General features: G+C 45.3%; 90 protein-coding genes, 3 tRNA genes and 2 pseudogenes. 49 read left to right on the forward strand and 46 right to left on the reverse strand.

Annotated elements, in window-relative coordinates:
* Nucleotides 1–77: 77 nt before the first annotated feature.
* The 9 genes and pseudogenes from HQM11_09600 to HQM11_09640 all read left to right on the forward strand — a co-directional run bounded on the left by HQM11_09600 (nt 78) and on the right by HQM11_09640 (nt 11,473).
* On the forward strand, nt 78–398 hold the full coding sequence (locus HQM11_09600) for a transposase (GenBank protein MBF0351278.1): 321 nt from the start codon (nt 78–80) through the stop codon (nt 396–398).
* Nucleotides 371–601, forward strand: a pseudogene (locus HQM11_09605) (transposase). Before HQM11_09600 ends, HQM11_09605 begins: the two are co-directional and overlap by 28 nt.
* Nucleotides 602–653: 52 nt before the next feature.
* Nucleotides 654–3,455, forward strand: a complete 2,802-nt coding sequence (locus tag HQM11_09610; GenBank protein ID MBF0351279.1) for a DEAD/DEAH box helicase family protein — start codon at nt 654–656, stop codon at nt 3,453–3,455.
* Nucleotides 3,456–3,486: 31 nt separating this feature from the next.
* Complete coding sequence (locus tag HQM11_09615; GenBank protein MBF0351280.1) at nt 3,487–5,220, forward strand: N-6 DNA methylase; 1,734 nt, start codon at nt 3,487–3,489, stop codon at nt 5,218–5,220.
* A complete protein-coding gene (locus HQM11_09620; GenBank protein MBF0351281.1) occupies nt 5,217–6,425 on the forward strand; it encodes a DUF1016 family protein in 1,209 nt (402 codons plus the stop codon). The genes HQM11_09615 and HQM11_09620 overlap by 4 nt, the downstream gene beginning before the upstream one ends.
* A complete protein-coding gene (locus tag HQM11_09625; GenBank protein ID MBF0351282.1) occupies nt 6,422–6,592 on the forward strand; it encodes a hypothetical protein in 171 nt (56 codons plus the stop codon). The genes HQM11_09620 and HQM11_09625 overlap by 4 nt, the downstream gene beginning before the upstream one ends.
* The gene (locus HQM11_09630) at nt 6,589–8,613 is read left to right on the forward strand and encodes a restriction endonuclease subunit S (GenBank protein ID MBF0351283.1); all 2,025 of its coding nucleotides are present in this window, start codon (nt 6,589–6,591) and stop codon (nt 8,611–8,613) included. Before HQM11_09625 ends, HQM11_09630 begins: the two co-directional genes overlap by 4 nt.
* Entirely contained in the window at nt 8,610–10,334 is a 1,725-nt protein-coding gene (locus tag HQM11_09635; GenBank protein MBF0351284.1) for a restriction system-associated AAA family ATPase, read from the forward strand. The genes HQM11_09630 and HQM11_09635 overlap by 4 nt, the downstream gene beginning before the upstream one ends.
* The gene (locus HQM11_09640; protein MBF0351285.1) at nt 10,334–11,473 is read left to right on the forward strand and encodes a hypothetical protein; all 1,140 of its coding nucleotides are present in this window, start codon (nt 10,334–10,336) and stop codon (nt 11,471–11,473) included. The genes HQM11_09635 and HQM11_09640 overlap by 1 nt, the downstream gene beginning before the upstream one ends.
* Nucleotides 11,474–11,967: 494 nt before the next feature.
* On the opposite strand, the gene HQM11_09645 is transcribed toward HQM11_09640, so the two are convergent.
* Complete coding sequence (locus HQM11_09645) at nt 11,968–12,195, reverse strand: HNH endonuclease (protein ID MBF0351286.1); 228 nt, start codon at nt 12,193–12,195, stop codon at nt 11,968–11,970.
* A 1,688-nt stretch (nt 12,196–13,883) separates the two neighbouring features.
* Here HQM11_09645 and HQM11_09650 point away from each other — a divergent pair.
* From HQM11_09650 to moaC, 4 genes and pseudogenes are all read left to right on the forward strand, one after another.
* Nucleotides 13,884–14,333: a hypothetical protein gene (locus HQM11_09650; GenBank protein MBF0351287.1), complete on the forward strand. Its 450-nt coding sequence runs from the start codon at nt 13,884–13,886 to the stop codon at nt 14,331–14,333.
* A 25-nt stretch (nt 14,334–14,358) separates the two neighbouring features.
* A pseudogene (locus HQM11_09655) lies at nt 14,359–16,380 on the forward strand (dehydrogenase).
* Nucleotides 16,381–16,549: 169 nt separating this feature from the next.
* Nucleotides 16,550–17,104 carry a hypothetical protein gene (locus HQM11_09660; protein ID MBF0351288.1) on the forward strand — a complete coding sequence of 185 codons (555 nt, stop codon included), beginning with the start codon at nt 16,550–16,552 and terminating at the stop codon, nt 17,102–17,104.
* 2 nt (nt 17,105–17,106) lie between these two features.
* Entirely contained in the window at nt 17,107–17,619 is a 513-nt protein-coding gene (gene moaC, locus HQM11_09665) for a cyclic pyranopterin monophosphate synthase MoaC (GenBank protein MBF0351289.1), read from the forward strand.
* Nucleotides 17,620–17,670: 51 nt separating this feature from the next.
* Here the strand turns inward: moaC and HQM11_09670 are convergent, their stop codons facing one another.
* The 3 genes from HQM11_09670 to HQM11_09680 all read right to left on the reverse strand — a co-directional run bounded on the left by HQM11_09670 (nt 17,671) and on the right by HQM11_09680 (nt 18,928).
* Entirely contained in the window at nt 17,671–18,156 is a 486-nt protein-coding gene (locus tag HQM11_09670) for a peptidylprolyl isomerase (protein MBF0351290.1), read from the reverse strand.
* A gap of 197 nt (nt 18,157–18,353) precedes the next feature.
* On the reverse strand, nt 18,354–18,698 hold the full coding sequence (locus HQM11_09675) for a type II toxin-antitoxin system PemK/MazF family toxin (protein MBF0351291.1): 345 nt from the start codon (nt 18,696–18,698) through the stop codon (nt 18,354–18,356).
* Nucleotides 18,692–18,928 (reverse strand): hypothetical protein, encoded by a 237-nt coding sequence (locus tag HQM11_09680; GenBank protein MBF0351292.1) that lies wholly within the window; start codon nt 18,926–18,928, stop codon nt 18,692–18,694. The genes HQM11_09675 and HQM11_09680 overlap by 7 nt, the downstream gene beginning before the upstream one ends.
* 290 nt (nt 18,929–19,218) lie before the next feature.
* On the opposite strand from HQM11_09680, the gene flhB reads away from it, so the two are divergent.
* The 6 genes from flhB (at nt 19,219) to HQM11_09710 (ending at nt 25,923) form a co-directional block, all read left to right on the forward strand.
* A complete protein-coding gene (gene flhB, locus HQM11_09685) occupies nt 19,219–20,277 on the forward strand; it encodes a flagellar biosynthesis protein FlhB (protein ID MBF0351293.1) in 1,059 nt (352 codons plus the stop codon).
* Nucleotides 20,278–20,339: 62 nt separating this feature from the next.
* Nucleotides 20,340–22,424 (forward strand): flagellar biosynthesis protein FlhA, encoded by a 2,085-nt coding sequence (gene flhA / locus HQM11_09690; GenBank protein ID MBF0351294.1) that lies wholly within the window; start codon nt 20,340–20,342, stop codon nt 22,422–22,424.
* A 67-nt stretch (nt 22,425–22,491) separates the two neighbouring features.
* Nucleotides 22,492–23,778, forward strand: a complete 1,287-nt coding sequence (flhF, locus tag HQM11_09695) for a flagellar biosynthesis protein FlhF (GenBank protein ID MBF0351295.1) — start codon at nt 22,492–22,494, stop codon at nt 23,776–23,778.
* A 232-nt stretch (nt 23,779–24,010) separates the two neighbouring features.
* The gene (locus tag HQM11_09700; protein ID MBF0351296.1) at nt 24,011–24,904 is read left to right on the forward strand and encodes a MinD/ParA family protein; all 894 of its coding nucleotides are present in this window, start codon (nt 24,011–24,013) and stop codon (nt 24,902–24,904) included.
* Nucleotides 24,905–24,946: 42 nt separating this feature from the next.
* A complete protein-coding gene (locus HQM11_09705; protein ID MBF0351297.1) occupies nt 24,947–25,684 on the forward strand; it encodes a FliA/WhiG family RNA polymerase sigma factor in 738 nt (245 codons plus the stop codon).
* Nucleotides 25,681–25,923 carry a hypothetical protein gene (locus tag HQM11_09710; GenBank protein ID MBF0351298.1) on the forward strand — a complete coding sequence of 81 codons (243 nt, stop codon included), beginning with the start codon at nt 25,681–25,683 and terminating at the stop codon, nt 25,921–25,923. The genes HQM11_09705 and HQM11_09710 overlap by 4 nt, the downstream gene beginning before the upstream one ends.
* Before the next feature lie 9 nt (nt 25,924–25,932).
* Here HQM11_09710 and HQM11_09715 read toward each other — a convergent pair whose 3' ends face one another.
* Genes HQM11_09715 through HQM11_09725 form a run of 3 tightly spaced genes read right to left on the reverse strand, consistent with a single transcriptional unit; the run spans nt 25,933 to nt 29,803 of the window.
* A complete protein-coding gene (locus tag HQM11_09715; GenBank protein MBF0351299.1) occupies nt 25,933–27,810 on the reverse strand; it encodes a DUF4071 domain-containing protein in 1,878 nt (625 codons plus the stop codon).
* Nucleotides 27,811–27,839: 29 nt separating this feature from the next.
* Nucleotides 27,840–28,826 (reverse strand): NAD(P)-dependent alcohol dehydrogenase, encoded by a 987-nt coding sequence (locus HQM11_09720; GenBank protein ID MBF0351300.1) that lies wholly within the window; start codon nt 28,824–28,826, stop codon nt 27,840–27,842.
* Nucleotides 28,823–29,803: an NAD(P)-dependent alcohol dehydrogenase gene (locus HQM11_09725; GenBank protein ID MBF0351301.1), complete on the reverse strand. Its 981-nt coding sequence runs from the start codon at nt 29,801–29,803 to the stop codon at nt 28,823–28,825. Before HQM11_09725 ends, HQM11_09720 begins: the two co-directional genes overlap by 4 nt.
* Before the next feature lie 268 nt (nt 29,804–30,071).
* Between HQM11_09725 and HQM11_09730 the strand changes: the two genes are divergently transcribed.
* The 3 genes from HQM11_09730 (at nt 30,072) to HQM11_09740 (ending at nt 32,777) form a co-directional block, all read left to right on the forward strand.
* Complete coding sequence (locus HQM11_09730) at nt 30,072–32,036, forward strand: adenylate/guanylate cyclase domain-containing protein (protein ID MBF0351302.1); 1,965 nt, start codon at nt 30,072–30,074, stop codon at nt 32,034–32,036.
* A 39-nt stretch (nt 32,037–32,075) separates the two neighbouring features.
* On the forward strand, nt 32,076–32,414 hold the full coding sequence (locus HQM11_09735; protein ID MBF0351303.1) for a PilZ domain-containing protein: 339 nt from the start codon (nt 32,076–32,078) through the stop codon (nt 32,412–32,414).
* 162 nt (nt 32,415–32,576) lie between these two features.
* Nucleotides 32,577–32,777 (forward strand): zinc ribbon domain-containing protein, encoded by a 201-nt coding sequence (locus HQM11_09740; protein MBF0351304.1) that lies wholly within the window; start codon nt 32,577–32,579, stop codon nt 32,775–32,777.
* 104 nt (nt 32,778–32,881) lie between these two features.
* Here the strand turns inward: HQM11_09740 and HQM11_09745 are convergent, their stop codons facing one another.
* A complete protein-coding gene (locus tag HQM11_09745; GenBank protein ID MBF0351305.1) occupies nt 32,882–33,391 on the reverse strand; it encodes a hypothetical protein in 510 nt (169 codons plus the stop codon).
* A gap of 188 nt (nt 33,392–33,579) precedes the next feature.
* Here HQM11_09745 and HQM11_09750 point away from each other — a divergent pair, with 188 nt between their 5' ends.
* Nucleotides 33,580–35,004, forward strand: a complete 1,425-nt coding sequence (locus tag HQM11_09750; GenBank protein MBF0351306.1) for a HAMP domain-containing protein — start codon at nt 33,580–33,582, stop codon at nt 35,002–35,004.
* Between the two features lies 1 nt (nt 35,005).
* Nucleotides 35,006–35,692 carry a response regulator gene (locus HQM11_09755; protein ID MBF0351307.1) on the forward strand — a complete coding sequence of 229 codons (687 nt, stop codon included), beginning with the start codon at nt 35,006–35,008 and terminating at the stop codon, nt 35,690–35,692.
* Between the two features lie 288 nt (nt 35,693–35,980).
* On the opposite strand, the gene HQM11_09760 is transcribed toward HQM11_09755, so the two are convergent.
* From HQM11_09760 to HQM11_09775, 4 genes are all read right to left on the reverse strand, one after another.
* Nucleotides 35,981–36,057, reverse strand: a tRNA-Arg gene (locus tag HQM11_09760).
* A gap of 6 nt (nt 36,058–36,063) precedes the next feature.
* Nucleotides 36,064–36,155, reverse strand: a tRNA-Ser gene (locus HQM11_09765).
* A 13-nt stretch (nt 36,156–36,168) separates the two neighbouring features.
* Nucleotides 36,169–36,254 (reverse strand) — tRNA-Ser (locus HQM11_09770).
* A gap of 81 nt (nt 36,255–36,335) precedes the next feature.
* The gene (locus HQM11_09775) at nt 36,336–36,683 is read right to left on the reverse strand and encodes an STAS domain-containing protein (GenBank protein MBF0351308.1); all 348 of its coding nucleotides are present in this window, start codon (nt 36,681–36,683) and stop codon (nt 36,336–36,338) included.
* Nucleotides 36,684–36,759: 76 nt separating this feature from the next.
* Between HQM11_09775 and HQM11_09780 the strand changes: the two genes are divergently transcribed.
* A complete protein-coding gene (locus HQM11_09780) occupies nt 36,760–37,518 on the forward strand; it encodes a glycerophosphodiester phosphodiesterase (protein ID MBF0351309.1) in 759 nt (252 codons plus the stop codon).
* Here HQM11_09780 and prfA read toward each other — a convergent pair.
* The 4 genes from prfA to HQM11_09800 all read right to left on the reverse strand — a co-directional run bounded on the left by prfA (nt 37,515) and on the right by HQM11_09800 (nt 41,295).
* Nucleotides 37,515–38,588 carry a peptide chain release factor 1 gene (gene prfA, locus HQM11_09785; GenBank protein MBF0351310.1) on the reverse strand — a complete coding sequence of 358 codons (1,074 nt, stop codon included), beginning with the start codon at nt 38,586–38,588 and terminating at the stop codon, nt 37,515–37,517. The two genes, HQM11_09780 and prfA, sit on opposite strands and share 4 nt — an antisense overlap.
* A gap of 14 nt (nt 38,589–38,602) precedes the next feature.
* The gene (gene rpmE / locus HQM11_09790; protein MBF0351311.1) at nt 38,603–38,803 is read right to left on the reverse strand and encodes a 50S ribosomal protein L31; all 201 of its coding nucleotides are present in this window, start codon (nt 38,801–38,803) and stop codon (nt 38,603–38,605) included.
* A gap of 42 nt (nt 38,804–38,845) precedes the next feature.
* Nucleotides 38,846–40,228, reverse strand: a complete 1,383-nt coding sequence (gene rho, locus HQM11_09795; GenBank protein ID MBF0351312.1) for a transcription termination factor Rho — start codon at nt 40,226–40,228, stop codon at nt 38,846–38,848.
* 308 nt (nt 40,229–40,536) lie between these two features.
* Complete coding sequence (locus HQM11_09800; GenBank protein ID MBF0351313.1) at nt 40,537–41,295, reverse strand: competence/damage-inducible protein A; 759 nt, start codon at nt 41,293–41,295, stop codon at nt 40,537–40,539.
* Nucleotides 41,296–41,496: 201 nt separating this feature from the next.
* Between HQM11_09800 and HQM11_09805 the strand changes: the two genes are divergently transcribed.
* Nucleotides 41,497–41,877 (forward strand): response regulator, encoded by a 381-nt coding sequence (locus HQM11_09805; GenBank protein ID MBF0351314.1) that lies wholly within the window; start codon nt 41,497–41,499, stop codon nt 41,875–41,877.
* 9 nt (nt 41,878–41,886) lie between these two features.
* Here HQM11_09805 and HQM11_09810 read toward each other — a convergent pair whose 3' ends face one another.
* The 3 genes from HQM11_09810 to HQM11_09820 are packed head-to-tail and all read right to left on the reverse strand — an operon-like array spanning nt 41,887 to nt 44,453.
* Nucleotides 41,887–43,506, reverse strand: coding sequence for a DUF2079 domain-containing protein (locus HQM11_09810; GenBank protein MBF0351315.1), 1,620 nt, complete (start codon nt 43,504–43,506; stop codon nt 41,887–41,889).
* 4 nt (nt 43,507–43,510) lie between these two features.
* On the reverse strand, nt 43,511–43,834 hold the full coding sequence (gene cyaY / locus HQM11_09815; GenBank protein MBF0351316.1) for an iron donor protein CyaY: 324 nt from the start codon (nt 43,832–43,834) through the stop codon (nt 43,511–43,513).
* Nucleotides 43,835–43,871: 37 nt separating this feature from the next.
* A complete protein-coding gene (locus HQM11_09820; protein ID MBF0351317.1) occupies nt 43,872–44,453 on the reverse strand; it encodes a 2-hydroxychromene-2-carboxylate isomerase in 582 nt (193 codons plus the stop codon).
* Between the two features lie 42 nt (nt 44,454–44,495).
* On the opposite strand from HQM11_09820, the gene HQM11_09825 reads away from it, so the two are divergent.
* From HQM11_09825 to HQM11_09860, 8 genes are all read left to right on the forward strand, one after another.
* Entirely contained in the window at nt 44,496–45,659 is a 1,164-nt protein-coding gene (locus HQM11_09825) for a type II secretion system F family protein (GenBank protein ID MBF0351318.1), read from the forward strand.
* Between the two features lie 546 nt (nt 45,660–46,205).
* Complete coding sequence (locus HQM11_09830) at nt 46,206–48,500, forward strand: PAS domain S-box protein (protein MBF0351319.1); 2,295 nt, start codon at nt 46,206–46,208, stop codon at nt 48,498–48,500.
* A 240-nt stretch (nt 48,501–48,740) separates the two neighbouring features.
* The gene (locus tag HQM11_09835) at nt 48,741–50,720 is read left to right on the forward strand and encodes a response regulator (protein MBF0351320.1); all 1,980 of its coding nucleotides are present in this window, start codon (nt 48,741–48,743) and stop codon (nt 50,718–50,720) included.
* Nucleotides 50,721–50,749: 29 nt separating this feature from the next.
* A complete protein-coding gene (locus HQM11_09840; protein MBF0351321.1) occupies nt 50,750–51,499 on the forward strand; it encodes an ABC transporter substrate-binding protein in 750 nt (249 codons plus the stop codon).
* A gap of 17 nt (nt 51,500–51,516) precedes the next feature.
* Nucleotides 51,517–53,013 carry a hypothetical protein gene (locus tag HQM11_09845; protein MBF0351322.1) on the forward strand — a complete coding sequence of 499 codons (1,497 nt, stop codon included), beginning with the start codon at nt 51,517–51,519 and terminating at the stop codon, nt 53,011–53,013.
* Nucleotides 53,014–53,437: 424 nt separating this feature from the next.
* Nucleotides 53,438–54,727, forward strand: a complete 1,290-nt coding sequence (locus tag HQM11_09850) for a hypothetical protein (protein ID MBF0351323.1) — start codon at nt 53,438–53,440, stop codon at nt 54,725–54,727.
* Between the two features lie 18 nt (nt 54,728–54,745).
* Nucleotides 54,746–55,087 carry an STAS domain-containing protein gene (locus HQM11_09855; protein ID MBF0351324.1) on the forward strand — a complete coding sequence of 114 codons (342 nt, stop codon included), beginning with the start codon at nt 54,746–54,748 and terminating at the stop codon, nt 55,085–55,087.
* A gap of 21 nt (nt 55,088–55,108) precedes the next feature.
* A complete protein-coding gene (locus HQM11_09860; GenBank protein ID MBF0351325.1) occupies nt 55,109–56,410 on the forward strand; it encodes a glycoside hydrolase family 1 protein in 1,302 nt (433 codons plus the stop codon).
* Nucleotides 56,411–56,456: 46 nt separating this feature from the next.
* Here the strand turns inward: HQM11_09860 and HQM11_09865 are convergent, their stop codons facing one another.
* Entirely contained in the window at nt 56,457–62,504 is a 6,048-nt protein-coding gene (locus tag HQM11_09865) for an AAA family ATPase (GenBank protein MBF0351326.1), read from the reverse strand.
* Between the two features lie 234 nt (nt 62,505–62,738).
* Between HQM11_09865 and HQM11_09870 the strand changes: the two genes are divergently transcribed.
* On the forward strand, nt 62,739–63,155 hold the full coding sequence (locus tag HQM11_09870) for a hypothetical protein (GenBank protein ID MBF0351327.1): 417 nt from the start codon (nt 62,739–62,741) through the stop codon (nt 63,153–63,155).
* 335 nt (nt 63,156–63,490) lie between these two features.
* Entirely contained in the window at nt 63,491–64,375 is an 885-nt protein-coding gene (locus tag HQM11_09875; protein ID MBF0351328.1) for a response regulator, read from the forward strand.
* A 7-nt stretch (nt 64,376–64,382) separates the two neighbouring features.
* On the opposite strand, the gene HQM11_09880 is transcribed toward HQM11_09875, so the two are convergent.
* The 8 genes from HQM11_09880 to HQM11_09915 all read right to left on the reverse strand — a co-directional run bounded on the left by HQM11_09880 (nt 64,383) and on the right by HQM11_09915 (nt 73,654).
* Nucleotides 64,383–65,357 (reverse strand): ATP-binding cassette domain-containing protein, encoded by a 975-nt coding sequence (locus tag HQM11_09880; protein MBF0351329.1) that lies wholly within the window; start codon nt 65,355–65,357, stop codon nt 64,383–64,385.
* 32 nt (nt 65,358–65,389) lie between these two features.
* Complete coding sequence (locus HQM11_09885) at nt 65,390–66,391, reverse strand: ABC transporter ATP-binding protein (protein MBF0351330.1); 1,002 nt, start codon at nt 66,389–66,391, stop codon at nt 65,390–65,392.
* A 13-nt stretch (nt 66,392–66,404) separates the two neighbouring features.
* Nucleotides 66,405–68,186: an ABC transporter substrate-binding protein gene (locus HQM11_09890; GenBank protein ID MBF0351331.1), complete on the reverse strand. Its 1,782-nt coding sequence runs from the start codon at nt 68,184–68,186 to the stop codon at nt 66,405–66,407.
* A gap of 98 nt (nt 68,187–68,284) precedes the next feature.
* Nucleotides 68,285–68,737 carry a very short patch repair endonuclease gene (locus tag HQM11_09895; GenBank protein ID MBF0351332.1) on the reverse strand — a complete coding sequence of 151 codons (453 nt, stop codon included), beginning with the start codon at nt 68,735–68,737 and terminating at the stop codon, nt 68,285–68,287.
* Nucleotides 68,738–68,754: 17 nt separating this feature from the next.
* A complete protein-coding gene (locus HQM11_09900; GenBank protein ID MBF0351333.1) occupies nt 68,755–69,804 on the reverse strand; it encodes a hypothetical protein in 1,050 nt (349 codons plus the stop codon).
* A 1-nt stretch (nt 69,805) separates the two neighbouring features.
* Nucleotides 69,806–71,134 carry a DNA (cytosine-5-)-methyltransferase gene (gene dcm / locus HQM11_09905; protein MBF0351334.1) on the reverse strand — a complete coding sequence of 443 codons (1,329 nt, stop codon included), beginning with the start codon at nt 71,132–71,134 and terminating at the stop codon, nt 69,806–69,808.
* Nucleotides 71,135–71,321: 187 nt separating this feature from the next.
* Complete coding sequence (locus tag HQM11_09910; GenBank protein MBF0351335.1) at nt 71,322–72,365, reverse strand: ABC transporter permease subunit; 1,044 nt, start codon at nt 72,363–72,365, stop codon at nt 71,322–71,324.
* 260 nt (nt 72,366–72,625) lie between these two features.
* Complete coding sequence (locus HQM11_09915; GenBank protein MBF0351336.1) at nt 72,626–73,654, reverse strand: ABC transporter permease subunit; 1,029 nt, start codon at nt 73,652–73,654, stop codon at nt 72,626–72,628.
* 202 nt (nt 73,655–73,856) lie between these two features.
* On the opposite strand from HQM11_09915, the gene HQM11_09920 reads away from it, so the two are divergent.
* Nucleotides 73,857–75,704 (forward strand): response regulator, encoded by a 1,848-nt coding sequence (locus HQM11_09920; GenBank protein ID MBF0351337.1) that lies wholly within the window; start codon nt 73,857–73,859, stop codon nt 75,702–75,704.
* A gap of 74 nt (nt 75,705–75,778) precedes the next feature.
* Here the strand turns inward: HQM11_09920 and HQM11_09925 are convergent, their stop codons facing one another.
* The 7 genes from HQM11_09925 to cysK form a co-directional block, all read right to left on the reverse strand.
* A complete protein-coding gene (locus HQM11_09925; GenBank protein ID MBF0351338.1) occupies nt 75,779–78,073 on the reverse strand; it encodes a hypothetical protein in 2,295 nt (764 codons plus the stop codon).
* Entirely contained in the window at nt 78,070–79,074 is a 1,005-nt protein-coding gene (locus tag HQM11_09930; GenBank protein ID MBF0351339.1) for a hypothetical protein, read from the reverse strand. The genes HQM11_09925 and HQM11_09930 overlap by 4 nt, the downstream gene beginning before the upstream one ends.
* Nucleotides 79,075–79,105: 31 nt before the next feature.
* A complete protein-coding gene (locus HQM11_09935) occupies nt 79,106–80,242 on the reverse strand; it encodes a hypothetical protein (protein ID MBF0351340.1) in 1,137 nt (378 codons plus the stop codon).
* 360 nt (nt 80,243–80,602) lie between these two features.
* On the reverse strand, nt 80,603–82,867 hold the full coding sequence (clpA, locus tag HQM11_09940; GenBank protein ID MBF0351341.1) for an ATP-dependent Clp protease ATP-binding subunit ClpA: 2,265 nt from the start codon (nt 82,865–82,867) through the stop codon (nt 80,603–80,605).
* A gap of 12 nt (nt 82,868–82,879) precedes the next feature.
* Complete coding sequence (gene clpS / locus HQM11_09945; GenBank protein ID MBF0351342.1) at nt 82,880–83,188, reverse strand: ATP-dependent Clp protease adapter ClpS; 309 nt, start codon at nt 83,186–83,188, stop codon at nt 82,880–82,882.
* A 93-nt stretch (nt 83,189–83,281) separates the two neighbouring features.
* Nucleotides 83,282–84,262 (reverse strand): serine acetyltransferase, encoded by a 981-nt coding sequence (locus tag HQM11_09950; GenBank protein ID MBF0351343.1) that lies wholly within the window; start codon nt 84,260–84,262, stop codon nt 83,282–83,284.
* Entirely contained in the window at nt 84,213–85,139 is a 927-nt protein-coding gene (gene cysK, locus HQM11_09955; protein ID MBF0351344.1) for a cysteine synthase A, read from the reverse strand. The genes HQM11_09950 and cysK overlap by 50 nt, the downstream gene beginning before the upstream one ends.
* Nucleotides 85,140–85,272: 133 nt before the next feature.
* Here cysK and HQM11_09960 point away from each other — a divergent pair, with 133 nt between their 5' ends.
* The 4 genes from HQM11_09960 (at nt 85,273) to HQM11_09975 (ending at nt 87,569) form a co-directional block, all read left to right on the forward strand.
* Nucleotides 85,273–85,521, forward strand: a complete 249-nt coding sequence (locus HQM11_09960) for a hypothetical protein (protein MBF0351345.1) — start codon at nt 85,273–85,275, stop codon at nt 85,519–85,521.
* 18 nt (nt 85,522–85,539) lie between these two features.
* The gene (gene pyrE / locus HQM11_09965) at nt 85,540–86,208 is read left to right on the forward strand and encodes an orotate phosphoribosyltransferase (GenBank protein MBF0351346.1); all 669 of its coding nucleotides are present in this window, start codon (nt 85,540–85,542) and stop codon (nt 86,206–86,208) included.
* Nucleotides 86,209–86,222: 14 nt separating this feature from the next.
* A complete protein-coding gene (locus HQM11_09970; protein MBF0351347.1) occupies nt 86,223–86,846 on the forward strand; it encodes a CoA pyrophosphatase in 624 nt (207 codons plus the stop codon).
* Nucleotides 86,847–87,125: 279 nt separating this feature from the next.
* Nucleotides 87,126–87,569, forward strand: a complete 444-nt coding sequence (locus HQM11_09975; GenBank protein MBF0351348.1) for a molybdenum cofactor biosynthesis protein MoaE — start codon at nt 87,126–87,128, stop codon at nt 87,567–87,569.
* A 4-nt stretch (nt 87,570–87,573) separates the two neighbouring features.
* On the opposite strand, the gene HQM11_09980 is transcribed toward HQM11_09975, so the two are convergent.
* From HQM11_09980 to HQM11_09990, 3 genes are all read right to left on the reverse strand, one after another.
* Nucleotides 87,574–88,026: a TerB family tellurite resistance protein gene (locus HQM11_09980; GenBank protein MBF0351349.1), complete on the reverse strand. Its 453-nt coding sequence runs from the start codon at nt 88,024–88,026 to the stop codon at nt 87,574–87,576.
* Nucleotides 88,027–88,042: 16 nt separating this feature from the next.
* The gene (locus tag HQM11_09985; protein ID MBF0351350.1) at nt 88,043–89,260 is read right to left on the reverse strand and encodes a hypothetical protein; all 1,218 of its coding nucleotides are present in this window, start codon (nt 89,258–89,260) and stop codon (nt 88,043–88,045) included.
* A gap of 116 nt (nt 89,261–89,376) precedes the next feature.
* A complete protein-coding gene (locus tag HQM11_09990) occupies nt 89,377–90,942 on the reverse strand; it encodes an AAA family ATPase (protein ID MBF0351351.1) in 1,566 nt (521 codons plus the stop codon).
* A gap of 323 nt (nt 90,943–91,265) precedes the next feature.
* Here HQM11_09990 and HQM11_09995 point away from each other — a divergent pair, with 323 nt between their 5' ends.
* Nucleotides 91,266–92,252, forward strand: a complete 987-nt coding sequence (locus tag HQM11_09995; GenBank protein MBF0351352.1) for a nitronate monooxygenase — start codon at nt 91,266–91,268, stop codon at nt 92,250–92,252.
* 14 nt (nt 92,253–92,266) lie between these two features.
* On the opposite strand, the gene HQM11_10000 is transcribed toward HQM11_09995, so the two are convergent.
* The 3 genes from HQM11_10000 to HQM11_10010 all read right to left on the reverse strand — a co-directional run bounded on the left by HQM11_10000 (nt 92,267) and on the right by HQM11_10010 (nt 101,465).
* Nucleotides 92,267–94,954 (reverse strand): response regulator, encoded by a 2,688-nt coding sequence (locus HQM11_10000; GenBank protein MBF0351353.1) that lies wholly within the window; start codon nt 94,952–94,954, stop codon nt 92,267–92,269.
* A gap of 19 nt (nt 94,955–94,973) precedes the next feature.
* Nucleotides 94,974–95,816 (reverse strand): ParA family protein, encoded by an 843-nt coding sequence (locus HQM11_10005; GenBank protein ID MBF0351354.1) that lies wholly within the window; start codon nt 95,814–95,816, stop codon nt 94,974–94,976.
* Between the two features lie 264 nt (nt 95,817–96,080).
* On the reverse strand, nt 96,081–101,465 hold the full coding sequence (locus tag HQM11_10010) for an AAA family ATPase (protein MBF0351355.1): 5,385 nt from the start codon (nt 101,463–101,465) through the stop codon (nt 96,081–96,083).
* Between the two features lie 294 nt (nt 101,466–101,759).
* Here HQM11_10010 and HQM11_10015 point away from each other — a divergent pair, with 294 nt between their 5' ends.
* Nucleotides 101,760–102,032, forward strand: coding sequence for a hypothetical protein (locus tag HQM11_10015; GenBank protein ID MBF0351356.1), 273 nt, complete (start codon nt 101,760–101,762; stop codon nt 102,030–102,032).
* A gap of 70 nt (nt 102,033–102,102) precedes the next feature.
* Here HQM11_10015 and HQM11_10020 read toward each other — a convergent pair whose 3' ends face one another.
* Nucleotides 102,103–103,563 (reverse strand): TrkH family potassium uptake protein, encoded by a 1,461-nt coding sequence (locus HQM11_10020; protein ID MBF0351357.1) that lies wholly within the window; start codon nt 103,561–103,563, stop codon nt 102,103–102,105.
* 9 nt (nt 103,564–103,572) lie between these two features.
* Between HQM11_10020 and HQM11_10025 the strand changes: the two genes are divergently transcribed.
* The gene (locus tag HQM11_10025; protein MBF0351358.1) at nt 103,573–103,965 is read left to right on the forward strand and encodes a CbiX/SirB N-terminal domain-containing protein; all 393 of its coding nucleotides are present in this window, start codon (nt 103,573–103,575) and stop codon (nt 103,963–103,965) included.
* A gap of 261 nt (nt 103,966–104,226) precedes the next feature.
* Here the strand turns inward: HQM11_10025 and HQM11_10030 are convergent, their stop codons facing one another.
* The gene (locus HQM11_10030; GenBank protein MBF0351359.1) at nt 104,227–104,568 is read right to left on the reverse strand and encodes a BolA/IbaG family iron-sulfur metabolism protein; all 342 of its coding nucleotides are present in this window, start codon (nt 104,566–104,568) and stop codon (nt 104,227–104,229) included.
* 131 nt (nt 104,569–104,699) lie between these two features.
* On the opposite strand from HQM11_10030, the gene HQM11_10035 reads away from it, so the two are divergent.
* Together HQM11_10035 and HQM11_10040 are read left to right on the forward strand one after the other, a co-directional pair.
* Nucleotides 104,700–105,956, forward strand: coding sequence for a fused response regulator/phosphatase (locus HQM11_10035; GenBank protein MBF0351360.1), 1,257 nt, complete (start codon nt 104,700–104,702; stop codon nt 105,954–105,956).
* A gap of 14 nt (nt 105,957–105,970) precedes the next feature.
* Nucleotides 105,971–106,894, forward strand: coding sequence for a GHKL domain-containing protein (locus HQM11_10040; GenBank protein MBF0351361.1), 924 nt, complete (start codon nt 105,971–105,973; stop codon nt 106,892–106,894).
* Between the two features lie 4 nt (nt 106,895–106,898).
* On the opposite strand, the gene HQM11_10045 is transcribed toward HQM11_10040, so the two are convergent.
* From HQM11_10045 to HQM11_10055, 3 genes are read right to left on the reverse strand one after another with little or no spacing between them, the layout of a single operon-like run.
* On the reverse strand, nt 106,899–107,855 hold the full coding sequence (locus tag HQM11_10045; GenBank protein MBF0351362.1) for a LysR family transcriptional regulator: 957 nt from the start codon (nt 107,853–107,855) through the stop codon (nt 106,899–106,901).
* Nucleotides 107,856–107,897: 42 nt separating this feature from the next.
* The gene (locus tag HQM11_10050; protein ID MBF0351363.1) at nt 107,898–108,446 is read right to left on the reverse strand and encodes a dihydrofolate reductase; all 549 of its coding nucleotides are present in this window, start codon (nt 108,444–108,446) and stop codon (nt 107,898–107,900) included.
* A 3-nt stretch (nt 108,447–108,449) separates the two neighbouring features.
* Nucleotides 108,450–108,632: a hypothetical protein gene (locus HQM11_10055; GenBank protein ID MBF0351364.1), complete on the reverse strand. Its 183-nt coding sequence runs from the start codon at nt 108,630–108,632 to the stop codon at nt 108,450–108,452.
* A gap of 184 nt (nt 108,633–108,816) precedes the next feature.
* Here HQM11_10055 and HQM11_10060 point away from each other — a divergent pair, with 184 nt between their 5' ends.
* From HQM11_10060 to HQM11_10070, 3 genes are all read left to right on the forward strand, one after another.
* Complete coding sequence (locus tag HQM11_10060) at nt 108,817–110,397, forward strand: phosphoglycerate dehydrogenase (GenBank protein ID MBF0351365.1); 1,581 nt, start codon at nt 108,817–108,819, stop codon at nt 110,395–110,397.
* A gap of 18 nt (nt 110,398–110,415) precedes the next feature.
* Complete coding sequence (locus tag HQM11_10065; GenBank protein MBF0351366.1) at nt 110,416–112,347, forward strand: DNA topoisomerase IV subunit A; 1,932 nt, start codon at nt 110,416–110,418, stop codon at nt 112,345–112,347.
* 402 nt (nt 112,348–112,749) lie between these two features.
* A complete protein-coding gene (locus tag HQM11_10070; protein MBF0351367.1) occupies nt 112,750–113,166 on the forward strand; it encodes a CBS domain-containing protein in 417 nt (138 codons plus the stop codon).
* The last annotated feature ends 342 nt before the right edge of the window (nt 113,167–113,508 follow it).

The raw sequence follows: 113,508 nt of genomic DNA on the forward strand, positions 1-113,508 counted from the left end.
GACCGGACATGTTCCATGTTGACGGTGCCAAACAGCCAGGAGTCGCTTTTGTCCAAAAAGATTTCTCTGAATCTTCCATGCTCCTCTCTTCTCAAAACAGGAATCCCATTCAGAGGCGAAAGGATTATGACACCCAAAAAGAGAACTATTCCGGTAAGAAGAAACGTCATAGTAAAAAAAATCTGGTCGTGGTGGATCTTGACCGAAAAGTACATGTTCTCTCTCAAACACAAAATGGAAGTTCTCATGACTACCAAATGTTTAAGGACTCCAATATTGGGAATCAGATCCCTAAGGAAATAGTTGTCGCGGTTGACTCTGGTTTTACTGGAATTCTTAAAGATTATCCCAATCTTCGTGTGTTGATTCCCGAAAAAAACCGAAAAACGGGGAATTAACCGCTCAACAAAAAGAAGACAATCGCTGGATATCAAAAATTCGAGTGATTGTTGAAAACACGATCGCGGGTATCAAACGATACAAAGCCGTCACGGATATTTATCGAAACAAAAAAACAGGTTTTGAGGATTCGTTGATGCTCATCGCATGCGGACTCTGGAATTGGCATCTAAAATCTGAAAAAGGTCTTGTATTTCAGTAAGTATTATTTCACAACAAGTCTATTGATAATCAGAATATATTGAAAATGAGTTATGTCTGAAACGGAAGCATTAACCAGAATTAAACGAATTGACAAGCAACTGGAACTCTCCGGTTGGAATGTTAAAGACCCTACTCAGGTCGTAAAAGAATACGATATTCATGTTGGGGTGGCTTCTGGTGTCGCGGAACCAGGAACTCCTTATCAAGGACATCAATTCTCAGACTATGTTCTTTTAGGGAAAGACGCAAAGCCCTTGGCTGTTGTTGAAGCCAAGAAATCCAGTAAAGATGCCGCAATCGGTAGAGAACAGGCGAAACAATATTGCTACAATATCCAAAGAGAGATCGGTGGGGAACTTCCATTCTGCTTTTATACCAATGGGCTGGAAACCTATTTCTGGGATTTGGAAAACTACCCCCCACGGAAAGCAGTGGGCTTTCCCACTCGTGATGATCTGGAAAGATACAGTTACATACGGAGAAATCGCAAAGCACTTACTCAGGAATTGATCAATACCGATATCGCAGGTCGTGATTACCAGATTCGGGCAATCCGTGCCGTTCTTGAAGGAATTGAACAGAAAAAACGCGATTTTCTGCTGGTAATGGCAACAGGTACAGGTAAGACTCGAACTTGTATTGCTCTGGTTGACGCTCTGATGCGTTCTGGTCATGCCGAAAAGATTCTTTTTCTTGTGGATCGAATCGCTTTGCGTGAGCAGGCACTTTCTGCATTTAAAGAACATCTTCCTAATGAACCTCGTTGGCCAAATGTCGGGGAAAAGCTGCTGGCAAAAGACCGCAGGATTTATATCTCAACCTATCCCACGATGCTCAATATTATTCGGGATGAATCACAAAATCTTTCATCCCACTTTTTTGATTTCATTGTAATCGATGAAAGTCATCGATCCATTTATAATACCTATGGTGAAGTGCTGGACTATTTTAAAACCATAACCCTGGGACTCACGGCAACCCCCACCGATATCATTGACCACAACACCTTTAATTTATTTCACTGCGAAGATGGCCTCCCCAGTTTTGCCTACACCTACGAAGAAGCCGTTAATAATATTCCACCCTATCTGAGCAGTTTTCAGGTAATGAAAATCCAGACCCGTTTTCAGATGGATGGGATCAATAAGAGAACCATATCTCTGGAAGACCAGAAAAAAATGATTCTGGATGGAAAGGATATTGAAGAGATTAACTTTGAAGGCACTCAACTGGAAAAGCAGGTAATCAGCACCGGTACGAATACACTGATTGTCAAAGAATTTATGGAAGAGTCCATCAAAGATCCTAATGGGGTTTTACCGGGAAAAACCATCTTCTTCTGTTCATCAATAGCCCATGCTCGTCGAATGGAAGAAATCTTTGACAAGCTCTATCCCGAATACAAAGGCGAACTGGCTAAAGTTCTTGTCTCCGATGATCCCCGTGTCTATGGCAAAGGCGGTTTGCTGGATCAGTTTACCAATAACGATATGCCCCGCATTGCGATCAGTGTGGATATGCTGGATACAGGAATTGATGTCCGTGAGATCGTCAATCTGGTGTTTGCGAAACCGGTGTACTCTTACACTAAATTCTGGCAGATGATTGGCCGTGGTACTCGCTTGCTGGAAGCCAAAAAAGCAAAACCCTGGTGTACTCAGAAAGATTTTTTCCTGATCATTGACTGCTGGGATAATTTTGAATACTTCAAGCTCCAGCCCAAAGGGAAAGAACTCAAACCACAAATCCCATTGCCGGTAAAACTGGCAGGGTTCCGCATTGATAAAATAGAAGCAGCCCGGGATCAAGGACTTGATGAGGTTGTTTTTGCTGAGGTGGCTAAGCTTAGAAAACAGATTGCCTCTTTACCGAAAAACTCTGTAGTGATCAAAGAAGCGGCCAAAGCACTTCATTCTATTGAGGATGACAATTTCTGGATTACCCTCACTCATGAAAAAATGGAATTTCTACGCAATGAAATCAAACCGCTTTTCCGTACTGTTTCTGACGCCGATTTTAAGGCAATGCGTTTTGAAAGAGATATTCTGGAAGTTTCTCTGGCAAAAATCAAAGAGGAAAAGACTCTATTCGACACCCTGAAGGAAGGAGTTGTCGAACTGATCAGCGAATTGCCACTGACCGTCTCTTTTGTAAATAAAGAGGAAGAACTGATTCGGGCCGCTCAGACAAACCGCTACTGGTCAAAGATCAGCGAATCCGATTTTGATGAGCTGATAGAAAAGCTTGCCCCCTTAATGAAATTCCGTGAAAGCGATGCTGGAACAGTCGGGCCGATCACACTTAATTTTAGAGATGAACTCCATAAAAAAGAGATGGTGGAGTTTGGCCCCCAAAATGAAGCGGTGAGTATTACCCGATACAGGGAAATGGTGGAAGAACTCATTGCCAGTTTAACGGAAGAGAATCCAATTCTTAAAAAGATTCGCGATGGCGAAGAAATTTCTCCCGACGAAGCAGAGAATCTGGCAAAGCTCTTGATCGAAGAACATCCACATATAACGGAGCTATTGCTGCAGAAAGTTTACAAAAATCGCAAAGCCCGCTTTATTCAGTTTATCCGCCATATTCTTGGCATTGAAATCCTCAAAAGCTTTCCCGATACCGTACAGGAAGCATTTGATCGATTCATACAACAGCACAGCAATCTCAACAGCAGACAGCTTGAGTTTTTGAATCTGCTGAAAAACTTTATCGTGGAGCGTGAAAAGGTAGAGAAAAAAGATCTGATCAACGCACCATTTACGGTCATTCACCCGCAGGGAATACGAGGTGTTTTCTCACCTGCGGAAATAAACGAAATATTACAACTCACTGAAAGACTTGCCGCGTAACAAGTACCAGTGAGGACCTAAAAGAGAAACGATGCTGCAAAACAACCCTGAACTGAAAAGCAAGATTGACCAACTCTGGAACAAATTCTGGTCTGGTGGAATATCCAACCCCCTCACTGCCATTGAACAGATCACCTATCTGCTCTTTATGAAGCGACTGGATGAACTGGATCAGAAGAGACAAGCCGATGCCGAATGGACCGGTGAAAAGTACGCTTCCAAATTTGAAGGCACCTGGATTCCACCGGAATATCGTGCAAAATCCCGGGAAGATGACACCCAAAAAGAGACGGATAAAAAAGCTGAAGATGAAAAGCTGTATGAAATTGACAAACGAACTCTGCGTTGGAGCGAGTTCAAGCGAATGCACGCCGAAGAGATGCTACAGCATGTGCAGTCAAAGGTGTTTCCCTATCTGAAAGACCTCAACGGTGCGGAATCCAACTTCACCCACCATATGAAAAATGCCGTCTTTATTATCCCAAAACCAGCACTTTTAGTGGAAGCCGTAAAGACCATTGATGAAATCTTTGAAGTGATGGAGAAGGATTCCAAAGAAAAAGGGCAAGCCTTTCAGGATATTCAGGGGGATGTGTATGAAATGCTTCTCTCGGAAATTGCCAGTGCCGGTAAAAACGGGCAGTTCAGAACACCACGTCATATTATCAAAATGATTGCCGATCTGGTACAGCCGCGACTTGGACACCGTATTGCTGACCCTGCCTGCGGTTCGGGGGGATTTCTTCTTGGAGCCTATCAGTACATTGTAACGCAATTGGCCCTCAACGCTGGAAGCAAAGACCTTGTTCCCGATGAGGACGGTTTTGTTCGTACCTCTGTTTCCGCAGGACTTACCGAAAAGTCGCAGGCGATTCTTAACGAATCTCTTTATGGCTACGACATTGACAGCACCATGGTTCGCCTCGGGCTGATGAACCTGATGATGCATGGGATTGACGAACCCCATATTGATTATAAAGACACCCTCAGCAAGAGTTTTACCGAAGAATCCGAATACGATATTGTCATGGCAAATCCGCCCTTCACCGGCAGTATCGACAAGGGTGACATTAATGAAAATCTCACACTCTCGACCACTAAAACAGAGCTTCTTTTTGTGGAGAATATTTTCCGGCTGCTGAAAAAAGGGGGAACTGCCGGGGTGATTGTGCCTCAGGGAGTTTTATTTGGAAATGGCGGAGCCTTCAGGGAATTGCGTAAAGCACTGTTGGAACGGTGTGATCTGAAAGCGGTAATTACCATGCCGAGCGGTGTCTTTAAACCCTACGCCGGAGTGAGTACGGCGGTGCTGCTCTTTACCAAGGTGTGGGGTCCAAAAGACAAAGTGACAAAACCGGCCACGGAACAGGTCTGGTTTTATGAAATGGCTTCCGATGGTTATTCGCTGGATGACAAGCGGAGTAAGCAGGACGGTTATGGGGATCTGGTTGATATTGTGGAGACGTTCAAAGCTCGTAATGCAGAGAAGGACACCGACCGTACCCGGAAATGCTTTATGGTACCCTATGCGGAAATTGCCAATGATGAAAATAACTATGATCTTTCTTTAAGCCGTTACAAAGAGGATGTTTTTGAAGAAGTCGAGTATGAAAAGCCGGAAGTGATTCTGGAAAATCTTTTGAAGGAAGAAGTAGGTGAAGAGTTTTTTAACCGCAAAATACACGAAAAGCACGAAAAGGGTTTAGAAGGGTTAGAAAGCGGGATTGTGAAGGAGTTGCTGGAATTGCGGGAGATGATCGGATGAGTAACCAGAATAATAAAAATATCTCAATTGACAACACTCTCTTTGACCGGGTTGTGTCCATTCTCGAACAAGCCCGTGGCAATGTTGTTCGTGCCGTCAATACCAATATGGTTACGGCTTATTGGTTGATTGGCCGGGAGATTGTACAGGAAATTCAGGGTGGTGAAGACCGAGCGGAATATGGAAAACAGCGAATAGAATCACTCTCGGCAAAACTCCAGCAAAGGTATAAAAAGGGGTTTTCCACTTCGAATTTATGGTATTTCAGACAATTTTTTCTCACTTATGAGAATAGAATACAGATTCCCCACCCGGCTGGTGGAGAAAGTACCCTTGAAATTCTCCACCAATCGGGTGGAGAATCACCAAAACACTACCCGTCGGATAGTGCATTCGATCCATCCAGTTCAATTCTCTCCCGGACGGGGAGAGAATTGATAAACGGTTTCAGTCCCCAGCTCTCCTGGTCACACTACCGTGCCCTGATGCGGGTGGACAACATGGAGGCCCGCGACTTCTACGAACGCGAAGCCATCGAATGCGGCTGGAGCAAAATGCAGCTCGAACGCCAAATCCACAGTTTTTACTATGATCGGATTATCGCCAACCAGGGAAAAAAAGGTCTGCTGCCACAAAGCCGGGAACGGCTGTCAGGTGAACGCATTGACCCTGCATCCATCATCAAATCACCGCTCGTACTGGAGTTTTTAGGTCTGCCCGATCCACCGATACTGCACGAAAGCAAACTGGAGCAGGCGATTATTGATAACCTGCAAAGTTTCCTGCTGGAATTGGGTAATGGGTTTTCGTTCGTCGCTCGTCAAAAGCATATCCGTTTTGATGACGAGGATTTTTATATCGATCTCGTCTTCTATAACTACATCCTCAAGTGCTTTCTGCTGATCGACCTCAAAATGGGAAAACTCAAGCATGCCGATATCGGACAAATGGATGGCTATGTCCGGCTCTACGAAGATCAGTTTAAAATTCCCGGCGACAATCCAACCATTGGACTGATCCTCTGCTCCGATAAATCTGAAGCCGTTGCCAAATATTCAATCCTGAACGAAAACAAGCAAATCTTCGCCTCCAGGTATATGCTCTATTTGCCTACTGAAGAACAGTTGCAAAATGAGATTGAACGGGAGCGTCGGATGATTGAGGAAGTGATGAGTGAGAGAAAAGAGATTGGGGGTGAGGAATGAATGATTTTAACCACGGAATGCACGGAATGCACGGAAAAGATTTGGAAGGGTTAGATAGCGGGCTTTTTTTTAACCACGGAACACATGGAAGGCACAGAAAATTGTTGGAAAAGATGGAAAGCGGGATTGTGAAGGAGTTGCTGGAACTGCGGGAGAGGATTGGATGAAATCTAATTATAAAATTGAACCGCTTGGAGAACATGTTAAACAATTTAGCCTTCGTAATAAAGATGAAGCTGATATTGAAGTTTACTCAGTAACAAACTCTGCCGGCTTCACTCTATCGACTGACTACTTTAGTAAAGAGGTTTTCAGCAAAGATGTGTCAAATTACAAGATAGTTTCCCGAGATCAATTCGCTTATAATCCATCTCGTATCAATGTTGGATCAATAGATTATTTACGCAATAAAGATAAAGTTCTAGTAAGCCCTCTTTACATTATATTCGAAACCGACTCCAAATTAAGTGAAGACTATTTACTTCGTTTTCTAAAGAGCGATTGGGGAAATATTCAGATACGTGCAAATACGGAAGGTGCGGTTCGTGATTCGCTCAAGTTTAAAGGGCTGGAAAAAATCCAAATCCCCCTCCCGCCCATCGACGACCAAAAACGCATTGCCCATCTTCTGGGCAAAGTGGAAGGGATGATCGCCCGGCGTAAACAACACCTGCAGCAGTTGGATGAGTTGCTGAAAAGTGTGTTTCTGGAGATGTTCGGGGATCATTTTACCCAAGGAAACTATAAGTCTTTTGGAGAATACATTGATGTCCTAACTGATTATCATGCAAATGGTAGTTATGAAATTTTAAGAGATCATGTTGAACTACAAACGACACCTGATTTTGCTTTAATGGTTAGAACTACAGACTTAGAAAATAAAAATTTCGTGGACGGTTGTAATTATATAACAGAAAAAGCTTATGAATTTCTTTCGAAATCAAAGGTTTATGGAGGTGAAATAATCATCAATAAAATTGGTAGTGCGGGTCGAGTATATCTAATGCCATTTTTGAATAGACCAGTTTCATTAGGCATGAATGCATTTCTTCTTAGGTTTAACAATAAACTCAATAACATCTATATGTATTATTTGTTAACATCTGATTTTGGAACTAATGCTATACAGAAACATGTAAAAGGTGCTGTCACAAAAACAATTACTAAGAATGCAATTAGAAGCATAAAGATTCCTGTGCCACCCATAACTCTACAAAACCAATTCGCCTCTATCGTCTCAAAAGTCGAATCCCTGAAATCCCGCTATCAATCCAGCCTTTCCAATCTGGAAAATCTCTATGGTGCTCTCAGCCAGAAGGCGTTTAAGGGGGAGCTGGATTTGGGAAGGGTTCCGTTGCCGGTGGTGGAAGAAGCGGAGAAACCTGAGGATGTTCCAGTGCTCCCTTTTGATGAAGGTCTGTCAGAAACAATGAAGAAAACACTGGCAGACCTGAATAAATTCAACAATAGCAGTGCTTCACTTAGGGCTTTGCAAGAAGCAATGGCAATCAATCTTGATAGCCCTACAATGAAAGCGGCTCAAATGCTGGCAGAACAGGCCCGGCTCTGGAAAAACCCGCTGGATGAATTGAAGAATATGTCGTCCGTTTCCCGTGCAATGGCAGAACTTGCGAAACTTTCAACTCTTCCACAAATGACAGTGGAACAGTTGGAGGCTTTCCGAAGTACCAGTAGACTGGCACAGCAACTTGCGGCATCTCTTCCCAAAATCGATATGAGATTCATAGAACAACAAAAAAAGCTCCTGGAAAACGCCTCACGCCCTTTTATGGAAATGCAGAAGACTCTGGCAAATCTTAATCTTTCTCATACAACCCTTTCCGGAACACTGGATGATTCCGAAGCTGTAGCTCGCCGCTTTCAGGCCGCTATTCCCGATTTTTCAAGTTGGCAGCAACAGTATCGTACACCAGAGAATATTGATACAGACGAAGAGGATGAAGAGCCAAAGCATATTTTTACCCGTTATGATATTACCGATATATTGACAGACAAAACAGGGCTCTCTTTTGAAGAACTGTCAAAGAAACTATCAGAACTGGAAAGAATCGATCTTTCATCTTATGAACGAATCAGAAGTATTCTTTTTGAAATGCTGCGAGAAGAGGTTTTGACGCAGCAATTTGACGCAGAAAGCCAATCACTTCAGTTGAGGCTGACAAAATGAAATTGATCCGCTTGAAGATTACCGATCCTCACGGATTCAGAAGTTTGCAACCCGGCTTTGAATATCACTTTCGCAGGGAGTGGGAGCTTGACCGTGATGATGAGTTTGCGCCCTTCATTTGCGCCGGGCCAAATGGAAGCGGAAAGTCAAATCTGCTTGAATTATTAGCGGCAATCTTTTTTCATTTGGATTGCAAAGGATTAGTAAATCGTCCCGATCTATTTGAATACAACGAGGAAACTGTCCCTAATGGTTACCGGGAAGAGATTGGATCACCAGACGCTTTTGAATTGGAGTTTTATGGCAAACCCTTTGCGGACTTTGCTTTAGCAACGAATGAACATTATCCACGGGTTTTAATAACCAAAGAAATCGACAAGGGACCGCAATACTTCATTCTCAATGGACTTAAATTGGATCCTCATGAACCACTTCAAAGTCAATTAGTTAAAAAGATTCTGCCTGATTTTATCCTTGCCTACTCCTCAGGCGAAAATGAAATTCTCAGCCTGTCTTTCTTCAAGATGCGATTTATCCATTTTGATGAATATGCCGATTTCAGCAGAAAAAATATAGGATACTCATGTCCGCCCAATGGGGACCAGCCGGAGGGGCGACTTGCATTTTTGGACCAGGATTTCAGTCAGGCTATACTGTTGAGCAATTTCATTCTTGGTGAGAAATCAACATTAATTCCATTTGCCCAGGAAATAGGCCTTGAGGGAATACACTTTTTTAGAATTATACTTCGGGACATTCAGTATCCTTCAGGGCTAGGGGTATCATCAAGCTCGACCACATCTCCAGCCACCAGCAAATCCGATGGTTCAACAGGGCTTCGTTCTGAATGGCCCCTTCTTGAAAAAGCGGCTCCCATTGTTAACAGCCTGAAAAGCTGTGCTACCTCTTTTTTCCGGGATGATAAGGACACCTTATACATGGATTTTTGGCTGGATGAACAATGCCAGAAAGCCTTCAGAGCTCATTTTGAAAGTCCATTGAAGCTTTTCCAATCACTGCAATTACTTCTGGCACTCAATCTCTATTCGGTTAGCAATCAGCAGAAGCTGGAAATGTACCAATCAAATAGCCTTTATTTCAATGAAACAATTCCCGTTCTTCCTTCTGACCTTCGAGTGGTTCGTTTCAAAGATGTTATTCTGAAAAAACGAGGTGTAGATTCAGACCGCATAGTCTACTGTAAAGCCCTTTCTGATGGTGAAAATCAATTTCTGCACACATTGGGACTTTGCACCCTCTACCGTGATAACAGTGTGCTTTTTTTACTTGATGAACCTGATACTCATTTCAATCCGGATTGGAGATCAAAATTTATCTCCCGCCTTCGAGACTGCTTTCCCACATCCAATAGTTTCAGAGAAATGCTGATTACTACCCATACACCATTTTTAATTTCTGATAGCAAGCCGGAAAAAGTCCTGGTGTTCGAAAAAGATGAAGAGACTGGAAAAGTGGCAATTACTCGACCCGATTACAATACCCTTGGAGCTTCGATAAATAAAATCACAATGAGTGTTTTCAATAAACGGGAAACGATTGGTGGTTTTGCTGAATCAAAACTTAGTGAAATGAAATCCCGATATGAAAATGGTGAAAATCCAGAGAATCTCATTAACGAAATAAATGAAACACTTGGTGACTCTATTGAAAAAATCCTGCTGATTAAAACGATGCTTGATATTGATAAGGGGGGAAAGTAATGCTGTTTCCCTATAAGTATGTTCCACACAAGATGGAAATGATGCAGGAGTTTATTGACTTCATATTCTATGAAGTTTGGTGTAAGGCTTCATCGCTTCAATATGGAGCTGACATATTCGAGAAAGAGGGGAAGCCTTGGAAGCAAATTATGGAAGAGCTATTTCGGCTCGATGCCGCAGGAAAGATGAAAGATGTCGGGGCAGCAGCATTTTTCTATAACGATGTAAATCAAATATTCAATGAATTCAAAATATTAACAGCTAAGGAAATTGAATGCTATAAAACGATACACAAGATAAATAACAGCATAAAGGATGTTTGTAAAAAGACCTGTACACAGCCTCCCTCGAAATATTGTGATCTATTGGCAACTAAAGAAAAACTGAATGAATTATTGAAAGATTTCTTTTCAAAGCTGTACTCTTCTGGATTCTTTCACTTAAAGCTTGTTAAAGATGCCTTTGAATCAACACTCTCTGAATACTATACTGATTTTGTTCGTACGAATAATGAAGATATCTGTCCGTTCTGTGGGCTACAACCTCTTGATGGCGAATTTGATCCTACCCGTGAGGCCTTTGATCACTATCTGCCAAAAAGCCTGTATCCATTTAACTCAGTGAATCTTCAAAATCTTGCACCCTCTTGTAACAAATGCAATTCCGGAAACAAGAAAGATAAAGACACGGTCTTTAATCAAGACGGGTCTAACAGAAAGGCGTTTTATCCATTTTCGACTGAACAATATAAAGCAAACATCGATATAACAATTACAGAAAAAAAATGGTATAAAATGACCCCTGATTGCCTCATGTTGAATTTGTCATCTGATGGCTATGAAGAAGAGGTAAACACCTGGATAGATTTATTTCGAATAGATCAGAGATTTGCAGCTCATTGTTGCGGCAAACGTGGCGAAATCAATTGGCTTAATAGGATTTTTACCGAATCAACGAATTATCAGAAAACACCTAAAGAAGTGCTGAGAAATGAGCTTGAGTATCTTTCGTCGGATCTACTGAGCGACGCTAATTTTCTCAAAAAACCCTTCCTTGAAGCTTGTGAACAAGCAGGACTATTTAATGAAGATCAGCTTCCGCCGTCCATGGCTCCATCTGAAAAGATGGGCAAGTTTTAAAAACTAAAGACCCGCCGCAGGAGAATTACGATGAAAACCGGTTTACAAACGGCCCATAACAGCAGGTATACGCTACGCCATGCAGGCTTGGCATTCGGCACATTCGGATATGCCGCAATACCCGTGAGTGAAATCAGGTTCGTAGTCCCGCCTTTAGGCGGAAAGCCCTGCGGAAAAGCCGCCTGAAGGCGGAACTACAAACTTTTCGCCAGGATTTAATTGAAACCCCGAAATAAACTATAACTCACTGTAATTAGATTGCTTATTAATTATAATCCCAAATTCACTCACTGGTATTGGGTTATGCCGGACGTCACATACCGCAACCGTTAAGAATTTGAGAAGTAAAATGAAAAAAATGTATAATCGGGTAGAGGGGAGCTTTTCTCTTCCCCCTCCCAGTCGGGTAAGAGGGTAGTGTTACCACAACGCTTTCCCCTAAGAACGGATCGTACGGTTTTCACAGTAATCCGCTCAAGCCTTGATAAGCGGGTTCAGCCGACAAAACCACGTTTGATAAAGGGTGATACCTGGTTGTGACAAATAGAATGGAGCAGCGCCACATTGGATGACAGGTTCGTTCCTCCTTGAGATCGGGGAAGAATATGATGGACTTCAAATTCCTCTCTTTCAGTCAGAAGTCTTGAACAGACCGTACATGTTCCATGTTGACGGTGCCAAACAGCCAGGATTCGCTTTTGTCCAGAAAGATTTCTCTGAATCTTCCATGCTCCTCTCTTCTCAAAACAGGAATCCCATTCAGAGGCGAAAGGATTAGCGTGTCAAGGGACAATACGGGTTTTTTCCGGAGATAACCTCAACCCTCTTTCCGCAAGAAACTTCTCGGTAATCGGCTTGACCCGATTTTCAAGAACTTCTTTGTCGTTTCCGGTAATAATCCAGTATCCGCTGTTTACGTATCACGATGTTTATCAGAAGTTCAGATACCTTAACCCTGGGATGATGAAAATTCAGGTCACTCGATAGAATGGAATTGATCCCGTTTTTATCCCCATAATGGGATGGTAGTGGCGGCTTTCTAATTTGCCGCCACGTAGGGCGGCACTACCGTTTTTATGGAATAAAACTTGGATCTCTTATTTTGAAATAAAAATATCATTCTTTAGTGCGATTTTCATCATCCCACCTTAACCCTATCATCTTAGCCTGGCTCCTGATCCGCCTGATGCTGGCAGAGTTGGTTTTTTCCTCGCGGAAAAACCTCCTACCCGTTATGTGGATAAGGGATTCATTGTTTTGACAGCTTCACACCCAAGAATTACTACTGACGCATGTGTCAATAGGCTACCATGAACGGAATCATGGGTTAGGTCACAGATTTGAAAACCTATGCCTAACAATTAATAAAGCGACCTCGTGTCGCACCACCACCTCGCATGCCGGTCCGCACGTGTCGGTTCATCGGGTCTTTTAAAAAAGTCTCTCGGTACAGTGAAACTTCCAAGGCCGGTTTTCTGCCTAACGCCGCATCTCACATGCCCGGTCGGGGTGAACACGGAAGTCGAGTTAGTCAGGACTCCTCCTTATTCTAAGATGTCAGGCCCTTCGCCATGTCTTACGCATTACCGCGAGCGTTCGACTACTACGGCATGTGCTGACTTCTGCTCAATCACCCGATGAATTGCTTCATCAAGCGCTACAAAATACAAAGAAGCATTCTGCCGCATATTGAACAGATCTCCCCAGATAAGGACGAGCTCTGTCTCGACACAACCGCCTCATTTACTCTATCTCGTAAGCCGCAGGGCTTTGACATGCTTGGCTACCTCGTCCCGGAGAAGTGAGCCTTTTATGAGGATCCTGTCCGTTGATTCGTCGATTTGCTCCGGGCTTCCTTCATACCGTTCCTCGCCGATTGGCCCTTGCCTTTCGCTAGTGGTTATGACATTCATTGCCCTTAGGTTTCGGTTTGTTTTCTCTGTTTGCCGCCTGCTGTCGCGGCGGTGCCACAATATTGAAACCATAGATAAAGAAAGCCAGCGGCTTTCCCACAGGAGACTTGCATCCCATTAGAACGCGCCCATGCTGGGCGTACCAAAACGTAGGAGCGAACCTGTGTGTTCGCCCAACTTCCGGGCAGACACACAGGTCTGCCCCTACAGTACAAAACCATGACCGAAAAGATGATCGTGCCTTCTTGAAGGATGCTGATTTATTTTTCTGAAACACTATTTTTCAGCCCATATTTCTAGAACTGCCGAAGATATTTTCAAAGAAAAATTATAAAAATTTGTTTTCGTACTTGAATATTATCTGTCTGCTCGTTAACCACATCACATGAGTGAGACACTTTTATTTTATTCAGGGAGATTTATCTTGTGGTCGGGTGCGATCATTCCTGGAGCCTGAAGTTATTCTCATATAAGTCCGACCCTAAAAAGAGGCTGCCATGATATTAAAAATTGTTGATGCTGGAGAAGAATATCTGTTGTCAGGCGCAATCACGCCCAATATGGATCTTTCTCTTCTTTTTGAAAGTACGCAGAAATACCTCACACTCAATCTGAAGGATATTTCGGCGATGAGTTCCACCGGAGTCAAGGTGTGGATTGATTCCATTAAAAAACTGCGGTCCATCGGTAAATTCATTGAATATCGTGAATGTTCAGAAGCTTTTCTGGAGCAGTGCAACATGGTTCCCATGATGGTCAAGGATGTGGATGTCACGTCGTTCTACGTCAACTTCATGTGTGAAGAATGTGAAGAGTATGATTTAAAGCTGCTGGAAACGGATGAACTGGATCTTGAAGACCTGCCACCGGGGTTTCCTTGTCCTAATTGTAACGAAAGCATGTTGCCAGAAGAGGATGACGCTTTCGATTTTTTAAGAAATATTTAACTCAACAAATTTTGAGGGGAGAATTATGAAACGAATTGTCAGTATCAGTCTTGGGCCAAGCCGCGAAAATTATGAATTTGATACCGAGTTTCTGGGACAGAAATTCAATATCAAACGCTTTGGAACCAACAATGATGAGAAAAAAGCGGAAGAACTGATTTTAAAATGGCAACATGAAGCGGATGTTATTGGTCTGGGCATGGTTCGGGACCATAATATCGTGGGAACCAAAAAATATATTCAGAAACCCACTGAACACCTGGAAAAGCTGGTAACCAAGATTCCTGTCACAACAGGCGCCAATCTGCGAACCATCGTTCAGGAATGGGTATTGCGGGATGTTCAGGCCCGGCTTGGTGGCTATTTCAACAATGCGCGCGTCCTGATTCTTTCTGGAATGACCAATTACAAAGTTGCGACGGTTCTGTCAGAATTCACAGAAAATATTTCGTTTGCTGATCCGATCCTGCAAATGGGGATTCCGAAATTGATCACCAATATGCATGCACTGGAATTGTATGCGAGGGGAAGTGACTCATGGACGAAACACGCACCCAGCAAAGATATTGTGCCGTCTATGGTTCCCCTTCAGAAATGGAATAAATTTATCCTTAGAAAAGCCATGCAGAAAGCCTCTGTCGTGGTGGCCCCATTCAATCAGATTGAAAAATATGGTCTGGAAGAACTGGCAGGCAAAACGATCCTGACTTCCACGGTTTCAGAGGAACGACTCCGTTTTCTGGGCGCGCAGGGCGTTAACATGGTGATTGACGGATCGCCTCAAGTGTTTGATGGAAAAACGGTGGGACTGAATGTGCTGGATGCGGTGATTATCGCCGCTCTGGATAAAGGCCCGGAGGCCATCACCAATGATAACTATCTCGAAATACTCTCAACCCATCATGAACTGGAACCCAGAATTCTTTATCCTTCTGGTGAAAAACGACGATTCAGCCGGTTTGCGTTTGTAATTCATCCGTTGTCACAGGAATATTTCAAAAAAGTAAAACCTGTGGAAATTTTATCCAAACTGCCCTCCAACGCCGTCATGAATGCGCTGGAAAAAGCCATGGCCTATGCGCCTCCGTTTATTTATTCAGAAGTCAAAGGCATTCGGTCTCCCACCGGCGCGGAAGCAGAAGGCTGGCTGATTTCTGTCGGCGGAACACCAAAAGAAATCATGTCGCACAGTCCTGAATTCACCTATCGCCGTTTGCTTGCCGCCGCAAAAATGGCCAAGAAACTCGGGGCACAGATCATGGGTCTGGGGGCCTTCACCAAAGTGGTGGGTGATGCGGGAATCACCGTGGCCAAACGTGCTCCGCTGCCGATCACTACCGGAAACAGCTACAGCGCCTCGGGCGCAATCTGGGCCGCCGCTGACGCGGTACGGCGCATGGGGCTGGTTCAATTGGAAGAAGGCAAGCGCATCAAAGGAAAAGCAATGGTGGTTGGCGCAACCGGCGCGATTGGTTCAGTGTGTGCCCGTCTGCTGGCAAAGGTCATTGGCGAATTGCACATGGTGTCCCCTGAAACTGGAAAACTGCTGGCCTTGAAAGATTCCATCCTGATGGAAGATCCGGAGTTGATCATTCATCTGTCGTCTTTTGCCGGCAAGGATCTGGAAGACATGGATATGATTGTGACCGCGACTTCAGGCGCAGGGAAAAAGATTCTTGACATCATGAAGGTTAAACCGGGTTGTGTGATCACCGATGTGGCTCGTCCACTGGATCTTCCCCCGGAAGAAGTCGCCAAACGTCCAGATGTGCTGGTCATTGAATCCGGTGAGATTGAACTGCCGGGTGATGTGCATATGAAAAATATCGGACTTCCCAAAAAAGTGGCCTATGCCTGTCTGGCGGAAACCATTGTGCTGGCCCTCGAAGGACGGTTTGAAAACTTCACTCTGGGTCGTAACATTGAATGGGAAAAAGTCCGGGAAATTTATAAACTGGGAATCAAGCACGGCATGAAGCTCGCGGCGATTTCAGGGGTCAATGGCGTTTACTCGGACGAAGACATTGCCCGGGTTCGTGATCTTGCCATTGAAAAACGAAAGGCTGCCGCACCAAAGGTCGCAGAACAGAAAAATGAAGTGCCAAAGGCCGAAGCTCCAAGGAGTGCGGCGCCCAAAGTTGCCCCAACCAAGACGACTGCGCCCAAAGTAGCGAAAAAAGTTGCGGCACCCAAAAAGAAACCCGCTAAGGACAACGGTGAAACCAAATAATTCCGTCCTGTTATGGAGTATCCTGACGGTTCTGATCATAGCAACCGTCGGGTGCTATCCCTCAAATATCAACCATCAATGGGGGTGGACCACCACTGAAATCCGTGGTAGCGTCCACCAGCCCAATCAGCAGCCAATCCCCGGAAGCTTCATTCTGGTGCAGCAATACTATTCCCAGTTTGTTCAAATGCAGGATGAACCCCCGGTGTTTACTCCCCGCGCCAAACTTGTGTTTCCCGGTTCAGCGGGTCAGTTTGTGATTCCGTTTGATTATCGTGCCTCAAAAATTTCAATGGCAGTGATTGCGTCGGGATTTCAGACCGAGCATCTTTATTTCAATCGTCAGATCGGTGTGGGCAATCTGGAATGGAATGTTGAACTCCACCCGACACCAGCCTGGAAAGAACATTTTCTGATTTTGCTGAATCCGTTTCTTCAAGGACTGATTCTTGACAAACGTTATGCGCTGGAAGACGCCCATCAGTTGTTTCTGGGAGATTGGCTGGAACAACAAAAAGAAAATTTGAGCACAGGCCCCTGATTATGTCAGAATTCACACATCTTGATCAAAACACTCGTCATCCCCGAATGGTGGATATTTCCGCCAAACAGGTCACGCACCGCACCGCAGTGGCTGAAGCACAGGTTTTTCTGGGCGAAGAGTTGTTCAACCTTCTTCAGGAAACAGGTGCGACATCCAAGGGGCCTGTGATTCAAACCGCCGTGATTGCCGGGATTCAGGGAGCCAAGCGCACTTCTGAGCTGATCCCCATGTGTCATCCTCTTTCGCTGTCAAATGCGTCAGTCGATATTACGCTGAATAATCTTCGTGCGGTGATTCAGGTCACAGTCAAAACGACCGGTCCAACCGGCGTGGAAATGGAAGCCTTGACCGGTGCGTCTGTGGCTGCATTGACACTGTATGACATGTGTAAATCCGTATCGAAACGCATCGTGATTGAATCGATCCGGTTACTTGAAAAAACAGGGGGGAAATCAGGCGATTTTAAATGGAATGAGCTACAGGAAACTCACCATGAGTCTCCGGTGAGTTGAAAAAATCAGGGTTGAAGGCAACCAGGCCGGAGTTCAGCCTGGTAATGCTCATTAATGATGGTGTCCACCTGGTCCATGGACATGGCCATGATGCAGTTCTTCGGCAGAGGCTTCCCGAATCTCCATGATGGTGACATCAAAATTCAGGGTTTGACCAGCCAGCGGATGATTGCTGTCGACGGTAATGTCATCGCCATCAACGTCTGTGACTGTGATGACTTGTTGGCCACCCTCTTCTGTTTCAACCTGAAACTGCATGCCGGGTTCAACCTGTTTGACACCACGAAACGCGGCGCGTGGTACAATCTGCACTTGTTCTTCATCATGAAGCCCATAAGCCTCTTCAGGAGGAACGCTCACCTTGAACGAATTTCCAACGACTTTACCTTCCAGTTCTTTTTCCAGTCCCGGGATCAGATTTCCGTTTCCATGAAGATAAAACAGAGGTCCATGCCCCTCTGAAGTATCCAGAACTTCACCTTCATTGTTGGTCAGTGTGTAGTTGATGGAAACTACAGAGTTTTTTGAAATTTGCATAATTTTCCTTGAATGGATGTCTTTTATCGATTCTGTGCGTCATAGGGCCAGAACATGAATGGAATTCAGTATTCCTGTATGCTTCAGGCGGAACTGTCTGCCAAAAGTTAAATAAAAAAACAGAAACAGAATGAATTTTCAAGTTGCTTGCAATTGAAGTGTGAAGTAAGGCTTTTTATGCAAAGTCAACAATAGAATTATAGAGACAGTACCGTTTTCAAACCATCGTCAATATGTTGCATATTGGTTTTTGATAATCTTCCTATTTTCTCTGATAAAAACGATTTATCCACTGTTAGAATTTGAGATACATTAGCAACAGAATCTTTGGGTAATCCCGTTTGCTTTGCTTTCAGGAATACATTGCCTGGAGCCTGTGAAAGTCCAATATTTGAAGTCAGAACAACTGCAATTATTGTGTTGATTCGACTTTTGTTAAAAGCATCAGACTGAATAATGATCAATGGCCTTTTATATCCGGGTTCTGAGCCTTGAGGAATTGGCAATGTAGCCCACCAAACCTCTCCTCGATTAACTACCATCTTTCCTCATCAATTGAAGCCAATTGTATTTCAATGTCTGCATGAGGAAGGGATGATGGTTCTACTGAATAAATTTCATTTAGTTTATTTGTGATATCTTCCTCACTGTGTTGGCCAACAAAAACAAGTACTGCTTTTGCATATAACTCACTACGTGAGATTCCCATTCTTTTTGCTAATTGCTCTGCTGATTCAAAAATTGGATCTGGAATTGAAATTGCTGTTTTCATGATACCTTTTGATAAAAAGGTGAAGTATTGAAGAGTATAACTCAATTCATACTACGCCCTAGTTATCCAGTCAATATCAAGTTTTGTGGAAGCTTAGGAATGGTAAAAGAATAAGTTGTAAAAGTTTGCTCGTGCCCTATGTTATTCTTTTGCCGTTCCTTAACGCCAGGCATAATTTTAAGTTTTATGTTTTCATGCTCAGCATTGACTGGTAAAACATATTCAGGTGATCCGGAATGCGGATTTATGGGCATTCCGTTTTTTTCGATGTGATAACTGAATGAGTGTTTATGGCCGATCAGGATGAGAAAACGGAGTCCCCGTCTGATAAACGAAGAGACGACGCGCGCAATGAAGGTCAGGTGTCTTTCAGCAAGGAAGTGCCGTCAGCGGCATTGCTGGCCGGGGCGCTGATGATTTTTTTCATGCTGGGAGACAACATCGCTGAAAAAAACATGATGCTGTTTCAAGAAATTTTTTCCCACATCAATATGCCTGATTTCACAATTTCTTCCCTCTATAAATTTTTTATCGATACCGCTATCAGTGTGTCATTGCCCTTGATTCCTTTTGCGCTCATGGTGATTGTGGTGGGCATCATGTCGTCAGTGCTGCAAGTCGGCTTAAATATTTCGCTACAGACGCTGGAACCCAAATTTTCCAAGATCAGTCCGCTTTCAGGATTCAAACGGCTGTTTTCCATGCAGGCGTTTGCTGAATTTCTGAAAAGTCTGTTTAAACTGTTGGTGATCGGTTATATCGGTTTTGTTACATTCGAAGAAGAAATTCCACAATTGACCAGTTTGTCGACCCTGTCATTTCCGGAAATTATGAAGTACAATATTTCCGCAATTTTCGCGGTTGCGGGAAAAATTGTACTGGCACTGGTGGTATTGGCAGTGCTGGATTTTTTTTATCAGCGCTGGGACCTTGAACAAAAACTGAAAATGACCAAGCAGGAAGTCAAAGAAGAAATGAAGCAACAGGAGGGGGATCCTCAACTAAAATCCAAAATCCGCCAGATCCAGCGTGAAATGTCCAATGCCCGCATGATGCAGGAAGTACCAAAGGCGGATGCCATTATTGTGAATCCGACACACTATGCCGTGGCGATCCGTTATGACCGTGAAATCATGATCGCCCCCGAAGTCATTGCCAAGGGCGTTGACTTTATCGCATTGAGAATGAGGACTATTGCCAGGGAAAATGAAGTTCCTATTCTCGAAAGACCTCAACTTGCACGAGATTTGTATGGCTCAGTAGAAATGGGACAAGCCATTCCTGACCAATTTTATAAAGCAGTGGCTGAAGTTCTGGCTTATGTTTACAAGCTCCGGAAAAAAAAGTAAGCCGTCTGGATGCGATGGAGCCGGTAACAACAGCAATCAATTCATATTAATTTGAGAAAATTATGGCCACAGACGCTGGAACTATTGTGAAAAAATCAGGGGGAACCTCAGATTTGTTCCTGGCAGGTGGCGTGATCGGTATTTTGCTGATCATGGTTCTGCCAATGCCGGATATTCTGCTGGATATGTTCCTGGCGATGAGTATTTCGCTGGGAGTCTTGATTCTGTTTGTGTCACTTTATACCACAAAAGCTCTGGATTTTTCTTCATTTCCCAGTGTCCTGCTGATTTCCACCCTGTTTCGTCTGTCGCTGAACGTGGCTTCCACCCGTCTGATTCTGCTCAATGGTAACAAAGGCCCTGATGCCGCGGGATCGGTGATCAAGTCCTTCGGTGAGTTTGTGATTGGTGGAAACCAGATTGTCGGTATCATTCTCTTTCTGATTCTGGTGTTGATCAACTTTGTCGTCATCACCAAGGGTGCCGGCCGTATTGCCGAAGTGGCCGCCAGATTTACGCTGGATGCCATGCCGGGAAAACAGATGGCGATTGACGCGGATTTAAATGCCGGGCTGATCAACGAATCCCAGGCTAAAGAACGAAGGACTACGATTCAGCGAGAGGCTGATTTTTATGGATCCATGGATGGTGCCAGTAAATTTGTACGAGGTGATGCCATTGCGGGCTTGATCATCAGTGCCATCAATATTGTCGGTGGAATTCTGGTGGGGGTCACCCAGTATGACATGCCCGCAGGCGATGCCTTTAAAACTTATTCCATTTTGACTATCGGTGATGGACTCGTCTCTCAAATCCCGGCCCTGATCATTTCAGTGGCGGCTGGTATTGCTGTGACCAAGGCTTCAGCCGAAAACAAACTTTCATTGGACTTGAAAGGGCAGGTTTTTGGCAATGTTCAGGCAATGTTTCTGGTTTCCGCAGTGCTGGTCATGTTCGGCTTGATTCCCGGACTTCCCACTATGCCATTTTTGATGCTGTCTGCTGTAACAGGCTCTATCGCCTATTTTGCCAAATCAGGCAAAGCACAGGAAATGGCACAGCTTCACGCCGCTGAAGAAGCACAGGAACAAGAACGTGTGGAAGCCGAGCCAGAAGATATTGAGTCCCTGTTGCCGATCGACATTCTGGGGCTGGAGCTGGGTTATGGCCTGATTCCGCTGGTGGATGAGGAACAGGATGGCGAACTGCTCAAGCGCATCAAGGCCATCCGCCGTCAAATGGCGACTGACCTGGGCTTTATTGTTCCGCCCTTGCATATCAAGGATAATCTGGAACTGGCTCCCGGTGAGTATTCCATGACCATCAAAGGCATTGAAATTGCCCGCAGTGAATTGATGGTGGGTTATTTCCTGGCTATGAAAACAGGCGATGTGGATGAAGAAATGTCAGGCATTGATACCGTGGAACCAGCGTTTGGATTGCCGGCCATCTGGATTGGTGCCGAGGATGAAGAACGCGCTCAGTTTTCCGGCTACACCGTGGTAGATATTCCCACGGTATTGGCCACACACCTGACTGAAATCCTCAAACGCCATGCATTTGAATTTCTGGGAAGGCAGGAAGCACAAAGGCTTCTGGACAACTTTGCGAAAAATGAACCCAAGGTTGTGGAAGAATTGGTACCAAACTTGCTGTCACTGGGAACCGTACAGAAAGTTTTTCAGAATTTGCTCAAGGAACAGGTCTCGATCCGGGATCTACATACCATTCTGGAAACACTGGCTGATACAGCGACCATCACCAAGGACGCCGACCTGTTAACGGAATATGTCAGGCAGGCGATGTCACGAACGATCACTCGACAGTATCAAACCGCTGATGGAATTTTACCGCTCATCACCATGAGTGCCGAACTGGAAAATCAAGTCGCAGGAGCCATTCAGGATACAGGTCATGGAACTTATCTTGGTCTCGATCCATCGCTGGCTCAGACGATTATCAATAATATTGAGAGCCTCACTGAAGCGTTTGCCATGCAGAACTATCAGCCTCTGCTGTTGTGCTCACCGCTGATAAGGCCTCATCTTAAACGACTGACTGAACGGTTCATTCCCAACCTGGTAGTGCTGTCGCACAATGAAGTGACCAACGATGTGCGTATCGAACAACTGGGAATCGTCGAATAAATTTCCCGGGATACGCTTCCGGTGTGATCGTTCCGGAAACAGGCATCTTTCATTCTGAAGTGTGACAATGAATCTCAAACGCTATCGTGTTAATAATATTCAGGAAGCCCTGCAACAAATCAAAAAAGATTTAGGGCCTGACGCTATCATCGTTTCGACCAGACAGGTGCGAGATGGCAAAGGCGCGTTTGGTTTGTTTGGCAAAACGATGCTGGAAGTCACCGCGGCACGTGATGAAAAACCTGCGCCACCGCCTCCAACCAGGAAAGAGGCACCTGTCACCAAAACTCCCTTGGGAACATATTCTCCCACATCATCGGCCAATCTTTCTCCGGAACCGCCGCCTATACCCGCTGTGTCGCAATTACAGGAAACCCGGCGTATGCTTTTGCCGATCCAGCAGGAAATTCATGAATTGAGAGATCTGGTGCAGAATCTGGGAAAGCGCCCCACTGTTTCAGAGGTGCAGTCAGTGTCTCAGTTACGGGGTGAACTCGCGGAAATGAAACATCTGTTGCACACCATGGCTGTCAGAAACCAGTCCATGTCTGATCTGGACCTGCCGGAAAACCTGCTGGTGCTGTATCAACAGATGACGTTCAACGGCATGGAAGAAAAATTCGCGCGTCGTCTGGTGATGGAAAGCCAGAAAAGTATTTCTCAGGAAGATTTGCAGAACTTTTCCTATGTCAAAATTTTCCTGGCCCGGATGCTGATGAAAATCATCAAAACCACCAACGGGATTGAACGGATTGCGTCGCGCCAGAAAATAGTCGCGTTGGTCGGGCCAACAGGTGTCGGGAAAACCACCACCACCGCGAAAATCGCTTCAGAACAGATGTTGCGCTACAAACGCAAAGTCGCGCTCATCACGGTCGATACCTTCAGAATTGCTGCGGTGGAACAACTCCGGACCTATGCCAAAATCATCAATGCGCCTCTCAGTGTTGTGTCAGGAAAAGCTGAACTCGACAGGGCCATTGCCGAATTCGCTGATTATGATGTGATCATTGTGGATACTGGCGGGCGTTCACAGCGTGATGAAGCCCAGATGTATGAATTGAAAGACCTCTTTGACGGGCGGGACCGCGTTGAAAATATTCTGGTACTCAGTTCCACAACCAAAGATTTTGAAATGAACGAAATCACCCGGAAATTTGGGGAAATCCCCTTGAGCAGTGTGATTTTCACCAAACTGGATGAAGGGACGACCTATGGGTGTCTGTTCAACCATGTGATTCGCTTCAAAAAACCGATTGCGTTTTTAACGACAGGGCAAAAGGTGCCGGAAGATATTGAAGTGGCCACCAAGGAACGTCTGGTGGATTTACTGCTCAATATTTCAGGCAATTAATTCATAGGCCGCAAACAGCGAAATCGTAGGGGCGACCCGCCGGTCGCCCCTACACAGGAAAATACGATCGCCCTAAAAAAAACATATTTCCATAACGGAAATCGTGGGGCGACCCGCCGGTCGCCCCTACAACCGGAAAATACGATCGCTCTAAAAAAATCATATTCATAATGGAAATCGTAGGGGCGACCCGCCGGTCGCCCTAAAAAAATCATATTCCCACATGGATTCCATGAGTTTTGATCAAGCCAGTACCTTAAGACAAATTGTGAATAACAACGGTCGTGCGGCACCATCGCAAAATATCCGTGTTATGAGCGTGACCAGTGGCAAGGGTGGCGTCGGCAAAACCAATATTGCCATCAATCTGGCCTATGCGTTGTCCAACCTGGGGAAAAAAGTGTTGCTGTTTGACGCGGATCTGGGTTTGGCAAATGTGGATGTGCTGCTCAACATCAGTCCTCGATATACCATCGAGCATGTGCTTTCTGGAGAAAAAGACATCAATGACATCATTCTGGAGGGTCCGAACCACATCAAGATTCTACCTTCCAGTTCAGGCATCAGCGATCTGGCAGAGTTGAACCGTGATGAGCAGATGTATCTGTTTAAAAAACTGGGACAAATTGAGCATACTCTGGATTATTTGCTGATCGACACCGGTGCGGGAATCGCTTCAAATGTTTTAAGATTCAATGCGACAGCCAACGATATTCTCCTCGTGGCAACTCCGGAACCGACTTCGATGACCGATGCGTATTCGCTGATGAAAGTGCTGGCGACGAAATATAATGTACGGAAATTCCATCTGGTGGCCAATTCCGTTCAGTCTCAGGCAGAAGCACGGATGGTGTATGAACGCCTGCAAAAAGTAACACATGATTTTTTGAACGTTCAACTGCATTATGCCGGGTTTGTGATCAGAGATCCAACACTGATCAAAGCGGTACGCATGCAGAAACCACTGCTGGAAATTTTTCCAAACGCACCGGCCAGCAAGTGTCTGATGGCATTGGCCAAACAGATTGAAAACAACTATGACCGCGGGATTGCGGGCGTTCAACTGGAACAGGAAAATTCTGGTAAATTTTGGGACCGCTTTTTGCAGTGGAAAAGAAACAAATAGTCAGAATGCAATCTGATTCCTTAAAAAAGGCTATGGAGGGCTGTGAAACCTAATCCCTATGCACAAAAAGCACAGAAAAACCGGGAAGATATGGCGCTGGAACACGCGCACCTGATCAAACGTGTGGTTGGCTACATGGCGGCACGATTGCCTCCGGGCATTGAGCAGGATGATTTGTATCAGGCAGGCTTTTTCGGACTCATGGACGCAATCAATAAATTTGATTCTGAAAAAGATGTTCAGTTCAACACCTATGCGGAATTTCGCATCAAGGGGGCGATTCTGGATGAACTTCGAGCAATGGACTGGGTGCCCCGTTCAGTTCGGTCCGCAGCACATCAACTGGAAGAAGCCCATTCGCAATTGACCGCTAAACTACAACGGCAACCCTCTGATCAGGAAACTGCCAAACATCTGAACATGTCTCTCAGCGATTACCATGATTTTCTGGCCAAGGCACGGCCTGTTTCCATCATGTCGTTTGAGGATTTCGGAGGCGGTGACGACGATGAACACAACATTCTGGATATTCTGGAAGACACCAATACCGATGATCCATTCCAGGATCTGTCGCTGAGAGAATTCAGGGGAAATCTGGTGGATGCCATCAAGGAATTACCGGAACAGGAACAGATGATTTTGTCCCTGTATTATGATGAAGAAATGAACCTCAAGGAAATTGGTGAAATTCTTGGTGTATCAGAATCCAGAGTTTCCCAGATTCGTACAAAAACCATCATCAAACTTCGCAGTATGCTGCGGGTTAACGAGGAAAAATAATGCAGGATGTGATTGTTGCTATTGAAGCTGTCATTGAAGAAATGGTCGAATTTCAGAAAAAGAAGGTCCTGAAAGTCGCAAACCAGATTGATCCGAGACTTACGCCTGAAGACATCCGTAACCCCCAGGATATCCCCGCCATTTACAAGGATGCGATGTTCAATTATGAAGATGGCATTCTCACAGGCTACCTCTCCATGCAAACCGCGGTTCGGGTAAAAATCAGGGAAATGCAATAAACCCCTCCTTCAGGCATTTCCACTTTGCTTAACACGCCTTAGACTGTATATCACGTGACTGCCAAAATTTTTGGCTAGTTCTGTCTGTCCCACATAATCACAGATAAATTTTTCAGAGCATTCCTGTTCGACACTCAGCAAAGCCGCGAATTGTTCGCTCACATAGATCAGGCCCGGAGCTGTGACCGCTTCGATCCGGGCAACCCGATTTACATGCGCACCATAATAATTGGTCCGGCCGATGAGGGGATCCCACCCTTTAAAAACTGGTCCCACATGCAGAGCAATCCGGATATTCATATTTGTCGGCATTCCGTATGCGGACCAATCGGTGTTGCACACAGATTCATTCAGTGCTGTCGCATAATGTGCCAGCGATTCTGCGGTATCCATAACAGCGAAAATGGCATCGCCCCAGGTGTTCAGAAAGGAGGGTTGTTCTTCAAGACGTTTAAGATCATTGGCGATTTTTTCCAGAAACTTAAAAATAAACTGTGGCGTGTCCTGTTCCCTGAGTTTGCTGTAGCCCACAATATCGGCAAACAAAAGCGTCTTGATGATTCGGCGGCAGAGCTGGTCATCTTCAGTGGTTTTCGGACTTTCCGGACGGTTGGATTCCACAATAACAGAATCAGATTGTGTCGTGATTGGCTTATGGGATTTTAGCAGTTCATCAATTCGGATCACATGCACGTGGTCTTGCTTCGACCAGCCGTTAATGATATCCGCTGTTCCGCCAACAAAAGCGGTTTTTACACCATCCCAGACCGTCAGCAGGTGCGGTTTGACAACCAGACTATCGGCTCTCAGGTTCGCAAAACCATGAAACAATTTTCCCGCAAAATTAAACAGGATTTCATCCCCCAGAAAAGGTTCTTCGGTTAAAAATCGAATGGACGCGGCCCGGTCGAGAACCGAGCGAAAACGTGTTACCCAATCGGCACCCGCATAGGCCACACTGGTATGAATAAAATCTTCAATGGCAAAGGGCAACATGATATTGACTTCCCAACCACGGGCCAGCATGGCTTCGGCAAACAGAATATCCGATCCGCAGGCGGCTGAACAGTATCCAATCACTGAATGGAAGCCATCTAAAAACGACTGGATTTTCCGTGTCACCTGAGCTTCAAGTTCCGCAGGAAAACGTGGAGCCTTGCGACCGGGACGGTCAAGCATATGACCGGTGAACTGCATCACAGTGGCTGGCGTCAGAATATTGAAAAGAATGTCCGGCACCAGGATCCCTTCCTTTTGCAGAAGAAACAGTTGTCGCCGTGATGAAACAATCCGTGAGGCGACACCATCCGCATGGTCCACTGCGTTGTGATAGGCTTGAATGGCTTTATCCCGCTCACCCAGAATCAGGCAGGCTTCGCCCATAGTTGCATAAATCCAGTACAAGGGGTCATTTTTATGGGACTCCAGGAGAGTCTGGCAGGTTTGGACCAGTTCAGTAGCCATTCGGCGCGCCTCATCCGGTTCACCTGTTAAAAATGCCATCGTGGAGGCATTGATGCCGGGCCATAATCCGGCTGTGATCTGATAGCCCCGCGTATACGCTTCACGTGCTCGTGTTGCCCAAACAGGGTTCCCCGTCCGATGCCATAAATCCTTATACGCCCGTCCCAGCAGTCCGGCCGTTTCTTCACCGCTGCGGGAATCTTTGCATTCATCCGTTGGTAAGAGGGGTTCCAGAATTTCCCTTGCCTGATTTGTCGCACCGGTCAGAATCAATGTCCGGGCCATCAACAGTTTGAACCAGATATGATTCGGATAGCGTTCCAGTGCGGTTCGTGCCATTTCACAGGCCTGGAAAAACCGTCCTTTTTCAATCAATCCGGTGATCTGACTCTGTATATCATCCACTTCATTTAGTTTTCCCATTCAGGTACTCCCTTCAATACAAATACACGTCAGTTCTGGTTGTGAGGGGCCACAGTGATGACAACTTTTCCTTTGTGCTGGCCTTCGCCATAATACCGGAATGCTTCAGGCACATCACTTAAAGTATAGGACTTCTCGTCGATCACAGGTTTGACCTTACCGGCTTCGAAAAGGTCATTCATATAAGCCAAATCCTTGTTTGGCTTCAAAATAACAACACACATGCGCTTTTTACTGAACAGTGAAATCAGCGGCCCTAGCAGAAAAACCTGGAAAATTTTTGCTGTATCGCCTCCAGCTACAACATAAATTCCATTGGGACTCAAAGCGCGCAGATATTCGGAAAGAGAACGATTCATCTTGTTGTCAAGAATCAGGTCATAACACTGCCCGTTCCGGGTAAAATCTTCTTTTTTATAATCAATGACATGGTCAAACCCCATGGAACGCATCATGTCCAGTTTCTCGGCGCTGTCCACGCCTGTCACCTCAGCCCCGAACAATTTGGCAAGCTGCACGCCAAAGGTTCCGACACCGCCACCGGCACCATTGATCAGGATTTTTTGTCCTTGTTGAAGATTCCCCTTATCCAGCAACCCCTGAACTGCCAGCATTGCGGCCTGCGGAATTGCCGCGGCTTCCTCGAAGGTCATGCTGGCCGGTTTCAGTGCCAAGGCTGTTTCACGAGCACAGACATACTCAGCAAAACCACCCCAGTTTCCGCTAAGATCCCCATACACTTCATCGCCAACTTTGAACTGTTTTACTTTTTTGCCCACCGCTTCAATGCGTCCGGCTATGTCAGAGCCGAGTATTTTAATTTTCTTGGGTTCGCGAAAACCGTTCTCAACGCGGTTGACAAACGGAATCCCCTGGAGAAGTTGCCAGTCCCAGTCATTGATGGAAACCGCATATACTTTTATTAAAACTTCCTCATCTTTGGGTGTCGGCTTTTCAATATTTTCCAGTTTAAGCTCTTCGTGTAATCCATATTGGGTGTAGACAATTGCTTTCATAATGATCCTTTCAGCGTGATGACTACATTTCCGGTTTTTTCACCTGTTCCCACATACCGATACGCCTCGATAATCTGTTCCAGCGGATATGTTCGATCAATCACAGGCTTGAATTTTCCTTCTTCCAGCAGTTTCTGAAGCAACAGGATGCTTCCCCGCAGATCTACAGGCATGGGAAATATGGTTTTTTTGTTGCCAATCAGTGGTTTTATGATCGGTGTGATCATTGGCAAAAAGATATTTTGAGACATGTAACCCAGATCGGAAGAAATATATGCGCCTCCGGGTTGAAGGAGATGTCGGCATTTGAAAAATGAGCTTTTACCCACCGTGTCGAACACATAATCATATTTTTGCTCAATTTTTGTGAAATCTTCTTTGGTATAATCAATGATCTGGCTGGCACCTAAGGACTTTATCAATTCAACATTTTTCGTGTTGCACACGGCGGTCACCTCCGCGCCAAAATATTTGAGCAGTTGCACTGCGGCTGAACCGATCGCTCCGGTCGCACCATTGACAAGCACTTTCTGCCCGCTGTTCAAATCAACTTTATTGATGAAATTATAGGCGTAATGCGCTCCCTCAAGACTGGCCGCGGCCTGCTCAAAAGTTATGTTGGCAGGAACTATAAACGCTTTGTTTTCCGGTATGGCTATGTACTGGGCATGAGAGCCTGAGCCCTGGTCATCAAACCCGAAAACTTTGTCTCCGATTTTCAGGGATGTCACCTTTTTTCCAGTTTCTTCCACGACACCGGCAAATTCAGTTCCGGGGATTATTTTTTTGGGTTTCAACAATCCTGTGACGATCCTGGCGAAAAAGGGTATCCCGCCAACAGTCGCGTAATCGGTGCGGTTGACCGTGGTGGCGTGTATCTTGATGATGACTTCATCATCCAGGGGAATGGGTTTTTCCATCTCTTGGAGTTCAAGCACATCGGGTGGGCCGTATTGGGTGTAGACAACTGCTTTCATAAGTATTTCTCCTGATTCTGCAACATTATCCAAAGCGGTCTGTTCTGTTTCATCCGCAATCCACGAATAGAGGATGTTCAACTATTTGTATGAATCATTAACACGCATTCGTAAAGCGGATTCATCTTCATGGTGACACCGGCGTTCAACAAAGTTAAATTGATTTTTCTGTAATTCAACATTGACCTCTGGACATCCAGTTCATATTTGTATATTTAGGGACCATAAGTATGCAATTCATTCCTGATCTCCCATTAAAATGATCCTTATGCCAGAAAAAAAATTTCCAAGAACCGCTAATAATCTGTTTGATTCACAGCATCAGGAGCAGGATTATCTGTATAAAATGCTGGATTTCACTCTGATTCTGGACAGAGTTGAAGATGAAAATCCCCACCTGATCCCATTTCTTTCAGAATTGTTGAGTCACATTGTGCCTGTTCTGGAAGTGGATGAAGTGGCTATCATTCTGAAAGATTATTCGTCCCAATTCTGGTTACCGTTGATGTCATGGCCTGTTTCTGAAGCCTTGCATAAGGAAACCGGATTGGATCTGATTATAGAAATGGCAGAAAACTGTTATACCCGCAAAGAAATAGGTATTCAGCAATTGCCTATGTTGAATGGCGGTGTGCTGGCATATCCGATCGTGTTCAATGATCATGTTTTGGGGGTGTTGTTTGTTTTTGTATTTGAGGCGTTAAGAACTCATGATGCGCACGAAGCCCTGATGCCACCCAAACTTCAAAAAGGAACCCCGGCATACAACCACCTCGTGCATTTGCTGTGGTACATCAATGAACTGGAAAATGATGCCATTGCGGAACGCATCGAAATGTCTGAAGCCCAATCCCTGTTTGCCAGATATATGTCACCGGAGGTCATGGCCAATGCGATTTATGATCGCAGACCTGTGAATCTTGGCGGGCAGGAGGCTGATGTGACCGTTTTATTCGCGGATGTCTGCGGCTTCACAAAATTGGCCGAAACCCTTTCTCCCACAACACTGGTGAATGTGATCAACACCTATTTTTCTCATTTGGTGGATATTGTATTCAAGTATGAAGGAACTTTGGATAAGTTTATCGGTGACTGTGTGATGGTCGTGTTTAATTCTCCGCTGAGTCCGCAGGAAGATCACCATGTCAGGGCCTGTATGACGGCGCTGGAAATGATGGATTGTGTCCAAAAACTGACAGCAAGTCCTGAGTTTTCCCCGTATCAGCTAAAAATGTCCATTGGCATTAATTCAGGCGTTGCCCTGTGTGGGAACATTGGTTCCAAAGACCGACTCGACTACACTGTTATTGGCAACAGCGTGAATATCGCATCCAGACTGGAAACCCATGCTGAGCCTTCTGAAATTCTGATCGGTGAATCGGTGTATGAAAAAATTGTGGGTGGTTTTGACTGTCAGCAAAAAGTGCCTGTAATGGTTAAAGGAAAAGACACGCCATTACCAATTTTCAGATTGCGGGGGCAACTTGCCTTGCCGGATGTCATTGCAGAGTTTCCCAAAAAAAATCAGGAACACCAGAAACAGTTTCTCGACGTATGTAATCTGCTTACGGTTCCAACAGAAATAGCACTATTGGTGGATATGCTGCCTTATAGTGACAGGGAAACAGGAATGAGAATCCTGAATCTTCTGGATAAAAATTTCTGTGTGGAAGCCGTGCCTTCGCTGGTGACATGGATTCAGACAGCAACGGATAATCATTGTCTGTCAAAAGCGATAAAAACCATTGGACTGCTCGGTGGAGCTCCCTATTATAAACATCTGATCCCTTTTCTGGAACACTCTGATTGTCGTGTTACCGCCAATACCATTGAAGCGATTGGTTTGACCAACTTCAAGGAAGGTTTCCAGATCATTGAACCGTTTCTTCAACATGAGAATCATCGCATCAGTCTTCAGGCGTCTATTTTGTATTGGAATGAAAACAGGGAAGCTGTGATGTCACGGTTTATGGATGCCTTGTTGTCGGATTCGTTCATGATTCAGCGGGCCGCGGTCATTTTGTTATCTGAAACACAGGCCCGGCATATTTTTGCGGCGTTTTTGGATAGATACAATGCTTTACCCCGGGAATCACGTGATCCTGTAAAGCAGATTTTTAATACGCATGAATCATTTCGAATTTTGAGAATACTGAATCATCTGGATTACTCTGCGGAAAATAATTTGCCACTGGTATCAGCCGAAACAGATTTTGGATTGCTCCAAAACTAAAATATCCCATTGATTAATAAAATTATCTGAAAGTTTTATATGCTTCAATCCTCATTACGCAGACGATTGTATGACCGGAAATTGTGTGAAATAACATGCTGTTTAACAGGCACTTCCAACAGTGTTGCCGATGTAAGCATGGTGAATATTTCACAGGGTGGGGGCGGTATTGTTTTGCCTGAAGATGCCATTGCCATAGATATCGGAAAACGCTTTCGAATCCAGCTTCCGTTACAACATCCGTATTTTCCCGTGTTGATTCTGGGGGTTGAAGTGGTCTATGTCCTAGAAAAGAAACGCGCAGGTCTGAAAATGATTTATAAAAATGTTCCCCCACCGGTGTTCATGCAGTTCATGGAATCCATTCAAATTGATTAAAATTTCTATTGATGCTGACACAGCCCCCCAAGGTATTTATCTTGAAAACGATAGAACTGAAAAAAGCACACCATACTAAATAATCTTGATCAGTAACTCATATTCAAATATCTGTATATCCATTTAAAAATATTTACAGTAACCAATTCTTGGAGAAGGACTATGCCCCTATATGATTACCGATGTAATGAGTGTGATAATGTGTTCACCGAACTGCGCTCCATGGCGCAAAAAGATGACCCCATCAGTTGTCCCGAATGTGGGCAAATGACGCAATCCAGGGAAATCAATCAGATAGCCATTGGTGGGAACTCTTCAAAATCAACGAGTCTTTCCGGATGTGGCAGTCGTGGATTCAGTTGAGCTTCGTGACTTTGGGGATCGTGTATCTCTATTCAAAAATTTGATAGTTCACATTTCTTGATGATGCCAGGGAACACCAATGATTACGGATGTTCCCTGAAAACTTACTTTTGTGTACAATTGCTCATGCGCTGGGTCATTTTTTCAGTGAATTTTTGGTGCTGTTCCTTGATTTCTGTGGCTTGAGCCGCAGTGATCGAACCGTCCTTTTCTGCTTTGTCAATCATTTTGATCAATTCCGTACTCATGGCCGTATGAAACGCAAGGTGATCCACCTTGTATTCAGCCAATAGTTCAGGCATTGGAGAATCCTTCAGTTTTTCCTGAATCTCGGCTTCCGGTTTGTCTATCATGCCTGCCAGAATTTTTGCGGCAACATTGTTATGTTCTGTCATCCACAACAAGTGCATGCCACCACCCATCATTCCCATCCCGGGGCCTCTCATTCCTCTTTTGCCTTTCCAATGCTGGCCGTGCATACCACGCTGCATTCCCATACAGGGTGGACCATCATTATTCATAGGGCAGTCGTCAGGTCCAACGGCCCAGACACTTCCAGCCGCAAGTCCGGTTGCGACCATCATAATTCCCATCCATTTGGTTAATTTTTTCATAAGACCTCCGAGAGTTGTTGTGTAATCAATACATGCCAGGTTGTTCCTGCCATGATTCAAGGTTACATGCAGAATGTGGAGAAATTATGGAGAAATCATGGAAAGAATATGAGGATTGATGCATGATTCTTAAATAGGGGTATCATGATTCTTACCTCATGATTCAAACCTGATACAGGAGCTGTTATATGCGGTTTACGTTGTTGTTTAAATTATTTTCCATCTTCTTCATGCTGTCGTTGTTGATAGTGTGTACCATGATCAGTGGAATGAAATGGTTCGGAAATCGACATTTTGAAGAGTATGTGGTTCGGCGTGAAATGGAACGTGTCGGCGAACTGGTAAAAACTTACTATGATTCCCAACAGGGCTGGGGAATATTTCAGCAGAGCCCGCACCTGTGGCATTGGGTTCTCAGAGAATCCAGAGAAATGGTTCCGGGAAGTGTGAATCCACCTTTGTTTCCGCCTCCGCCACCGGGAAATCGTTGGCAGCATCAACGTCACATGCGGTTTATGCAATCAGGTGTGACGCTGTATGATACACATCATGAAATTGTGATTGGTCCTGAATTGGTGGAACCGTTGATGGTTCCTGTGGAGCTCAACGACACGATTATTGGCTGGATCGGAATGAATAAGCGTGAGCCGCTGACACATCCTCTGGATGTTGGCTTTTTGAAGGAACAATCGGAAACACTCTATGTTTTTGGCAGCGGAATACTGCTCATGACACTGCTGGCATCGTTATTTCTTTCCCGGCATCTGTTGGCCCCTGTCCGTCAATTATCACATGGTACCAGAGAATTGACGCAAAGAAACTTCAAGGTTCGTCTGTCTGTAACCACCACTGATGAACTGGGACAACTTGCCGAAGATTTCAATCGAATGGCAGAAACCCTGAATCAATATGAACAACTGCGTCAGCAATGGATTTCTGACATTGCACATGAATTGAGGACGCCTCTTTCCATTTTACAGGGAGAAGTGGAAGCTCTGCAGGATGGTGTGAGACCGGTGGATTCCAAAACGTTATCTTCTCTGCATGGAGAAGTGTTACATTTGAACAAACTGGTTCATGACCTCCATGAATTGTCACTGGCAGACAGTGGTGAACTTTCCATGAACAAACAACGGATTGATCCAGTTCAACTTCTTCAGCGGGTGCTGACAACGTTTCATCCCAGGCTGGAAAAACAGGGCATACAGGTGCACAATGAACTGATGCCGCAATCCACAGTAACTGTCGATGCGGATGCGGATCGATTGATCCAGGTATTTTCCAATCTACTGGAAAACACATTGCGCTATACGGATGCGCCAGGAATTCTTTGTTTAAGGCAGTCGGTTACTCCTGAAAAATTAATGATTATTTTTGAAGACTCTGCACCTGGTGTTCCAGATGAATCAATTCCCAGGCTTTTTGACAGACTCTATCGAGTGGATGTTTCCAGAAATCGTCAAAACGCGGGCAGTGGACTTGGACTGGCTATTTGTAAAAGTATCATGGTGGCGCATGGCGGGACCATTGAAGCAGGTCATTCTGACTTGAATGGACTCCGGATTGAATTATCGGTGCCACACACATGGAAACCTTTGAGCGAAGGATCTTGAAATGTCAGCACCATACATTCTGATAGTGGAAGATGAACCTAAAATAGCCCATTTACTCAGGGATTACCTGCGCAAAAATGGTTACAACGTCATTTGTGTCAGTCAGGGCGATCATGCGCTGGCACAGATTCGTCGGCAGGAACCCCAACTGATGCTGCTGGATATAATGCTTCCTCAAATGGATGGACTGGAAGTTTGCCGTCAGGTCCGGAAATTCTCATCGCTACCGATCATCATGCTAACTGCCAGAGTTGAGGAACTCGATCGGATTCTAGGGCTGGAAATTGGTGCGGATGACTATATCTGCAAGCCCTTCAGTCCCAGAGAAGTGGTGGCCAGAGTGAAGGCCGTTTTACGGAGAAGTCTGTTACCGGAAATTCAGAGACAACTGGTGGCCGGGCCTGTGGTGTTGGATGAACTTTCACGTGAAGTGAAAATCAATGACGTTCTGTTACGTCTCACCCCAAGTGAGTTTGATCTGTTGCGCGTGTTGATGTCATTTCCCAATCGAGTATTTTCCCGAAGCGAACTGGTCAATCACATTCAGGGATATGATTTTGACGGCTATGAACGAACGATCGACAGTCACATCAAAAATCTGCGCAAAAAAATGGCTGAAATTCTACAGGAAGAATGGATCATTTCTATTTATGGAGTGGGCTACAAACTCAATGATCCACACAAATAACTGGGACTGTTCAGACGCTTGAATGTGGTCTCTTTGAGTTCTCTCTTCGTTCGAACTGACACGACGCGTTGCTGAAAGTGTTACCCTCTTCAGGTTGTTGATTAATCCGGTCGGTTGTAACCATTTTTTTCGGGGCGATGAAAGCGTTGCCCACTCATTGAAAACTCTCCCTTTGTTGCAGCAGGTTCATGCCTAGCTGGAAACATTTTTCCTTACAGCAGGTTTGTAATGATGTGATTTAATGGGGTTTGAAAGGCTTTTAGGCTTGTATGTATAATGCTTCCAGAGTGGTGCACCCGGAGCGATTCGAACGCCCGACCTTTTGAACCGCAATCAAAAGCTCTATCCAGCTGAGCTACGGGTGCATTTTGTGGCGGAGAGAGAGGGATTCGAACCCTCGGAGCGAATAATTTCACTCAACAGATTAGCAATCTGCCGCTTTCGACCACTCAGCCATCTCTCCGTATTTCTTTTCCTGGCGGAGGGGGAGGGATTCGAACCCCCGGTACTTGCGCACAACGGTTTTCAAGACCGCCGGTTTCAACCACTCACCCACCCCTCCTGAGGCAAAAGTAAACAGAGTTGATACATGACAGCGTGATAGATTGCAAGGTGTTTTTTTAAGTTTGCGCAACTCTTTTTTTTAACGGCTCAGAGCATCCATGGCGTCTTCTTCCGACGGATAAATATTGATAATTAGGTCCAGCTTACTCATTTTGAACACTTCAATATGAGTATCACTCAAACAGCATAAACCAAACTTCAGACCTTGCTGAGTCGTTCTCTTATAAACTAAAATCAATGTACCAAGTAACTGAGAATCAATGAAATTGACTTTTTCGAAATTTAGAATCAACCCTTTGAATGTATGCTTTGAGTCGCTCAACAACTGGTCTACATATTTTTTTATGAGATCTTTCAATTCCCAAGTAAAGATTTCATCTATATCAATAACACAAATACCATTTGTAATTCCATGTTGCAGTGGCATTAGAACTCCTTGAGAATAAGCTGAATTTACAGGTTAGGCCATACATAGTATTTTTCTTATAAGAAAGGCAAGTGTTATGCTAACAGAATGGCTCAAAAGTTCCCCCTTGATTATTGGACATCGTGGATATTGTGCGCGTTTCCCTGAAAACACATTATCTTCATTCAATGCTGCAATCAAGGCTGGAGCGCAGATGATTGAACTGGATGTGACCTTCAGCAAAGATCGGCGCTTGATGGTGATCCACGATGAAACTCTGGATCGCACTACCAATGGAACAGGTCAAATTCAGCATCATACCCATCAAGAATTAAAACAACTGGATGCCGGGAGCTGGTTTTCAGAGATGTTTTCAGGAGAAAAAATCCCTGACCTGGAAGAAGTTTTTGACATGGTCCAGCAGAATTGTCTGATCAACGTGGAAATCAAACCTGAAGCATTTGAAATCTCTGATGGCACACAAACCATCGAACAAATGGTGATTCAGTTGATTGAAAAATATCATCTTGAAGAATCCATCCTTATTTCCAGTTTTGAACATCGCTTGTTTCATCGCATACAGCACCGGGCACCCTATTTACGTCTAGGGTTGTTGCATGATCCTGAAATTCATCCTGAAATGACAAAACTATGTCGGCATTATCCAGTCCATTCCTGCCACCCGGATGCAAGAACACTCAGGGCAGAGGATATCACAAGCTTACATGAGCAGGGGCTGAAAGTTTGCCCATATACGGTCAATAATGAAGATGAAATGAAGAAATTGTTGTCATGGGGGGTGGACGGGATGTTTACTGACGATCCTGTCCGATTACTGCAGGTGATTGGGGGTTAATCTTCAGAACCTTTGAGCAGTTCAGCCTGATAGTTGGTTCGTAGTGCTTCAACTACGGGATGGAGGTAGCCTTCCATGATATGTTCCAACTGATATAAGGTGAGATTGATCCGATGATCTGTCAATCGGCCTTGTGGAAAATTGTAAGTCCGGATTCGCTCACTTCGGTCTCCCTTGCCCACCATCAGTCGTCGCTGTTCGCTGGTCTCTGACATTTGGGTTTCCATCTCAAGATCATACAATCTGGCTCTCAATACCTTGATTGCCTGATTTTTATTTTTTAACTGAGATTTTTCATTCTGGCATGTCACGACCAAACCTGAAGGAATATGTGTGACACGGACAGCCGAATCTGTTGTATTGACCGATTGCCCTCCTGGTCCAGAAGAACGGAACACATCAATTCTCAGATCTTCAGGATTGATATCAATTTCCACATCTTCGACATCAGGCAAAACAGCGACAGTAGATGCGGATGTATGAACACGCCCTTGTGTTTCAGTTTTGGGAATACGTTGAACACGATGCACCCCTCCCTCAAACTTCAAATGGCTATACACATCTTTGCCATGAATGGACACAATGATTTCTTTAAATCCGCCAATATCTGTTGGACTTTCATCAATGACTTCATAGCGCCATCCGTTCAATTCTGCAAATCTGATATACATCCTGAATAAATCACGGGCAAACAATGCGGCTTCATCGCCACCTGTTCCTGCACGAATCTCTATGATCGTATCCCGAGCATCATCGGGATCTTTAGGAATAAGCAAAAATTTGATCTGCTGTTCAAGATGATTGAGTTCTTCTTCAAGAGCAGGAATTTCCTGCTCAGCCATGCTCCGCATTTCCGGGTCTTCCTGGGAATTTCCCAGGATTTCACGGTTGCCCTCCAGATTTTTTTCAATGGCCGTATATTTATCAAAGACTTCTACAATCCCGGCAATATCAGAATGTTCTTTGGTGAGAGCCTGATATCGTTGTTGATCCGCATGAACATCAGGCTGACTGAGAAGAACGTTGAGTTTTTCAAAACGTTCTTTAATGGCGGTAAGCTTGTTCAGCATACTTTTTTTGATGATTAGCGATTATAACGTTTTTTGAATTTGTCAATCCGTCCAGCGGAATCAAACATTCGACCTTTTCCACTGAAAAAGGGATGACATTGAGAACAGATTTCAAGATTGCGGTCACCACCCAACACAGAGTGAGTCTGAAATACGGCGCCACAGGTGCAGGTGAAAGTTGTAGGCTGATAATTAGGATGAATATTAGGTTTCATAATCTCCTTTCCATCAAAACAGATTAATCGTTGAATAAAAAATTATTTGTCCATCATGTCGAGAAACTCTTCGTTCTTTTTGAATTTATTAAGTTTTTCCTTAAGAAATTCCATGGTTTCCACCACATTGAGCTGAGACATCACTTTACGGAGAACCCAGATCCGATCCAGATCCTGCTTTGGAATCAGCAACTCTTCTTTACGAGTACTGGATTTATTGACGTCAATTGCCGGGAAGGTGCGTTTCTCCACCAGTTTACGATCCAGCACAAGTTCCATATTTCCGGTTCCCTTGAATTCCTCAAAAATAACTTCATCCATCCGACTGCCTGTATCAATGAGAGCTGTCGCAATGATGGTGAGTGAACCACCTTCCTCAACATTTCTGGCAGCACCAAAAAAACGTTTGGGTTTATGAAGTGCATTGGAATCCACACCACCGGAAAGAATTTTTCCACTGGGAGGAACAACGGAGTTGTAAGCTCTGGCAAGTCGGGTGATGGAGTCCAGTAAAATGACAACATCCCGTTTATGTTCCACCAGACGTTTTGCTTTTTCGAGAACCATTTCAGCAACCTGAACGTGACGTGTCGCGGGTTCATCAAAGGTAGAGCTGATCACCTCACCGTTGACTGAGCGCTTCATATCCGTCACTTCTTCCGGACGTTCATCAATCAGCAATACAATCAGATCAATTTCAGGATTATTGACAGTGATGCTGTTCGCAATGGATTGAAGAATCATTGTCTTACCGGTTTTAGGCGGTGCCACAATCAGTCCACGCTGGCCTTTACCGATGGGCGCGATCATGTCAATAATACGCGTGGTCGGATCCTCATATCCACGTTCCAGATTGATACGTTCTTCAGGATATAATGGTGTGAGGTTGTCAAACAGAACTTTATCAATGGACATTTCCGGTGGTTCAAAGTTGACATCTTCCACCTTGAGCAACGCATAATAACGTTCACTTTCCTTGGGGGGACGAATTTGACCAGAAATAGTATCACCCGTCCGCAGGTTGAATCGGCGTATTTGAGAGGGAGAGACATAGATGTCATCCGGACCTGGCAGATAATTGTAATCGGGGGCTCTTAAAAAGCCAAATCCATCGGGTAGTGTTTCCAGAACGCCTGAGCCATAAATCACTCCATTCTGACGAGTTTGGGCCTGCAGTAGCGCAAAAATCAGTTCCTGCATACGCATGCTGCTTGCATTTTCAACGTGATATTCCCTGGCGATTTTCAGCAGATCAGGCAGTTCCTTACGTTTCAGTTCTACAAGATTGAGCGTGGCAGGATTTTCGCCTGTGTTTACAGACTCGTTATTGCCCTGATCATTGTTTGAGTTTTCTGTATTCTGATTGTGGTTGGAATATTGATGGGAATTCCGAGTCCCTCGGCGAGCGGGTGGTTGATTTCTCATATAGGCGGATTTGCTTTGAATGTCGCAAGTTGGGCATTTAGGAATTTATGCCGAAATTTGAAAAACAGGATTTCACTTGAAGAGGAGTTCCAGAACTAAACAGGGGACTTGGGAAAATTCATGTTGAGTGGAACATTTACTAATGTGGTATCTCAAGCCAAGGCGATAGAGAAACACCAATTCCAAAGGAATGTCAAGAATTTTTTAATGACACAAGACGCTCCAGATTCAAGTACTGGCCCTTCTCTAACAAACTCAATTTAAAAGCACAACCCCTATTTGCGTTCTCCTTGAGAATCTCCACATTTTTACACGACAGAGAGCCTGCGCACAGGACTTTTGTGCACCTCACACAACTGTATAATCAATTGTTCAAACTCAGTTTTAATCTGTGTTTCGTTTAGTGGATATCTCAACCTCAAAGTCACCCGCCATTCGGCATCCGCAGGATGTGGGTAAATTCCCAGGCGAATTTCCGGCCATTGTTTGGAAAATTTTTCAACAACATGGGCAATCTCTCCTTCTGACATCATCATGGAAACTTCTTCCATTGCCCATATTGAAGGCTGAAACTGTTTCAGGCAATGTTCCAGCGCAAACGTCGTCATGAGTTTGAGCATTTGTGGAAATCCGGGAAACGCATAAATGCCTTTGATAATAAACCCCGGAGCGCCCAAAGGATTGGGAAGCAGTTCACAGCCATGAGGCAAATGTGCCATCCGTTGTCGTGACTCATTGAAGCGATCACCATAACGTTGCCTCAGAATTTCAAAACATTCTTCATGGACAGTCAGTGCGACACCGGCACCTTTGGCGATTCCGTCCCTGGTACAATCATCATGCGTTCCGCCAATGCCCCCTGAGACGAATATTGGAAAATATTCCTGATTCAGCAAAAGATTCATCCAATGAGCAATAATCTCAACGCTATCAGGCAATGTCATGGTGAGTTGAGCAGGAATCTGCTGTTTCCTGAATAGTTGAATGAGCCAGGCCTGATTGTCATTCACCTGATCGCCCCAGAGGATTTCATCACCCACAGTGATGATCGCCGGCTTGATATTCATCTTTTCTGCTCCTTATCAACAATAATGTTTACAAACTGGTTTCACTGAAATATAGACAACAATGATTTGTTTTTATCGAGAAAAAGCCATCTCATGAGTTAAATATTTTTGAAACAACCTTTACCTTTCCCCATAAAAAAAGTATGGGAATGGCTAACATATGCTTTGAGGACAAACCAATCTTTTTTTTTGAGGAACGCTATGGCTCAAAATTTAGAAAAACATATTTTACTTGTGGATGATTCCTCCATGATTCGCAAAAGCATCCGAAATATTCTCAAACAGGCAGGATATGAGAATATCAGTGAAGTGGATGATGGTGAAAAAGCCTGGAAATTTGTCAAGTCCCAGACCGTTGATCTGGTTATCTCGGACTGGAAAATGCCCGTAATGACAGGTCTTGATCTGTTGAAACTGATCAGAGGTGACGAACAGACCAAACACATCCCCATGATGATGTTGACCGCGGAAGCGTTGAGTACGTCTTATGTTGACGCAGTTCGGGCAGGTGTGAATGCCTATCTCACAAAGCCTTTTGAACCACATCAGGTGCTGGAAAAAGTACAAAAAATACTGGAATGATGAAGGCCATTACTGTGAATCGCGATTAGCAAACACGATCAGGCGCGAATATCCAGGTATCCGTTGATAGGTGTCTGAGGCTTCCAGTTGTCTCAGACACAAAGAAAAATCATTAATTTTGTAATGCCCCAGATCGGTTGAAAGAACAATATAATCTATCTTCAATGTAGCGGTAAAACGGCTGTTTTCTACGGAACAATCTTTCCCCTCATGTTGAACAAAGGCTTGAATTTCTCGTCGATTGAAGTGTGGCCCCAAGGCATCCTGCACTGCTATTCTTGTTGATGGACTCAATGTTTTTTCGAAAGCATGCACTTCTTGGTATGCCTGCCATTCAGGTGCCCCCGGAAGAACTTTTTGCAGAAGTTTCATGTTGCTGTTAGGCCATAACGCAACCCACCCCGCAAACCACAAAACGAAGCCTGTCCAGAATTTTCTGGAGGCCCTCCATCTTTCCAGAATTTTTTCGGGCTCGAGATCTTTCAACAGATAAATCATGGACAGCATGAGCAAGGTGGAGGGAATGTCATCATAATGATAATGGCTGGAAAACATGGCGACTTTTCCGGCAATAAGATTGATCCCGATTGCCGGTCCGGCCAGAATGCCTTTTCTCCAGTAGAATAAGGGCAAACCAGCCAACGGATAGATCAACTTGATCGAATAAATCAGCTTTTGATCCCATTGAAACCATAAATTGATCATCCGTTCCGGTGATTTGTCCACCATCTGAAAATGATTAAAAAACGGCATCACATAGAACATGATCGCAATCATAGCCAAGATCCCTCCGACAAACAGAATCCAACCCGTTTTGATATTCTGCCGATTGACAATCATGAAGATCCCAATTCCAATCCATACAGAACCAGTACTTTCCTTCAATCCCAGAATAAACACCATGCTCCCCCAGAAACGCAGCCAATGTCGTTGCTGGACACAGATCATGGAATAAACAATGGCGGGTGGCGCAAGCGAAGTGACCTGAAATTCATAGCGCATACTGCTCACGACCGGTGTATAAAATAACAACCACAGACTCCCCAGAAACAGACTGACCAGCCACGCTTTGTTTTCTGAACGGTAAATCAAATAAGACAGTCGGTAAAACAATACCGGGGTGAACACATACGCCAATGTTTTAGCGAGCATGAGCCAGTGAATTGAGGGATATATTTTATAAAGTGGAGCAAGAACCCATAAAGAGGGCGTGAAATGATCAGCGAGATTGTGCTCATTGAAGTAGGACAGATAAAAATCACCCCGGGATAAATTATAAAGAATATTGCTGTAGATTCCAGAATCCCAGATATGCAACTGAAACGAATAATATTTCAGGATGGAAAAACACAACCAGACCAGACTCTGCAATATCAGCACTAAGATCAGTTTGCGTTTTCCCGACTCAGAAACACACCAGTCCATCATCTGTTTAAGGCTTTGTTCCATAACAACTGTCTGGTTTTGCTGAATCAGGTACAGCGAATAGATAAACCAGAACAGGACGGGCAACAGGAACAGATCATCGCCCCCTGCGCCAAGCCACCAGATCAGAGTGAAAATGGACAGCAAAACGAACCATCCATAGCGTTTATTGGAAGATTGAGGCTTCCGTATGAGGGTGATCATCTGGTCAACCAAATTTTACCGTTTTATGGAGACGTGATTCGATCAGATGGGACAGGCATTGATAAAATTCAATTTGCTCTGCCTCCGCAAACCATATACCTTTTGTTTCCTGATATTTGAAATGCCAGCCTTTTCCATTTCCGGCCAACCAGAGTTCCTGAATCGCCTTCTGGGTATTCATCACAATTTTGGGACCTCCGGCTTCAAATAAAATTTCCAGTTTGTCACTGGTCTGGTCAAAATCAATTTCATCTTCAAAATCTTCTAGTTTATCCTGTACCTTTTTGAAAGCGATGTTGGTTTGTTTCAGATATTCTTTGTTTTCCATAATAACCTCTGTTAAAAGAAAATTGAATTGGCACGGATTATCCGTTGAAATCTTCGGGATGCTGAAGATAGTGTCCAAGCAGGGAAAGACGATCGTTGCCAAAAAACATGGTATCGTTCACAAACATGGTTGGAGCCCCAAAGGCGCCCCGTTGCACAGCATTTTCAGTTGTCTGTTTCAGTTGTTCCTTCACCTGGTCCTGTGACGCAAGAGCAAGGTTTTCTGGTCCAACTATCGATTCCAGAATATCCGCGTTGCTGATGTCCAGTCCATTGACCCAATAGGCCTGAAACAATTTGTGCGACATGGTTGTACATTCAGCTTCAGGAAGTGCTGTCAAAATTCGCATGGCCAGCAAGGTATTCACTGGAAAGTGCACTGGAAAATTAAAAGGAACCTTGTAGTAGGATGCCCATAGTTTTAAATCCCGCAACATATATTTCCTTTTGGCTGGCAATGATGCCGGAGGCTGGTTTCCTGTTGCTTTGAAAACTCCGCCAATTAAAAATGGACGCCATTGTACCTTGGCATCAGCCTCAACCACGACCTGATCAATCCTTGTGGATGCCAGATAACTGTAAGGACTTACAATGTCATAAAAAAATTCAACAACTTGCATGATGTTCCTCTCGCTAAAAAGACGATTCACATAAAGGCCGTTATGAGACCCTATTTCTGGACTGGAAAAAATACGCATGGCCATTCTGTCGAAGGTACCCTGGAATGTAAAACCCTTCAGGAAGGACGCCTTCAATTAAACCAGAAAGATATTTTTGATGTCCAGTTTTTTTCTGTTTCACCTCACTATCAGGATATCTTGCTGACAGATGAACACTTGCTTGATTTTCTCGAAACCCTGTCAGGATTGCTGGCCTCAGGGATGGACCTACTGAATGCCCTGGAGTTCATTATTCGTTATCACAAACACACACAATTCCGATTCATCCTGAGCCTTGTCAGCGATCAACTCCGTTCTGGCAAATCCATGGGTGAAGCCTTTCAGACATTTGCCTGTTTTCCACCAATGCTGACTTATCTCATTCAGGTTGGCGAAGTGTCAGGGCATTTGCCTGATGTGTTGCGGACTCTGGTCGAGTTTTACACATTTCGCAGAAATACCGCACGGGAGCGGAGTCGGTTGCTACGTTATCCATTGATGGTTCTTGGCGTTGGAACCATCCTGGTCCTCGGGATTCTCATTTATATCATTCCCCGTTTCAAAAGGGTTTTCAGCATCATGGGCGATGACCTGTTCTGGCTCACCCAGATCATGGTATCCGCCAGCAACACTATCCTGAATCATCCTCTGGCGGTTATTTGTGGAAGCCTGTCCCTCCTCATGACCACTAAATATCTGCTTAAATGGTTTGGTCCCCAGGCTATGTCACTGTTACCATCAGGATATTGGAAAAACTTTCTATTGCTGACCTATTCACGGTCTATGTCCATCATGCTCCATTCAGGGGTGCCGTTAACCGAAGCCATACGACTGACAGAATCCCTGTTTCCAGAAACAAAACAGCATCAGATTCATCAGATTCACAGGAAAGTATTCGAGGGAGAAACGCTGGAATCCGCCTATAGATCTTCGTCAATGTTTACACAGGAATTCGTTCACCTGGTGGCATTGGGGGAATCCAGCGGCTATTTGGCGTCTTCGTTTGAACGCATTGCCGCATTTTATCAGAACCATTGGGAAAAGCAGACACAACGGTGGACACTTCTGCTGGAACCACTGGTCATGACGCTCCTATCCACAGTCATCTTCATGGTGTTGCTCTCTATTTATCTTCCCGTATTTAAAATGGCCGAGTATTATCACTAGGTGTCAAAAAATTGATCTTTGATGTTCCACCTGATTTGTGTTTTATCCCGTAGGGGCAGACCTGTGTGTCTGCCCGGGATCAGGGCCAATGTTGTCAACTTAAGACGTTCTTCGCCTGGGAATCCCCCTTTTCAAAGGGGGAATGGGGGATTTAACGCTCAGAATTACATCCCCCTAACCCCCTTGAACCAAGGGGGAATTGAAACACAGCACCATTCAGAATGCTTAAGTTGATGACATTGGGATCAGGGCGAACACACAGGTTCGCCCCTACAATTTGTGGACGAAAATATGACCACCCCCAAATAATGAAGGCTGAAGGTCAACGGATGACCCAAAGTTTTATTGACAAAAAGACTTTAAATCTGACATTTTTAAACTACCCGAGGGGGTCTGCCCCTACAATTTGTGGACGAAAACAGGATCAACGTCAACCCGATCCACTCCGGATTCACAGGTCAGGTGAAGAATCCGTCAATCAATAAGTGCTACAGTATCCTGGAGACCTGGCTAACCACACACTTCTATCCACTTTGTAAGGTGCTTATGTCTGATCTGAAAGTTTTGTTTATCGATGATTCGGAGAATGATGTCCTTCTGATCGTTCGGGAACTCCGCAAAGGTTTCAGGAATATCCACTATGAGTTTGTTTCGACTCAAATTGATGTGAACGCGGCCTTTGACAAGGAATGGGATGTGGTATTGTGTGATTATAACATGCCCCAGATGGACCCCTATCGGGCACTTCAGTTGATGCGGAAGAACGGCAAAGAAATTCCGTTCATCGTTATTTCCGGAGCCGTTGGTGAAGAAATCGCGGTGGATGTCATGCGTGCAGGTGCTAAAGATTATCTGATGAAAGACGCGCTGACACGATTGATTCCCGCAATCCAGCGTTGTCTTGAAGGTCACGCAAATCAGCAAAAGAAAAAAGAAATTCAAAAGGAACTGGCAGAAAGTGAAGCCAAACTCAGAGTGATTACGGACTCTGCCAAAGATGGAATCGTCATGCTGGATCCTCAAGGTCGAATCACGTTCTGGAATCCTGCCGCTTCAGAAATATTCGGAATATCCGCAAACGATGTATCGGGAAAGAATTTTCACGCCCTGTTTGTACCGGAAAAATACCATAAAGAATTTCATGAAGGCTTCAATCGTTTTCACCAGACAGGGAAGGGAAAGTTGATTGGCAGTACCATGGTGGTGCAAGGGTTAAAACAGGATCAATCGATTGTTCCCCTGGAAGTTTCAATCTCCGCTGTACAAATAAACGGAGAATGGAATTCTGTCGGTATTATCCGGGATATTTCAGAAAGACAACGCCGGGAAGAGGAATTCAATCGACTGGCAATGGCGGTTGAGCAGGCCTCAGAATCCATTGTTATCACGGATATTGCGGGAAAGATTCAATATGTCAATCCCGCGTTTGAAAAAATATCCGGTTATTCACGCAATGAAGTGATTGGAAAAAATCCGAAAATTTTAAAAAGCGGCATTTATGAGGAACCGTTTTATTCCGAGTTGTGGAATACCATCCTGTCTGGTCAAGTCTGGCACGGAATTGTCACCAACAAAAAAAAGGATGGCTCTTTCTATGAGGAGAAAATGACTATTTCTCCAGTGCGGAACCACGAGGGGCAAATTGTTAACTTTGTCGCGGTGAAATATGATGTAACCCTGCAACGGCAAATGGAAAAACAACTTCAGCAAACACGAAAGATGGAAGCTATCGGAACTCTGGCAGCAGGCATCGCTCATGATTTCAACAATATGCTACAGGGGATCATCGGCTATGCGGATATTGCCATGGAGAGCCTTCCCATACAGAGTAGGTTGACAAACTACATGGAGCAGATTTTGAAGGCCGGGGGGAGGGCCGCCGATCTGGTCCGACAGATTCTGACTTTCAGCAGGCAGACCGAAGAGGAAAAAGCGCCTTTGCTGATCACGCCACTCATCAAGGAAAGTCTAAAATTTCTCCGGGCGTCTCTGCCATCCACCATTGAAATCAAAGACAACCTTTCCTCCGCATGCAGGCCTGTTCTGGCAAATCAGTCTCAAATTCATCAGATCATCATGAACCTTTGTACCAATGCCGGCTATGCCATGCGCCAGAACGGGGGCATACTTGAAGTTGATCTGTTTGAAACAGACCTGGATCACTTTTTTGAGTCCGTTTATAATGTCAGGCAGGGCACCTACCTGCAACTGGTGGTCAAGGACACCGGAGTCGGGATTCCTGAAGAATTACATGATAAAATTTTTGAGCCTTTCTTTACCACAAAACCACAGGGTGAAGGCACCGGAATGGGGTTGTCCATGGTTCACGGGATTGTTCATAACCATGGGGGAACCATTGTTTTTGAGAGTAAAGTCGGGCAGGGAAGTACCTTCAATATTTATTTGCCCATTATTGAAAACAATCACCCTGAGGTTGAACAGGATTCAACAGAAGTTTTGACAGGCTCCGAGCATATTCTGGTTGTGGATGATGAACACACGTTGGGGCAATTATTACAAATTCAGTTATCGGTGTTTGGGTATCAGGTAACTGTTTTTCAAAACAGTCTTGAGGCGTTCCAATGTTTCAGTCAGTCACCCCAGATTTTTGATCTGGTGATCACAGATCTGACAATGCCCATTATGACAGGGGATGTCCTTGTTGAAAAAATACGGAGCATCCGTCCTGACCTGCCAGTGATTTTAATGTCTGGATTCAATCAAATATTCAGTCAGGAACAGGCCAAGGCTATAGGGATCAAAAGTTATCTAAAAAAACCGTTTCAACTTCAAAAACTAGGTGTTTTGATCAGAACCATTCTGGATGATAAAAAAAACTGACGCAACCGAGTCCTGGCTTTGTTTCCCGCTTTTGGTTTTGTACTGTAGAAGCCAGGATCGTTTAATTTTCTGTTTGGTATGGTGGGTAGGTTGGGTAGAACGAAGTGAAACCCAACAAAACTCGAAGGGTTTCGCTAATGCTCTCCCCTGCCTACGCATCCTTTTGAGGCAGAAAATGACCAACCGGAAAAATTACATTTTATAACCTGTTCATTCAGGAATTTTTAACCAGGAGAAACTATGAGAATCTTATGTCTGGAAGATTCTGAACTGGATGCCGAACTGATCTGTGAACAACTCCTTGAATCAGGCTATGAGATTCAATTTGAGCGTGTTTTTACCGAAAAAGCATTTATCGAAAAAATTCTGGAGAAGCATTACGACATCATTTTATCCGATTATAATCTCCCGGGTTTCAGCGGTCAAATTGCCTTGAAACACGCACAAGCCCATTGTCCCAAAGTCCCCTTTATTTTTGTTTCGGGTGCCATTGGCGAAATCCGTGCGGTAGAACTGCTCAAACAGGGCGCACTGGATTATGTACTCAAAAACCAGATGGAAAAACTTCCCTTTGCAGTACGTCGTGCCCTGGAGGAAGTACAGGAGCTTGAATCCAGGAGAAAAGCCGAAGAGGCGTTGAAACGAAATGAAAAATTACTCAATGAAGCACAGCACATCGCTAAAATGGGAAGTTATGAAACAGACCTGATCCACAATTACTGGGAAGGATCGGATGAGTTTTATAATATCTTCGGATTTACTGAAAAACGTAGATACACCGTGGAAGAATTTCAGTCGATTGTGCATCCTGATGATTATCATGAAGTGATGACTGTTTTCGCAGAATGCCTGGCAACCCGCAAGCCGTTCAATCATGATTATCGCTGTGTCCATCAGGTAACCGGCTCAACCATCCATGTGAGCAGTCGTAGCCAGATCCTGTACAATGACGCCGGGCAGCCAATCAAGGTTTTTGGTATCAAGCAGGACATCACGGAACGCAAACAAGTGGAAGAAGAATTAAAGCAGGCCAGGGACATCGCCGAAAAAGCCAATCATGCCAAAAGTATGTTTCTGGCCAACATGAGCCATGAACTCCGTACTCCGCTGAATCCGATTATCGGTTTTTCAGAGCTTCTGGCCACGGATCAGGCGATCCCGGCAGAACAACGAAGCTGGATTTCCATTGTCCGGCAAAGTGCCAAAGAGTTGCTGGCCTTGATCAATGATGTGCTGAGTCTGTCTAAGATTGAATCAGGCAAAGTTGAACTCAACTGGTCTGATGTTCGCATCTCCCCCCTGATTGCCCATGCCCTTGAAACAGTCAGACCGTTGATCAAGGAAAAGCAAATCGAGTTGCGCTATCAAATTCAGGAAGGAACTCCGGATTTGATTTTTACGGATGTCGTTAAACTGAAGCAGGTGTTGTTGAACCTGTTGAGCAATGCCGTAAAATTCACCCACGTTGGATTGATTGAGCTTCTGCTTGGACAGGAGGTCGTGAACTGGGGCAAGGACCTTGACGAACCAACCGGGAAAGCACTCCATTTTTGTGTGCGGGATACTGGCGTGGGAATTGATCAGGAGAAGTTGGCTGAAATATTTGATCCCTTCGTCCAGGTTGATCAATCCTTCACCCGTAAATATGGGGGGGCTGGACTGGGACTGTCCATTTCCCGGAAGATCATTGAAAAAATGGGCGGAACCATTTGGGTTGAAAGTGAATTGAACAAGGGGAGCGCGTTTCATGTCACCATTCCGTTGCATGAGAAATTGCCTGATAATCTTTATGAATTCGGGACGAAGGCGCAATCTTCCCCTAAAACAGGCACCCAACCACTGCATATTCTCGTGGTTGAAGATGATGAAGCAAACAAGGTGTTGATTGAACATTTATTAAAAATGGATGGTCACACCTTTAATTTTGCTGTGGATGGTCCCATGGCTCTTGAAAAACTGGAACATGAACAGTTCGATCTGGTGCTGATGGACATCCAGATTCCAAAACTCAATGGCCTTGAAGTGACCAAAATGATACGGAAAAAAGAACAGGGAACCGATCGGCATATGATCATTGTGGCTCTTACCTCCTACGCACTGACTGGAGACAAGGATTTTTTTATGAACCAGGGCATGGATGATTATCTCGCCAAACCGCTTGCTCAAAGTCTGCTGAGAGCTGTGTTGAAACGCTGGGCAGGAAAGTCCGGAAAAAACTAGTGAATCATGTCCATTTTCAGGAGAAATTTATGTGGAAGATCGTCTTGATGGTGTTGCTGACAATGCTTGTTGACAATGGTTTACAGGCACAGGAAGTTGAGGTTGTGACCACTGATTTTCCGCCATTTCAAATGCAGGAAGATGATAAGGTGATTGGCATCACAACCGATTTGGTTCGTGCTGTTATTCAGAAAACAGGCATCAGGGCAACCCTGGGTCTTTATCCCTGGAATCGGGCCTATGAACGAGCCTTGAACAATCCGAACATCCTGATTTATTCAATCGCGAGAACACCTGAACGGGAACCACTCTTCAAATGGGTGGGAACCATTGCCCCGTTCAATGTTTATTTCTGGAAACTGAAATCACGCACTGACATTGTCCTGAACGACCTGGAGGATGCCAAAAAATATAAAATCGGCGGAGTGCTGTCGGATGTCAAAACACAGTATCTGATTAAAAAAGGCTTTGGCACAGGAACCCGGATTGAAACAGTCCATGGGGATCATCTCAATTTGCAGAAATTAATGACCGGCAAGTTGGATCTGCTCCCGTTTGATGACATGACTTTTCCCTTCAAAGCGTCAGCCGCAGGTTGGGATCTGTCATTGATTCCGGCGGAAAAAGCCTTGTTTTTACCGGAAATTTCTTCTGAACTTTACATGGCTTTCAGTCGTGGAACGGAGGATGCGCTGGTGGACCGGTTTCGTAAAGCCCTTGAGGAACTCAAAGCAGAAGGGGTGCCTGAAAAAATTAAAGAAAACTATTTACCGCGATAACGAACAGGAATCTTCCCATGCCAGGTTTGCTTGAAATATATAAATCCGTTTTTAAAGACAATCGAAAGCTTCCGCATCGATTGGCCCTACGGTTAATCACCCGGACGTTATTGTTCAGTGCCCTCATCACACTGATAATTGTCTCCCTGGAGCTATACACCGAGTTCAGCCATGATAAATCCATTGTGGAAGCACATTTAAAACAGATAGAACGTACTGCAATCAAAAGTATCACACAAAGTTTATGGAACATGGACCCCCTTCAACTCAAACTCCAAATGGAGGGAATCCTGTCAGAACCTGATATCGTTTACATCGAAATCAGAGAAATAAACCGGACTCCAAGATTTACGGTGGGAATTAAACATCAAACACCTCATGTATCCACAGAATTCCCATTGATCTATGAACAACAGATTGAGGATGTTAACGCGAACAAAACGTATGTGATGCCGATGGTTCTCGGTAATCTTTATGTTGAAGCAAGTCTGGATACCGCCTTTCAACAAACGAAGGATCGGGTGGCACTGCTTCTGGTTGCCCAGACCCTCAAAACATTATTGGTTTCAATATTCATTTTCTTTTTATTCTATAATCTGGTCGGTCGTCATCTGAGTGTCATGGCTGATTATGCGAGAGCGTTAAACATTGACAAACTGGAAGAACCCCTGCGCTTGCACCGAAGCGAGTTATCGGCTGGAACCGATGAACTGGATGATGTTGTGATTGCGTTCAATGAGATGCTCAGTGGCTTGAAACAGGCAACCCTGGAGAATCAACAACTGAATGCTGAACTGGAACGCCGTGTTCGGGATCGCACCACTCAATTGGAAGTGACCAATGCTGAACTGGAAGCGTTTTCATATTCCGTATCACACGATTTGCGTGCGCCCTTGCGGCATATCTCCGGATTCATGGATCTCCTGAAACAAAGAAGCAATGCCCTGCTGGATGAAAAAGGACAGCACTATATCAAGGTCATTGAGAAGTCCGCTCAGGAAATGGAACAACTGATTGACCATTTGCTGAATTTTTCACGCATGGGGAAAACAGAGATGAAAATGATTCCCCTCAAAATGGAATGGATCGTCAAAGACGTGCTTAACAATTTTCAGCAGGAACAGGAGGGACGACACATAGAGTGGAAAATTTCGCCGTTGCCGGAAGTCCGCGGTGATCGTTTGATGATAACACAGGTCTGGGTGAATCTGATATCCAATGCCCTCAAATATACCTCCCACAGGGTACATGCCGTCATCGAAATCGGTTGCTTCCGACAAGACAACGAAACGGTCTTTTATATCAAGGATAATGGTGCCGGATTTGACATGCGTTATGTGGATAAACTCTTTGGCGTGTTTCAACGTTTGCATAACGCGACCGAATTTGAAGGCACAGGAATCGGACTGGCCAATGTGCGCCGCATCATCCATCGTCACGGAGGCGAAATCCGGGCCGAAGGCATTGTGGATCAAGGCGCGACTTTTTATTTCACTTTAGGAACCAACTGTTAATAAACCCCGCAACTCAAACCAGCAATCTTCCAACCTTGAAAGCTTGGATCTGTTTAGACGAAAGCCGGAAAAGAATGGCTATCAACGTAAGCCGATACACTTTTGTATTCAATAACTTAGCTCTTCGTTTCTTAGGACGCCCGCAAGATGTGCTTATACATGTGGTTCTTCTGTAAGAGCATTCCTTTTGAGTGCTCAGTCACACCAGATAACTGTATCGGCTTAAATTGGTAGCCAGAATCTTTTGGTCATCGCTTGCGTTGATGAACCCATTTAAGAACACCGACTCTAAAATCATAAAGTTTGTGTGAGTCAATGAATGACGGTATAGTATTTGCTTCATCCGAAGCACTTAAAAACAATCAGTCTCCACTCTTTTTTCAATGAAGACATGGCACAGTCAAAATACAGATCAGAAGATGAAATGAGTTTGAATGAAATCGTGAATACCACGATTTTTGGAAAAACCATGGATTTGATCCGCCAACCGCCAGAGGAAGGTGTGTCCAAACATCGCATCTTTTCTAAGGATATTGGTCATGTTCCCGGATCCATGAAGCATTGGACTATTGAACTGGAACGACGAAAAAAAGACATTCTGGAGTACAATGATTCTCAATTCATGCGCCGCGCTATGGCCTTGATCGGGAAAAAAGAAGACACGGCGGTGACGGGCAGGGATCTGGCCAAATATGTCGGCCCTAAAAATGAACAGAAAAAGAACGTCATGCTGGCCAATCTTGGAAAAAACCCAACAGAAGCGCTGGCCAGGATCACTTTGGCGGTGATTGCGGCGGAGCCTGACCGGATTTACATGGAAGATGGCCGGAATAACACCTGTGAAGTCCATCGTCTGGCACTCCTGCATGCGACAGTTGCCTGTATGCTGGGCACTTTCAACGCCAAATATCTGATGGCGGTCCTGACCATTCAATACAATTATCTCGAACGATTCCGGCATAAATGCTTTGACGATCTGGCTAAACTGGATGCTTATTATAAAAGTCGGGAGGGAAATGAAAAATTTGAAGCACAGGTCAAAAGTCTGGAAGCCAGGATTCGTCGGACCATGAATTATATTGCCGCATTACAAAGTCTATCCAACCCCAGCAAACTGAAACACATGGATCAGGGAGAATTTATTCTTACTCTTGAAGAACTCAAGAATATCAAATTTGAGGGAAATGAGAAAAAGGATGACAAACGCAAACTGATCATGAACAAGTCCATCCGGATCATCAGCATTCTCAAAAACATGCCGTTACTGCTGGATGAAGGACACAAACTGGTGGATCCATTGATGCAGTTGGAACCCAACAGTCCCATTCCATTTTTTCTCAAAGCCAGGCTGGAAAAAAGCAGGATGCTGTTTGCTAATGCCCAGTATGAAGCTGGTGACCAGCGTAAGGAAATCGCGAAAACGATTGAGGAAAGTTTCAGGAAAGCGTTCACCCTGTATGGCAAAGCCAAAAATATTATCGGGAACCGGGCCGCCAATAACAATGAATGCACCATCCTGTTTGAATTTGCGGAACTGCCCCTGTTTTTTTACAAAATCGCACCACAGATGCATTTGAATCTTCCCAAAGCCTGGGTGAATTCTGTATTGAAACAATCCCAGAAAACGTTGACCATTGTGTCAGCCTCCAATCCAGCCACACCGGGTTTAATACAACTCCAGACCAGCATCAACGAGATTGTGGATGGCGAATGATATTACGACGGAGTTCCAATGAAAGTATCCCATCGAATCGTGGGTAATCTGGCTATTCTCAAGATTGAAGCGGAGTCGTTGAATTTTGAGAATATCAATACTTTGAAACAATACGTCCAGACTCTTCTGGACGATCAAAATCCTGAAACCGTGATTCTCAACATGGAGCACATCATTTTCATGGATTCTTCCGGCATGGGTGCCATTGTGACCCACTACAAAAATTTTTTGAAAATCCGGAAAAATTTTTATTTGTGTAGCCTCAATCCATTGGTGTATCAGGTTTTTGAATTTTCAGGACTCAACAAACTGATCAAAATTTTTCCTGATGAAAACTCGATGCTTAAGGAACTTCAATAAATTTCCCCTCGAATCTATCGCATGCAACCATTTCAATTTCCTCAAGATTTTCTTTTTGGTACCGCAACCGCATCCTTGCAGATTGAAGGGGGCGACCGCAACAACAGTTGGTATCGTTGGGCTGAGCAGGGTCACATCCATGATGGAACCCATTGCATTGTGGCCAATGATCACTGGAACCGTGTGGAAGAAGATATCGGGTTGATGCAAGCCATGAATTGCCAGACTTATCGCATGAGTCTGGAATGGAGCCGGATTGAACCCAAACCCGGAAAATTTGATAAAAAAGTCATCAGGCATTATCGAAACGAAATTGCGCTGCTCATTGCCTCCGGAATCCGTCCACTGGTCACACTTCATCATTTTTCAAACCCGTTGTGGCTTGAAGACATAGGCGCCTGGACCAACCCCAAAGTGATCCGCTTTTTTAAGCGTTATGCTTCCTGGTGTGTTAAAAATCTGGGTGATCTGGTTTCGGATTGGTGTACGCTCAATGAACCCAATATCTATCTGGTGAATGGCTACCTGTTTGGAAACTGGCCCCCTGGAAAAAACTTCCATCTGCCGTTGTTTTTCAAAGCAGCTAAAAACATGATTCAGGCGCATATCACCGTGTATCAAACAATCCACAAGATGCGAAAAAAACATCGCTGGAATAATACCAGTGTCGGTGTTGCGCATCATTTGAGGGTCTTTGATCCTGCGACAGGAACCCTTCAGGAAAAACTGCTGGCACAACTCCATTATACAATCTTTCAGGATATGTTTGTGGCAGGTATGACAGAAGGAAAACTCATTCCGCCGCTGGGTGTTGGAAAGACTACCGGCAAAGCACGCTATAGCGATTTTTTCGGCATCAATTACTATACGCGGGATATGATCCGGCAAGCCTGGAATCCGCAGGAAATTCTGGGAATCCGTGAAGTACCGGCCGGCGCCCCTGTCAATGATCTTGGCTGGGAAATTTACCCGGAAGGATTGTACAGGACCTGCAAACGCTATTATGAGCGGTATCAGGTGCCGCTCTATATCACAGAAAACGGGATTTGTGACCGAAATGACACTCAGCGTAGCCGTTACATTTTTGACCACCTCAAGGCGCTCCGGCAGGCACTGGATGAAGGCATCAACATTCAGCGTTACTATCACTGGACGTTGATGGACAATTTCGAATGGGCTGAAGGTTTGAGCGCAAAATTCGGATTGGTTGAGGTAAACTATGAAAACCAGCGCAGAACCATTCGTCGCAGTGGACTGTTTTATACCGAAATCTGCCGGAACAAAGCAGTAACCCCGGATATGATTCAAAAATGGCTGTTGTAGAGACGCACGATCGTGCGTCTCTACGATTGTTAATTTCTAAGATTGATTAATAAATTTTCCCCACGATCAATGTTACATCATCTTCTGCCGGATTTTCCTTCCAGAAGATGTTTGCCTCTTGCATAATCCTGTCCCTGATTTCATGTGCGGAAAGATCCTTTGAATTTTCCAGAACATGCTTCAACCGTTTCATGCCAAACATGGAGCCTTCTTCATTGGTGTTTTCAATCAGTCCATCAGTAAACCAGACCAGCACATCCCCTTTTTCCAGAGATTCAATGTCAATTTTGTATACCGGATGCCGGTTATAGCCCAGGGGGGGTGTTCGTATGAACAAATCGCGGGTAAACCGACGTTTGCGCGGATATTTATGTTCAGTCTCAAATCCGGACGGTCGCCACAGCAGGCAGGGATTGTGTCCCGCACTGGAATACAACAGCACTTTTTTCTCAAGGTCCACCACCGAATAAAAAAATGTCATGGCAAACGAACCTTCGGTGGTGGAATACAGCACCTGATTGAGTAACTGGAGCAGGTAGGACGGGTGCAGCATTTGCGACCTCAAGCCTGTCGAAATGGCATGATGGACATGTCCTTCCATGGAATGGTAAATACTGGCGGCCATGGCTGTGATGATTGCGGCGGGAGTGCCGTGTCCGGTCACATCACCGATCAGAACATCCAGGCGTTTATCCCCGGCATAGTGATGAAAATCGTACCAGTCGCCTCCCGTTTCTGACGCGGATTTGTAATAACTGGCAATTTCAATTTCATCCAGAACAGGATCCTCACGGGGAATAAGAAACTGTTGCACAGTTTTGGCCGTTGCCAGTTCATGGCGCATTCGTTCATTCTGCTCAATTTTCAGGGAAGCCTGCTGAACCTTTTCCAGTGCCTGTCGAAGTTCATGGGTTTGTTCCATCACTTTTTGTTCCAGGGACGCGTTGATTTGCTGGATTTCCTGATTCAACTGAGCATTGTTGATAGCGGCGGCAATCTGATTCACATACCGGTCAGCCTTCATGATATCAGTATCAGTCAACAAAAATTCTTCATCCCTGTGGGAAAACACAATCACCCCGATCGTTTTGTTTTGCACATGCAACGGCAGCAACAGATAGGATCTGCAGGGACTCATGTCATATATTTTTTTGTCAAGGGGCAAAAATTGTTCAGAAAGCTCCGGAGTAACGGGTGAAATATAATAAGGGTCATTATTTATGCAACATTCACTGACAAAACTCGTATAGCCGGCCAACGGTATGGAAAGCTGATAAAATTCAACGAGGTTGTCATTGTGGATATAGCCGAAATATCGTGACGCCTGCAAATGGGTTCGCTCCTTGTTGACCAGAAAGAGTCCTATCTGATTGAAGGCAAATACGGTGTTCAGGGCAATTTGGGCAGTCTTCATCACTTCATCCAGATCTAGGGTGGAATTGACTGTCTGTAGCACCTGATTGATATGGGTGATTTCACGTTCCTTGGCCATGGTTTGTTCGAGCGATGCCTGGAGATCTTGCGTTCGCTGAAGGACACGATCTTCCATTTGTGAATACAAACGGGCATTGTCTATCGATACCGCGATCTGGGCCGATAACATTTTCAGCAATTCCAGACGGTCCCGGGTGAATACCCCCTGCATCAGATTATTTTCAAGATACAGGATACCGCTGATTTTTCCATGATGCATGACAGGCAGACACAATGCTGATTGAAGCTGATGCCGCTGAACATAGGGGTCATTCTGAAAACGGAGATCCTGTATCGCAGAGTCCAAAACCAGTGCGGTATGGGTGCGGACTGAGAACTGGATCATCGAAACAGGCAGAAATTCCCGGGTTTGTTCCTGTTCCAGTGGAATGGACTGCAACACATTAATTTGGTTCAACGTAATGGAACTTTCAGCCTCGATCAACCAGTGCCCCTCCTGTTCCAGCAACAGAATCCCACGTTGTGCTCCTGCGCTTTCAATCACAATTTGCATCAACCGTTTAAGCAGTCGTTCCAGAACAATTTCTTCAGAAATGCTATGGGTTGCCTTAAAGATGGTGTGCAGATCCAGAATATGTTCAGCGGTACCGCTCGAACCGGTTTGCATGGTCAAAGTCAGCCCTATATCAGCCCTTTTTGATTCATTGACAGGATGACCAAAATGCTGAAGAAACATCTTGCGGAGTTGCATCACCTTGGCGGTTGCGTTCCACTGTTCATACAACCGATGGGCTTCGATGAAATAGACTCTTGCCACCTGAGTTTGCCCCTGTTCCAGATAAAATACTCCGGCCAGTTCATTCGCCAGGGCTTCTTCCTGCAAATATTGATGTTTCCTCGCACCGTCGATGGCCTGAGTATGATACTGGATGGCCTGATCAAGATGGTGATGCAGGGCATAGAATTCTGCCAGTACGAGATCCAGCTTGTGTTGGTAATTTGCAGGGGAATGCCTGCTCCACAACTTCAACTGTTTCAGGTTTTTCTTTACTTTCCCCAGATGGCTCCGGGCTGTTTTTTTATCGGCTGTTTTTGCTAATTTTAGCAATGTCAGACATTCATAAAATCTGAACAGCGGGATATGCACACAACCTGTCAGGCTATTGATATGTTTTTCAATTTCCAGTGTGTTTTCCAGAGCCTGCTGATAGTTGCCAAACAGATAATTCAAGACCATCTTGTGCATGAACAGAACGAATATCGCGGTCTCATCCTGGGCTGTCAGATGTATTTCCAACAATTTTGATTCACTATAATACGTGCCCTCCATGAGCCATGGTTCTTGTGTTTCCTCCATCAGATTGGAAAGTGCCTGCATGAAGATGCTGTGATAATAATGGTAGGTCTGTTGTTTGTGTCTTCTGATCTGACTGCCGTAGGTCTGCATCTCTTCAAATACCGACTTGAGGGGAATTCCGGCAAAATAGGAATAACCGCAATACAGATGGGCCGACAGGGTGCCAAAGGAGATGTCGCCGATTTCCAGACCGATTTTATAATTTTTCAGCAAATCTCCCAGCGTGTCTCTCAGCGGTTCTTTCCAGTGACGAATCAACCCATCCACCAGAAACATGCTTCGCGCGTGAAACCGGCGGGTCATGGGACGTTCATTTAGTTTTATGGCAAGTTGCCCGATCCGATAGCCTTCATCCATGTCACCCAGTATGCCGCATAAAATCATGCCATAGGCAGAAAAAGCAAATGCGATTTCAGGGTAGTAGCCCATACGACTCGCAAACATGATTGACCGGAAAACCGCTACCGGAAACAAATTGGGAAAAGCCATGTAGGCCGAATGTGCGGTGTGATGCATAATGCGGAGGACAGACAACGCATGAGCTGAACCGGTATCAGGAATTGACAGTATGTCCTCATCAGACCTCCCCCAAAGGTTTAACTTCACTCTCAACAGATAGGCGACCAGATGCAGTTGGTTAGGCTTGGCAGGAAGGCCAAACCCGATTCGTTTTAGTAAACCCACCCCTTCCGTGACCGCTTTCCCGATTTGATTGCGGGCAAACAGCCATTGAAGCCTGATTTCATAGATCGGAATCTTGTCTTCCATTGATGTTGCATGCTTGAGTCCTGTTTGAATCAGCGTTTCTGTTTCCTCCAGGCGGGTGCTGAGAAACGATGCTTCAGCGGCGTGGGTGAAGAGTTCCAGACACAATTCATAATGTGTGCTCCAGTTTTCTGCATGGATCAACTGAATTGCGGTATACAGATAATTGAAAGCGGATTCATAAGCTCCCGACAATTTGGCTTTTTTTCCGGCAGTCAGATTCAGATGAATGATGGTCCATTGTTCTTCCGCAGAAGCAAAAATAAGCACACCATGATTGAGTTGATTGACCAGGTCAAAAATTCGTTCTTCCTGCTGTTGGGGATTGGGGTAATTCTTCAGAAGAATGCGGCCAATTCTGAGGTGATAAGGTGCTTTTTGTGTGTTAGAAATCAGGGAATAAGCGGCTTGCTGTACCCTGTCATGAATAAATCTGTATCTGGGATTGATGTACTGAAGTAAAATTCCATGTTTTGCTTCATCCAGAACTGGAGATTTTGCGTCAACGCCATGCAGGGAATGTAAAAGTTTATAGCTTTCATCCACAGGCAGAATCAGGCCTTCCTGGATTGCAGTACTCAGACAATGGATCAATTGATGTTGCGTCGATTCACAAACCATGAGTAGCGTCTGGAAATCAAAACTATTGCCCAGACAGGCGGCATTTTTGAGGGCTTCCTGAACCATTGGCAATAATTTCTGGAGTTTGGACGCCATGAGTTCGACAACATTTTCTGTGATTTCAGCCTGCTCAATCCTGTCTAAAGCCCAAATCCAGCCTTGTTTCTGACGTTCGAACCAGATCAGTTGATCCTCATACAGACGTTGCAGAAACTGATTGACAAAAAAAGGATTTCCATGGGTTTTGTGAAAGATCAACCGGGCAAGTTCCTGACACTGAGTCCTCTCCACATGCAGGGTTTCTTCAATCAGTTGACTCACATCCTCCAACACAAGTGGATTCAGATGAATGTGTTCAAGGGTTGAGCCGTAGGCTTCCAATTCCTTGAGTGCTATCAGGAGCGGATGTCCCGGTAGAACCTCATTGTCCCTGTAAGCCCCAATCAGCAACAGATATTGGGTTCCATCATCCCGCATGAGCAGTTCAAGCAGTTGCAAAGAAGCCAGATCCGCCCATTGAAGATCATCCATAAACAGCACCAGGGGATGTTCCTGGCGGGCAAGGGTACGGATGAACTGATGAAACACCACATTGAACCGGTTTTGCGATTCAATCGGCGGCAATGGAGGGACAGGTTCCTGCTTGCCAAGAATATACTCAATCTCAGGGATCACATCGACAATGATCTGGCCATTCGGTTCCAGGGCCGTCTGGAGTTTATTCTGCCATGTTTCCAACTGTTCATCGGATTCCGTGAGCAACTGTCTGACAAATTCCTGAAACGCCTGAATCAGAGAAGCATAGGGAGTGTTGCGCTGAAACTGGTCATATTTTCCTGAGATGAAATATCCCCGTTGTCGCACAATGGGTTTATGGACTTCATTGACCAGCGACGATTTACCGATTCCCGCGAAACCATCAATCAACAGCATGGCAGACCGGCCATGACTTACAACATGGAATGTCCGCATCAGTTGTTCAATCTGCGCGTCACGGCCATACAGTTTTTGAGGAATCTGGAATTTTTCGGAAATATCCTGATGCCCCAGATGCAATGAATCAATCCGGCCCATGGTTTCATACTGCTTGAGACAGGCTTCAAGATCAGCTTTCAGTCCAAAGGCGCTCTGGTAACGTTCCTCCGCAGTCTTTTCCAGCAGTTTCATGACAATGCTGGAAATTTCACGAGGAAAATCAGGAATCAACTGCAACGGCGTGGGAGGGGTCACGGCAATATGACAATGAACCAGTTCCATGGGATCATGACTTTGAAAAGGGCGTTCACCGGTCAGCATTTCATAAAACGTGATTCCAAGCGAATACAGATCCGTCCGGTAATCGACGGTTCGGTTCATGCGTCCGGTTTGTTCCGGAGAAATGTAGGCCAGGGTTCCTTCCAGCGTGTTAGGATTCAACACGGTTTGGGCTTCACGGGAAAGTCGGGTGGCGATGCCGAAATCAATCAGTTTGATCTGTCCTGTGTCAGGATTCCATAGAATATTGGACGGATTGATGTCCTTGTGAATGATTTGACAATGGTGCACCTGTCCCAGAATTCCAGTGATCTGAATGGCAATCCGCAGAAACTCACGCAAATCCGGAACTCCCTGCTGTTTCAAACATTCTGTCAGCGATTTGCCCCCGAAATCTTCCAATTCCATGACCCAGGAATTGTGATGCGGCTGAAAGTCATAAACCTTGATGATTCCAGACAGCGATTCCTTCTGTTCCTGCAAACTTTGAAGAATCTGGAATTCCCGAAAAAAACGGTTGCTTTCTTCCGGCAGGGGCGGTGCTTTTGCCAGCAGTTTCAGCACTACAGGGATCTGGTCTTTAAGCCGGGTAGCCCTGAAAACCAGTGTTGACGGGCTCGCATGGAGCTGTTCTTTCAGGTGATAATGTTCCAGACCGTTCATGAAAATCGCTCCGACATGTTGATTTCAATTCAAAGTGGATAAATAGTCTCTATCAAAATTTGACAAGATTTTACAAGGGATTATCAACGGGTTTTTGTGGCGGAGTAGTTCGCCAGAAACATCTGGACAAACCCATACTTTTGATTCATGAATCAATCACTGGACGATACGCGGTTCCAAACCCTTTTGAGGTGACTTATTATTTTTGAGAACACAAGAACGGAAAGGACATAAATGCCAAAAGATGTGGTAGAAACTCAATTTTTTAAAACATGGTTGGAAGAGGATGGAATCGTCTACTCGGAGGTTGTAAAAGGCAGTGATATCACCCTGGAAGTGGCCATAGAACAGCTTGAAATCATCAGAAAACTTTCAAAAAGCAACAAAAAAGTCCCACTTTTTGTAGACAGCCTGCATATTGGCTCCATGTCCAGGGATGCCAGATTATATTTTACAGGTGAAGAATCTTTTAAAACCGTCAGTGCTGTAGCAATCCTTGTCGGGGGGCCTATCAGCAAGGTGATCGGAAACTTTTTTATTGGATTGAATAAAGGAGGATATCCCAACAAGTTGTTTGACGCCAAAGAAGACGCCGTTGAATGGTTGAAAGGGTTTCTGAATGAACAATATAGTGTTTCAGGAAAATATTAGTGATTCTATAAGGTTATGAAAATTAAGCGGATTTTAGATTTCTGTAAAAGTCAAAAAGTTCAAGGATGTCTTCTTTTCGCTGTTTGAAGTGTAGCAAAGTTTCCTCGATTTTTTGCTGGAGTGCCGCAAACGTGGGAAAGTAATGCAGGTGAATTTCATCCTGATTGATAATGATCCTGGAATCAGGTTTGTCACAGGTGGATATGTTTCAGAATAACAATATTTTCTGATATTGATCCCACCGATTTATGATTTGCTTTTAACAATTTGATACGATAAGCAAATAGACAAATCAACCCCTTGTTCTATTATTTTAATCATACCAGAACTCGCTCATGAAAGTACTGATTGTAGAAGACGAAGCAGACTTACGGGAAGAGATTGTGAATAGTCTGAAATGGACTAACTACAAACTCCATACGGCGGATAACGGTCGTCAGGCATTTGATATGATTCAGGCAGACCCCGCCGAATGGGATGCTGTGATCACGGATATCAAAATGCCGGTCATGGACGGATTAACCCTGCTGAAAACACTCCGGAAAAAAGATTACCAGATTCCTGTGATCATCATGACCGGACATGGGGATTTTGAAATATCTCTTCAGGCGCTGAGACTTGGAGCTTTTGATTTCATTCTGAAGCCATTTGATCCTGATATTCTTGAAGAACTTCTGCATAAACTGGAAACCTTCCAGGAATCGCATGAAGTGTCTTCATTGATGCTGTCTTATGTGCGTCAAGTAGAACTGGATATTCCCAGTGACACTTCGCTGATCCTGAATGTGGTCAACTACCTTCAAAGTCATTTCCGCTATCATTGCAAACAATATCAAATCAATCTGACCCGTATCCATCTTTGCCTGTATGAAGCGCTGACCAATGCGGTGGTGCATGGCAATCTGGAGGTTGATTCATCCCTGAAAGAAGAATCGTGGGACACCTTTTTCGAGGTTCTGTCTCAAAGGGAAGGGCTCGAAAAATTCCGTAACCGGCAGGTTCATCTGGTTTATCGTGCCATGGAAGACCGTCTGGAGTTTGAATTCACGGATCAGGGAAAAGGATTCAATGCCCAAAAGCGATTGGATGTGCATGAACTTGATGATGTCGTGTCCAGTGGCAGAGGCTTGCTTCTGATCAAAACCTACATGGATGAAGTGGAATGGAATGAAACCGGAAACAGAATCCGTATGGTCAAATATCTCAAAAACTCAGGGTAGCTCCTTCTCACTGATCCACCAAATGACAGCGTACCCAATGGTCAGCTTTCTCACCGGCCTTACGCCATTCCGGGATCTGTTTGCCGCAAAGTTCCTGAGCCATCGGACATCGAGTATGAAATCTGCACCCTGACGGTAAATTGATGGGAGAGGGAACATCACCTTTCAGCACAATTTTCTGTTTTGTTCCGGTGGGCACTGTGGATGGAATCGCTGAAATCAGGGCTTGCGTGTAGGGATGCAACGCTCCGGAATAGATGGTGTCAGAATCGGTCATCTCCACAAACTGTCCCAGATACATCACCGCCACCCTGTCAGAAACATGACGAACCACGGCCAGATCATGAGAAATGAACAGATAGGTGAGATGCAGTCGTTCCTGCAATTCCAGCAACAGATTGAGAATCTGGGCCTGGATGGAAACGTCCAGCGCCGAGACCGGTTCATCACACACAATCAATCGCGGATTCAACGCAATGGCGCGCGCAATACCGATTCGTTGACGTTGTCCGCCTGAAAATTCATGGGGATAACGGTTTATCGCACCTTGAGAAACCCCGACCTGTTCCAGCAGGCGACTGACCTGATTCCGTCGTTCAACAGCATTCCGTTGCTGATGAATGATAAAGGGTTCTTCCAGAATTTCGCCAATGGTATGTCTCGAATTGAGCGAGTCAAAGGGATCCTGAAAAATCATCTGCATCCGCTGGCGTAACGGACGCAACTCTCTGGCTGAATGATGAGTGATGTCAGCGTCTTCAAACAGAATCTTTCCTGACGTGGGATTGTTCAACCGCAGAACCGTCTGGCCCAGCGTTGTTTTCCCCGAACCTGATTCTCCGACAATACCCAATGTTTCACCGGGATTGACCGAAAAAGACACCCCATCCAGGGCATGCACCACGCCCACCTGACGTCGTAAAACACCTCGATAGACGGGAAAATGCATGGTGAGATTCTGAATCTTTAATAATGATGTCATGACAAACGCTCAGGTAAATGGATTGGTGATAATCAATTCCAGGAATTCATTACTTCACGCCAACGGACACAACGCACCCAATGCGCTGAAGCGACTTGTTCCAGCATTGGTTCGACAGACTGACAGGCGGGTTGGCACCAGTCACAGCGGTTTTGAAATCTGCACCCTGCCGGCAATTCATGAAGATCGGGAACCATGCCCGGAATCACTGAAAGTTTTTGTTTTCTGGGGCGATCAAGTCGTGGAACAAGATTGAGCAATCCTTGCGTGTAGGGATGGCGTGGATTTGAAAACAATTGTTCGACGGAGGCTGTTTCCACCACATTGCCGGCATACATGACCAGCACGGTATCGCACATTTCAGCAATCACGCCAAGATCATGGGTGATAAAGACAATGGCGGTGCCCGATTCTTTCTGCAAGGTTTTGAGCAATTCCAGAATTTGTGCCTGAATGGTTACATCCAGCGCGGTGGTGGGTTCATCGGCAATGAGGATATCGGGTTTGCAGGCAATGGCCATGGCGATCATCACCCGTTGGCGCATGCCTCCTGAAAGTTGGTGAGGATATTCATGAAACCGCTGTTCTGGAGAAGGGATTCCCACTTTGCTGAGTAGTTCCAGAACCTGGTTTTGTGTTTCCTGAGCAGTCGATGTTTTTCCATGAATTCGCAACACCTCACCAATCTGTTTCCCGACTTTATGCACCGGATTCAAGGCGGTCATCGGTTCCTGGAAAATCATGGAAATCCGGTTGCCTCGTAATTCATGAATTTCCTCCAGTGTCATGGAAACCAGATCGCGTCCCTTGAATAAAATCTGTCCAGCTTCGATTTTGCCATGAGGTTGCGGCAACAGACGCATGACAGAAAGCGAGGTGACGCTTTTTCCACAGCCGGATTCTCCCACAATTCCCAGAATCTGTCCGGCACGCAGATCAAAACTGACTCCATTGACCGCACGCATTGTGCCCTGTTCTGTGCTGAAGGAAGTGACGAGATCCTTGACTTGCAGAATATAGGATTCTTGAGACATAGTCTAAACCGCCTTACTTTCTGAAAGTAGTGTCAATCAGTGTCACCGGTTCAAAGGTTTTCCCGGTTTTCATGGCTTTTTGCGTTTCTTCATAAGTGTCCCGGTCAAACCAGAAGAGTCCTGTTCCAAACGGTTCAAACGCGGAATCCGACATTTTGGTGGCAGGCACTTTGGGTAGTTTCCACCAGCGCCAGTACATTTCCCGGAAATAACCCACCATGTAGGTTGGCACATACGCTCCGATTTCATGGATTTTTTCCTGAATCTGACGGGATAGGCTGACTCGCTCCTGTTCATCGGTGGAGTTCCGATAGATGTCGATCAGCTTGTCCATTTCCGGATTGTCGGTGTTGGTGATGTTGTTGGTCTGTGGAACGTGGGCATTGACAGAATGGTAGAATTCCCAGTATTGCGGACGCAGACCGGTTCCGTAGGCCATCCAGGCGACATCATGATTTTTTTCCAGCACCATCTTGAAGGCCGCACTGCCATCGAGTCGCTGAAGATTCATCTCGATTCCGGCTTTCAGCGCTTCTTCCCGCAACACCACCAGCCGTTCCGTGTGAGGTTCGGAAGAATACACCACGTTGACCGAAAATCTGGTGCCGTTCTTGATCCAGATTCCATCGGATCCGCGTTGCCAGCCGGAGGCTTTCATCAACGCTTCGACTTTGGCGATATCAAATTCACGGGCCTTGATGCTGGTGTTGGTGTATTTGCCATAACCGGTGAACTGATTGTGTAACCGCTGATAGTCGCCCCGCAACACTTCTTTCAGCAATTTATCCATGTCGATCGCATGAGCAAAGGCATATCGCACATTGGCGTCCTTGAATAGTTCCTTGTCCTGATTGAGCCAGAATCCGTAGGAAGGCTGAGGAGCATCGGTGTAAAACCAGAGTTTATGCGCATATCCCCGGGTGGTGATGTCCAGATCTTTGGCTTGCTGATGCCAGTAATTGGGAAGCGTCAGACCAAACGCGTCCAGTTCGCCTTTCTTGAAATACTCAAATTCTGTGGTGACATCCCGGATCACTGAATATTCAATCTTGTCCACATTGAACCGTCCCCTGAACCAGTAAAGATCTTTGGCCCACCAGTCTTTTTTACGTTTGAAGGTGATGCTTTTGCCTTTGTTGATTTTATCAATCACATACGGACCGGTGTTGGGGCAAATCTCCCAGTTGAACTTTCTCACAAAAGAATCATCCAGTTCCCCGTAAAAATGGCGGGGAGTCGGACTGAGGCCCAGTGTGAGATGCAAGTCCGGTTTGGCTTTGGTGGCTACCACCGCAATGGTGTGCTCGTCAAACTTGATCACCCGGTCAATTTCTTCGGTATAATAATTATTGTACCAGGGGGCCACAATGTGTTTGGATCGCATGAATTCCAGGGTGTAGATATAGTCTTCTGCCGCCACCGGTTTGCCATCCGACCATCTTGCTCGGGGATCAAGTTTGAAATACATGGTTTTTTTATCAGCTCCGAACGCCCAGTGTGTGGCCAGTTCCGGCAGGATTTCTTCAGTATTGGGGTGAATCCCGATCAGGCTCATTTGATTTCCCAGGATGGCACTGCGGAAACTGCTGTTGGAATCCGGACCAATGGTTCGCATCGTCAAGGGAAAAGCCTGAATGGACGCATGGAAGGTGCCTCCTTTTTTTGCGTTGATGTCCGCAAACACCGGAGAAGTTTCATTGGTGAGCCATTGCAGGTTATCCGGCAGTTTATCTTGAGCGGATGCACAATATGCGGTAAGCAGTACACCAATAAATAATAGTATTAGATTTTTCATGAATTCCTTTGTGAATGTTTAACGTTGAATTGAAAGTTTTCCGAGGCAAAACAGCGCCACCACGTGAAATCCGTTTTAAACGAGTTGTTCTATGATTTTTAGATTCCAAGACAGGCATCATAAACGATTTTCACTTTTTGAGCACATCTTTCAGGTGCCTCTTTAATTTCACTTTCCCAAAAACGTAAAATGATCCATCCTTCATTTTCGAGAATTCTATTTACTTTTTTATCTCTTTCAATATTCCGGATAATTTTTTGTTTCCAAAAATAATCGTAGTGCTCTAATTCGTCTTCTAAACTGTTCATTCTTCGAACAGCCCAGTTATGACCATGCCAAAAATCTCCATCACAAAAAACAGCGATTTTAATTCGTATAAAACAGAAATCCGGTTTCCCTGTAACTTTATAATGTTTTCGATAGCGCAATCCCAATTTCCACATCGCCTGACCAAGTAATCTTTCAGGTTTTGTGTTTTTTGATTTAACAGCGGACATGATACGGTAGGTCGTTGTCGCATCTCGAACTCGCACGTGACCATCCTGATTCATAATACATTTGTATGGAGTTAAAGAATAATTTCATTACTCCATCGAAGATCTTTATATCGCCATGGTTTATACAGTTTGCTTTCCGGGTTCCCACAAAATTTTCCATGTGACCATCTGATTTCAACTTTTATATCAATTTCAAATTGGTCATTGGATATTTTATCTTTAAATAAAAATCGCAATAATACTTCTGGTTGTCCAGCGTCTTTGGGCAACGCCTGAATATCAAGAAACTCATAGCTTTTGCTCCATTCGGAACTGGGATTCAAAATAATGGCAAATGGCTCTCCTTTATCAATTCCAGCTAAAATGTATCTCACTGCATTCACTCGAAAAAATTCATGAAATATCAGCTCAAATTTTTTCCTATAGTTTTTGCTATTTTTTAGCTCAAGGATTTTTCCGTTGAACAGTTCAGCGGATTTTATGCTAACTTTCTGGCAAAATGCTTTGTATGTGGCTAAAACTAATTTATTTTCAGTATCATGCAATATTTTGACATGCTGTCCAAATGACTTTCTTTTCGTTGTCGATTTTGTCATGCCGTAATATTCCTCTACAGTTTCACAACCTGTAAAATTTTTACCATCACAGGCTAGATAATAATCCTGCAATTCATTTGTCGCGGTATATAAAAACCAATCTTGACCTCGAACTCTATCAAATTCCGCAAGAGGTATTTTTATAAAAACTCTTTCAGGAGAGCCGTTTATCAAAATATTTGAGTTTTCTTTTATCGATATCCGCCAATTTGCGTTGATAATTTCCAGGTCCTTTGAGGCTTTTTCAACGGAACCAATAGATTCATTTCCTATCCAGGCTACTTTAAGATTGATGAACCCCTGGTTATTCATCCATTCCGCTATTTTTTGACCGGCCTTAAATAGTCCAAGAGCGTCTTCCCACTTCTTTTTGTTAGGCATCCTTTTTGCCATTTCTTCTAAAAATGTATTAGCGTCAGAATTTGACACGTTTGCTATTTTCATGAGGGATTCTTTGTTAAAATCACCATTGATTATTCCCAACCCTACTGTCAGTTCAGAAAATACTGTTTGATTTCTTGCCATATTAACATAGCTCAAATAACGATGGTTGCAGAGGTGCTGGTTCTGTAGAAAGAATATTGTCAAATATTTTATTTTGCTCTTGATAAAACAGTTTAGACCATAATTTTTCTATTCTTCTCGCAATGTGATACGCCAGGAAAGGCGGAACGGCGTTGCCAATCAATTTATAAGCTTCAGAGGCGCTAACAGAAGGAAACTCGTTATTGCCTTGAATGATAAATTCATACTCATCAGGAAAAGTTTGTAATCTGGCGCATTCACGAATTGTTAGCCTTCTTTCTTTTAGTCCTTGTTCCAATTCATCAAAATGTTTACCACCATGCTCGATATTTAATCTTCGATATTCAATGTTCCCATGATGTTCTGATCGTATTGTGGGACCTATACCATTCAGATTTACTTCTGTCTGGCCCTGGCAATGTTTGCCATACCACTTCGCTTTAGAATATTTTTTTTGTGAGAGATCATTTGATTCTTCAGGTTCCAATAGCCCGGAAAATGCGTCTTTGACCGTAACAAAAGATAGCATTTTTTTTTGTTTGTTCCGGGAATGTGTGGGTTGAGGATAAGGATCATATTCTTCAGGCACTTCCTTTTGCGTTAATGCGTCTAACGCCTCGGGCTTCAAGAGATCTTTTCTGAAACCGAAAAAAATGACTCTTTCTCTACTTTGCGGAACACCAAATTCAGCGGCATTTAAAACTCTCGCATTGACAACCAAATAACCATTATTACCTATAGATTTGAAATCATTTTCAATAATTTCCCTAGCGTCTGATAAACTTACTAATCCTTTGACGTTTTCAGCGATAAACATCTTGGGTCTGGTTAAATCTATGACTTCTCTCATCCACATATACAACATTCCCCTGTTTTCAAGGGTGGGGTCATCCATTTCATGTAATAATTCGCCGAAGTGACTTTTGTGAGAATTAAATCCTTTTCGTTTTCCAGCGACACTGAAATCCTGACAGGGGAATCCTCCTGTTACAACGTCTATGTCTTCAGGAAAACGAAATAGACCTCGTTTCGCATGTTTTACCAAATCCACAATACTCGCTAGGTGAAATGTTTTTTTAGCGAGTCCTAATTTACTAAAATGATTTTCCCACAAGACTTTCGCACCCAGACGAATGTCGTTTGAGAAAACGGTTCTAAATGTAGTGTCTGGAAGTTTTGTCCAGTTTGGTCTGGTATGAAATATTTCAAAATCATGGAGTAATTGATGATTCACACTTTTCTTCAGAACTTCAAATCCACCTTCGAAACCTAAATCCATTCCACCGCAACCTGAAAAAATGGAAAGCACACTCTTATCTTTATATCCCATATTCTATCCTCCTTTCCGAGTATCAGGAATTATCTCATAAAAAATATACAAAATTGTCAGGATGGAAGAAAGTCTGAAAATTATATTTCTGGAGCAGAAAGGATTGTTGAGGCATGGATTCCCCCCTGTGGCAGGAAACCATCTCTTTGATAACAGACGACGAGTCCACAGTTTCATGAATTCCTTTCTATTCAAAAATGGTGTGCATTTTAGGATCAAACGCTTCCCGGACCGCTTCACCGATGAAAGTGATGGTGACGAGCACAACCACCAGCGCGATGACTGTTGATGAGATGATCCAGGGGGCATGAAGATTATTGGTTCCCTGCTGCAGCAATTCGCCCCAGCTTGGAGTGGGTGCCGGCAAGCCGAAACCGAGATAATCCAACGCTGTCAAGGATGAAATCCCTCCAGCTACGGAAAACGGGACAAACGTGATGATGAGTGACAGACTGTTGGGCAGGATATGTTTTAAAATAATGCGAGTATTTCCAGCCCCCAGTGCTTTGGCCGCCAGCACATAAGTGCGTGCTTTTTCCTTGTAGGTGAGGGTGCGCATGTACCAGGTAAGCCCCATCCAGCCGAAGAATACGGATATCAGGACCAGCATGGTCAGGTTGGGAACAACCATGGAGGAAATGATCATGATCACATACAAGAATGGAATCGAGGACCAGATCTCGATCACTCGCTGAAAAATCAGATCAAACGCTCCGCCCCAGTATCCCATGAGGCAACCCACGGTGATGCCGATGGAAAAATTGATCACCAGCAACATGAGCGAAAACAGAATGCAAACCCGAAATCCATAGACCAGCCTTGCCAGCAGATCCCGTCCGATGCTGTCTGTTCCCAGATAATGCCGTGCCTCCAGCGAAGGAGGATGCGGCGGGAAATGGGTGGCATCCAGATCCGTCTCGAATGCGTTGTAAGGTGCTATTGGCAGAAGCACCCAGTTGCCAGCCTTTTCTTTCTCAAATTTCTTCTGCAATTCGCGATAGTTGGTTTCATAGGAATAATCCAGTCCGAACACGGTTCCCGGGATCATGTCTCCATAAGTCGGGAAATACCATTGTCCTGAATAATACACCATCAGCGCGCGGCTGTTGACCCACATTTCCGCGGAGAATGCCAGAAACATCATGATGCCAAAGATCCACAGCGAGTAATATCCGCGTCGAATCGATCTGAATCGTTTGAGCTGTCTAAGGGTGATGGGATTCCAGTTCATTTTTGCCTGCGGCAAAGGTTAAAAGGTTAAAGGTTAAAGGTTAAAGGTTAAAGGTTAAAGGTTGAAGGTTAAAGGTTAAAGGTTGAAGGTTGAAGGTTGAAGGTTAAAGGTTGAAGGTCAAAGGTTAAAGGTTGAAGGTCAAAGGTCAAAGGTCAAAGGTCAAAGGTTGAAGATATTCATTCAATGCGTTGCTGTACTTTTTCCCTTTTCCCTTTTCCCTTTTCCCTTTTCCCTTTTCCCTTGTGCCTTTTTCCTTTTGCCTATTCAAAAGAAACTCGAGGATCGACCAGGGCCACGCACAGGTCGGATAAGATATTACCCAGCAATCCAAGAATGGAAGAAATGACCAGCACTCCCAGAACAATCGGGTAGTCCCGTTCAACCAGTGAGTCAAATCCCAGCAGTCCCAAACCATCAATGTTGAATACTTTTTCAATCAGGAAAGAGCCTGTCAGAAACAGGGTGATGTTGTTACCAAAATGCGTGGCCAGCGGAATGATGCTGTTACGAAACGCATGACGAAACACAGCCTGACGGAAGGACAAACCTTTGGACAGGGCTGTGCGTACATAATCAGCGGCCAGATTGTCCATCAGCGTGTTTTTCATCAGAAACGTCATGGTCGCAAAACTGCCGACCAGATAAGCGATCAGCGGTAAAATGGAATGATGCAGTAGATCCCACACCTGACTCCAGAAAGGGAGATCCTCAAAATCATTGCTCATGAAACCGCCAAGTGGAAACCAGTCCCATTGTGCGGCCGGCCAGACAAACAACACGATGGCCACAATGAATCCGGGAAGGGCATACCCCACCAGCACGACAACGGATGTTGCGCTGTCCATCATGGTTTTATGCCGGATGGCCTTGAAAATTCCGAGGGGGATGCAGATCAGATACGTCAGCACCGTGGTGGCGAATCCGTAATAAATGGACACAGGCAATTTATCCCGGATGATATCCCACACCGGATCATAGTAGCGCGTGGAATAGCCCAGGTCGAGCACCATAATTTTCTTCAACCATTCCCAATAACTGACCAGCACGGGTTTGTCGAATCCGTAAAATTTTTTCAGTTCCTCAATCTGTGATGGTGACAAAGGCGATGTCTGGGCTGGAGTGTTGGCGGATCCGTGCGAGACATGGCCCATTTTCATCTGGCGTGCTTCTGCCAGAATTTTTTCGACAGGGCCACCTGGAACAAACCGGGTGATGATAAACACAAGGAGCGTGATTCCAAGGAAAGTGGGAATAATCAGCAACAAACGTCTGATGAAATAAGCTGTCAAAATGATACCTGAAACAGAGGCGAAGAGAATGCGAGGGATATGCTATCCATGTTTTTGACCACCATTCATTGAGGCATGAATGAGAAGATACAGAACCTTATTTGTCCCATAAAAATCAAGAAAAAACTTGTTGTGACAGGATGCGTGTGACATTTTCCGCACACATTCTTCATAGTGATGATTGGACAGCGGAGTATTTGTCATGAACATCCCATCCCCCGGCCAGATAACAATTTTTGAATGGAAGGATCACGTCTTTCAGGCATTTGATCTGCTACAGGAAGGCCTTGTGGTGGTTGCTCACGACCTTTCCATTATGTTTGTCAACCAATGGTTGCGGACAAGACTCCCCGCGTCATTGGGAAACCCCACGCATCTCATACAGATCCTCGATTCAAGGATTGCCACAGAATTACAGATGAGGATCTCAAACATTCTGAACAATCATGCCGCACAGTCGTTGGTTCCAGAATGGCCGAACGTGTTTATTCCACTTGAAGACACACGGTGCGCAGGCCAGATGATGCCTCAGAAAATGATGCTGACGGCTGTTGGAAGCCCCCCTGCTGACAACACCAATCAATGTTATGGAATCATCCAGATTTTTGATGTGTCTGATCTGGTATTGAAATGCATGGGGCAGGAGGATCAACTTGTTGAATTGAAACAAACCATTGCGGAAGCAGAAGAAGTTCGTCTTTCCCAACGCAGATATTTGGCCAGCATGGGCCATGAAATCAGAAATCCGCTGAATTCTATTCTGGGATTCAGCCAGATGCTGACAAAAAGTATGGACTCACTTCAAAATCCTCCGGAGTATGCCCGATTTATCCATAACATTGGACACGCATCCGAATCACTGAATGAAGTGCTGGATAATTTTTTTGATCTCATCCAGATGGATTCCGAAACAATGGAACTCCATGAAGAACGGATCGACTTAAAACAATTGCTACAGAACGTCTGTTACATTCAAAAAAAATTTGCGGCCATAAACAACAGTCCATTTTTCTGTGAACCCTCAGAAGACCTTCCCCGATATATTTTTGCTGATCGAGCCAAACTGTCTCATGTTTTGATCACATTAACTTCCCAAGCGATCATGATGAACAGCGCAGAAGGCATGGTTTCACTGGTCATTGAACCACACGAGACAATGCTCCGGTTAAGAGTGACCGTAACCAATAGTGGTCCTGTGAAAACCGGATCGCACAATTCTGATCAGAAGCAGACCGCCTTGAGGAAGGTGGCTAAACTGGTGCAGGCGATGGGGGGCAACTTCATTATTCCTGACCGGATGGGAAACGAACCTGAATTCATAGTCCAGATTCCTGTTCGGCGGGATGCCCTTCCAGATAGTCATGAAGGTGAAACCCTTCCAGCGTTTCTCAAGGAAAACCAGATTCTGGTTGCGGAAGACAATCTGATGAATCAGGAGTTGATCCATGCGATATTCGAATCGCTGGAACTGGATATTCATCTGATGACTACTGGTCAGGATCTTCTGGATCATCTGGTTTCTGCTCCTGCAACACTGAAACAACCGCATCTCATTTTGCTGGATATGCATCTGCCAGATATGACAGGAGTTGAAATCATACAAAAAATTCGAACTATTCCGGGAATGGAAGCGATTCCGATTGTGGTTTATTCAGGTGATGAACTGACTCGGTATCAACAGCAATTCAGTCAATTCGGGGTCCATGATTTTCTTCAGAAACCGCTGTTGGTGGACAATCTGGTTCCTGTGCTGAAGCGCTATCTGTTAAAATCTGAAAACCAGATCATTGCGGAAAATGCCACTCCGCATAAACTTTCACCGCAACAACTACAGCAATTGATAAATGAATGGAATACGCTTGCACAAATTCCCATGATCCAAACCGAAGCGCTGGTGGATCAACTGGATCTGCTCAAACGTCTTTATAAACAGATGAACATCACTCCGTTGCAGCCATTTCAGCCTCTCGAAGAAAGTCTATTTGAGGGAAATCAGACCAAAACAACCCACTGGATCAATCAGGAACTCAAGCACGGCTTTTTCATATGAACTCCACCGCCGCAAGCGCAATGTCATCAACTTAAGCCTTAAGTTGACGATATTGCGCCAGCGGTTCCTGGAAATCATCGGCATTGAGCGGTATCGGACCATTTCCCGATCGCACAGCAGGCTTGGCGAAAACTGACTTCACTATTTTCAACACGATCCTGACATCCAGCCAGCGCCAGGACATCCACCAGATTAAACTGGTTGATCAAACTGACCAGGCTACTGATCTCAGCCGGATAGGGCAATACTGACTTTGCCAGATACTGTGGCCCCAGTCCCGGGAAGAGCAGATTTTTGCCCGAGGGATTGCTGGAAGCGGCACTGAGCAAAACTCCACCCGCCCCTTCAACCGGCTGAATGATCCGCACCAAGGCTTCACGTCCTGAAATCACAGGGATACTGCTGTTATAAATCCAGCGTTTATTTTGTTGTTTGCTGCTGGTAAAGTTGCCCAACATCGTGATCAAGCCACCCACAGCATTCTTGTCAGGCAACTGACTCAGCAAGGTACTGATGTTTTTAGCGCCGGCCCCCTGATTGACACCCGAAGCAGGAGCCATCAGGCGTACCACCATTTGATGCCGGTCATTGGCGAACGGAATCGAAAAACCGCACTGCGTGTGTTTCTCAGCGTCACCCAGTTGATTCATCACAGCGGACAGTTTGGCCATGTCCGCATAATTCAGGGAGTTGAGCAACACCAGTAAATCATCAAGGGTGGCGTTGGCTTCAGAATCCGTTATCAGAATACCGTTCAAAAAGGCCGCCAGTTGGAATGAATTGGTGACATCATTGATCAATGGGGCCAACTTGCGCGCAATGTCAGAAATACCAGCAATCAGTTTGTAAAGTTCTGAGCCCTGATTTTGGCAAGTCTGCACGTTGATGGTGTAATCCAGCAAATTGACCAGTTTCCCTAATCCGGTCGCGGTCATCCGCTGGTCATAATAAACCGGAGACAGATATTGTAACGGAGACACGGATCCTGTCATGTTGTTGATCAAATCAGCGACTTTACTGATTTGAGTTTCGTCAAGTTTCAGGATCAATCCGGCAATTTGCTCTGTGGCATAAGTGGTATTCACCACATACACCAGATCCTGGATCCGGGTCACCTGAGAGAGGAGACTGGATAATTTCACCGAGGATTTGCCTTCGGTATTGTCCACGGACAACAGTCCCAGAAGTCGGGACAACTTCAGCGGATCGGCCTGTAGCACGCCAGCCAGTTTATCCATACTGCCAGTGTTCTCAATCAATTCCGCCAGCATACCCAGTGCCGCGTCCACTTCTGTGTCTGATGATTCGGAACTGATATGGCAAACCAAACTGATCAGATGCGCCAGCGAACCGGAATTCATCTGATCGAGCAAATAGACCATCTGTTTGATGTTTTGTGTTTTATTGATCAGCGTGGCGATTGTCTCCGGCCATTTTCCGGCTGAATCCTCACAATCACCCGGACTGTTTTCAGCGGAGGGACCTTCGATCACAGGAATAAGATGTGACAAATACAGGCTTTGTGCAAAATCATCAGTTTCCAGCAACATCCTTTTTCCGTTGATCAGCACCAGCAATTTTTCAGGAGGATCCACCAGATTGATCAGGGCTGTGAGATTTGCCAGCGACTGGTTCCCATTCCCGGTTGTTTTATTGGTTTGAGTCAAGGAGGTTTCAACGGCTTGAATCCAGGACACCAAGGAAACAATATCACGGGGATCCTGCGCATTGTTGATCACTGAAACAAGCTTCTCCAGTTGTCCGGAATAAACGACCAGATACGCGATTTTCTCGAGGTACTGTTCATCGGAAACGGCGGTGACTCTCGCAGTGGTTGAGTCAGAATCCAGCCCAACCTGATTCACCACAGAAATCAGACTTGAAACGTCATTCACCTGATTCATCAGGACAGAAACCTTGTCCAGATAAGGATAATCTTCCAGGGTACAATCGGTATAACGGTGGGTGAACGGAATATCAAACCGTCCATAGGGATTTTCCGCCGTAGGTCGGTTACAGCCCAACCGTTTGATGGAATACACCAGTTTCAGTGTTTTTTCCGCGCCTGTGTTCTGCAGGAAATGAATCAGTGTTTCCTGTGGAATATTGTCCAGCAAATACAGAATATGTTCGATGGGCAATCCCGGATTTTCAGGATCTGACGGACTGTTCAACAACACTTCAACTTCATGGGCACCCAATTCCCGAACAAGTGTTTCCACCAAACCATCATCAGCCTGCCGTTCAGTGACATTTTCTCCTTGTCCCACACTTTCACCCATATTCTTGAGCGATTGCGCGGAATCACATCCTGATACAATCAAGAACACGACCCAAATAATGCTTATCCATTGATAAATGTGTTTCATAGTCCCCTTATCGCATAAGTAAGCATGAAGAATGCTCCAGTTGATGAAAATGTGCTGTTTGTGCGGTTTTTTTGAAGACTTCGACCGAAGGATATGCCGTCAATGGTTTCGCGCCACAGACCTTTTCGCTGAAAAACCACAGGGGTTTCATGCTGAATGAAGCCTGTTTCGAAAGTCAACCACTGAGAACCGGAAAGAGGCATCTCTGCCCCTCCCAAAAATTGTGTGCCCGTGGACATGGCATCGATAAAAACTTCCTGAATACTGGCCTGTGAGTTATAAGTCTTTCCATCTTCAGCGACATAGGTGTCAGTCTTGAACGACCATTTCCGTTTACCGCTGGCAATACCCAGTCGCATTCCCAAACCGGCATAGGGAATCACGTCCCCTGAAAACCAGCCTGCTTCATGGAAATAATACAGATTGAAGGCCGGCACGACCATCAGGAAGGTTTCTTCAAGAGTGATCTTGCCCTGATAGGAAATCCCGGAATCCTCAGCCTCAGCCTGATTGCGATAATGGACCATGCCCTGGAAGAGCGTGTCCTTGCTGTGATAGGCGGGGTAGTATTGAATTTGTATTCCTGCCCGTAACCCGCGCAAGCCATTCAATGAGGAAATGTTGTTCAGCAGGGGCATCTGCTCAGGAGCGATTCCAGCGACATATTCCAGCGACACCAGCGACATCACTTTCGGAGTAGGTTGGAGTGAGGAGTCGACATTCCATGATTCCATACAGGAACTGGAGGACCCACAGGAATTTCTGCGAAAAATATCGTTGCCGAGTGTTTCTTCTTCACCCTTGATCCAACTTCCTGACTGGCTCATCGCATGAAATCCCGCACCCAGTTTCCATTCACTCATGTAAAACATGGATCTGGACTCCTCAGGTTCAGTTTGTCCATAAGCATTGTGAGTGAAGCTGATTCCAGCCATACAGCCCAATAGCATCCAGACACACAATTCTGTCAGTAGATAAGGCAATGGATTGACGTATCGCATTGGATTACTCTTGAAAAATGGTTGAAAAAAATCAGAAGACAACTCCCGCATGGATAAACAACCCCATCACTTCGAGTTTATTGATTTCCTGAGATTCAAAACGCCGTTTTGCCACACTCACTGAACTCAACGGAAACGTAACATCCAGTTGATCATTGCCCAGATACACGGTTCCTGATCCATCCACATCCCGAATCAGGGAAACCCAGCCATAATTCAAACCGGCACGCACTTCCACAGCGCCCATCCGCATCCCGCCATAAAGCCTGCCGATCGGCCCCGGTTGGTTGATCGCCGAGGAAAATGCTGAAATCTCAATAGCTCGTTTTTCCAGGACTGAATCCTGCCGTTCCAACTGGATTTGCAGATCCTGAATCAGGGTTAAAATCAGAAATCCTGCACCACCACCAACAAACATCCTGCCCCAACTTCCTTCGCTCAACGTGTAGTCGTAATAAATGGATGGTGTTAAAATCCAGATGTTCTCATTCATTACAACCCGTAACCGGTAAAGTCCTTCGCCTGTTCCCGCATTGACAAAACCCAGGTCAGCCATTGGACAGGATCCGTCACAGGTGGATTCACGCATAATAGCTCTGGTGTTCAAATTGATGGTATTGAGTGAGATCAAACCCAGGATTCCGACATCCAGTTCAATCTGGTGCTGTCCCCATTGGTGGCTCAAACCCAGGTTCACTGTTGGTAAAAAATCGGTGTCGGTGCGGGCCATTTTTTCATCAGGAAACAGTTTGAGGCTTGTGTGGTAATGCAAAATATCAAGATTCACTTCTTTTCCAGCGGCAAAGCCTTCGATCTGCCCGATCACAGCGTCCATTTCCGGCCCAAGTCCCATGGTGTAAATGGAACTGAAACCCAGTTTGAAATGCCAGTCACTGGATGACAATTCCCGGACAGGAACATGATCAGAAATAGTTTTCGGTGTGAAAGTCTCTGGTTGCGCCACAGATTCCTGTGAGTCCCCGGAGTTGTCATCACTGGTCGGCAAGGAAACGTTGTTTGTACAGACATTATTGATTTCCTGGACTGAAAACCCTTTTTCCCGCATCAGCATGATTTCGTTCTCACCGCATTCTTTGGAATAGGTTGCCGAAGAGAAGAATCCCAGATACAAAAAGCATAGTCCCAAACATGATATGATTCGTTTCATGGGAGCCTGTAAGGATTGGTGGTTCATATATAAAACATACAGTAGTACACTTGTACTATTATTTGTTTTACAGGCTACATTGTTTTATTTGAGGAACAAGAAAGGTGTTGTGAAAGGGAATAAATAATTCAATAAAATGTATTATTTCAAAAATTTAGAATGAGTACCGCGTCAATGGAATGTATGAGTGGTCTTGAGGGGAAGGCTGGAATCTGAAGAACGCTTGAAGAATGCAGTGGAATGTTGGAGAGGTCGTTGGCTGGAGTAGCCATTCAATTGCGTTACCGCATGGCTACTTCCAGTTTTTTATCCACGGTTACTGTGGCGATTTTTGGGTTTTCTTCACAAAAGCGTGATTGATTATGTCTGCGGTAAAATATAATGAAACACCAATTGATCCTTTTCCAGAACAATCCGTACTTCACCACCGTGCTGCAATTGGCCAAACAGTATTTCATCAGCAAGTGTTGTCTCAATTTCTTTCTGAATCAAACGATACATCGGACGGGCGCCCAATGCGGGGTCATATCCTTTTTTTGCCAGCCAGAGTCTTACCTCTTCAGACAGCGTGATCACAATCTTCTTGTCCTGAAGCCGTTGTTCCATGGCAATGATGAACTTGTCTACAATTTGTTCCACAATGATTTCAGACAACGCATGGAAGGAAATAATACCATCCAGGCGATTGCGGAATTCAGGACTGAACGATTTTTCCAGGGCCTGCCGTGATGGTCCCTTAGGCATGTTGCTGCCAAAACCAATGGCGGCGGCGTTCATTTCACGGGCACCCACATTAGAAGACATGACCAGAATCACATTGCGGAAATCCGCCTGACGTCCGTTGCTGTCTGTCAGGGTCGCATGATCCATGACCTGCAACAGGATATTGAACACATCAGGATGCGCCTTTTCAATTTCATCTAGCAACAGCACACAATGCGGATATTTCCGGATCGCGTCAGTGAGCAAGCCACCCTGATCATAACCGACATATCCCGGAGGCGCTCCGATCAAACGGGCCACCGTATGTTTTTCCATGTATTCGCTCATGTCAAAACGCTCAAAATGGATGCCCATCACAAACGCCAGTTGTTTGGCCAACTCTGTTTTTCCAACTCCAGTTGGGCCCATGAACAGAAAAGAGCCAATCGGCTTGTCAGGTTGACGGAGTCCGGCACGGGATCGTTTGATGGCTTGGGACACCATCTGAATGGCTTCATCCTGACCAAACACATGAGCTTTCAGTTCTGTTTCCAGTTCTCTCAGTTTTTCACGTTCATCCAGATTGACCCGCTGAATGGGGATTCTGGCAATGCTGGCCACCACCTTTTCAATATCCTGAGCGGTCACTGTTTTACGTTTTGCCTTGGATTTGAGTTTGATGGCGGCACCGGCTTCATCAATCACATCAATCGCCTTGTCTGGAAGAAAACGGTCATTGATGTATTTTGCGGAAAGCTCAACAGCCGCATGAATCGCCCCCGGGGTGTAGCGCAGGGCATGGTGCTCTTCATAGCGGGATTTCAGACCTTGCAGAATCAGAATGGTTTCCAGAATGGACGGTTCATGGATGTCAATTTTCTGAAAACGTCGGGAAAGCGCTCTGTCTTTTTCAAAGATTTTTTTATATTCCTCATGCGTAGTCGACCCGATACAACGGATTTCGCCCTTGGCCAGAACCGGCTTCAGCAGATTGGAGACATCCATTGAACCACCACTGGTCGCACCCGCGCCAATGATGGTATGGATTTCATCAATAAACAGAATCGAGTGCGGCTTTTTTTCGAGGGCTTTCAAAACCGCCTTGATGCGCTGTTCAAAGTCACCACGAAATTTGGTGCCAGCCAGCAATGCGCCCATATCGAGTGTGAATATTTCCGATTGGGCCAGCAGTTCCGGAACCTGGCTCTGGTGAATTTTTAACGCCAGACCTTCGGCAATCGCGGTTTTTCCCACGCCGGGATCACCCACATAAATCGGATTATTTTTCCGTCGACGGCATAAAATCTGGATGGTTCGTTCCAATTCATGCTCCCGGCCTATCAGTGGATCAATCCGGTTTTCTTTCGCCTGTTGAGCAAGATTGACAGTGTACAGTTTCAGTGGATCATGTTCTTTTTTGGGAGATGAGGTCGGTGCTTCTTCCGCGTCATCGTCTGTGTCTTCCTTGTTGTTGAAGTTTTCTTCCTCAACAGAGGCCACCTTGGCCACACCATGAGAAATATAGTTGACCAGATCATAACGGGTGATGCCTTCTTTTTGGAGAAAATAGGACGCATGCGATTGTGATTCACGGTGAATGGCAACAATCACATCGCCCACATCCGCGGAGGTCTTGCCGGCACTGTTCACGTGCATGATAGCCAGATGAAGCACCCGCTGAACGGCTCGTGTCTGTTGCGGGTTCACTTCCCGATTCACAGTACTGAGATGCCGTTCAAAAAATTCTTCAATATCTTTTTTGATATTGAGAATATTTCCGCCGCATTGCTTGATGATATCGGCACCGACATCATTATGAATCAACACATATAAAATATGCTCCACACATAAATATTCATGCCTGCGATTTTTTGCTTCGCGTTGTGCGGACATGAGACAGATCTCTAATTCCCTGGTAAACATTCGGCCTCCTCGTTATACCTCATCCATGCTTGCTTTTAAGGGAAACTCATGCTGTTTCGCAAGATCATGGACATCTTCCACCTTGGTTTCCGCGATTTCAAAAGGATAAATACCGCACACACCAAATCCCCGGTGATGAACTTCCAGCATGATTTGAGTCGCTTCCGCACTGTTTTTATGAAAAACAGACTCCAGCACAAGCACCACGAATTCCATTGTGGTGTAATCATCATTATGCAACAGAACTTTGTACATTGACGGTGGACGTAACTGTTGCCGGGTTTTACTGCCAACTTCTTCTTCAGTGCGAAAATTGCTCATGACACTCACAATATCTGTTTTTTTGAAAGACTTGTCCGCAAAACACTGCTGAACAAAGCCTGAATAAATTATGTCCAAAAATTTAGAATTAAGTCAATTGTCAAATGAAACGGATTTCTGCGTCGTCCATTGAGTATCCATATAGATTTTACTGCCAGAGGGAACACTGCGGGTGATCCACACGTTTCCACCGATCACAGAATCACGGCCAATCACTGTTTCTCCACCTAAAATAGTGGCACCTGCATAAATCACCACATTGTCTTCAATGGTTGGATGTCGTTTGACCTGATTGTAGTGGGCATGTTTTTTATCCGGACTCAGCGCACCCAGCGTGACGCCCTGATAGATACGGATATGGTCACCCAGAATCGAAGTTTCGCCGATGACCACACCGGTTCCATGATCAATCATGGTGCCACGTCCAAGTTTTGCGCCGGGATGAATATCAATCCCTGTTTGGGAATGGACATATTCACTCATGATGCGGGGCAGAATGGGGATATTTCTGTTGTAGAAAAAATGAGCGGTCCTGTGAATGCTGAGTGCCATCATTCCCGGGTAGGCAATCACAATTTCCTTTTTATTTTTTGCGGCGGGATCTCCACGGAAAATGGCATCCACATCGTCAGAAAGAATTTCCCGGATCTCAGGAATATACTCTATAAACTCAAACGCAATCGTTTCAATACGTTCCTTGATCAGAGATTCCTCAGCCTGTTCGCCTCGCTGAACAGCTTCCCAGAGCAACACCTGCCTAATGTAGGATTTCAACCGATGGTGAATGGAAAGGGTTTTTTGACCGATCACATAAGGCAAATCCAGTGGGTCCAGACATTCCTGCCGAATCAACCCCGGAAAGAACAAGACCTGTATATCATCGGCCAGACGTTGAATACTGTCTTTGGCAGGCAGGCATATTTCATCAATTTGCGCGATTTCAGAATGTTTCTGATAGGATTTAATAATATCAGCTAAGGCTTTTTGAAAACGAATTTCATTACTCACACATTCTCCAGAAAAATTAATACCCTCTTTTAAACAGAGCGGTAGACATATAGGTTCCCGCACCATCAGGCAGGATTGCCAGAATATTTTTGCCGGGTCCGGCTTTCAGAGCACACTGCATTGCGGCCCAGGTACAGGCTCCAGCAGAGATTCCAACCAGCAATCCTTCACGTGCCCCCAGATCTCTGGCGGTTTGAAAGGCATCCTGGTCTTTGACAGAAATAATTTCATCCACCACGTCCGGATTGTAATTGTCAGGAATAAAACCCGCGCCAATGCCCTGAATTCCATGCAACCCTCGAGGTTTCCCCTGGATAACCGAAGAGTTTTCAGGCTCTACCGCAATGACTTTAAGGCCAGGGAACTGTTGTTTAAGAATTTTACCGGATCCGCTGATGGTTCCGCCTGTGCCAACACCGGCCACAAAATAATCGAGTCCAAGATCCTTGAAATCCTCAACAATCTCAAGGGCTGTTGTCTGTTCATGCACTGCGGGATTCGCCGGATTGCTGAATTGATAGATCATGTAATATCCATGTTCGTCACGCAATTGCGTCGCCATATCAATAGAGCCCTTCATGCCCAATTCGCCCGGAGTCAGAACGATTTGTGCGCCAAGATATTCCAGAAGTGCCCTGCGTTCAAAGCTCATGGTGTCTGGCATGGTCAATATCATCTTGTAGCCTCTGACGGTCGCCACCATCGCCAGACCAATTCCGGTATTGCCCGATGTCGGTTCCACAATCGTAGCACCCGGTTTCAGCAACCCTTTCTTTTCGGCATCCAGAATCATGCCCCAGGCGATCCTGTCCTTGACGCTTCCACCCGGATTGTTTTTTTCAAGTTTGCCATACACGGTCGCGCCTTGCGGAGCAGGAAGATGATTCAGTCTCACGACCGGGGTATGACCAATGAGTTCCAGTACATCATTATAAATTGCCACAGGACTCCTTCAGGAAAGGGTTTGATTGAATTAGAGTTTTGGGTTGATTTTCATAAAAATTTTCGCCAAGTTATCAACTTTAAGGAAATAAAAACTGGATATTCCTCAATTTGACTTTTAATCAGGGGGTAAAATGTGGGTTCAATTATACGGACAATCAATCAACATGAATAATGTCAGTCGCTTCTGGCTGGAACAGGAGCAATCAGATGACAACTCTATTATACCTACCTTGAAAATTCAACTCACTAATCATGGTCCACATGAATGGATCGAGTTTGAAATCCATGCGACAGGAAACTCGGATATTGGCAGTCTGGAACTTGCGAAAACCGTTCTTCATGAATTGCGGACCATCCTGGACCAACAAATTTTACTTTAATATTGAAAGACGATTTTTATGAAAGAATACAAACAGGAATTTATTGAATTTATTGTCCAGGTCAAAGCCTTGCAATTTGGCAGTTTTACCCTGAAAAGCGGCAGAACATCCCCTTATTTTTTCAATTCATCCCTGTTCAACTCTGGTGGTTTGATCAGTCGTCTGGGTTATTTTTATGCGGCGGCCATCCATCAGGAATTCCCCGAAGCAACCCTGATCTATGGCCCCGCGTATAAAGGTATTCCGCTGTGTGTGGCCGCCGCCATGGAGTTTTCCAGAAATTTTGGCGAAATTGGCTATGTGTTCAACCGTAAAGAAGCTAAAACGCATGGCGACAAAGGACTTCTGGTCGGGCAAATCCCGATCCCTGCTGACATCATGGTCATGGTGGATGATGTGATCACCGATGGTGCCACAAAAAAAGAAGCGGTGGCTCTCCTTCAGGAATTGACACCGGCCCGGTTTGCCGGAGTTCTTGTGTCACTGGACAGAAGGGAAACCAATACGGAAGGAAAAAATACGGTCAGAGCCTTCGAGGAAAGCACTGGTATTGCGGTTCGATCCATTGTGAACATTGATGAAGTTTGTGAATATCTCTGTGAACGCGATATTGGCGGTAATGTTTACATGACCCGGGAAACACTGCGCCAGATTCAGGAATACCGCAAACAGTTTGGCGAGCAATGACAATGGCTGTTTCCATGCTCACTCAACTGGAACAGCAACTTGCCCGCTTTCACCCTCCTCATAATCCCAATATCAAAAAACGCGCTTCGGTTCTGATTCTTCTGCTGGAACGCGACGATTCCCTGAATTTTCTGCTCACACGTCGTTCAGACCAACTGCGTTCACATTCAGGTCAGGTGTCTTTTCCCGGCGGAAAACAGGATCATGAGGATTCCGGTCCCTTGGAAACCGCCCTGCGTGAAACCCATGAAGAACTGGGTATTGTTCCTGAAACCGTCCGGATCATCGGCCAGATTGATCAGATCATTTCCAGGCACCTCTACCTCGTAACGCCCTTTGTCGGTATCATTCAGAACGATTTGCAGATCATTCCCAACCCTGATGAAATTGAAAGCGTGTTTGAAGTTCCAGTCCATTTTTTTATGGAATCGGAACACCACACCGCAGAAATCCGGAATGATTTTCAGCGTCCTTTTATTTCTCATCATTACCATTATGCTGACTATGACATCTGGGGAATGACCGCCATGCTGATCTTGCGGTTGCTGGAAATCGGCTGGAGTTATGTGCCCGATTATCCTGTTTATCATCCGGAGGCCCCCACATGGATGGAACTTTCACAGAATTTTTCCGGGTGATCGTTACTCTTCAGGGTAAAACCAGGTGGAAATGAAACTTTCGATGTAAGCGTTCAGCTTTCAGTGTTTATGCGCTTCAGAAATAACTCAATAGCAGAAAATATCGTTTGGCTTCCAGGCCTTGAGAATTCCTGAAAACTAATAACTGACGGCTGAACGCTTACTTTCGATAAGGATCGTTCAAAAATAACAAACGTGCCCCACGGGACGTAGGGCTCGAGCAAACTTTTACAACTTATTCTTTTGCCATTCCATATCATTTGTGCCGGAGTTTTCATTATGCCATGTGCCGTTGTCAGGGAATCTATTGATATTCATTCATTACTGAATCGTGGCCGTCATCAGGCGGCTGGTGCCCGGATATTATTTTGCGGGGATGTCAGGAATCATAGTGAGCAAAAAGAAGTGATTTTTCTGGAATATGAAGCTCATGAATCCATGGCACTTAAAAAAATCCATGAAATTGTAGCCTCTGCCGAGAAAAAATGGCCGATTCATTATGTCGAGGTCGTTCATCGTCTGGGGAAAATGGAGGTCACCGAATGCTCTGTAGCGATTGTCGTGTCGTGTTCTCACCGCAGGGAAGCCTATGAAGCGAGTCGTTATATCATTGATACGATAAAGCATACGGTTCCAATCTGGAAAAAAGAACATTTCACAGATGGCACTTCTTCATGGAGCAAGGGGTGTGAAGCCTGTGAAATCCACGAACATGAAACCTGAAATTTTATTCGTAACAGGCTTTCAGTTCTGATCCTGCCTGAATCAATGCTTCCATCTTGCGTTTCCAGACAATGCCTTCCCCGGCCCACTTGATGATTATTTTAATAAAATCCCTGGGAAACCCCAGTTTCAATCCCGCCTGAAATAAAAAATCCATTTCACGAGTGCTCAACTCCATATCGGATGAAAGGATCAGACTCAGTTCCAGCAGGATCTGGACTTCTTGCTGCCGACTGCCATTGGGAAATTTATGGAGAGGGGGCAATTGCTGGGTTTTTACCGCTTCAATCAGGGCATCCACCTTGGTTTGGGATGACAGGAAAGAGAGTGCCTGTTCCAGGTATCGCATTTCTTCCGGGGCGATGTTTCCATCCGCTATGATGGCGCCACAGATGGCGATTGCCAGCCAGTTGCGCTGAGGTTCCGTCAATTCATGAGGGTGAATAATAGTAAACATGAGCGTCCTTTCCAGTTCAAGCTGAAGTCCGGGTCCACAATTCCAGAATTTTTTGCGCGTAAGCCTTTTCACCATGGATGAGTTGATATTGCTTACTCATCGTTTCCAGTTTTTCCGCCAGTAGGGGATCCGTTGCCGCATGTAGCAGAATTTGTGTGATATCAGGCATTTTCCAGTTTGTAACAATCAAATCCTCCAGTCCATATTGTGCCAGTTCATGCGCCATCCATGTTCCGGCAGACGCAAGACATCGTTTTTTCATGGCGACCATTTCCACAAATACCCCTGACGTGCTGTTGAGATAAAGCATGGCGGGATGAGGATAGAGCAGAATATCCGAGGCGTCCAGCCAGCTCATGTATTCCTGGCGGGATAAGCCATTGGGCAAAATCGAGACATCCAGAGAAAGAAACCGGGTACTGGACTGCTGACTGTCCTGAATGGCAAAGCTCAGTTTGTTTTTTCCCAGAACATCATGCAGATCCAGGTATCTTAGAAATTCATATTTGTAGGAGTCGGCCTTGCCAAGCCAGCATAAAATCTGTCCATTTTTTTTCAGATCCAGTTTGGGATTATCAATGCAGGTTTCCAAATGAGGAATTGGCAAAACCGTCATGGGTTCAGAGGAAGGCCAGGTTTGAGCGACCAGTTCACTGTCTGTGAGAAACTGAAATCTGGATGCGTTCCGCAACCGCTGATACATTTTCCCCATCAGGATTTCTGTGTAAATCCGGAAGGGCTGCTGCCACCATTTTGCGGTCAGCCAATATTTCCAGGGCATGATTCCCAAACGCTCAATACACCACACATGAATCCTGTCTGACGACTGAAGCGAGGCCACCAGCACACCGGCAATGCGAGAAACCCAATAGTCGTCTGTAATGACAATCAACGGTCGTTCTGATTCTGACAAGTGATGGGACAACACCTGACGCACTGTTGAGGAAAGCTTAAACAGCGCTGTGGAAAAAGATTGAAGCCTGCGGATAACTTTATTGGCGAGGTCGTTCTTGATGGTAACGCCCTGATCCAGGGCAAAATGCCAGTTTTCCGGAATATCCTCAGGAATCCGGCTGATGTTGTGTTTCAACGGCAAATAGACATGATGTTCCCAACCCAGAATTTCGGTTGCCCGGCCTACTGCCCGGAAATAGGTATAAAGATGACCTCCTATGCCTTTGAAATGCGGCAACATGATCAATACAACAGGAGAATTTTTATGGGGATCCGGCATCGAGCTTCACTCAAAAAATAACTATTCAGTCACAGAGTCACAGACCCACAGAGGATCCATGAAATTTATAATTCTCTATGCAGTGGCATCTCTGTGATAAAACCTGAAAAGATTCTTCAGGTTTTGCCATTAAGCAGATTGAAAATGATTTCATTGGTATTGGAATGATTGGCTTCATAGGTTTCCAGGATACTCCGGGTGATGGTAACGGTCTGTTGTCGCTGGGTAAATATATTGTTGATGATGGGAGCCCAGGCTGTCATGAAATCACTCACATATTTATGAATGGAATCAATTTTTTTACTGACCATTCGTTCCACAATATAATCAATGGCGTCATCGTTCCAATCTACCTGTGGAGCCAGAAATGGATATTTACGCATACTCTGTTCAATATGCGGACGGACGATCAACTGGTATGTCATGGGCAGATATTGATCTACAAATTCAGGAGTGATGGTGTATTCCTCCAGATTCAGGCTGGGAAGATGAAACATGAATTCGTTGGTCAAGCGGAAGCAGATTTCTGTCAACGCTCGTCCACCGGTCTGAACTTCTGCGGCTTGTTGCGCAATCCGTTTTAATGATTCATCGGAGAACCTTACTTTTTTTCCTGTTGTTTTTGAAATACTGTTTTCAATTTGCTGAGAAATGGACCCCTTGGCATCGCGGAGAACTTCATACAATTTTTGCTCATCCAGACGTTCCAGCGGCACAATATAGGTGATCCTTCCAACCAACTCGGGAATGAGTCCATACTCAATCAGATCTTGCGGCAAAACATCAGTGAGAGACACATCATGGATGGTCATGGTTTCTTTTTTGGCAAAGCCGATGGATTGCCCAAGTTCCTTGCGTTTGCGTTTAAGAATCACTTCTTCCAGACCATCAAACGCGCCTGCCAGAATAAACAGGATGTTGCGGGTGGAGATCTTGGCATTGGCCGGATCATTGCCCTGCATCATTTCCCGGATGCTGTTGATATTGGTCTGTGAAAAAATATCAATGGTTGAATTTTCCATCGGTCGCAACAGTTCCTGCTGAACGCCTTTGCCTGTCACAATGGAATTGGAAATGTAGTCGTCCCGACTTCCGCCTGCCAGTTTATCAATTTCATCAACCAGAATGATGCCACATTCCGCCTTGGCCATATCGCCATCGGTGACGTAATACAGTTCCCTGACCGCATCCTGAATGCTGTCGCCTACAAAACCTGTCTTTGTCATAGAGGTCGCGTCCACTTTCACAAACGGCACACCCAGAATGGTACTGAGTGTATTGGCCAGAAGTGTCTTACCGGAACCAGTCGGACCGATCATCAAAATGGATGATTTAATGTAGTTCTCATTTTTCCGGCCTGTCTCCATTTCACGTTTCAGATGAGACATGTGGTAGTAGGACACTTGAGACAGCACCTTTTTGGAATCATGCTGGCCCACCACATAGGTATCCAGATGTTCCCTGATGGTGTAAGGATCCTTGACTTTCAGAAAGGAGGAATCTGATTCCATTTCCGGGGTTGCGGAAGCGGAGGCATACAGCGGAGCATATTTGGCTTCAATGGTTCGCAGATTGCCTTTGAGTCGATCCAGATAAGGATGTGCTTCACGAGGGACCAGGTTTCTAAGATCTTCAAATTTTTTTTCGTAAATTTCTTCATATGTTAAATGTCGTTTTCCCATGATCCCCATGAATTTTCTGGTTCGGATATTTGAGTTGCCAACGGATAGCATCAATGAATAACGTGGACAGGGTGGTATCTTATGGGGAATCCGGATTAGGTGCAAGGAAAGTTTTAAATGAACATGGCGCCGAAGCCACCAAATAATTTTTATTTTAAAAACGCGTTTGGATGTGATTGCTTCAGGGCATTGTTTCCAGCAAACGAGCCTCTGTTTGAAGTCGGTTTTACTCCTTGACATCAAAATTCATCCTGCATAGGATCGGCCCTTGACAGAGGCTGAACAGATGATGGGATTTTATAATTTTTCACAGGAGGAGTGTTATGGGGATTTTCGAAAATACGTTTACCAGACAGGCAGGCATTCAATATCCGATCATTTGCGGAGCAATGTATCCCTGTAGCAATCCTGAACTGGTTGCCGCTGTTTCAGAAGCCGGCGGTCTGGGAATCATCCAGCCTGTGTCCATGGTCTATGCCCATGGACATGATTTTGAGAAAGGCCTCAAACTCATCCGTGAACTGACCAGCAAGCCTGTCGGAATGAACATCATTGTTGAAAAATCGGTGAAGGCCTATGAAGACCGGATGAAAGCCTGGATGGATATCGCACTGGAACAGGGCATCCGCTTTTTTGTCACCGCTCTTGGAAATCCAGCCTGGGTGGTTGAAAAAGCGCATGCCCGGGGAGGCCTTGTCTATCATAATGTGACCGAACGCAAATGGGCAAAACGCGCCTTGAATGAAGGTGTCGATGGAATCATCTGCGTCAATAACCGCGCCGGAGGTCATGCGGGAACCCATTCTCCTGAAAAAATGATTTCGGAACTGAACGATCTTGGCGTTCCCCTGATCTGTGCGGGAGGCATTGGTGATGAACAGCATTTTGCTGATGCCTTGAACCTGGGCTATCAGGGCGTCCAGATGGGCACCGCGTTTATCGCGACGGTAGAATGTAATTCACATCAGGATTATAAACAGGCGATCGTGGACGCGACAGAAGAGGATATTGTGCTGACGGATAAAATTTCAGGAGTTCCCTGTGCGATCATCAACACACCCTCTGTGCAGAAAATGGGTGTGACTGCCGGGCCATTTTCCAGAATTCTGCTGAAAGGCAGAAAAACAAAACACTGGATGCGCACCTTTTACAGTGTGTTGTCCTTGTGGAAATTCAAGCAGTCAACCCTCAAAGGCAAGGGTTACAAAGATTATTTTCAGGCTGGAAAAAGTGTGTCTGGTATTCATCAGATTGAACCCGCGGGAGAACTCATCCGTCGATTTGCCGCAACCATGGAAGAGCAAGCCTGATTGTTTCAGTGGTTTCACAAAGAGGCCTTGTGTGCTTCCCAGAAGGCCAGCAACCGCTGTTGTTCATTGCGCAACTCGACCAGCAGTTCCTGAGCCAGTTCCAGATTGTTTGATTCACCTGCCTTTTCCATTTTGAGGGCCAATTCGCTCAACCGGTTGGCCGCAATGGTACGGGCACTGCCTTTCAATCCATGTCCTTCATTTCGTATAGCAGGGCAATCCTGCTGACGGATCAGTTCTTCAATCTTCAAAAACCGTTCATCCATGGTGTCAATAAATTGCTGAATCACCATATTCAGCAGATCTTTGTCCTCTTCAAACAATAACAGGGCCTGATTGTATTCTATCGGTTTTTCCAGGGATGAAGCCGCGTCTGTTGGATTATTGACAGCAGTATCTGTGACCGTATTATTTTCTGAGGATAATCTATTTTCAGACTCAACCATGGTTTCCTTTCTTATCCACTTTTTTATCATCATAAACAGTTTGTCTTTACTCAACGGTTTTTCGAGAAAATCATTCATACCAACAGCAAAACATTCAGAGGATTCACGAGCATAGGGATGTGCTGACAGCGCAATGATAGGCACCGCGACATGACCAGCCTGTTGTTCTATTTTTCTGATTCGTCGAGTTGCTTCAAAACCGTCCATCACCGGCATTTGCAGATCCATCAGAATCATGTCAAACAAACCGGGGCGAAACATTTCCAGAGCCTTCTCTCCATTTGCCGCGGTATGCCCATGTCCGCCGATCTTTGATAACAGATGTACCACCAGTATCTGGTTGGTTTCATAGTCTTCGACAATCATCACATTCAACGCCTGGCTGGCCATCAGCTCGTACTGATCGGTATTTTCTATGGAAACATGTCTGTTTACCGGAATACCCTCGCGATTTTTTCCAAGACAGACCGTGAAGGAAAAACTACTGCCCTGATTGACGACACTGCGGACCTGAATCTGCCCTTGCATCAGTTCAACCAACGCTTTGGAAATGGTGGTTCCCAGACCTGTGCCACCATATTTTCTGGTTAAACTCCCATCCACCTGAGTGAAGCTCTCAAAAATACGATCCAACTGTTCCGCGGGAATCCCGATGCCTGTGTCTTCCACGTCAAATTTCAGTACGACGGTGGTTCCCTGATCGTCTTGCAGTGTACATCGCAATTGAATGCCACCCTGTTCTGTGAATTTTGCGGCATTGCTGATCAGATTGACAAAAATCTGTCGCAGTCGGCCATAGTCTCCCACAAGGATTTCAGGAATGGTTTCATCCAACTGCCATTGATATGTTAACTTTTTTTGACGTATCTGTGTTCCCAGACTTTCATCCAGATCAATCAATAGATCCTGAAGATAAAATGGCTGTGGATCGAGTTTCAATTTACCCACAGTGAGTTTTGCCTGGTCGAGAATATCATCAATCAACCCCTTGAGCACTCTCGATTCAGACAGAATTCTTCCCATGTAATGCTGAATATCCTGCAACTGTCCGGAAGTCTGCGCCAATTCACAAAAACCCATGATCCCATTCAGCGGAGTGCGCATTTCGTGGGACAGATTGGCAATGAATTCTGTTTTATTGCGGTTGGCTTGCTCAGCGATATCACGTGCATGACTCAACTTTATTTCCCATTCCTTACGCTCCAGAACATTCAAAAATACTTCTCCAATAATCTGTAACAAGGCCAGATCTTCCTGAAGCCAGGTATCCCATGTGTAAAAAGAATCAAACGAGATAAACCCGACCACGTCACCGGAACGCTTCATGGAAACCGCAATCAGCGACTTTACCGGAAAATCATCATCCTCATCCGGTGTGATTGGCTTCTGGGTGAAGATAGGGATTTCAAAATTGCCCAATTGTTCCAGCTCATTTTTGATCCAGTCAAGATTGTCCTCAATCCAGGATTGGTCCTGAAATGCAGGAGAAACCTTGGCATTATGCCATTCAAAGAAATTTCTGATGCCTGAATCGTCAAAACGGGCCATGTGCATTTGTTCCGCATGAATAAACATTCCAATCTTTTCCAGAACATCAACAATCGATTCATCAATTTTTTCCATTTCAACGTTGATGAACTGAATGGAAATCTGCGTGATGAGTTTTTCAAATTCGATATGGAACTGAATGGCGGATTGAAGATTTTTTGAGTGAGAGACGTCTGAAGTTTCTTTCCAGAATTTATTCCCGTGAATGTTCTTTGAAGAATCAATGAATGTGGATTCATAACGCTGAAGTATTTCCACATGTTTGACATATTCGAGATTCTTTTCTGTCAGCATCTTCATTTTATTCTGATGCGACAGGATTCCCCATTTCAGAAATGTTCGATCCACCCATTCATGTGAAACTTCTGTTTGCAAATAGGGAAGTGACAGTTTCAGGCATTGAAGGGAGGTCTTTGCCAAAATGGTGTGTTCTGTGAGGCCTTGTTCAAACAGTTGTTCTTCACCAATCATCATTCCGGAGTCTGATAACTCCATAATCGAGCATCCCTGTCGGATAACACTTGCCGAACCTGAAAGTAGAATGAACAGATCTGTCAGTGGTTCGTCTTCGCAATAGACATCTTCATCTGGGAAATAATGAATGATCTGCCCCAGATTGATAATTTGCAGCAGGGTCTCTTCCGTTTGGTTTGAGCAATATCGGGAGGCCTTGAGCAATTGAATGTATTTGTCCAGTGTCGCGTCCATATAACCGGGTAACCAGAGTTTATGATATTTCAGGGTTCATGTGGTTCTGTCTGTGTGATGATAACAGTGTTCTGGCGATCATTTCCACATCATGAATTGCTTTGGCTGCCTGATCATGTTCCCGTGAATTGGTTTTTACTGTACGGGCATATTCATGAAGTGTTCGGCTGGCCCATGAGTAGTTTTCATAAACACTTCGTAGTGGCAAGTAATATTTCAGACATTCGACAGTGTGGGGAAGTATTTTTTCAAATTCAGCATGCAACAGTTGTGGATTGGTGTTGGGATGCACAAAGGTCGGAATGATCAGAAACCGGGTGGCGTCGCCTGAGGAATTGCACGATTGTCGCAGGATCAATGGCTGTAAATGTTTGGCAAAACTCTGAAAGTCCGGAGCACTGTAACGCATGGGGACCACTATCTTGTCACTGACGGCCATAGCAAACTGGGTTGCGAATTTTGCGGTGGATTCACCGGGCAAGTCCAGGATCAATAATCCATATTCCTGTTTCAACGCATGGATCTCACGCTCCATTTCAGCCTGATCCAAGGTCAGCAACTGGAATACACAGATGCGGTTTTGCTGACGCAATTCCTGCGGTCGCTGATCATACCAGTCTTTGAGAGTTCCCTGAGGATCCAGTTCAACCAGAGCGATAGACTGGAACTGTTCCTGAAAGGTTCGCGAATAAGCCAGACAGCGTGCCAGCGTGCTTTTGCCTGTTCCGCCTTTGGTTTGAACCAGCGAAATAATGGTGCTGTGCCCCTGTGGATTGCCGGGATTTTTCAAAGTTGCAGGCGAAACACCCGTTTTCTGCATCCAGGATAACCGGTTTTCTGATGAAGAAATATTCTCGGACATAAAAACCCTGTTAAAAATGATATTCGGGCGACCGGCGGGTCGCCCCTACGTATTTTGTTTGGGCAAATCCTGATATTCGGGCGACCGGCGGGTCGCCCCTACGTATTTTGTTTGGGTACATCCTGATATTCGGGCGACCGGCGGGTCGCCCCTACGTATTTTGTTTGGGTACATCCTGATATTCGGGCGACCGGCGGGTCGCCCCTGCGTATTTTGTTTGGGTACATCCTTGATGTAGGGGCGACCGGCGGGTCGCCCTGTATGTTATTTGGTTTGAAATTCAAAAATTCCATTGTTGAACACCAGTTCCCCATGCTTGAGGCACTGATCGCAACGTTCGAGATAGATGGAGGTGGCTTTATCCTTGTTGTCTTCCGCATGACAGGACAGAAACAGTTCCCTGGCTTCCTTGAATTCCCGCAGATAAAAATGGGAAATCGCCGTTTCAAACCGTTTGAGGGTGGCCTGTTTACGCTCCTGAACTTCTGGCAGTGCCGCATCAAACACATCAAACACACTCACCGCGATGTTTTTCCCCTTCACACGAACCTTGTCAATGATGCGAACCATATACACAGAGGGATTTTTCAAACGTGAAAACGTGTATTCGCTGATCAGCAGGGAGGCTCCATAGGTTTTGGTCAGATTTTCCAGTCTTGCCGCCAGATTGACCGCATCGCTGATGACCGTTCCATCCATCCGTTTTTTCCCGCCAACGGTTCCCAGCATGAGTCGGCCTGTGTTGAGGCCTATGCCGATGCGGATCGGTGGTTGCCCTGTGCGGTTGCGAAGATGATTGAGCAAAACCAGTTTTCTGAGCATGGCGTTTGCGCCTCTGACCGCATCGTCAGCATTGGTTGGAAACAGAGCCATGATGGCGTCTCCAATATATTTATCAATGAAGCCTGAATGTTCCCTGATCACAGGTTCCATCTGCCCTAGAAACAGATTGATAAAATCAAAATTTTCACGGGGTGTCATTCGCTCAGAAAGCGAGGTGAAATCACGTATGTCAGAAAACAGAATGCTCATTTCTTTTTCAACCTGATCTCCCAGCTCCACATCAACAATGCTTTCCTTGCCAAGAACATTGAGAAATTCATCCGGCACAAACCGGCTGTAAGCCTGAGTGAGGCGCATCTGATGACTGAGCGAATCCTGCACCGTTTTGTAAAGTCGGGCGTTTTCCAGGGAGATGGCAATCTGTGCCGAGATCCAACGCAGCATTTTCAGTCTGTTTTCATGAAAGACTCCCGCAACCAGATTATTTTCCAGATACAGAACACCTGTCAGGCTCCCCTGATACAACAACGGCAGGCACAAAACAGACTGAACCTTGTTTGCCAGCACATATTCGTGATCGGTGAAGGAGCCATGGTTGGTGGCATGATCCAGCACTACGGGGGTGCGGGTCTGAATCACATGATCCACCACGGTTGAGGGAAATGGATTCTGACTGGACTGGTGGTCGTAACGTGTCTGCATCTGTGACACATGGACCTGATTCTGTTCCAGCACACCTCTGGAAACAATCTGCCACTCACCATCCATGTTCAGCAAAAGAGCACCTTGTTGGGCGCCAGCGTTTTCAATCATGATGGCCATCATTTTCTGGAGCAGAACATGCAGATTGATTTCTCCGGACAAGACCTGTGTCACTTTCATGACAGACACCAGATCGAGCGATTCCATGGATTGGTTTTCTTCAGCGGATTGAGGTGCGGCTCTCCCGAGAGTGAGCAGATCAGGATAAGTGTTTCGCAAATGAGTGACTTTGGCGGATGCGCCCCATTTTTCAAAGCCGTAGCGTGCTTCCTGCAAATAAATTCTGGCAATTTTTTCATTGCCGTTTTTCAGATAAAACCGGGCGGCCCTTTCATTGGCAACAGCCGCATCCTGAAGATACTGATGCGTGGTGGCTGTTTCAATGGCCTCATCATAAAGTTCCATCGCTTTTTTGTTTTTTCCGGCAACAGCGGCCCGTTCGGCTTCAACCAGCAGATAACGATGCATGAAATTCTGAGGGGCATGATCGGCCCATTTTTTGAGCTTCCGCTGATTGGATGGCACATAATGCAGCAGATGCATTCTGGGGGTGGCGCTGTTGGACAAGCCGTCAGCATAGACTGCCAGTTTTATCAGGGAATCGATCATGTAAAAAATTGGAATGGTATGAATTGAAACCCCGGACTCCAGATATTTCTTGGTTTGTTTGCACCATTCCAGTGCTTCGGCATGATGTCCGAACATATACGCGAGGACGAGTTTGTTGATGTAGACAATACTCAACGCGACATGATTGTGTATTTTCTCGTAGTAGGAAATCATCGTTTCTTCGTTGAAGTGATCTCCTGTCAGCATCCAGGGCGTGGTGTGATTGGTGAGCAGATTCGAGACAGCCTGCATGCCAATCTGATGAAATTGCAGAATAGTATCTTGCCGGATCTGACGCAGGGAATCCGCATAACGTTTCATTTCCTGTTCCAGCGTGTTCAGTTCTTTTCCCGCCAGATAGGCATGAACGCAGTAACTCATGGCCGCCAGTGCCGCATATTCAAAATTTCCGGTTTCTATGCCAAGTTGCCAGGCTTCCAGCAAGGGTGCCATGGTATCCCGCACATGCTGTTTCCAGGGCACAATACAGGTGTTGACAATAAACAGAATGCCGGGTCTGATTTCCGCCGAAGGGAATTGATCCATGAGGTTCAAGGCCAATTGGCCAAATTCATAGCCAGAGTTGATTTCCCCCAGCGGACCACACAGAATCATACCATACGCCGCATAACCATAGGCCGACAACGGCGTATTTCCATAAATGATGGAGGAACACACCCGATCAAACACCAACAGGGGCAACAATTCCGGCGCGGCCACAAACGCCGCAAACGCAAGCTTTGAACCAATACGGGCCGCCGCCAGTTTATGCGGATCGGTTGTTTCTGGAAGGTTCAGAAGTTCCCCGGTCGTTTTCCCGGCAAGAATCCGTTTGGTTCTCATGAAAGCATTCACCACATGGATTTTTTTTGGATGTTCAGGCAGTTTTATTTCCAACCTTGCCAGAATCAGAAGAGCCGAGGTAATGGCTTCTTTCATTTTATTTTGTGAAACATACGACTGGATACGAATTTCATAAGCTCTGACCTCATCCAGCAGATTTCGGGCATGATCGATAATCTGGTCTGTCAACCATTCCTCACGGGAAAAATCATGATTGGACGCGGCAATCTCCGCGGTTTCTTCATAAAGCCCCAGCGTCAGGGAATAATGTGTTTCCCAGCATCCGGGTTCCAGCATTTCCAGCCCGATCTGAAAATAATTGTTCTGTGGCTGAAGCGACGCGGCAAATTTCATTTTCTGCCCTGACTGCCAGTTGAGTTCCGCCAGACGTAATTTTTGCGCACTGTCACTGATGAGCGCACGCCCGAGATTCAGGTGATTGACCACATCAAACAGTTCATCGCCCGGTTCCTTGAGATTCATATTTTCCAGAAGCCACCAGCCGATTTCCAGATGAATCTGTTTCCGTACAGAATCTGTCAGCATGGCATAAACCATTTCCCTGATCCGGGGATGCGTAAACTGATATTCGGCATGGAAGGAGACACTTGAAACGGAATCTCCGCGAAAACCTTCCCATGAGCGTGATTCTCCCAGTTCCTTGAAGGCATGCACCACAGGCAAAAGCAATTCTTCCTGTGTCATTTCTTTCAGTACCGCCCGCAAGGTTTCAGGTGGTTCATGACTGATCACTTCCAGCAGGCCAAAATCAAAATGGTCGCCGATGCATGAAATCCGTTGCAAAATCCGTCGGGATGATTCGGGAAGCTTATGAACTTTCTGGAGCAGAAACTCCATGATGTTTTCTGTCACCGGATGCCGTCTCAACAGTTCCGGATCCCAGGACCACTGTTTCAGTTTCTGATCAAAAAATATGATTTTTTCTTCATGCAGATTTTGCAGAAACTGTTTCAGAAAAAACGGGTTTCCTCCTGTTTTCTGATAACAGATGGCTGTAAGCGGTTGGATGTTCTGAGAGGTGGAACTGAGCATATCCCGAATCATTTTTCCGGTTTGTTCCTTGTCCAGCAGTGGTAATACCAAACGCGTGATCGCACCTTCACGTGAAGAAATTTTTTCAGAAAATTGCGCAAACACAGAATCTTCCGAAGGTTCCGGCTGGCAATAGGTCAGCACAACCAGCAGATGCTGGAGCAACGGATTCCGGACCAGTTGCAGAAGCAACCTGAGTGACGCACCGTCCGCATAGTGGGCATCATCCAGAAACAGGACCAGTGGATTTTCCTTACGGCAGAAGGTCTGAATGAAATTAAGCATGACCCACATGAATCGATTGGCCGATTCACGAGCTGGCATTTCAGGCACATCAGGCTGGGGCCCCAGCAGTGTCGCCAGTTCGGGAATCACCTCCATCAGGAGCTGTGCATTGGGGCGCAGTGCTTTGTTGAGGCGTTGTTTCCAGCGAATCACACTGTCTTCATTTTGTGAATTCAACTGCCGGATCAACTCCTGAAATCCGTTCAAAATTCCGGCATAGGGGATGTGATGCCTGAGCGAATCAAATTTAATTCTGACACTGAGGCAATGCTGTTCCATGGAGTGCCGTTCCAGTGTGTCCAGCAGACTGGTTTTTCCAAGTCCCGGTGGACCTTCCAGCAAGATAGTTTCAAAGGCTCCCTGAACCACCCGTGTGAGTGCGTCTGACAGAGTGGCTTCTTCACGTTCCCGGCCATAAAAGGGTTGCGTCTGTCTGAGTTGTTCGGAAAGGTCATGAATTCCGGGTTCAAACGACACCAGGATTCCATGCTGTTCCAGAGATTCCAGACACTGATTCAGATCGGACAGCAGTCCGGAGGCTGTCTGGTAGCGACGGTCCGGAGATTTTTCAAGCAGTTTGAGGATAATGGCAGACAAAACTTCAGGAATATTATGATTCAACTGTTGTGGGGATGGTGGCACCTGAGCCAGATGGCAATGCACCAGTTCGAGAGGGTCGCTGGTTAAAAAAGGGACTCTGCCTGTAGCAAGATGATACAGGACCATTCCCAGCGAATAAAGGTCTGTGCGGTGATCAATGCTTTGATTCACACGCCCGGTCTGTTCCGGTGAAATATACACCAGCGAACCTTCCAACTGATTGGGATTGAGCATTGAGGCAACTTCCCGTGACAACTGGCTTGCCAACCCAAAATCAATCAGACGGATTTCTCCTGTCTCAGATTTCCAGAGGATGTTTGACGGTTGGATATCCTTGTGGATCAACCGACGACGGTGCAACCGGTCGAGCGTCTCCGCAATACGCGCGCCAATGTTCAGCAGAGCGGAAAGATCCTGACGAGGCCTGTTCAGAAGATCGGCCAGAGAAATCCCGCCGAAGTCTTCAAAAACAATCATCCAGGTGTTGTTGACAGGCTCCAGCCCAAAAACCTGAATGACACCTTCCATCTGGTTTTTAGCCAGCAGGTCATAACCATTTTTGAAGCGTGCCACCGCGTCAGCCGAAGGATGTTCCCCCTTGAGTCGCTTGAGAATCACACTGAGGCTGTCTTGTTTTCTGACAGCGCGAAAGACTTCAGAATGACTGCTTTCGTTGATCAGTTCGTGAATCTCATAATCCGGATGAACAAACATAGAAAAATAACTCTGGAGGACGAATTCAATTACAATTTAGGCTCGTAGCATGAGTTGTGGCCAGTTTCTCATAATCATGTAACAAATATTAAAAGATAGGCAAGGAACACAATGGAATAAATTTGAGTATGATTTTTTTGAAGTCCTGTAAGAGTTTGGCGGTATTTAATTGTTAGCAAAAAGTTTGGAAAAAATTATTTTTCGATTGCCTTTATACTTCGATTTGTTTATCTGGATGGTGGTTTCACACCACTGAACATCCATCCAATCGTACAATATAAGTTAAAGGGAATTATGGAACATACAGGAAATTTACTGGATGATCTAGACACGATAGTACAGATGCACGAAGCCCGTGAGGCGGCAGGAAGCAAACCCTTGCGGAAGATGAGACAGGCGTTGATTTTGTTTGTAGTCACTTTGGTTTTTGCTGGTGGCTTCAGCTTCAATACTTTTGCCAATAGCTTGAGTCATGGCCTTGAGCAAATGGAAAAAGTGCTGGATCACTGGGTGGTTTACAAACAGGAGCTTGAACAAAAAATTGAAAAATATTCCAAACGATCCTGATTTTTTGTCTTCTGGAAAAAAGACTGGATTTGCGGAGATACCACCTCTGTTGGGATCTCCGTTTTTTTTGCTAAAAGGAGGAACCCTGCCGTTTCCAGAAGGGGGGGTGAAGCAATAGCATAAACGGAATGATTTCAAGACGTCCCAACAGCATCCAACCACCCATAATCCATTTCCCAAAACTCGAGACTTCATTCTGTGACAAAAACGGACCGGCCTCATTGAAACCAACACCAAGATTCCACAGGGATGAAATGGATCTGGAAAAAGCACTGATATAATTCATATCATCCACCCAGGATAACAACATTCCACCAACCACTACCAGAAACAGGTGCGCCGCCACAAATCCCAGAATATTGTATAAAAGTTCTGAATCCAGAGTTTTTCCTCCGGTGCGGATAGGCGCAATAGCCAAAGGTTGTAGCACTCTTTTCCCTGTGGAAAGCAGATATTGCAAGAGAATCACCATATGAATAATCCTGATTCCGCTTCCGGTAGACCCCAGACAACGACCGGTAAACATCGCCAGAAACAAAAGCGCTTGAACATTTTGCGGCCATAACTGGTAGTCTTGGGTGACATAGCCTGTGGAGGTCATGATTGAGACTGTCTGAAAAGACGCGGCTCTGATCCCTGACTCCAGGGAAAACCCGTCGGTGTTGAGCAAAACCAGTGTGACAATGAGGCTCATTCCACCCAAAATACCCAGATACCAGTATAATTCTGAACATTGTCCGATTTTAATAAAATTTTTCTGAACCAATGATGTGTATAGCAAAAAATTGCCTCCACCAAGTATCATGAAGACAGTGATAATCCACTGAATGGCCGGACTAAAATTTTTGACACTTTCTTGTTTTAAGGGAGAACCAGTGGTAGACAACGTTCCGAATGCATGACCGATGGCGTCAAGCAGTTCCATTCCAGCAAGCCATAACAGGAAAAACTCTAGTAACACAAGGCCGACATAAATGATCCAGAGCAGAACGAGATTTTTGATCAGATCAGGTGACAACCTGAACATGGTGTGGCTACGGATACTGGAATCGGGTTTATAGATGGAAAGATCGGGCATGATGCCCAATGCCGGCATAAACAGCAGAAACATGCTCAAGACCATGCCACCGCCAAGGAATTGAAGAAAACCGCGCCAGAAGCTGAGTCCGGGAGTCAAGGATTCAGGATTTGTGATGGTGAAACCAGTCGTTGTAACCGCGGAAATGCTTTCAAACCATGCATTGGTGAAAGAAAAATTTCCAAGAAAAAGAAACGGCAAGGATGAAAATCCCACAACGGTCAACCATGACAGAATCAAGCTGAGATTGGCTTCACGAAAACTCATGGAATGATGTGTTTTCCCCAGTTTCCACAGAGTTCCACCCAGCAGCAATCCAAGGCTGCCACATGAGACAAATACCAGAAAACTGCCATCATGGGTCCACAAACTGACAGGCAGGGGGAGAAGCATACTGAGTCCGTTCAGAATCAAAATGCCACCCGGAATTTTAATAATCACTGAGGTATTCATAAAGGTTTAATGACGCAATTTTCAACAGATTCAAAGGAAGCCATCATTCTGGTCGCACATGGCACCCGAAATCCCGATGATTCAAGGGTTTTGTGGCAATATCAGGAAAAACTTTCAGACGCGTTGCAGACAGCGGTCTATGTCGGCTTTGAGGAATTTCTTAGTCCGTCTACCAACGATGCTGTGGCCCACGCTGTAGCGGATGGCTATTTAAAACTCAAGGTATTACCCTATTTTCTGTTTGAAAGCTCACACATCAAACAAAAATTAACCGAAGCCTTGGAACGCCTGCGTGAAACGTGGCCTCATGTCGAAATTTCAAGGTGTGGTGCGGTGGGCTATGATGATCGTATGGTGGAAATTTTGAAAGATCGGGCATCTGTTATGGTCATGACAAAATGAAGGTACTTCCTGATCATTCTGGACTTTGAACATTCTGATTAAAATTTATAAAGAACTCGACAGTGGTAAGTTCTCAGCTTTCAGTTCTCAGTTTTTATTAAATTTTTTGATGTTTAGGAAATTTTTAATTTCAATGACTTACAAAAAGCTGAAGGCTGATAACTGAAAACTTACAACTCTTGAGTAAAGAATGAGGAAACGATAATGTTCAAAGTCCAGCAACTAAGGAAGTTGTTCGATTTCGATCTGCATGGAATTCCGTCAATGTTTCAATGCTGCTGGTGTGACCGGGTCATGTTTGCTGCCACCAAGACAGTTTGGAGTTTCAAACTGTTGTGAGGATCGGTTCCATTCCTCCAGGGTTTTTGCCTGAATCGCAAGCGCATGGATCTGCCCCGACATTTCCTCCGCAAGACAGGTGTAAACCTGCTGATGTCTGTCTTTCAGACGTTGTCCGGCAAACTTCTCAGAAACCACAATCACCTTGAAATGCGACTCTGAACCGGGAGGCACATGGTGTTTGTGACTTTCATTATGAACTTCCAGATGGGTGGGACTGAAATGATTTTTTAATTTTCCTTCAATTCTCTCTTGCACTCGCATAAGCCTTTATTGTAAGGGATAAATGGTAAATGATTATTGAATGTTTATTCACCAGATAAGGAAAAACAAGCTTTTTGATAACCTTGGCCAATTTGCTTGATCACCAACATTTCATGTAAGGATATCCTGCCATGAGTCAAAACAGAAACATACTATTTGTGGATGATGAAGACAGCATCCGTGATGCCTACAAAACCATTCTCGCACCATCGCAACAACGCTCTTCCCGGCGGATGGCACGTACCGGCGGAGGTTCTGAAAAACCGGAATATAATCTGTTTTTTGCGGAATCCGGAGAACGGGCTGTTGAAATTTTCAAGGAACAACTGGCAAAAGGTGATCCCATCGGAATGGGATTTTTCGATATGATCATGCCGGGCGGCATTGATGGTGCGGAAACCATTAAACAGATCAGGCAGATTGATTCCAGGATCACCTGCGTGATTGTTACCGCATATGCGGACCGTGACCCGAAAGAGATCCGGGAGTTTTTTGACGATCAATCCATGTGGCTGTATCTGAACAAACCATTCAACGATGGTGAGATCAAGCAATTGGCCGCCAACATGATGCGTAGCTGGAATTTAAGACGGGAAGTTGAAGATTACAGCACCCATATGGAATCACTGGTCAAGCAACGAACTGAACAATTGAACGCGGAACTGGAAAAAGTGGCCATTGTCCAGCGAGATCTTTTGCCTCATCGTCTGCCCAAACATCCCAATCTGGAAGTCTCGGCCTACTACCAGACCTGTGTTGATCTTGGCGGTGGCGGTGATTATTATGATCTCATTGAATTGCCTGACAACAAGCTGGGGATTGCGGTGGCGGATGCCTCAGGACATGGTCCCAGTGCGGCTTGTATCATGGCAATCACCCGTGCGATGTTCCGGGATGTCGCCAAAACCGGCTCATCCCCGGGCACAGTCCTGGAACAAGTGAATGACAAAGTGGAAGGCAATTATCCAAGAGGAAATTTTGTGACCATTTTTTATGGAATTCTGGATTTGTTGACCGGTGAAATGGTGTCTGCCAACTCAGCCCATCCTTTTCCTGTGTATGGAAAAAAAGGGAAATTTGAGGTCATGGAAGGTCCAACCGGTATGATTCTGGGGATGTTCAACGGTGGGAAATATGAGGAAGCCCGACATAAACTTCAACCGGGAGACCATCTGCTGGTATTCACGGATGGCTTGGAAGAACACAAAAACGCGGAACGTGAAGAATTTGGTTATGAACGTATTTTGGCTACCTGTGCGGAATATGGGGATTTACCACCTCAGCAGTTTATTGAAAATATTGTGAAAACCGCTGACGCATTTAGACCTGATCTGCCACGCGAAGATGATTTTACTTTTGTAAATATTCGTTGGACTCCACAATCGTAACCAAAAGGTGAACAGTGACTGAACAAAACGTTTCTCTGGAACAGCAGATTGAAGCTCTGACTGAAGAAAACCAAAAGCTACGCCAGGTTATTGAGTCCAAGGACCATGAACTGAATTCGACCCTCCGTCTCGTTACCGCAGGCGAATCTGTAGCGATGATCGTGCATGAGGTGTTGAATCCCATCACCTCCATCATGTCGCGGCTTCAGTATCTCGTGGATGAAGAAAGTGATTTTCAACTGCTCAAGCTGATCATTCATGAATGGCAGAAAGAATACAACCAGTCAGGATTGGATGGATTGATCAATTCCTTCCGGAAATGCGTGGAAGACAGTGATACGCCCTTGCTGGTGGAGGATCTGGACAATCTCGTCAAAGGTGTGGATGTCACCGACCAGTCTCTGGAATTCTTCCTCAAACAACTCAAACGGGTGATTCTCATCATCAACAATCTGCGAGAACTTTCCCGTGTGGAAAGCAGTGTAGAGTCCATTGATATCAAAAGTCCGATTCTGATGGTCAGGGAATTGATGGAACATGGCCTGGAAAAACGGCACATGACCATGGTTCTCGACTTGCAGCATCAGTCCAACATTATGATTGATGAAAACGAACTCGTCCAGGTTCTGCACAATCTTGCCAAAAATGGCATGCAGGCCATGGAAAAAAATGGAGAAATCCGTATCACGACACGCCAGACGCCGGAACGGATGGAAATTCGGGTGATTGACAATGGTCCCGGTGTTCCTGCTGAAATTGCGCAAAAAATCTTTGGGAGCCGATTCACAACCAAAGGCAAACGTGAAGGCACTGGACTGGGATTGACGTTCAGTCAGCGAATGATGCAGAAATACAAAGGCGATATCGAACTGGAAAATCCCGGCGGAAATGGAGAAGGTGCTACGTTCTTGTGCTGGCTTCCCTTGAAATCGTCTTAGGCGATTACGCATGTGTAAATGTTGTCGGCACCGTCTCTATGGTTGACGAAATCAATTCATGAGGCTCTCCCATAATTGCGACCAACTGTTCGCGCATCCAGCGGTTTGCCGGATCAAACTCCGCGGCACTGTGCCAGTACATAGCGATTTCCAGCCTGGCGGCTTCAACAGGAAACGGCCATTGTTTGAGCGGAAACCGTGAGGTGATAAAGTTGGCATAAAATTCCGGCACAGTCATGAGCATCGCTGTTTCAGCAACCACCATTGCCCCTGCCAGATAATTCTGGGCTCTGAGTCCAATCCTGCGTTTGAGCCCTAGCCTGCTCAGTTCAAAATCCTCCAGCCCGGGTCCGCTTTTTCTCGAAGAAACCAGCACATGACGATGTTCCAGATAGGTTTCCAGTGTGGGTGTGGAAAAAAACGGATGCTCCGGCCTAGCTAAAATCGCCAGACGACTTTGTGCGAGGGGACAACATTGAATTTCAGCTCCGACCGGAATCAGAACATCCAGCGCAAGATCCAGCGTCCCTGACATCAGTTCCCGTTCAAGATCCCTGCGCGAAATCCGGCAACTCACCAGATCCACTCCCGGGGCCTGAAGTTCAATGATATTCATGAGTTTGGGCAGCGCTATGGCTTCCATGACAGTTCTCATTCCCAGAACAAAAAGTTTCCGTGCGTCAGCCGGATTGAAACGATTGGGTTGAGATAACGTCGTCTGAAGATTTTTCAGAGAACCACGAATGGAATGGATCAGATTTTTAGCAAGCGGAGTGGGTGCCATATTGTTGCCCACCCTGATAAACAACGGATCATCAAACAGGGTCCTCAACCGGGCAAGGGCATGGCTGACTGCCGGTTGTGTCAAATGCAGGATATCAGCGGCCCGTGTGACATTGCTCTCTGAATAGATGGCGTCAAACACCACAAACAGGTTCAAATCGATATTTCGAATATGCATAATGGTGTCGCTCAAATGTACTGTTCAAATACCTGTTTTCATTCAGCGCTTTGTGGGCAAGGCATATCTGCTTTGAACAAAACCGCTATCAAACGAACGGGTTTCAATATGTTTCAACGGCAAATCTTTTTCGATAGCCCCAAACAGGGGAATACCACTGCCAATCAGGACTGGAACTCGAGTGATGGTGATTTCATGAATGAGTCCAGCTCTGAGAAAGCCCTGAATGGTACTGCCGCCATCCACATAAATATGTTTTGCCCCTGAGGTTCTCAATTCCTGGAACAGTTCTGCGGGCGATGCGGATTTCAACTCTACGGTTTGCGGCAATGTTTCTGATATTTGTGCGAGTGTTTTACTGAGCACAACAACACGTTTGGTTCCATATGGCCACTGGCCAAAAGAAAGTACCATTTCATAGGTTTTGCGACCCATCACCAGAACATCCACAGAATCCATAAATTTCTGGAATCCATAATCTTCAGAGTTATTCTCATGATTCCCGTCACTTCCCGGTAACCAGTCCAGGCTACCATTGTTCCGGGCAATAAAACCATCAAGACTGGTTGCGATGTATACCGAGGCTTTCATAGATTAAACCTTGTGCGATAAGTTGAGATTGACCATTGCATGCTGATACGGGTCAACAATGATCTGCATATTTCCTGAACGCTCCTCATGCTTTGGGGATTGCGCGATAAAATCAAGATATACTTGGGATGAGAAATCTGGAATTTTGTCATTCCGGGCGTAGCGAGGAATCTTGACCTGTGGCATAAGATCCTTCACTGCGTTCAGGATGACAGAAACCAAAAGTTTCACCCGTTCACAGGATACGTTCAATCAGACACACGCTTTATATTTTGACTCGTACCAGAATTGTTTTGTATCCTGTGCGCTAGTTTTTTACCAGGCCAGATTTCAAATCTCTCAAGTCTAACCCCTTTAACTTTGAAATAATATGTATCAGGTATTGATTACAGGCGCCATTCATCCTACAGGACTGGATGCCTTAGGCCGGGAATCTGATTTACAGATCGACTATCGGCCCGATTGTCCATTCGAACAGGTGATGGACATTATTGAACATTATCACTGCATCATCAGTCGCTCTGAAACTCCCATCACCCGTGAATTGATTGACAGGGGAACCAATCTTAAAGTCATCGCACGGGCCGCAGTGGGTATCGGCAATATTGATGTTGAGTATGCCACTGAAAAAGGAATTCTGGTGATCAATACGCCGGGAAAAAACACAAACTCCGCAGCCGAACTGACGGTAGCGCTGCTGCTGGCAACCACCAGAAATGTGATTCCCGCTCATGAAAACATGCAGCAACTCAAGTGGGATCGCCACCGCTTCAACGGAACTGAGTTGATGGGGAAAACGATCGGAATTGTTGGACTTGGGAATGTCGGACATCGTGTGGCACAATTTGCCAGAGGCTTTGACATGAAAGTTCTGGCCTATGATCCCTATATCGCTGATGAAGTATTTGAGCGGCATCATGTTCAGAAAACCGATTGGGAAACCCTGATTTCGACCGCGGACATCATTTCGGTTCATACTCCGAAAAATAAGGAAACCACCGGAATGATCAGTGGAAACAGCATTTCAAAAATGAAACAGGGAGTGATCCTGCTCAACCTGGCCCGGGGTGGAATTATTGACGAAACCGCCTTGCTGGATGGCCTCCGGTCTGGCCACGTAAGTGCCGCCGGTATTGATACATGGGATGTGGAACCTCCCAAAAAAAATCCTTTCCGGGAATTTCCTCAAGTGGTCATGACCCCGCACATTGGCGCTTCAACAACTGAAGCCCAGATTCGCATTGCGGAATCCATGGCCTCTCAGGTGCCGAGAGCTTTACGTGGTGAAGTGGTGGATTATCCAGTCAACATGCCGCAGATCCGTATGCTTCAGGGCAACCTGATGACAGCCTATACGGTATTGGCCGAAAAGCTTGGATCGTTTGCGGCGCAGTCCGTTGATTTTGCGCCGACACTTCTGGAAATGAAATATCGGGGAACACTGGCCAAAGAAGATTGCTCCTTGCTCAAACTGGCTTTCTTGAAAGGCTATCTGAAACATAGCCACGATTATGTGAGCTATGTGAACGCGGAACAACGTGCGGAAAGTGTCGGGCTGCGGATTGAGGAAGAACCCGATACGGGCTTCACCGATTACGAAAGCGCGCTCAAATGTACCTTATCCTGCCAGGAACATGTCTTCAAAATAGGTGGTGTCGTGTTCAGCGGACCCCATCCACGTATCACGCTGGTCAATGATTTTGTTTTTGAAATCAATCCCGAAGGAACAATCCTTGTGACCTCAAATCTCGATCGTCCGGGAATGATTGGACTGATTGGAACCTTTTTGGGCCAGCACAATATCAATATCAACCAGTTCGAGCTTTCACGGAGTCGCCGGGGAGGTGAGGCAATGGCACTAATTCTTGTGGATGAGGATGTGCCGGAATCCCTGGTTCAGGAACTTTCACGGCAAACCAACATGACCGGTGTTAAAAAAATCACGCTATAATTTTCAGGAAAACTCACCATGCGTTACTTAAAACCTCTGATGGATCAGAACTTTCTGGAATATGCCTCCTATGTCATCAAGGATAGGGCCATTCCAGATATTGAAGATGGATTAAAGCCGGTACAACGGCGTATTCTTTATACCATGATGAAAATGGATGACGGCAAATTCAATAAAGTTGCCAACGTCATCGGTGAATGTATGAAGTTGCATCCTCATGGCGATGCGTCAATTGGCTCTGCGCTGGTAGTCCTGGCGAACAAGGAATACTTTATTGAAAAGCAGGGAAATTTTGGCAATATTTTTACGGGAGATCCAGCCTCTGCCGCACGGTATATCGAAGCCAGACTGACGCCTTTGGCCAAGGAAGTGCTGTTTCAGGATGAATTGACCCAGTTTGTTGAAAGCTACGATGGCCGCAACAAGGAACCCGTAACACTGCCCTGTAAAATTCCGGCAACACTGCTTCTGGGGGCTGAAGGCATTGCGGTGGGAATGTCAACACGCATTCTGCCCCACAATTTTTGCGAAGTGCTTGAAGCTCAGATCGCGCATTTGCAGGGCAAACCATTTGCGCTCTATCCTGATTTTCAGACAGGTGGAGAGATGGATGTTTCCGCATATCAGGAGGGTTCAGGCAAAATAAGGGTGCGGGCCATGATTGAGGTGGTAGATGACAAAACACTGGTCATTCGTGAAGTCCCGTTTGGTGTGACGACAGAAGCACTGATTCAATCTGTTCAGGAAGCTGTCAACAAGGGGAAATTTAAATTGTCATCTATCAACGACTTCACCACCGACCAGGTTGAAATTGAATTAAAAACAGGCCGGACCGGGGCCGCGGCCAGTCTGCTGAAACCGCTTTACGCCTTCACGCTGTGTGAAGTTTCTATCACAGTGAACCTGCTGGTGATTCAAAATAATCAACCTGTGCAGATATCCGTGTCTGATGTTTTGAAATACAACACGGATCAGTTGCTGAAAATTTTGGAACAGGAACTGCGGTTGTCACTCAAACGTACCCGCCTGCAATGGCACCACAAACGCCTCGAAATGTATTTCATCAGTCAAAAGATCTATCAGAAACTTGAGAAGTGTGAAACTTACGAAGAGGTTGTTGAAACGGTCTGGACTTCGCTGAAACCACTCCAGAAAGAACTTGAACAGGAAATTACCCGTGAAGACGCGGAAAAACTGCTTTCCATCCAGATCAAACGATTGTCAAAATTTGATATCCAGCACAATCAGCAGGAACTTGAAAAACTGGCACAGACCATTGACTCGCTGGAAAAATCACTGCGTGATGTCAAACAATACACCATCAATTATCTCAAACAACTTCTCAAACAGTATGGGAAGGATTATCCGCGGAAAACCAGAATTGAAAAATTCGCGTCGGTTCAGCTTCGTGAAATTGCGGCTGTTGATCTCAAGGTTGGCTGGGATACAAAGGAAGGATATCTTGGCACAGAAATCAAAACAGACTCCTCTATTCTTTGTTCGTCCTATGACCGGTTGATCATTTTTTTCAAGGATGGCCGGTACAAAATTGTGCGTATCCCTGAAAAAATGTTTTTAGGCAAAGATGTGATGTTAGTGGAAAAACTCGATCCCGCATTGGTCTATAACCTGGTTTACTATGCCTCGGACAATCAGATCTGCTATGCGAAACGGTTTCATGTGGAAAAATATATTCTGGACAAGGATTATCACCTGTTTGACGTCCAAAAAGGTGCTGGCGTCGTTCACTTCAGCAAGGGTAGCGGTATAATGCTTGAAGTATTTTTGGTCCAGAATGCCAGGTCGCGTAAAACCAGGGAACTGTTTTCTCTGGATGAACAACCTGTCAAAGCCATCACAGCTCGCGGAAATCGTGTTTCACCAAAGCCGGTTGCCAAAGTGAAACCCACCAATCAAGTGAACAACAATCCACAACCCAACCTGGTGTGACATAAATCTTGGGGAAAACGACTGTGACAATGGTTGCAATTCCCCTTGGCCGTGTATTATCTGTGGTATATGACCTGAAAAACATAACATAACATAACAAATTGGGCGATTTATTATGATGATCTAACATTTATTAACAAATGCCTCAAAAACAACCCTTCATTATATCATATTGTAACATTTCCACTTGTGACAGCCTACCTGATTTTATCAGCGATGAACATCCACACGCCAATTCATTGAAATGATTTGATAATAATATATTTTCAGCATGGCATGTTTTTCGCAGTTTATGGATTAAACAAATATTGATGGAATTTGAGCCATCATAACTCGCCTGGCGATAAGGGGACAATGATCAGGCCTAACCTATACGAGGTTCCCATGCTGGTAAAAGACATTATGAAATCTGAGGTTTACTCTCTTTATGCTGACCAGACCATTGAGTTGGCGGATGCCTGGATGAAAAAATATGGCATTCGGCACCTCCCTGTCGTGGATACCGGAAAGCGCGTGATTGGCGTCATGAGTCGTTCGGATCTGGACAAACTGCGTGTTTTTGCACAATTGAAAACAAACGAGATCAGCAAGTTTGCAAACAACACAAATTGTGTCTGTGATTTCATGAAACAGGATGTCATCACTGTTTCCCCGGAATGTTCTGTGGAAGAAGCCGCCCAGATTCTGTGGGAAAATAAATTCGGGTGTTTACCAGTGGAATCTAATGGGAAATTGATCGGTATTGTCACTCAATCCGATTTTCTGAAACTGATCTTTTCATCCTGCCTAAACACAACCCCCATCTATCACGTAGCCTGACCAATGCACGCAACTCCTGTCAATGGAGTTGCTCTGTTCCTGAAATAATTATTTTCTGCTGTAATTAATTTGGTGATGAAATCCTGTGGCTCGCCACGATGTCATCCCCGTGAAAACGGGGATGAGTGCGCCGATGGATTCCGTATCAAGCACGGAATGACACCGTGCGATGGCTTGAATCGGTTGCCGTCACCGAAAAATTTACAGCAAGAATTCAGCAATTATGTGTGAAATGATTACCAGCGCAGATCTAACACGAATTTTCCTTCCAACTCGAAACAACACATCCCCAGAAATCGAAAAAGCGGTCTATTTTTTTAAAAAAGCAAAAAGCCGATAATC

The sequence above is a fragment of the SAR324 cluster bacterium genome, from assembly GCA_015232315.1.
Classification (GTDB): domain Bacteria; phylum SAR324; class SAR324; order SAR324; family NAC60-12; genus JADFZZ01.

Coding starts and splice junctions, on each gene's coding strand:
- HQM11_09600 (MBF0351278.1), top strand. CDS start 78: ATGCTCCTCTCTTCTCAAAACAGGAATCCCATTCAGAGGCGAAAGGAT.
- HQM11_09610 (MBF0351279.1), top strand. CDS start 654: ATGTCTGAAACGGAAGCATTAACCAGAATTAAACGAATTGACAAGCAA.
- HQM11_09615 (MBF0351280.1), top strand. CDS start 3,487: ATGCTGCAAAACAACCCTGAACTGAAAAGCAAGATTGACCAACTCTGG.
- HQM11_09620 (MBF0351281.1), top strand. CDS start 5,217: ATGAGTAACCAGAATAATAAAAATATCTCAATTGACAACACTCTCTTT.
- HQM11_09625 (MBF0351282.1), top strand. CDS start 6,422: ATGAATGATTTTAACCACGGAATGCACGGAATGCACGGAAAAGATTTG.
- HQM11_09630 (MBF0351283.1), top strand. CDS start 6,589: ATGAAATCTAATTATAAAATTGAACCGCTTGGAGAACATGTTAAACAA.
- HQM11_09635 (MBF0351284.1), top strand. CDS start 8,610: ATGAAATTGATCCGCTTGAAGATTACCGATCCTCACGGATTCAGAAGT.
- HQM11_09640 (MBF0351285.1), top strand. CDS start 10,334: ATGCTGTTTCCCTATAAGTATGTTCCACACAAGATGGAAATGATGCAG.
- HQM11_09650 (MBF0351287.1), top strand. CDS start 13,884: ATGATATTAAAAATTGTTGATGCTGGAGAAGAATATCTGTTGTCAGGC.
- moaC (MBF0351289.1), top strand. CDS start 17,107: ATGTCAGAATTCACACATCTTGATCAAAACACTCGTCATCCCCGAATG.
- HQM11_09670 (MBF0351290.1), bottom strand. CDS start 18,156: ATGCAAATTTCAAAAAACTCTGTAGTTTCCATCAACTACACACTGACC.
- HQM11_09675 (MBF0351291.1), bottom strand. CDS start 18,698: ATGGTAGTTAATCGAGGAGAGGTTTGGTGGGCTACATTGCCAATTCCT.
- HQM11_09680 (MBF0351292.1), bottom strand. CDS start 18,928: ATGAAAACAGCAATTTCAATTCCAGATCCAATTTTTGAATCAGCAGAG.
- flhB (MBF0351293.1), top strand. CDS start 19,219: ATGGCCGATCAGGATGAGAAAACGGAGTCCCCGTCTGATAAACGAAGA.
- flhA (MBF0351294.1), top strand. CDS start 20,340: ATGGCCACAGACGCTGGAACTATTGTGAAAAAATCAGGGGGAACCTCA.
- flhF (MBF0351295.1), top strand. CDS start 22,492: ATGAATCTCAAACGCTATCGTGTTAATAATATTCAGGAAGCCCTGCAA.
- HQM11_09700 (MBF0351296.1), top strand. CDS start 24,011: ATGAGTTTTGATCAAGCCAGTACCTTAAGACAAATTGTGAATAACAAC.
- HQM11_09715 (MBF0351299.1), bottom strand. CDS start 27,810: ATGGGAAAACTAAATGAAGTGGATGATATACAGAGTCAGATCACCGGA.
- HQM11_09720 (MBF0351300.1), bottom strand. CDS start 28,826: ATGAAAGCAATTGTCTACACCCAATATGGATTACACGAAGAGCTTAAA.
- HQM11_09725 (MBF0351301.1), bottom strand. CDS start 29,803: ATGAAAGCAGTTGTCTACACCCAATACGGCCCACCCGATGTGCTTGAA.
- HQM11_09730 (MBF0351302.1), top strand. CDS start 30,072: ATGCCAGAAAAAAAATTTCCAAGAACCGCTAATAATCTGTTTGATTCA.
- HQM11_09735 (MBF0351303.1), top strand. CDS start 32,076: ATGCTTCAATCCTCATTACGCAGACGATTGTATGACCGGAAATTGTGT.
- HQM11_09740 (MBF0351304.1), top strand. CDS start 32,577: ATGCCCCTATATGATTACCGATGTAATGAGTGTGATAATGTGTTCACC.
- HQM11_09745 (MBF0351305.1), bottom strand. CDS start 33,391: ATGAAAAAATTAACCAAATGGATGGGAATTATGATGGTCGCAACCGGA.
- HQM11_09750 (MBF0351306.1), top strand. CDS start 33,580: ATGCGGTTTACGTTGTTGTTTAAATTATTTTCCATCTTCTTCATGCTG.
- HQM11_09755 (MBF0351307.1), top strand. CDS start 35,006: ATGTCAGCACCATACATTCTGATAGTGGAAGATGAACCTAAAATAGCC.
- HQM11_09775 (MBF0351308.1), bottom strand. CDS start 36,683: ATGCCACTGCAACATGGAATTACAAATGGTATTTGTGTTATTGATATA.
- HQM11_09780 (MBF0351309.1), top strand. CDS start 36,760: ATGCTAACAGAATGGCTCAAAAGTTCCCCCTTGATTATTGGACATCGT.
- prfA (MBF0351310.1), bottom strand. CDS start 38,588: ATGCTGAACAAGCTTACCGCCATTAAAGAACGTTTTGAAAAACTCAAC.
- rpmE (MBF0351311.1), bottom strand. CDS start 38,803: ATGAAACCTAATATTCATCCTAATTATCAGCCTACAACTTTCACCTGC.
- rho (MBF0351312.1), bottom strand. CDS start 40,228: ATGAGAAATCAACCACCCGCTCGCCGAGGGACTCGGAATTCCCATCAA.
- HQM11_09800 (MBF0351313.1), bottom strand. CDS start 41,295: ATGAATATCAAGCCGGCGATCATCACTGTGGGTGATGAAATCCTCTGG.
- HQM11_09805 (MBF0351314.1), top strand. CDS start 41,497: ATGGCTCAAAATTTAGAAAAACATATTTTACTTGTGGATGATTCCTCC.
- HQM11_09810 (MBF0351315.1), bottom strand. CDS start 43,506: ATGATCACCCTCATACGGAAGCCTCAATCTTCCAATAAACGCTATGGA.
- cyaY (MBF0351316.1), bottom strand. CDS start 43,834: ATGGAAAACAAAGAATATCTGAAACAAACCAACATCGCTTTCAAAAAG.
- HQM11_09820 (MBF0351317.1), bottom strand. CDS start 44,453: ATGCAAGTTGTTGAATTTTTTTATGACATTGTAAGTCCTTACAGTTAT.
- HQM11_09825 (MBF0351318.1), top strand. CDS start 44,496: ATGAGACCCTATTTCTGGACTGGAAAAAATACGCATGGCCATTCTGTC.
- HQM11_09830 (MBF0351319.1), top strand. CDS start 46,206: ATGTCTGATCTGAAAGTTTTGTTTATCGATGATTCGGAGAATGATGTC.
- HQM11_09835 (MBF0351320.1), top strand. CDS start 48,741: ATGAGAATCTTATGTCTGGAAGATTCTGAACTGGATGCCGAACTGATC.
- HQM11_09840 (MBF0351321.1), top strand. CDS start 50,750: ATGTGGAAGATCGTCTTGATGGTGTTGCTGACAATGCTTGTTGACAAT.
- HQM11_09845 (MBF0351322.1), top strand. CDS start 51,517: ATGCCAGGTTTGCTTGAAATATATAAATCCGTTTTTAAAGACAATCGA.
- HQM11_09850 (MBF0351323.1), top strand. CDS start 53,438: ATGAGTTTGAATGAAATCGTGAATACCACGATTTTTGGAAAAACCATG.
- HQM11_09855 (MBF0351324.1), top strand. CDS start 54,746: ATGAAAGTATCCCATCGAATCGTGGGTAATCTGGCTATTCTCAAGATT.
- HQM11_09860 (MBF0351325.1), top strand. CDS start 55,109: ATGCAACCATTTCAATTTCCTCAAGATTTTCTTTTTGGTACCGCAACC.
- HQM11_09865 (MBF0351326.1), bottom strand. CDS start 62,504: ATGAACGGTCTGGAACATTATCACCTGAAAGAACAGCTCCATGCGAGC.
- HQM11_09870 (MBF0351327.1), top strand. CDS start 62,739: ATGCCAAAAGATGTGGTAGAAACTCAATTTTTTAAAACATGGTTGGAA.
- HQM11_09875 (MBF0351328.1), top strand. CDS start 63,491: ATGAAAGTACTGATTGTAGAAGACGAAGCAGACTTACGGGAAGAGATT.
- HQM11_09880 (MBF0351329.1), bottom strand. CDS start 65,357: ATGACATCATTATTAAAGATTCAGAATCTCACCATGCATTTTCCCGTC.
- HQM11_09885 (MBF0351330.1), bottom strand. CDS start 66,391: ATGTCTCAAGAATCCTATATTCTGCAAGTCAAGGATCTCGTCACTTCC.
- HQM11_09890 (MBF0351331.1), bottom strand. CDS start 68,186: ATGAAAAATCTAATACTATTATTTATTGGTGTACTGCTTACCGCATAT.
- HQM11_09895 (MBF0351332.1), bottom strand. CDS start 68,737: ATGAATCAGGATGGTCACGTGCGAGTTCGAGATGCGACAACGACCTAC.
- HQM11_09900 (MBF0351333.1), bottom strand. CDS start 69,804: ATGGCAAGAAATCAAACAGTATTTTCTGAACTGACAGTAGGGTTGGGA.
- dcm (MBF0351334.1), bottom strand. CDS start 71,134: ATGGGATATAAAGATAAGAGTGTGCTTTCCATTTTTTCAGGTTGCGGT.
- HQM11_09910 (MBF0351335.1), bottom strand. CDS start 72,365: ATGAACTGGAATCCCATCACCCTTAGACAGCTCAAACGATTCAGATCG.
- HQM11_09920 (MBF0351337.1), top strand. CDS start 73,857: ATGAACATCCCATCCCCCGGCCAGATAACAATTTTTGAATGGAAGGAT.
- HQM11_09925 (MBF0351338.1), bottom strand. CDS start 78,073: ATGAAACACATTTATCAATGGATAAGCATTATTTGGGTCGTGTTCTTG.
- HQM11_09930 (MBF0351339.1), bottom strand. CDS start 79,074: ATGCGATACGTCAATCCATTGCCTTATCTACTGACAGAATTGTGTGTC.
- HQM11_09935 (MBF0351340.1), bottom strand. CDS start 80,242: ATGAAACGAATCATATCATGTTTGGGACTATGCTTTTTGTATCTGGGA.
- clpA (MBF0351341.1), bottom strand. CDS start 82,867: ATGTTTACCAGGGAATTAGAGATCTGTCTCATGTCCGCACAACGCGAA.
- clpS (MBF0351342.1), bottom strand. CDS start 83,188: ATGAGCAATTTTCGCACTGAAGAAGAAGTTGGCAGTAAAACCCGGCAA.
- HQM11_09950 (MBF0351343.1), bottom strand. CDS start 84,262: ATGGTGCGGGAACCTATATGTCTACCGCTCTGTTTAAAAGAGGGTATT.
- HQM11_09960 (MBF0351345.1), top strand. CDS start 85,273: ATGTGGGTTCAATTATACGGACAATCAATCAACATGAATAATGTCAGT.
- pyrE (MBF0351346.1), top strand. CDS start 85,540: ATGAAAGAATACAAACAGGAATTTATTGAATTTATTGTCCAGGTCAAA.
- HQM11_09970 (MBF0351347.1), top strand. CDS start 86,223: ATGCTCACTCAACTGGAACAGCAACTTGCCCGCTTTCACCCTCCTCAT.
- HQM11_09975 (MBF0351348.1), top strand. CDS start 87,126: ATGCCATGTGCCGTTGTCAGGGAATCTATTGATATTCATTCATTACTG.
- HQM11_09980 (MBF0351349.1), bottom strand. CDS start 88,026: ATGTTTACTATTATTCACCCTCATGAATTGACGGAACCTCAGCGCAAC.
- HQM11_09985 (MBF0351350.1), bottom strand. CDS start 89,260: ATGCCGGATCCCCATAAAAATTCTCCTGTTGTATTGATCATGTTGCCG.
- HQM11_09990 (MBF0351351.1), bottom strand. CDS start 90,942: ATGGGAAAACGACATTTAACATATGAAGAAATTTACGAAAAAAAATTT.
- HQM11_09995 (MBF0351352.1), top strand. CDS start 91,266: ATGGGGATTTTCGAAAATACGTTTACCAGACAGGCAGGCATTCAATAT.
- HQM11_10000 (MBF0351353.1), bottom strand. CDS start 94,954: ATGGACGCGACACTGGACAAATACATTCAATTGCTCAAGGCCTCCCGA.
- HQM11_10005 (MBF0351354.1), bottom strand. CDS start 95,816: ATGTCCGAGAATATTTCTTCATCAGAAAACCGGTTATCCTGGATGCAG.
- HQM11_10010 (MBF0351355.1), bottom strand. CDS start 101,465: ATGTTTGTTCATCCGGATTATGAGATTCACGAACTGATCAACGAAAGC.
- HQM11_10015 (MBF0351356.1), top strand. CDS start 101,760: ATGGAACATACAGGAAATTTACTGGATGATCTAGACACGATAGTACAG.
- HQM11_10020 (MBF0351357.1), bottom strand. CDS start 103,563: ATGAATACCTCAGTGATTATTAAAATTCCGGGTGGCATTTTGATTCTG.
- HQM11_10025 (MBF0351358.1), top strand. CDS start 103,573: ATGACGCAATTTTCAACAGATTCAAAGGAAGCCATCATTCTGGTCGCA.
- HQM11_10030 (MBF0351359.1), bottom strand. CDS start 104,568: ATGCGAGTGCAAGAGAGAATTGAAGGAAAATTAAAAAATCATTTCAGT.
- HQM11_10035 (MBF0351360.1), top strand. CDS start 104,700: ATGAGTCAAAACAGAAACATACTATTTGTGGATGATGAAGACAGCATC.
- HQM11_10045 (MBF0351362.1), bottom strand. CDS start 107,855: ATGCATATTCGAAATATCGATTTGAACCTGTTTGTGGTGTTTGACGCC.
- HQM11_10050 (MBF0351363.1), bottom strand. CDS start 108,446: ATGAAAGCCTCGGTATACATCGCAACCAGTCTTGATGGTTTTATTGCC.
- HQM11_10055 (MBF0351364.1), bottom strand. CDS start 108,632: ATGCCACAGGTCAAGATTCCTCGCTACGCCCGGAATGACAAAATTCCA.
- HQM11_10060 (MBF0351365.1), top strand. CDS start 108,817: ATGTATCAGGTATTGATTACAGGCGCCATTCATCCTACAGGACTGGAT.
- HQM11_10065 (MBF0351366.1), top strand. CDS start 110,416: ATGCGTTACTTAAAACCTCTGATGGATCAGAACTTTCTGGAATATGCC.
- HQM11_10070 (MBF0351367.1), top strand. CDS start 112,750: ATGAAATCTGAGGTTTACTCTCTTTATGCTGACCAGACCATTGAGTTG.